We start from the raw sequence: 115,343 nt of genomic DNA on the forward strand, positions 1-115,343 counted from the left end.
GAGCATCGTCCCGGCTTGATCGCCGGTCTCCAGAATTTTGAAACCTGCATCTTCGATCTTACGCTCTAGCTCCTTCGCGGACACGAACTTTACGAACGGAGCTTTACCAATGGCCTGCATGACCGGAATCGCCAGATGTCGGATCAACCCATACTTCAATCCTGTTTTGTTAGGTGCGCAAACAGTTTTGGAAATGAATAATCCTTCTGTTTTGGTAATTTTAGATATTACGGTCAGTGCTTCGTCCAGATCTGGCAGGAGGTGAAGCAAATTATGCGCCATAACAACGTCATAGCATCCATTATCCCGTGCATGGTCTTGTACTTCCGCCACTTTAAACTTCACATTTTCGGGACCACCCTGATCCAACTTTTCTTGCGCGATCTCAATCATTCCCGGTGCTATATCGGTCGCCGTTATATTGGCCACGTGTGGAGCAAGAAGCAACGCTGTCGATCCTGTGCCACAACCCATTTCCAATGCGTTATCGCTAGGCTTTAAGTGGGATTTGGTACGTTCAAGTGTATTTCGGTACCCGTCCATATTTCCAATCGGGCTCGCTGCGTATTTCCTCGATATTTTGCTCCAGAAAGCAGCATCTTTGGATATTGTAGCCATCTTTGGTGAACCTTTCGGATTTTGATGGCAGCACGCTTAACCTAAACGCATCTATTGAGAAATTGCGTCTTACTGCAGAGATGATATGCATTTATGCATGAATTGGCAGGCTATCAACTTTGACTGGAACCACGTGCGAACATTTCTGGTGACTGCAGAGAAAGGATCATTTTCTGCGGCCGCACGCGAACTTGGGCAAACGCAACCTACCATAGGACGCCAAATCGCCGCCATAGAACAGGAACTGGGCGTCAAGCTGTTTGAGCGGTCCGGTAAATCTTTAACGTTGACAAGCACGGGCAATGAGCTGCTGTCCCACGCAAGGGAAATGGCGGATGTCGCAAACCAAATTTCATTGACCGCAACAAGCCAATCCCAAACCATTGAAGGGCAAGTACGGATTACGGCCTCAGATGTTATGTCGGCCTACCAGTTGCCATTCGCGTTGAAACAAATACGCCGTGCGGCACCTCTGTTGGAAATTGATGTGGTCGCAGCCAATGACATCCGAAACATTCGACAAAGGGAAGCTGACATAGCTATTCGGCACGTACGCCCAACACAGCCTGATCTTATTGCCAAGCTGGTGGCCCAGGGCACTGCAAGCTTCTACGCTGCGCCATCTTATCTGGATCAGGTCGGGCGGCCAAAGTCCGAGGCGGAGCTCGCCAAACTGGACTTTGTTGGATTTTCAGATGTCAATACAATGATTGGCTTTCTGCAACCTGCAGGCGTTCCAGTAACAACCCAAAACTTTCGTATGACCTCAGCAAGCGGCATCGTCTCGTGGGAGATGGTGCGACAAGGTCTTGGCGTTTGTGTCATGTCGGATGATGTGGCGAACCTGGCACCAGAAATAGAACGGGTGCTGCCCGAACGTGAGCCGTTCACTTTTCCGATTTGGTTGGCCACTCATTCAGAGCTGCATACCGCACAGCGAATTCGGATTGTCTTTGATATTTTGGCAGACTACTTTGGTAATTACGCTAGGAGATAAAGTTTATACCCCGCTTAGGGCCAAGTAAAAGATCTCCGGTTTGTTGGTACTTGCATCCAAAGCCAATGCATCCAAGTCTGCCAGATTGACTCAAAGTCTCTCCTCCTATCATATTCAAAGAAAAATATTTTTGACTGAAACGGTCTAGCGGAGAGAGCAATGAAAAGTATATCATATAGCCTGTTGGCTGTTTGGGCTTTGGGCGGATCTGCACTTGCTCAAGACGAAGCGCTTGAACAGACTTTGTTCACCAACGTGCATGTCTTTGATGGCGTCAACGAACAAAGGATCGAGAATGCCAGCGTGTTGGTCGAAGGCAATCTAATCAAAACTGTTTCAACAGATACAATTGATGCCCCAAACGCCAATGTCATTGACGGCGGCGGTCGCACCCTTACCCCCGGATTTATTGAATTGCACGCACACCTAATGCTGATGGGGCCGACACTGCCGGCAATGGAAGCCAACACCACCTGGGAAGACTTTGCTATCCATGGCGCCCGGATGGCCGAAATGTACCTTATGCAAGGTTTCACCACGGTGCGGGACGCCGGAGGGGCGAATGGTGGGCTTCGCAGAGCAATAGACTCGGGACAGATCGAAGGTCCCCGCTACTATCCTTCCGGCGCGTTCATCGGGACACGCGGTGGTCACGCCGATTTCGCAAACTTCACCGCGCCACCGGGCTCAAGCACAAACATGGGTCGACTGAACATGGCGCAAGAGGTTAGCGGTGTTGATGATGTCTACAAATTCGCCCGCAACAACTTCCGCATGGGTGCGACGCAGTTGAAGTTCATGCAATCCGGCGGTGTCGTCTCGGCATTCGATCCCTGGCAATTGCTGGCCGGCTCCCCTGAAGAAATAAAAGCCGCTGTGCAAGTCGCGAATGAGTATGGCAGCTATGTGATGGCACACTCTTACAGAAAAGAAGCAATTCTGAATGCACTCGACGCCGGGGTAATGTCAATTGAACACGGGTTTTCGTTTGATTGCGAAATTGCCGAAGTCATGAACGAAAAAGGTGCTTATATCACCACGAACCTAACGGCTTTTGACCCGGGTCTTCTGGAAATCCCTGCGGTTGCAAACGTGCCTTCAAGCCTTGCAAAGGCCAAGTCAGCCTCGGCCACTTTTGCCGGTTACATCGACAACATGAAGGAATGCCCAGTGAAACGAGGGTTTCAGACCGATTGCGTCGGGTCGGTTGAGGCTTGCAACATACAAATCGCCTACGAAAAACATCTCAATAACGAGTTCTTTGGACCCTTTACCTCGATGGTTACACTGACTTCTACAGGCTGCGAGGTCGTCGCGTTATCTGGTGATTTCATGAATCCCTACACAGCTGGGAAATTGGGAGTGATCGAAGAGGGGGCCTATGCAGATATCTTATTGATCGACGGAAATCCGCTCGAGGATTTTTCGGTCGTCGGCACCGGAGATCAATGGTTCGGAGCCGACCTGAGGCCGGACAGCCCGGAAACCATCCGTTTAATCATGAAGGACGGCGTAGTTTACAAAAACACGCTAGATTAATGTCGTATCTGGTTCCACCTGGATTGCCAAAGATCGGGAGAAACTTAGGCATGTTTTTTCGTATAAAGGTCGCAGTGCTGACTTGTTTCTTCTGTGTCGGTGCCGGATCTGTTGTTTCTGCGGGCATCTCTGTAGACTGGGTCGATCTTCCTGATCCCACCGTTCAAATCTTTGAAGACCCCTATAGAGATCTGACGCCAGAGCAATTCGACGACGTGCTGCTTGTTGTGCGTTTGCGCGGTCGTCTCCAGCAAAATGCAGGCAGTGAGGAAGAACGGTTAAGGTGGCAAGAATTACTGACCAAAACCGAAGATGTTTTGGCAGACGATGGCGTCGACGTCGATTGGTTACTGTCCCAACGCGAGGTTGTTAAAGAACGGCGAGAAAAGGCTGCGACAGCTGGCAATCCATTATACGACGGGCGGACCGTCACGCTTGCCGGCTTTGCTATTCCGGCACCGCCGGACGCGAGCGGAAAAGCCATCGCATATCTGGTCCCTGAAAGGGGGATGTGCAGCCACATGCCGCCGCCGCCACCGAACCAAATGATCCGAGTTCAATTGAACGGTGATTGGACGCCTGCTTATTTTCACGAACCCGTTCGGCTGACGGGAAAATTGGAGATTGCTCCTTCCAATCACCAGATGGTAGTAGTCGACGGCCTGATGCCCATGCAAGCCACGTTTCAGCTTGAGGCAGCCAAAGTTGAAACGCTTGAGAGCCGCGAAGATCAACTGGAGTGGAGCGAAAGTGCCGCCAAAAAATTACGGGCCGCAGGCGCACGTAAAACCGGTGGTAGACAGGCGTCAGAATGATGAAATGGTGCCTCGCTCTGTTAATATCTTTTGCTGGTGCTTCAATCGCTGTAGCTCAAGGATTGTCGGGCCCTTCGTCCGTGGTCGCCGAACTAGAGCCAGGTGATGGTTTAACCGATCCCCAATATCGTTCAGATTTTCCACGAAACGTAGCTCCTGGTTGGTTTGCGTGGAAGGACAAGCTTGGCGAAAACGGTTTTCGGTTCTCGATCGATTATCTTGCCTTAGGACAAACGACTGACGCCGATTTAGGAGAGGGAGAGGCCGCAAGCGGTATCGCTCGTTTCTTTGGCAGTTGGCAAGCAACTGATCTGGGGTCGCTGACGTTCAAGATTGAAGATCGGCACAGCTACACTGATGTGGCTCCACAGTTTCTTGGTCTGGACGGCGGTGCATTATCGATTACCGGTACCGCCTTCAATGACAATGGCTTGCTTTTGACGAACCTGTTTTGGACCCAACGCGCCGGAGATGGTTCTTGGACGTTACAAATCGGGCAGATCGATGTGACAGATTTTGTTGACGTTTACGGGCTTGTCAGCCCCTACAGCGGATTTCAAAACCTGTCTTTTAATACAAACCCAACCATTAACACGCCGAACCAAGGGATCGGCATCGCCGGAGGTCTCAAGCTCAGTAGTAATTTTTACGCCGTAGCTAGTTTGGCCGATGCCGACGCTGATCCTTCAAACCCTGACTTTGATGTTTTTAGCGATGGAAACCTCTTCAAATCTTTAGAGATTGGCTACACTTCGGGCTTTGACCGCATCTATCTCGACAACGTCCACCTTACGCTTTGGCACGCGGATGGCTCTGAAGACCAAGGCCGCGAAGAAGACTATGGCACCGCCTTTTCAGCAGCGTGGTTTGTAGGAAATCAGTGGATGCCGTTTTTTCGCGCAGGGGCTGCCAAGGGGACGGCCGCTCTGTACGACCGTTCCGTCTCAACTGGCATAGGATATTATGGTCGGAACACAGATCTGGCCGGACTGGGCCTGAATTGGGCCGAAGCGCGAGGGGTCGACGGAGATCAATTTACGTTTGAAGCCTTCTATCGATTTTCTATATCGCCCGGGCTTCAAATAACACCGTCGGTCCAATTTATCTCGGACCCGTTGCTAAATCCTGATCAGGACAACATCACACTTTTTGGATTACGAACAAGGATCGTTTTCTGACCACGCAACGCTGCCGGAATTTCAAAAGACGGACCACCCCAATCTACGTGTCAACTCTTCTATCGCCTTCAATGCCAGAACAGAGTTTCCCTTCTCGTCCAGCCCCGGACTCCAAGCAGCCAACGAGGCGACGCCGGGTACAATGGCCACAATGCCGCCTCCAACGCCGCTCTTGCACGGTAGTCCGACCCGAAATGCAACTTCCCCCGAAGCATCATAACATCCACATGTCATCATTAACGAATTGATGCGCCGCGCCCTTTCCGGAGTAACACCAAAACGTGATGCCCCCTTATCATTGCCCCCAGCGGCCAAGAAACGTGTCGCAAGTGCAAGCTGCTGACAACTCATCTCAATGCTGCATTGACGAAAGTAACTTTCTGTTACCTGGCGCACGTCACACTCAATGTTGCCTTCAGCCAGCATGAAATAGGCCAACGCCCGATTTCTGTCGCCCGTTGCAACCTCCGACTGAAAGACGTTTTCGTTAACGTATATCGTGTGGTCGTCGGCCAGATCTTGGCACAGCTGCAAAACCGGATGATTTTCAGCAGCTTCCCGCGACTTCAGGGTAATAATGTCGGAAACGACAATTGCGCCCGGATTAATGAATGGGTTTCGTGGTTTTCCACGTTCAAATTCAAGTTGAACGATAGAGTTGAATGGATCACCCGAAGGTTCACGCCCAACGCGTTGCCAAAGTGCCGCTCCAACGTGACCAAGTGCCAAGACCAAACTGAATATTTTGGAGATACTCTGGATCGAGAATGGTACCGCACTGTCACCTGACGACAGCACAGGTCCACCAAGCGGCGCCACAGCAATTCCGCACCGGTTCAGGGAAACATCAGCAAGTTCAGGAATATAGCTGGCGGCCGCTCCCCGTTCTGTTTCAAAGCGCATCCGATCAACGATGTCGTCAAGAATTTCTTGAAAACGCACTGGATCAGGTGGCTGAAACATCGTCGGTCTCATTCCATATATTCTTCGAGATGCCCTTTGGCTTTCCGTCAAAGTTCTCTAGAATAAATGTTGGTTCTTTCCCGGACTTACGCTGATCGAAATAGTCTTTGGTCAAGCGATAGACAGTTCCAGACAATAACAAAATCGCGGTTATATTGATTACAGCCATCAGGCCCATCGCAGCATCTGCAAAGTTGAAAACGGTTGCTACTGTTTGAACTGAACCCCATACGACCATCGCCAGACATCCTGACCGCAAAATCGTCATTGCCACCCTTCCCTCTAACCCAAGGAAAACCATCGCGTTTTCTGCGTAGGAATAGTTGCCGAGTATCGATGTGAACGCAAAAAAGATAATTGCAACAGCAATAAAATAGGTCCCGGTTGGTCCAAGATGGACGTCTAAAGCGTTTTGCGTCAACTGCATTCCGGTAGCTTCTCCACCGGCTAAAGCACCTGACAAAAGGATCATCAGTGCGGTGGCGGTACACACAAGGATCGTGTCGACGAAGCAGCCAAAAGCCTGAACCATTCCCTGGCTGGAGGGATGGTGCGGTGACGGCGTGGCGACAGCGGCAATGTTAGGTGCTGAACCCATTCCGGCCTCGTTAGAAAACAAACCGCGCTTGATTCCGTTCAACATTGCGGCCATCACTCCACCAGCGACACCGCCTGCTGCTTCTTGCAGTCCAAGAGCGCTAGACACTATGAGCCAGAGCAATCCCGGCACTTCTGAGAAGTTCAAGACCATAACGACAACGGCGATCAAAAGATATCCGCCTGCCATGAATGGCACCACGATTTCAGCGACCCTAGCTATCGCCTTGATACCCCCAAAAATCACGATCGCAGCAATTACGGCTACGCCAGCTCCAACCCATAACTTTTCAAGGCCAAAGGCACCGGACAAGGCTTCTGCGATTGAGTTCGACTGGACCGCGACAAAAATCAGCCCAAAACTCAGGATAAGGCAGATCGAAAACAACACTCCTGCCCAAGGCGCATTCAACCCCTTTGATATATAGAAAGCGGGCCCTCCACGAAAATCGCCTGATTTGGTCGTTATTTTGTAGAGCTGTGCCAAGGTACTCTCGGAATAAGCCGTAGCCATCCCGACCAATGCCACCATCCACATCCAAAATATTGCACCAGGTCCGCCCAGCGACAAAGCCACTGCAACACCGGCGAGGTTTCCTGTCCCAACGCGGGAAGCAAGGCTGACGGTCAGTGCCTGAAAAGGCGTTATTCCGCGCCTGTCCGTTCTGGGGGCCGAGGTTATGACACGCAGCATTTCTCCGAAATGCAGAAACTGAAGGGCGCCAAGCCGGATCGTAAAAAATATCCCGGCGCCCAACAGCCCGTAGATAAGGACATAATTCCAAAGTATTCCGTTTAATCCGTCGACAATAAATTCCATTCCGGGCTCTCAAAAACAAACTGACATTTTTGATTCAGGTTATTCGCAATTCACGAATATTCAAAATCAGCCTTCGAAATGTCCCGGCTCTATCGGCGTCTGGCAAAAGTCGTCTTTGGACAGGTCAGGCCGCTCCAATGATTTTGAAATCAGGTCGATAGAGGAAGGAACTCTTCTGATTGTGTGAAATTTTTTAGTAGCTGGCTACACAGTACCTGACTTCACCCAAGATAATCGCGTAAGCTCGTCGGTGGATTATTCAGCAAATGTTCCGTCGGCTCTGGCGGATGGGCTATTCCGTCCGCGACCAAGATAGACTTGTTCGTGATGCGCCGCGCATCCTGCGGGTCGTGGCTAATCATCAACAATGTTTTGTTAGTTCCCGAAATAAGTTGAGCCACAAGATCCAGCATTTCGGCCTTCAACGCAGGACCCAATGCGGCGAAAGGCTCATCTAGCAACAACAGGTCTCGTTGCTGAACCAACACTCGCGCCAAGGCCACACGGCTTTGTTGTCCCCCTGATAACTCAAATGGTTTGCGAGTGCCCATCCCCAATAAGCCGACGCGACCAAGCGCGGAGGCGACCAAAGCGCGTTCATCTTTAGAAACACGCCCGTTCGGACGAATACCCAACGACACATTCTGCTCAGCGCTTAAATGCGGAAAAAGATTGTTGTCTTGAAACAACGAGGCCACCGGACGTTTCCCCGGAGGCCGTTTTGTCAGGTCCTCTCCATCCCAGAATATTCTGCCACCCTTCACATTACGAAACCCGGCGATAGCTTCAAGTAGGGTGGATTTGCCCGCTCCGGAAGGACCGATGATCGCTACGCACGAGGCATCTGCGACTTCAAGGTTTGCCCTTAGAACGAAATCACCGTTTGCGATGACGCATTCATCAAGTCTCAACATGCCATCGACCTCCACGATCTAGAACCCAAAACGATCCCATGGACAGCATCAGCAATAATAGCGCGCCTCCGGCCGCGGCCTGAATCTGATAGGCACCCATCAGACGATAGATTTGCAAAGGCAGAGTTGCCACCTGTGCATCTGCGAACAAAGCGATGACACCCAAATCTCCCATTGAAAGTGCCATTGCCAAACCAGCCGCAAATCCGATCTGTGCCCGCATGCGAGGCAGCAAGACACTCGCAAAAAATACATGGCCTTTCATGTCGAGCGAGAGAGCGAGCCGACTGTACCGAGTAACAGTTTCCTGCGCTGCCGGAACAAGAATTCGCAACGCGAAAGGCAAGGCCATAACTGCGTTAACCAACGCGGTGACCGGTAACGCCACCGCAGTTGGATTCACAAAAGGTCTGATCAGAATAAACAAACCCGTGCCGATTACCAATGGCGACGCCGCCAAACCGAGAATCCCGATCAGCTCAACAAAGCTGTGCCGCCCGACTGCCACAGCTGCGGCCATTGGCAATGCCAGGAACAAAAGGATGGAAGTACTGGCAACAGCCACTGCAACCGAAATAACTGCCGCCTTGAAGACCTGAGTCGGCAATTCTAATAACCCCACAACGCCGGAAATCACCACTGACGACAGGGGCAACAGCAGAAAAGCCGCAGTGGCGGAGATCCAAAACGTATCGATTGCTGGGGAGCCCCCGTCCCATCGACGAATTGCCCTGTCAAGCCCTGTTCGAAATCCTTCTTTCCGCGTAAATCGCAACGCGACCAATGCCGCGGCAGCCGTCAATGCCAATTGGACAGTGGACAAAAGCGCAGCGCGACCCAAATTAAAATCGTAAGTAAACGCCTGATAGATTGCGAGTTCAATCGTTGTTGCGCGCGGCCCACCGCCTAACGTCAACGCGACAGCGAAGCTGGTCAGGCAGATCGCGAAAACTACTGCCAGAACGCTGGGTAGAACGCGCTTCAGCATCGGCCACTCAAGCAATCGAAACATTGCCATACCCTTGCAGTTCAGCTGCGCAGCTAGCCGAAACTGTTCAGCCGGAATTTCCTGCCATCCCTGAAGAAGAAGACGAGTCGCCAAGGGCAAGTTGAAGAATACGTGTGCCAACACCACACCGTGTAATCCGTATACACGGATGGCCGGAAGACCAAAGAAGCCCAAAGCTTCAGAAATCCAACCTGCCCTTCCAAATACTTGTAGAATGCCAAGTATTGCAACAATGACCGGCAAAACAAACGGAGCCCCTAACAAGGCTATCAATACCTGCCTGCCAAAAAACCTCCTGCGCGCCAGTGCACGTGCAGTCGGGATGGCAAGGCCAGCGCTGATCACCGAAGACAAAACTGCCTGTGTCAGCGTAAAACGCAAGGCAGCCCAGTCGGAAAACGCAAACATCCCACCAGAGTCAGCACGCAGGGCAACTGCTGCCAAAGTACCCAGTACCAGTGCAGCAACAAGCGTGGCTGCACCGACACCGGGTAGAGGGCTTATTGGCTGAGCGCGCTCAGCCATTCCGAAATTGCCTGTTCACGTTCTGTTGCGGCCTGATCCGGCTCAAACAAAAGCGCCTTTTGGGGGACAATCAAAGTCTCGAACCCCTTAGGCAGCCCATTGGCCGGAGTTACCGCCGGAAACATCCAGTTGGTCGTTGGAATAATCTGTTGGAATTTGTCTGACACCATAAACTGCAAAAATTGATCAGCAAGTTCGGACTGATCGGTATTCGCCAGTTTTGCGGCAACTTCGACCTGCATGTAGTGACCTTCGTCAAAGGACGCGGCCGCCTTACTGTCGTCTTCTTCAGCGATCAAATGATAAGCGGGAGATGTGGTGTAGCTGAGGACCATGTCAGCTTCACCTTCAAGGAAAAGTCCATAAGCTTCTGACCACCCCTTGGTAACCGTCACGATATTGTCGGCCAAGCCCGCCCAAATTTCCGATGCCTCCTCGCCATATGCTGCCTTGACCCACAAGAGCAGGCCCAGACCCGGCGTCGAAGAGCGAGGATCTTGGATGATGATCTTAGTATCACTATCTGCCAATTCACGGAAGTTAGCAGGGGCTACCGCATCGGCATTAAGAACAAACGCGAAATAACCCCAGTCGAATGGCACAAATACTTCGTCCGACCACTCGATCGGGAGGTTGTACTCTGCAATCACCGAATGAGGGGCAAAAAGACCGGTTTCCTTTGCAGATGTGATCAGGTTGTTATCAAGCCCAAGCACGACATCGGCGTCTGTGTTTTCGCCCTCAAGACGAATGCGAGACAAAAGCGCCGCACCGTCTTCGATGCCAACAAGGTTCAACTTGCAGTCGCAAACCTCTTCAAACGCAGTTTCCACTTGCGGACCTGGTCCCCAATCCGAAACAAAACTGTCATACGTGTAAACGGTCAGCTGAGGTTTGTCGGCGGCAAAAGCCGCTGTTGCACTCAGAAGTCCCGCAGCAATTAGCAGATGCTTCATGTCATCCTCCATTGCGGCGAGAGGGCAAGGATGGATGAAACCGTCACCTTTCCCTCCGCCGGTTCTAGCCGGTTCAGGTTCAACGGGTTCGTCAAACGACGTCTCAGCGCGGCTTGCCGCGCACCCCGAGGTAAAACTGTGATTAGGAGGAACTGGAAGAAAATACAACCAAAACCAACTTCATCTAATCCTATCTGACAAAACCTACTGACGAGTCCCCGCATATCTTGACCGAGGAATGTTGTTGAAAATGCGACCTTGTATTTTCCGAAGTCAGTTTGGGTAAAACAGGGGCTTGAATTTACTACATTACATACGAATCCGAATACGTAGGAGCGGAAGAACCTGCCACATTTTTGAAGTCAGGGATAGGTATGGTAAAGGTTCCAAACTCGTGAAACTTTTGTTGACAAGACGTCTTTACGTAATAATTTTACCCACTGAAATAATAATCGAAAGAGGGGCGCAAAGTGTATCTTGGGTTGGACTTGGGAACGTCGGGGCTCAGGGGAATTCTTATGGACGAAGCGGGTGTCGTAATTAGCGAAGCCGAAGCTGCCATTACAACTTCGAACCCCAAACCCGGCTGGTCCGAACAATCTCCGCTGGACTGGGTGGCCGCTTGCGAGAAAGTAATCGGAAATCTTCGCTCGTCCAATAACAAGGAATTTTGCGCGCTAAAAGGAATAGGCCTTAGCGGACATATGCACGGGGCGACATTGCTTGATGGTGAAGGCAATGCCTTGCGACCCTGCATCCTTTGGAATGACACAAGGTCCGCAGACGAGGCGAAGAAGCTCGACCAATATCCGGAAATGCGAAAGATTTCAGGAAATATCGTCTTTCCTGGCTTCACCGCTCCAAAACTGGAATGGGTTAGGTCACACGAGCCTGATATCTTTTCCAAAACCGCCAAAGTTCTATTACCGAAAGATTACTTAAGACTTTGGCTAACCGGGGAATATGTCAGTGAAATGTCCGATAGCGCGGGAACATCGTGGCTGGATGTTAACGCGCGGACTTGGTCGAATACAGCACTCGAACTAAGCAATATGCGTCTCGATCAAATGCCTCGCTTACTTGAAGGGAGCGAGTCTTCTGGCGAGCTTCGGCCCGAACTGCGACAAGAATGGGGTTTGTCCGAACCTGTCATTGTTGCTGGTGGCGCGGGCGACAATGCTGCGGCGGCGTGCGGGATCGGATGCATAAACGAAGGCGATGGATTTTTGTCCTTGGGTACGTCGGGTGTTTTGCTTGTAGCCCGGGAATCCTGCAGCCCTGCACCAGAGACCGCAGTTCACAGTTTTTGCCATGCAGTGCCTAACCGCTGGATCCAGATGGGAGTTATCCTTTCTGCCACTAACAGCTTGAACTGGCTTTCACGCAATGTGGGCCAACCAGTTCGCAGGCTGGCTTCCGATTTGCCCCAAAACATAACTGGCCCGTCTTCGATAACATTTCTGCCGTATTTGTCAGGCGAACGGACTCCTCATAACGACAGCGCAATTCGTGGCGCGTTTATGGGAATAGATGTTGCTACCGAGCAGGCAGACCTCACCCAGTCCGTGATGGAAGGTGTTGCTTATGCAATGAGGGACTGCCTTGAGGCTTTAAAGAACACTGGCACACAGCCGTCCAACTTACTCGCTGTCGGCGGAGGGGCCCGGTCCCGGTATTGGCTGGAAACCCTTGCCACGGTGCTGAACACACCGTTGACATTGCCTAAAGGAAGCGAAATCGGGGCAGCAAAAGGCGCGGCGCGATTAGCTGTTTGTGCCGCTAACCGCTCCTCTCCTGCCGACGTCATGACACCTCCGGAGCAACAAGAAACTATCAAACCAATACGCGGCTTAGCCGATGTTTATGAGACCGGGTACCATCGCTACACTCAGTATTATTCAGCGCTTTCACCGTTGGCCGCACGATGAGACTGCAAAGCGAAGATCGCGACCCCGATGAATGTACTCTGCTAACTGACGGTCCGATGACCGTTTCCTTGTTGAGCTATGGAGCAATTACGCAAGGCTGGTGGTACGACGAAATTCCTTTGATCCTTGGATACGATGATCCAAAGGCGTATTTGACCGACAAGAATTACATGGGCGCAATTGTTGGACGCGTCGCCAACCGGATCGGAGGAGCCAAGTTTTCTTTGGGGACATCCCATTTTGAACTAAACGCAAACGAGGGCCGAAATACCCTGCACGGTGGACCGGCTGGTTTATCTCATCGGTATTGGGACATCTCACGAATTTCGCCGTCCGAAGCTCGGCTTCGTTTGACCTCACCGGATGGGGACAACGGTTTTCCTGGTAAAGTAAAATTTGAGGTTCAGGTAACTCTTGAGTTTCCAAAACTAGTGTACTCGTTTCACGCGCAACCTGATCGTCCAACACCTATTAGCATTACTCAACACAACTACTACTCTTTAGGCAGTACAACGGGAATTTCCGAACATAAACTTATGCTCGACTCAAATCAGTTGCTTGAATTCGACGAGGAACACGTCCCATCTGGTAAAATCTGGAATGCGGCAGGCACGGGTTTGGATTTTTCATCAGCAACGGTAATTGGAACGTCCTCACCTGACTTAGACCATTACTACCTGTTTGATAACAATGGAAAACCGGATAACTTGGTTGCAGAATTGGCCGCCCCTTCAGGAGTGACCTTAAGTGTTTTTTCAGATCAACCCGGAGCCCAAGTCTATTCTGGAGCCAAGCTGAAAACTCCGTTTTATCCCAGAGATGGGCTGTGCATTGAACCGTCGGGATATCCCAATGCAATTAATATCCCATCCTTTCCCTCTGTAATATCTACACCAGAAAATCCTTACTGTCAGACACTTACGCTGGAAATTTCCGGGTGCCAGACATGATCTACAAATTGCTTATTTCGATTTTAGGTGTTTTGCTGGTGATGTCATCTGGCGCTCGGGCGCAGTCGTTAGGACCGACCCCGGAATTCGTCACTCCGGACCTATCAAGTGTTAAGCTGGGGCAACTACTCTTTTTCGACCCTATACTTTCAGGCAACAAAAATATTAGCTGCGCAACCTGTCATCACCCAAAACTAGGTACATCAGACGGCTTATCCCTTGGCATCGGAGAGGGTGGTATTGGTTTGGGAACCGAGCGACTGATCGACCTAACGAATATTCCAGAACAGCGAATTCCTCGCAATTCGCCTGGTCTTTGGAATCTGGGCGCAACGGAATTTACGACATTCTTTCATGACGGACGACTTGAGACAGATCCAGCGCAGCCGAATGGTATAAGAACGCCTTTGGGCATGCACATGAGACCGGGTTTTAAATCTGCTTTGGCGGCACAAGCCATGTTCCCGGTATTGTCGCCGGATGAAATGGCAGGGCATTATTCAGAAAATGACGTTAGCAAAGCTGTCCGAATGGGGTTCCTAACACAAGTAGGCGGTGCATGGGATCTGATCGCAGCACGTGTTGATGCAATTCCGGAATACGAGCGGCGGTTTGAAGAAATTTCGCCGGGTGAAGACATCACCTTCACCGCGATAGCGAATGCGATCGCTGATTTTATCGTCTTTGAATGGCGCGCTGACAACAGCGCCTTCGACAGATCAATGCGAGGTGAGGAAGCATTGTCCGAGGAAGCGAGCCTTGGCTTAAAGCTGTTCTACGGAAAGGCAGGGTGCAGCGAATGCCACTCTGGGTGGTTCCAGACAGATCACAAATTTCATTCTATAGCGATGCCGCAGATTGGGCCGGGAAAAGCGGCGCGATTTGAGAACCATGCCAGAGATGATGGACGACTGCGTGTAACCGGCAATCCGGAAGATGCATTTGCGTTTCGCACACCATCTTTGCGGAATGTCACGTTAACGGCGCCGTACGGGCATAATGGTGCTTTTTCACAACTCGAAGACATCATACGTCATCATCTAGACCCTTCTACATCCTTACGCACGTACTCCGTCGAATTGGCTCTGTTACCTGAGATCCCGAAATCTGACGACACGCGGTCGCTATTGGACTCGGCTCAGCTAAATGCGATCTTGGACAGCAATGACCTGCCGGAGATTAGCCTGACAAATAAAGAAATCAGCGCGATCTTGGCCTTTCTCGGCGCTCTGGAAGACCCTGCAAATCGGTTGGGTGTTCCGAAAGAGGTTCCAAGCGGTCTGCCAGTTGAAAATTAGTTACCTAGTTACTCTGACTATCTGGTTTGGGGTATAGGCCTGCCAGTCACCTTCGACGCCATCGGGCCAAATGACCCTAACTGTAACAAGCTCGTCATAACCAAGCCCAAAATGATGAAGACCTGCAATCCCGCTTGCGTGGCCTCCTCCAATAGTTATTTCTCTGACTTGCCGTCCAATCGAAGTTTCGATCTCGATAAATCCACCCACCGCCATTCGATTGGGTCGCTTCTGCACGACATCCAACATCAACCAGTTCCCAGTTTGGAGCTGGTTTTGATAGACTTCGAGTTCACTTCCCCGATTGACTACCACCAAGTCCAGTTTGCCGTCGTTGTTCAAATCCATGATTGCCGCGCCACGGGACTTGGACATGGATGCGATGCCCGCTTCAACCGAAGCTTCAAAGAATTGACCGTCCCTTTGTTGCAATAACATGTTGTTAGGATCGTAAAGGGCAGCATCGGGCATCTGCTCAACATTTCCTTTGGCTACGAAAATATCGTCTAAACCATCATTGTTAAAATCGCCGAACTGGGCGTGCCATCCAGTCGAAGGGCGACCGTCGCCCCCTACGTGTGGCCTGTGGGCCGTTGTACCTTTTTCATAAGTTGCGTCGCGCCATGTTGGCCCATCGACATCGGAGTCGAAAACCTGAAGTTTCTGATCGCCCATTGATGTAAGGTAAACTTCGGGAAACCCATCGCCGTTTAGATCACGTGACGCGATACCCATCCCCCAGATTGAGTATGGCATCCATCCCTCTTCAAGCGAATAAAGCCGTGGCGCAGGTTCCATGGCCCATAACTGTTCTTGCCCATCGTTGACATAATAATGCCGGTCATTACTGACCCGAAGGTCTGCACGGCCGTTTCGTGCCCAGTCTGAAAACAGGATGGACAGTGAGCAGTGACCTGGCTCCAAATGTTCCGGCTTGCGGTATTTCCCTTCCTCTGGGCGATAAAGAACAGTTGGTCCGCAGGTTCCGAAAGGACCATTTGGATCGAACCGATCAACATAGGTTCCAAACGCCAAAGTAGGCAGTGTTTGTCTGCCTTCCCATGTCGCCGAGAAACCTGTTGTCCAATGATCCTCGGCCTGAAAATCAAATTCACTGAATGGGCTAAATTCACAATCAAGATTGCCTTTAAACAAAAGGTCATCGCCCACGCGCAAGACAACAAGATCAAGGATGCCATCGCTATCGACATCAATCGGATAACCCCCGGTCACCCCAGTCAGTGACAATTCATCAGGTGTATCGATTGTAAACGAAATTTTGTCGGAGGATGTGTTTTTGAAAAGTTGAGATCGATTGGAACCGCCCGCCACAAATAGCTCGGGCAATTCGTCACCATTGCAATCGAAAACGGCTACACCTCCACCGACGAAATGTTCCCAACCACCGTCGTATACATGTGCAGGAATTTCTACTGTCGCAAAACTTGGGATTTTTGTCTCGGCATCGGCAGCCGTCGCGACTACGATCGAAACGATAAGCTCAGGCCGCATTCGTCGGCAACTCTTTGACTTTAAGAATCGACACCTGTTCGATGCCGTATGCAGCCGCGCCCTTGGCCCACATCAGATCACCCCAGTGATGTACTTTTATGTCGGGCAAAGGAGCATCTACGTTGGCTACTCCGCTCTGAATCCGATCCATGACTTCGTCCGAACACAAATGTTCAAAACTCATCTGGGCGCCAGACAAAATGATGCACTCTGGGTCAAACAAGTTGATCAAATTGGAGATCCCAAGACCAAACATCTGACCGGCTCGATTCAGTACTGATATCGCCATTTGCTCACCCGAGTTGGCCCGTTCGTGTATATCGGATACCGTTTCTGGCTTTCTATCTTGCGTCGCAACGGTCATCTCTCTGATCAGAGCATAATCACCGACGTAAGCTTCAAGGCACCCTCGCTGACCGCATTGGCACAAAGCACCATCCAGTTGAACTTTTGCGTGGCCAAATTCAGCTCCACACCCGCGCTCTCCTCGGTATAGTTTTCCATCCAGCACAATTCCAAGGCCGACACCGTGTTCGATTGTAACGACAAGAAAGTTCCTGAGCCCGATTCCCAATCCAAAAAGCTGTTCCGCCTTTGCAACCAGATTTGCATCATTTTCGATAAACGCAGGGCAGGGAATATATTCCTTGAACAATCGACTAAAATCCACGTTTCGCTCGGTCAAGGATGACGACCAATGAACAAAATTCCTTTTTGCATCCACCAGTCCTGCTATCCCAATTGATACACCAGACAAGTCACCAATCGTCATTTCTGTCCGTGAACAAGCCTCTTCCAGTGCAGTGTATATTGTTTTCACCAAATCGCGTGGCGACATACTGGTTTTGTTCAAGGAATGCGTGTGCAAGGTGACTTCTTTGCCTTCAAAGTCGACCAACAAAACTGAAATTACTTGTCGTGCGATTTTCAAACCTGCAACGAAATAAGAGCTTCCGTCCAGTTGCAGTAAAACTCTTGGCCTGCCTCGTTTCGCAGATTTCGACTTTGATTCCCCTACAACCTCTTTGATCAACCCGGCTGAAATTAGATCGGCGGTAGCAGCGGTAACCGTTGCAGGGCTGGTATTCAAAGCAGTGGCAATATCAATACGCGATGTCGCCCCTCTTGTTCTAATGTGTTCGAGAACCCGCAAGCGGGTGGCATTCCTTTGGTCCAAGGAAACCGGCGAGTCCTTGTTGCTTAGCATTCTTTCCTCGCGAATCTCGTCATTTGGTCAATCTATTAGGAAATTCACGCGCCCGATAGGTTAAATATTTTACCCGCTGAAATAAATATGGTACTCAAAATTCGAGAGTCACGAATCACGACAGGATGACTCGGCATTTGGGAGGAAATCATGAAAAGAATTCTCAGCTTTTCGGCTGCGGTTGCATTGATGGGCTCGGCTGTTTTTGCAGACCCCGTTGTTGGCGTAAGCTGGTCAAACTTTCAGGAAGAACGCTGGAAGACAGACGAAGCGGCGATCAAATCAGCATTAGAAGCAGGCGGCGCTGAATACATCTCAGCGGATGCTCAATCGTCTTCTGCAAAACAGCTGTCGGACATTGAAAGCCTTATCGCTCAGGGTGTGGACGCACTGATCATTCTTGCACAAGACGCACAAGCAATCGGCCCGGCAGTACAGGCCGCTGCTGATGAGGGTATTCCTGTCATAGCGTATGATCGATTGATCGAAGACGATCGTGCGTTCTATCTGACTTTTGACAATGTCGAAGTTGGCCGGATGCAGGCGCGTGCAGTCTTTGACGCGATGCCAAAGGGTAATTACGTCATGATCAAAGGGTCGCCGACCGACCCGAATGCCGATTTCCTACGGGGCGGACAGCAAGAAATCATTCAGGCTGCAGTTGACAGCGGAGACATTGTAATTGTCGGTGAGGCATATACTGACGGCTGGCTTCCGGCAAACGCGCAGCGTAATATGGAACAAATTCTGACAGCGAACGAAAACAATGTCGATGCCGTTGTTGCCTCTAATGACGGAACTGCCGGCGGTGTTGTAGCTGCTCTGACCGCACAGGGCATGGAAGGTATTCCCGTCTCGGGACAGGATGGCGACCATGCGGCGTTGAACCGGGTCGCTTTGGGAACCCAAACAGTATCGGTTTGGAAAGACGCGCGCGAACTTGGGAAAGCGGCAGGCGAAATCGCAGTGGCTCTTAGTGGCGGTACCAGCCCAGGTGACATCGAAGGCGCGGTCAGCTGGACATCGCCTGGTGGCACCGAGATGAATTCGGTATTCCTTGCCCCGGTACCAATCACAAAAGACAACCTTTCGGTCGTTGTAGATGCCGGTTGGATTCCACTAGCAGACCTTTGCCAGGGTGTTGAAAACGGACCTGCACCCTGTAACTAAAACACGCTGTCCCCGGCCCTCAGGTCGGGGACACTAGCTGAATATGAAAGATCGGAAATGACCGAAACTTCGTCTCAGCCGGTTCCTCAAAAAGCAAAGGCCAGCCTATTCCAACAATTGGAATTGGACATGCGGCTTTTGGGAATGATCGGCGCGTTCGTCATCCTTTGCATTGGCTTCAACATCGTCACAGACGGGCGGTTCCTTACACCGCGAAACCTGTTCAACTTATCGATTCAGACCGTGTCAGTGGCAATTATGGCGTGCGGAATGGTTTTCATAATCGTCACACGCCACATCGACCTGTCAGTGGGTGCACTGTTGGCAACGACCTCTGCAGTAATGGCAATGACTCAGACCGAGTTATTGCCCCACATGTTGGGCATGGGTTTGAACAATCCGGCAACCTGGGCAATCACAATTGTAATCGGACTTTTGGTCGGAACCCTGATCGGAGCATTTCATGGGTGGATGGTCGGCTATCTTACGATCCCGGCATTCATTGTGACTCTTGGCGGATTTCTGGTTTGGCGAAACGTTGCTTGGTATCTGACCAGCGGACAGACTATCGGCCCCTTGGACAGCAACTTTCTAAAGTTCGGCGGAACCAACGGAACATTGGGCACCACGGCAAGTTGGATGTTTGGTTTTCTGGCCGCGGCAGTCGCAATATGGGCATTGTGGAGCAGCAGGCGAGCAAAAGCTGCACACGGTTTTCCCGTCAAACCAGTTTGGGCGGAGTCAACCCTTGCAGCTATCATGACAGTCTCCATCCTGGGTTACGTTTACATTGTAAACAGCTACCAAATACCTACCCGCAGATTGGAACGCATGTTTGAGGCACGCGGCGAAACAATGCCCGAAGGGTTAGTCGTTGGCTACGGCATTCCAATTTCGGTTCTAATTCTGATCATTGTGGCAGTCATTTTGACAGTTGTGGCGCGTAAAACGAGATTTGGTCGCTATATATTTGCGACTGGTGGCAATCCCGACGCCGCTGAGCTTTCCGGTATCAACACCCGGTGGTTAACCGTAAAGGTTTTCGCTCTTATGGGATTCCTTTGTGCCGTTTCAGCAGTGGTCGCCTCTGCGCGATTGGCCAATCATTCCAATGACATCGGCACGCTTGACGAACTAAGGGTGATTGCCGCTGCAGTCATCGGAGGTACAGCCCTGTCAGGTGGAATCGGGACGATATACGGCGCGATATTGGGCGCACTAATCATGCAGGCCCTTCAATCTGGCATGGCCATGGTAGGTGTCGACGCACCGTTTCAGAACATTGTCGTCGGCACTGTTTTGGTCTTGGCCGTCTATATCGACATTGTCTACCGCAAGCGTTTGGGGGCAAAGTGATGCAAGATCAGGACACAAAAAATACGACCGCAAATATGGGCCGGGGGTCAGGTGCGCCTCCGTTAGTGGAAATGCGCGACATTTCCATATCATTCGGCGGTATCAAAGCGGTTGATCACGTCTCGGTCGATCTTTACCCCGGTGAAGTTGTTGGACTTTTAGGCCACAACGGAGCAGGCAAATCGACGCTGATTAAGGTTTTGTCTGGTGCCTATCAAATGGACCAAGGCGAAATTCTGATTGACGGCAAGCCAGTCGACATTGACAACCCGCGTGACGCCAGGGCCAACAACATCGAAACTATCTATCAAACTCTGGCTTTGGCTGACAACTTGGATGCAACATCCAATCTCTTTCTCGGACGAGAAATGGTCACTCCGATGGGGTTGGTAAATGACGCCGCGATGGAGGCTGAATGCCGAAAAATTATGGCTCAGTTGAACCCAAACTTTCAAAAGTTCAACGATCCGGTCTCAGCCCTATCCGGTGGACAAAGACAGTCGGTTGCGATTGCCAGGGCGGTTTATTTTAACGCCCGAATTTTGATTATGGACGAACCAACCGCTGCGTTGGGGCCACACGAAACACAGATGGTTGCCGACTTGATCCACCAGTTAAAGGCACAGGGAATAGGAATTTTTCTGATCGATCACGATGTGCACGCCGTTATGGAGTTGTGTGACCGGGCATCCGTTATGAAGAACGGAAAACTGGTAGGAACAGTGAACATCGCCGATGTGACAGACGATGACCTTTTATCCATGATCATCCTCGGCAAGCAGCCCGGGCAAACGGCAGATTAGGGGGCAACTATGATTAGTGATTTCTTTGAGGGGATTGAAAAAGCCCAATTTGAAGGCGCGGAAAGTACAAACCCGCTGGCCTTCCGCCATTACAACCCGGACGAGATAGTCTTGGGCAAGCGCATGGAAGATCACTTGCGATTTGCCGTAGCGTGGTGGCATTCGTTTGCTTGGGAGGGAGGAGACCCTTTCGGCGGCGCCACATTTGAACGCCCATGGCATCCCCAGGATGACATGGGACGGGCCAAGATGAAGGCCGATGTGGCGTTCGAGATGTTTGAAATTCTTGGACAACCCTATTTTTGCTGGCACGATGCCGATATCCGACCCGAGCAGGGGGATTTTGCTGCCAACCTGAAGACTCTTGAAGAAATCACCGACTATATCGGTGAAAAGATGCAATCGGTTGGCACAAAGCTTTTGTGGGGAACGGCGAATATGTTCAGTCATCGCCGCTGGATGGCTGGCGCAAGCACCAACCCTGATCCTGATGTGTTTGCTTTTGCTGCTGCCACCGTGAAGTCATGCATTGACGCCACCCATAAGCTCGGCGGAGAAAATTATGTGCTGTGGGGCGGGCGTGAAGGATACGAGACCCTTTTGAACACAGACATGCAAGCAGAGCTCGATCACATGGGCCGTTTTCTGAGCATGGTTGTCGACTACAAGCACAAGATCGGATTCAAGGGAACCATTCTGGTAGAACCCAAGCCGCAAGAACCATCAAAGCACCAGTATGACTTCGACGCGGCAACCTGCATCGGGTTTCTAAGAAAATACGGACTGGAAAACGACGTAAAGCTAAACTTGGAACAGGGCCATGCTATCTTAGCCGGCCACAGTTTTGAGCATGAAATAGCGGTGGCCACCGCAGAAGGAATGCTCGGTTCCATCGACATGAACCGGAACGATTATCAGTCTGGCTGGGACACAGACCAATTTCCCAACAATACGCCCGAAGTTGCCTTAGCCTACTATCACATATTGAAGTCAGGAGGTTTTTCGACAGGGGGAACAAACTTTGACGCAAAACTGCGCCGTCAGTCGATTGACCCACAAGACCTAATTGCAGCACATATTGGAGCCATGGATATCTGCGCGCGAGGGCTTAAGGCGGCAGCGGCAATGGTCGAGGACGGCGGCCTGGAAATGGAGTTGGCGAAGAGATATTCAGGTTGGCAAACAGACGAGGCTCAGTCCATGTTGGAGTCTGGCCTGGAAGAAATTACTGCTCGTGTTTTGGATCAAGGGATAAATCCCAAGCCGTGTTCGGGACAGCAAGAGTATTTGGAAAACTACGTAAACCGATTTGTCTGATCGAAGCAGACAGCAGGACGTTTGAGGACAAAAAAGACATCCCGGAAACGTTCACGAAAAACAGCAAATTCTGATAATGGCTTCTTCACCAAGACGCAAACAAGCTCAGACCAAAGCAAGGACTCGGTCAACGCTCTGGCCGAGTCAACTTTTACAGGCAATCCGAAGAGGAGACGGAACCAATTGCATGGTTGCGGCATCCCAATGCATCAGATCTCAGCTCGATAGATAAGGCTCAATAGAAAGGCATAAATTCCAAATTGAAGCGCGAGATACCCTGTCTCCAACAAAACAAACCCACCAGCATTTGGCACATTTTGTTTCGCAACAAAGGCCAGCACATGTGATGTCCAAAAGAAGATCCCCATCAACGAGGAAAACTGAAACGCGCGAACCATTCCAACGCTACCGGTGTGAAACAACGGAAAAATCGACGCGAGAGCGATCCCCTGAATCACAATTGTCAGCAAGCCGATGAACACGTTAGGTTCGCCAGCAAAATAACCAAAACTCTCGTATTGTTCTTTAAACAAACCAACATGCCACCCAAGGGCGAGCGGGAATACCACCAGAATATAGGCGATCGAGGAAAGAAAAGTTTTCATCGTCCAGTCCCTATGCACCGGACGCGCGTTTCCACAGCGCGATCGTTGCGCCACCGGGGTCAAGGATGAATGTGGCTACACCTGCTGGGCCTTGAAGATCCTCTGCGATAATGGACGCACCGCGATTTTTGGCGTCAAAAACTGCCACAGGCAAACCATCGACTTCCAAAAATGGCACCCAGCCCGATACCGATTCCATTTCATCCGTGATGGCTGCAAACGGTTTGTCTTGTCCATTAAGCGTCAAGAACGTCATTTTCCCAATGTCGTCCGGTACCCAGCCAAAAGTCTGCTGCATAAACTCATTTGTCTTGGCGCGTTTAGTACTGACATTATCGAACCATACGAAAGGAGAAGGTATTAGCTAATTCCTCTTGTTTTTTGCAAATCGCCTGTCCAAACTTGAAACTGAAGGAATATTCGACCGAGAGGTTGATCCCCGCAAAGCCAGCAGGATTTGCTACTTTCCGACGGGAAAAGCTCGGGACCTTCTCCCTGCCCTACTCAACTTGATGTTATGGTCGACGAAGTATGATGAAAATACCGAAGCGCCAAACTCATTCGCTGAGGAATTGCAGAAAGATTTTTCCGGAGCGGTTGCCTGGTACGAAACAGAGATTGAGCGAGTAAACTCCGAGATTTTCTCAACCCCTAAATCGTGACTTGATCGAATGAGTCCATAATGGAAATTCGTCACTGTACCGTTTTGATTGCCCAACCAAACGCCTCAGGATTAAAAACTTGATATGTCCTAAGCGGCCATCAAAGAAAAATGTTTTTTGCACCCGAAGCCGACCCAGAAATATTTTCTGTAACGGTGCACTATGTCGGTGGCAGTCAACTCGATTTCCTTAACTCCCAATTCATAACGTTAACAAAGGCAGAAGCCATGGTTGCACAAATAGTGATCCGAGGGTTCGAAAAAGGTGACATAGACGATGTCAGGTCCATCTTCATAGAAGCAAACCGTGATATCGCGCCGAACGACATGGCCGATGCTTTCGAGGATTATATTGTCATAAGCCTGCAGAAGGAATTCGATGATATTGAAGGTTACTATTCCGATCGAAACGGTGGATTCTTTGTCGCTGAATTGAGTGATAGAGTGATTGGAATGTACGGACTTGAAACGGTTCGAGACGGGGTTGCCGAATTGCGGCGAATGTACTTGCGGCTTGATTCAAGAGGAATGGGCCTAGGCAAAAAGTTGTTCGATCATTCAATTCGCACCGCTCGCTCAATGGGTTTTACAAAGTTACTTTTGAGTACCTCAGAGCTACAGCTGCCAGCCTTAAATTTGTATCGATCTTATGGCTTACGAGAAACAAAAACTGAAACAGCAGAGAAACAGTCGAACAAAACAATCGGCGGAGGAATTATTCGCTATCATTTCGAAGCAGACCTCTGACATGTTGCGTAGTTATGAACCGGTAGTGAAATCAACAACTCAACTGAACAACGTCGCTCACAAAAGTCGATTATTGTAACTTCGCGACAAATTATAGTCACGAATAGGCAATTGAATGCGCTAACGGGAATCGAAACAGTCTTTTAAAAGGTTGTTCTACTTTCGAGCCAAAATGTAAGCTTGTATGCTTTGGGAATAGACCACATCGTTATCCTCGGGCGAAACTATCTCACTATCGTCATACGGATCAAACGACATATAAAAGTTATCGTTTTCCAAAACGATAAACTTGAAGCGTTCCACAATACCAAACGCGCAGTCAGACGAATGGTGGAAATTGTAACTTTCGCATCCACAAAACCTAAGAAGCACCTTTTTCCAGTCAGACTGGGGACGCATTAGCAGCTGAATTTCCACTATGGCTAGGCTACCGTGACCAAAAATCCTAATTTCTTCAATTTCTGTGTCCAGAAATGAGTTCTCACCAACAAACTTATCAAGAATATTAGTATCTTCAGAAATCAAGTCCATTCAAATGACCACGTTTCGACTAAATACAGACGCGACGTTTCAAACAAGCTGCGTTTCCTCGTCAACTTGGTATTTTTCGTCCTCACCCTTGAGTTTCCTACCGACGGCGACAATCGCCTCAATCGCTGGCAAAAGCTCTGCGCCTAAATCAGTCAATTCATATTCAACTGTCGGCGGATGCGTTTCCACTACAGTACGCCGTACAAGGCCGTTGTCCTCCATCTGTTTCAAACGTGAGCTCAGCATCTTTGCGGAAACTCCGGGAATATCCGCACGAAGTTCCGAAAACCGGCGGGCGCCTCCGGCAAGGTACCAAATGATATTGGGTGTCCACGTGCCTCCGATCAACTGCATGCATTCGCTGAGTGGGCACATTGGATCATGTTTTTTTGAAACATTTTTTCTTCTCTTCAACGGCAATTCCAACTCCTTGTTTGGCATCATGGCGAATTGGTCACTTGGTTACCAACTCGTTACCTTAAAGTGCAGTAACATGTTTTTAGCTGGTTACCAAATGTTATCGCCTTGATTAGCTATTGCAAGCAGGCATTTCGCCTGATCCTTAACATCGGAGAACCTAATGGAACTTTTTTATACACCAGGTGTCTGCTCGCTTTCCCCGCATATCGTCTTGCGTGAAGTTGGCGCTGAATTCGATCTCACTCAGGTGAACCTGGCAGAAAAAACAACAGATAAAGGTGGCGACTACAAAGAGGTCAACCCAAGAGGTTACGTCCCTGCCCTGCGCGTATCGACCGGAGACGTGATCACAGAAGGATCTGCGATCATTCAGTATCTGGCCGATCAGTTCCCTGAATCCGGACTGGCCCCCGCGGCAGGTACAATCGAGCGCGCGAAATTGCATTCTGCACTGAACTTTGTTGCGGCAGAAGTACACAAAAGCTTTGCACCTCTGTTCGACGCTTCTTCAACGGACGAATTGAAAGAAGCCGCGCAGAAAAAAGTCGTGTCGCGCTTTGATATGGCAGAGGACATGTTCAAAGACGGCCGTGAATACCTGATGGGCAGCAAGTTCTCCATCGTGGACGCTTATCTGTTCACCGTCTCGACCTGGCTGCAAATGGTTGGCATCGATATCAACCAGTGGCCAAATGTGTCTAAGTTCGCTGATCGCATCCGTAACCGCCCCAGCGTTCAGGCTGCCATGAAGGCTGAAGGACTCATCTGATATGGCAAAGTCCGACATCGCAGAAATCGAGCACTTGATCGATGAGTACTTTGAGTCCTTGTATCACGCGGACTCAAAGCGCCTGAGCAAAGTGCTGCACAAGCATGCCTTGTATGCGACAGCAAGCGACGAGGAATTGCTATTAATGGATATGCCAACCTATTTCGGAGTGGTTGATCAGCGCGAGCCTGCTTCGGAGCGCGGCGAACCTCGCATTGATCAAATTGTTTCGATTGACTTTGCAGGCCCAAAAACCGCGTTTGTTAAGTACCTCTGCACCTTGGCAGGAAAGTCATACATCGACTTTCTGACCTTGGTGCGAGATGAGGGTCGTTGGCAGATCATGTCGAAAATTTTCCACTACGAACACGTCTAAGAGGAAAATTGAATGCCTTATGTAAACGTTAAAATCACGCCCGAAAACGCAACCCCAGAAAACAAAGCTAAACTTATCTCTGGGGTAACGAACCTACTGGTTGACGTGCTAGGCAAAAACCCGGCTTCGACAGTGGTCGTTATTGATGTGGTTGAAACAGAAGACTGGGGCTTGGGTGGCTTACCTGTCGAAGAGTTTCGCAAGAAACGGTCGTCGGCGTAGACCAAAGACGGGTAAGTTCAAGATCGCGGGGGTTGGCCATAAACCGATCCCCGCGGTCACTAAAATGTTGATTTTATTTCGACAAGGAAAATTCCAAACACCTGCTTCGATTCAAATTAGATTTGAATGAAGCGTAAGAAATTATGCCTAGGTCTCAAACGAAGCTCCTAACGGCTGCCTCTTACCTTTGCGCAAGAAACGGGTCGCTGGCATCGACAGTAACTCTGTAGAAATTGAACGCATGGCGGATTTTGGAAAGAACCAATCGCTTTCCCCATAACTTTGCTGGAGAAAAATATGGCTGGCTTTAGATGCGTCCCTTTGTCTGACGAAGCATTTAGGAATTATCAGACCGCAGAGTCGGATGACGTTGGAAACTCTATAAAGAAGATCTTCGAGGACGATACCTATCCTTGCCGATATACGCTCCGCGAAATGTCAGCAAAGGATGGCATGTTGCTGCTTGCCCACAAGCCACCCAAACCCCAAAGCGTTTACGGGAATCCCATGGCGATCTTTGTTTCTGCATATGACTGTGATCGTTTTGACGAAGAAAATACCGTTCCAGAGATCGTCAAAAACCGATTGGTTTCCTACAGGGCATTCGACGAAAATGGCATGGCGGTATACGACGCAGGTGAAATCGTCGAGCCACATGGAAAGCATGCTGAAGCAATCGCGAAAATTTTTGAACGCCCAGATGTAGCCTATATCAACGCTCACACTGCCAAGGCTGGCTGCATGCTCACACATATCGAACGGCTTCCATGAAACCGCTAGCGGAGTGCGTCGATTACTTTGTCGAAATTCGTAAAGCCTTTCATTCTTTTCCTGAACTGTCGCAAAAAGAAGAACGCACATCGGCGACAATTGCTGAACTTCTTAATGGATGGGGATTTGAGGTTTGCGACAAAATAGGCGGCTACGGAGTCGTTGGCGTGTTGCGACGGGGAACCGCGTCCAAATCGGTTGGTTTGCGTGCCGATTTCGATGCTTTACCCATTTTGGAAGAAACCGGCCTTGAACACGCAAGCCAAAACCCCGGTGTGATGCATGCATGTGGTCATGATGGCCACTCAGCGATCCTGCTGGCCGCCTGTTATGAACTTGCCCGAAGCCCGTTTTGCGATGGAACTTTTGTAGCGATCTTTCAACCCGCCGAGGAAGTCGGTGAAGGTGCAAAGGCAATGTTTCAAGATGAGTTGGAGAGCAGATTTCCAACCGACGCCTATTTTGGACTGCATAATATACCCGGTCTCCCAGCAGGACATTTTGGACTTGCTGAAGGTCCATTCTGGGCCGCCGTCGACGACGTTACGATCACTCTTAAAGGTTTTGGTGGGCACGCCGGTTTTCCGCATCTTGCCCGAGATCCAGTGGTCGCCGCATGCAATCTTGGCGTTGCTTTGCAAACTGTCGTTTCAAGGACACTTAATCCTGTTGACCCCGCAGTATTGACCATAGGTGCAATACATGCAGGAGAGGCGCACAACGTCATACCAGATCAATCAGAGTAAAAGTTAAATATTCGCTCTTTTTCCGAAACTTCCCGCGACCAGATCATTAAAAGAATCCGCGAAATCGTGAAGGGCATCGAATTATCATTTGGTGTCTCTGCGGAATTGACGTTTGGGCATCACACTCCGGCCGTAAACAACCATCCTGAAATGACGGACTTTGCGCGTTCCGTGATACAGGCGTCACCCGGTCTTTCACTCGTGGAAGGTATTGTTCGGCAAATGACCGTCAGCGATGACTTTTCAGAATTTCTGCAACGCAAGCCTGGATCTTACGTCTTAATTGGAAACGGAGAAAACGGGCACCCTCTGCATCACCCAAAGTATGACTTTAACGATGAGATCCTGCTTCCGGGAGCACAACTTTGGGTCAATCTAGTCAAATCTTACCTCGATACTCCGAAGATCAAGGCAGCGAAAGATATAGATCGAAACGAACAAGTGTGAACCGCATCGCTGTAGTTTGGGATTGGTTCCTTAGGTCAATATTCTATCGATTTTCATTTCCGGAATGGTTCACGTTAACCAAGCGGGCTAAATCAGGGAATTTGTGATGTGGCGGAAAAGTCGGACATATGATCATTTTTTCAGATAATAAGTTCCGTTAACAATCACTGTAATGGGTGGCAATGCTTTGTTAAAATCAAACCCAGCAGTGTATATCGGAACCATTCTGCGAAATACTGCCCTCGTCGTCATCTGATGGAAAGTCAACCACAACTCTTTAAAACCCAACCTATTCTCGATGGCGCATAAAACGTGCGGTAACCAACGAGATCACCGTTAAGTTAGGTTTTCGGTAGGGATACAGCCGACTTCCTTCGACGACGGCGACGGCGAACAAACCATGTGCCTTAAACATCGAATCCCACTCTAACTGGCAGTTGTTAATGTCAAATCCACTCACTCAAAAAACATCCGATCCGGCTACGGTCGAAATCGATTTTATTTCAGATATCGTATGCCCTTGGTGTGCCATTGCATTCCACCAACTAAAGGCGGCGTCCGAGAATACAGGCGTCGACGTCAAAATCAGTTGGCAACCGTTTCAGTTGAACCCCAAATTGCCTAAAGAAGGGCAAAACCTTCGGGCGCATATGGCCGAAAAGTATGGGACAACTTTGGAGGGAAGCATTCTATCGCGCGAAAGGATATCTGCAATCGGAGCCGAACTTGGATTTAAATTCGACTATTTTGATGAAATGCGAATGTACAACACATTCAAAGCTCATCAGTTAGTTAACTATGCCGGAGACTACGACAAATCCCAGGACGTTTCGATCAAGCTGTTTGAAGCCTTCTTCGGTCAAAGACAAGATATCAGTGACATTGAAATACTGGTCAAAATTGCAGACTCTGTAGGGCTGCCCGACGACAACGTGCGTAAAGTCCTTGAAGAAGAAAGCAGAGCCATGGCCGTTCGCACATGCCAACGCTACTGGACAGATTTAAGGGTCAGCAGTGTACCAACTGTGGTCATTCGACCGTCTTTTGCCGTTTCCGGGGCTCAAGGTGTGGACACCTATTCCAAAATACTCTTGGGTGCCCAAAGAAATTGAGCCGCTGCCCCGGAATCAAACACTGCGATCTAACAGTGAAGTAAAAACTCTTTAACGCCTCAGGTGACCTCAAAGGTTCACCGAAAGCGTTCAACAAGAAGACTAAGGAGATATATGTGAGCTACCAAAAGTACTTGAGAGAAGCATGCTATGTAGGCGGGGACTGGATTGCCGCTGACTCGGATGCTCTGATCGACGTCCAGAATCCTGCGACCGGCGAAGTGATCGGAACTGTTCCGAACTGCGGCACAGAAGAGACCCTGCGCGCAATTGAAGCTGCTAAACTAGCGTTCCCTGAGTTTTCATCGATGCCACTGCTCGAACGGGTCAATCTTCTTTGGGACCTGCAAGACGCCCTGCTGGACAACAAACAGAGCCTTGCGGAACTTCTCACAATTGAACAAGGCAAACCACTCGCTGAATCTCTGGGCGAGATTACCATTGGGGCTGCTTATGTCCGTTGGTTCGCCGAAGAAATCCGCAGAACCAAAGGTGAGATTGTTCCCTCGCCAACGAACGGCAGAAAGTTCCTTGTTACAACTCACCCCGTGGGCGTCGTTGGCATGATCACCCCGTGGAACTTCCCGTCATCGATGTTGGCCCGCAAACTCGGCCCGGCTCTAGCAGCTGGCTGCACCGTGGTCGCAAAACCAGCCACTGCCACGCCGTACTCAGGATTGGCCTGGGGTGCACTTTGCGAAGAGGTCGGATTTCCCAAAGGAAGCGTGAATATTCTGACAGGTTCTGCCCGTCAAATTGGTGGCGCGATAATGAGCTCTCCGGATGTACGCAAAGTTACTTTCACAGGTTCGACCGAAGTCGGAAAAGAACTAATCCGGCAGTCTGCGGACACGGTCAAGAAAGTCAGCATGGAATTGGGCGGCAATGCGCCGTTTCTGGTCTTTGAAGATGCCGACCTGGATGCCGCTGCTGAAGGTGCTATCATTTCGAAATTTAGAAATTCAGGACAAACTTGTGTTTGCGCCAACCGTTTCTACGTACACTCGGACGTATATGATGCATTCGTTGAAAAGCTTGTTGAAAAAACCAACGCCTTAAAAATTGGTAATGGCCTTGACGAAGGTGTTCAACAAGGGCCACTGATCGATGATGACAGCCTGGCAAAGGTAGAAGAACTGTTGGCTGATGCAGTTGACCGCGGTGCAAAAGTCGCGACAGGCGGAACCCGGCATGAGCTTGGCCGTACCTTCTTCCATCCCACCGTGGTTACTGAAGCCAATCAAAGCATGCGCGTTGCGAAAGAAGAAATATTCGGACCACTCGCTCCTATTTTCCGCTTTGACAGCGAAAACCAAGCAATCGCTATGGCGAATGATACTGAGTTTGGCCTCTGTGCATACGCATATACCAAAGATTTTGGCAGAATCATGCGTCTCAACGAAGGGTTGGAGTACGGAATGATTGGCGTAAACTCTGGCCTGATCACAACGGTTGAAGCGCCGTTTGGTGGTGTCAAGGAAAGTGGTCTGGGCAAGGAAGGCGGCAGCCAAGGTCTGGAAGACTATCTGGACAAAAAATACACTGCCGTCGATTTTGACGTGGCAACCTAACCAAGTTAGGAAGCTGGTTTAGATTTCTTCCCGGGGTCTTATCCTCGGGAAGAGCTTGGGACCAATTTTTACATTAAAGAATTTACAAATTTGTCCAATCCAAAGCGCCGGCATTTCGACTAAAAAGTTGAGCTTCCAAAATGAAGATAGGCTTGGCTGTTGCTTTACTTTTCGTAGTACTAGGCGGTGCCTTTTTGCTAGCGGCACTTTTGACGACACCAATGCACTCGGACATGGATCAGGCTGAAGAATCTTCTTCGCAGATTAATACGAGTAGAAAACCGTCAACCAAGGCGAATTTCCTATGTAATGTCGGTTTAACTTTCGTCATTTTCGGGATCATCGGAATTACGATCCTAAAGTTCTTGGAAACCTATTTCGGCTGAGGCCGAAATTGAATTGCACCTAATAAGTGAAACAGCATGTAGAAAATGATCAGCGTGGCTTGCGTGCACCTCATTTTTTCGGTGCACAACAACATCGCCCTGATGTTTTCGATTTGGTTGCCCGCCAGTACCCACCTGAAACGACGCATCGCCGGATAGCACAACATAAAATTCCTCTGCGGGATGAGCATGTGGCGGGTAATATGTATTTGGCCCCATCAAGAACAGTCCCAAAATGACTTCGTGATTTGTCAGTACCCCATCCGGCCCAACGCCTTCTCCGTTAGCGAACTCCGAGAGGAATGGTCTGCTCCAGTTGTTTTCGGCATAGAACTCAGCCCAATTGACATACCCAAAGGCTGAAAATGCAGCCTGACGCAGCCCATCCAAAGATGGCGGCACGCTTGCCCCAAAAACTTTTGGAGCATGGCGCAACGCTCGGACATTCGTTTGAGAGGGTGTCTTAGTATCAACAGAAGTCGTTTCGATACCGTCGATTGCGGACGACATTATGGCAATCAGTTCTTTTCGATCTTCTGAAGTTTGGCTGTCGATATTTAGGAGAAGGTGCTCGGAAGTTCGTCGGGCCAGTTTTAGTAAAGCTCCAATCGCGTTTCGGTTCGCTTTCATTAACGTCAGGGCTCCGGCACTATTTTCTAGGCGCCTAAGTCGCCAAGAAGGTTTTATAAAGTGTTAACGACAAACCCAAAAACGACCTTTGTGGTCGATACGGCCTACAAACTTAGATTGTGAATTGTCTTCGAAACAGCAGTTGTCGATCGAATGAAAAAATAAGTTGGGCGGTCTAACGATCAGATTTAGAGTGTCGGTTTGTTGAAGCGCACCTAAGCTATTCTTTTTATGATATTTCGTTGAATGCTTTTGCGGTTTCTTTTGCGCAGTTATTCAAAAAGGTGTCCCCCCTCCCCTACGAAAAGGGGAAGAGGGGACAGGGGGGGAGAGGAGGAGGGGGTACAAAATCAATTTTGGCAGAGTTTAATTCACGCTACCAACGCACCTGCGCTGCTTTTTAGCAACTCGGCAGCTTGAGAGACCGTTTTCTCAACAATTTGTTCGGCACTTTCGATTGTGTCGATCAAATCTAACGCCTCGCCAGCTATTAGAACCCGCGTTGCGTAATCATTGGGATCCGAGGCTTCATAGACCGCTCGCTGATTTTCGGCGTCTTGCTTCAGCGCTTCTATTTCTGAATGCCACTTTTTGGCAAAGTCATTCGAAACTACGCGACCGGTGAAGTGCCAGGGCCAATCCAGCCCTCTGGTGACATCGAAAACCTTCGACCGAACAGTGTCATCTCCTTTGGTTTCAACCAACAGCTGCTTGGCTTTCTCTGATCCAATTGCTTCTTTACTGGCCCAGAAACGCGTTCCCATCATAACTCCATCTGCACCCAACATCAGCGCAGCGGCCAGACCGCGGCCATCAGCGATTCCGCCTGCAGCAACGATGACTTGTTCCGGACCCGCTAAATCTCTTACAGCCGGCAGCAAGGCCGTCAACCCGCGGTCCATCCCGTGACCGCCTCCTTCTTGGCCTTGAACGACAATGATATCTACACCAGCGGCGATTGCTGCTTTGGCTTGCTCAAGCCGCTGAACCTGCCAAAGCGTCGGCACCCCAGCTTCTTTCGCCTTTTCGACGGCTTCGGTTCCGTCGCCAAAAGATAACATAAGTACTTTGGGGTTAAGCTTTAGCGTTTGTTCCAAAAGGCCCGGTTGTTGCAAAAGGCTCCAAGTGATGAACCCTACTCCAACCGCTTGATTGCCGGCTTCTTCGAATTCCGTGTTCATCCAATCGAGGTTTCCGTAGCCACCCCCGATCAGACCCAAGCCACCTGCTGACGTTACTGCGGCGGCAAGCTTGCCCCCGGAAACAAGATCCATTGGCGCCAGTAAAATTGGATGTTCGATGCCAAGCATCTCAGTCAGGCGGGTTTGAAGTTTTTGTTCCACGTCTTCATTCCTTAGAATCTCGTTAACCCCGATATAGCAAACCATTGATGCTATAAAAAATGATTGATTGTGGAATTTAATATCTGTAAATTCGATCTATGGATTTTTCATTGCTTCGAACATTTCTCGCTGTAGCCGAACAAGGTGGCTTTGCTGCCGCTGCTCAAAAACTCGGAACAGTGCAGTCTAACGTGACGCACCGTATTGCTCGTATGGAAGAGCAATACGGGCAAAAACTATTCACCCGCGGTCGCGGTGGCGCACAACTGACACCGTTTGGAGAAATAGCGCACCTGCATCTGGACAGGTTGTCTGAAGAAATCAGGTCTGTTGAAAGCAACCTGAATGACATAGCAAATGGGTCGGGCAACCTTAGGCTGGGAGCGATGGAAACTACTGCGTCAGCCAGATTGCCGACATTGCTGAAAGATTTGCGAGAGGCTTGTCCCGATGCTCGGCTTTCCCTGACGACCGGCCCAACTGCCCAGCTGATGCAGGCGGTTTGGAAACGTGAACTTGACGCCGCGTTCGTAGCAGGCCCTGTTGATGAAAACAGATTTCGGGCAACACCGGCGTTCGAGGAAGAACTGGTAATTGCATCTTCCAAGAACCTGCCGTCAGATCCTCCCTATTTGGTTTTTCCTGTTGGGTGTCACTACCGCGCAACCACTGAGACTTGGCTCAGGTCTATCGGAAAACCTGATACGGAGCTTCTGGAAATGGGAACTTTCGACGGGATATTGGGGTGCGTTGCAGCGGAAATAGGTTGTGCGGTAGCACCTCGAAACGCATTCAAAAACTCGTTAGCAAGTCAGAGCTTGGAACTCTCGCCTCTCCCGCAGCCGTATTGCAACGTCTCGACATCCCTCATCATGAGAAATGACTACATACCTGTTCGGGCAGCAACTGAGCTTCTGCACCTTTTGACTTCTGAGCAATGACTGAAATAAAGTTGTTGACCCGTTAGGTGTTTCGCCGCACGAGGTCTATCTCGGTTTAAAAAGAACTCCCGTTTCTTCAGCCTGAAGTCGTTTATAAATTCCTGCAAAATTGAGTGCTGTGTGAGAAACGTGGGCACAAACTATAGTAATAACTACTATAGCAGCAGAAGTGTTTGAGACTTCATACGTCGCCGAAATCTCCGACTTAGAGCTATTTCCTGATAGACCGGAGTTCGCCGCTAACCATCCGCCTCAGCGCCAAGGCGATGTTAACGAGATCAATCGAACTCTCCTGAAGTTGGTGTCCAACATGGGAACGCGTCTGTTTCGCGTTCCCAGACAGCTGAATATTAGGCTAGCATCACTTCCTTTTGGATTTCCCATCCTGATATGTTGCTAGCTCCTTTAACGCTCGTTTTTTTACATTTTTGGGAGTTACTGAGGTCAAACTGAGATTTCTCAATTACTCCTGATAAGTTTCTGTTATCGTGCCTAATTGAATTCTTGACGATTTCGGTTCATATTGCACTCAATGTCAGTTCCAGCGCCCTATATCCCCAATCTTACCCCTGCCCTTTCAGAAGCAGATCACGAAGCTCTGACCGACCTGTACATAGAGGGAACCCCGGCAAACACTTTGCGCGCTTATGAACGCGACCTCGTTTACCTGACCGCTTGGAAATTGGCACGATTTCAAGAAGACCTTCTTTGGCCTGAGACTGAGCCAACCGCCCTGGCCTTTATACTCGACCACGCTCGAGGCCTAAATGAGGCGCCCGAAGCGGAAGCGGCACGAGTTGCGGCGCAAGAGCTTATTGCGCAAGGGTTACGCCGAACTCTGAACTGCCCTGCCCCATCTACGTTGGATCGGCGTATAGCTTCGTGGCAGGCATTTCATCGCATGAAAAACCTGCGCTCTCCCTTTGATGCTCCACGTGTCAAACAAGCCCGGGCAAAAGCTCGCCGCGCTGCGGGTCGCCCCCCTATTCCAAAATCAGCGAACCCTATTACTCGCGATATTCTGGAGCAAATGTTAGCAACATGCTCTGGTACACGACGCGATTGTCGTGATCGCGCCCTTCTAATGTTGGGATGGGCCTCAGGCGGAAGACGGCGGTCCGAAATAGTAGAACTCCAGCGCAGTGATGTTTCTTTGAAAGATTTCCACCAGAACGGTTTAATCTGGATTTCGCTGATAGAGACAAAAACGACCGCTAAAGGAAAGACACCGCGGTTGGTTCTAAAAGGTCGCTCAGCCCAAGCATTGATACATTGGATCGAGCTGGGCGCAATCGACAATGGGCCACTGTTTCGCCCGATCTCAAAAGCTGACCGTGTTCTTAAGCGTCCACTTAGCCCCGATGCTGTTTATCAAATCGTTAAACATCGCTTGTCTTTAGCTGGTCTGCCAGATGGGTTTGCTTCACCGCACGGGCTTCGTTCAGGGTTTTTGACGCAAGCTGCGTTGGATGGTGCCCCGATACAAGCGGCCATGCGGTTGTCCCTGCACCGATCAATGGCACAAGCTCAAAAATATTACGATGACGTCGAAATCGCTGAAAACCCAGCGACGGACTTGCTTAAATAAGTAAGGCGCCGAGGTTCACCCAGCACCTTTTAAAGACATTCCGACAAATCTTACCCGTGGGTAATATCTTCCTCTTCACGTAATTCATCGATCATAGTTGCTATTGCTCGCTCCAGTTTGGCGCGGTCCACCCTTGTAAAATCCAGATTGTACCTCAACTCGATCCGTCCGCTTGAGGCCGAGCACTTTGCAATTCCGTCCCTGCCCGAAACCTGAAAGGTAGTTTTGGCGCGGCGCGGTTTTTCTTGGCCTTGAGCGTTTTGTTTCCTTTCCGGGGCGGCGGCCGAATTCAGAAATTCTCGCAAAATAGATATCTCGCGTGCACCGTCCCTATCAGGTTCGCCGTTTAATGCGGCACGAAGCCGATGGACCAATCCAGGATCAGAATCGAGCCTACGCTTGAGTTCAACCCCAACATTCCGCGGTATTTCATTGGGATGGTTCAAATCTTCACCCAGCATCATAATCAGACTGGCGAACGCTCGTATGTAGCTGCGTTTGGTGTAACTGGCTGATTTAAATAGGATTGTCACCGCTTTGTCGACATCTGCACAGTCATTGTCCGGCTCGGCAGCATAGGCTAGGGCGAGGGTACCCATTTCCGCAAACGAGATATCCTTTCGGATCAAATTTTCATCGACCATACGACGGTAACTGTCGCCCAGATCTGCTCCGTCTGAAATTCCGGCTGGAATGGCCGCATATTCCTGCTCACCTGTTTCCTCAAACAAATCTCGGTAAGCGGATAGTCGACGCATTCCCTGAATCAAGTCGAATCGACCATCAGCTCGGCGTTCGACGCGGATCGGATTGGATAACCCAATGTCTTGAATCGAAGCCTTCAGTTCCTCCAACTCTGGATCCGGTCCGGGTTTCCGATCCCTTGTCAGTTTTTCAGTAACGACGTCATGAAGGGCAATTCGCTCGGTAACTAATCCTTCTGACCGAAGCCGTACCAGCTCGTGGGCGAGGCGATCATTCTCTTCTCTTATGGCATCTTGAGTTGACTGCTGGTCCCGCAAAGCCTCTGCATTTTCCGTAATAGCTGCCGCCATTGGGCCGCGTCTTTTTTCCGACGCTTTTTCCGGAACCTTGCTGGCAGGAATATCTTCCATCGCCGGCACATCGATATCAAACATTCTGCGCTTGCGGCTCATGCGTCATCCTCCAATTTGTCCCAGGCCGACAACATCACGCCCCGAAACTCTTCATACGCATTATCAAAAGTCGAACGGGCACGACGCCACGTCTCACGTGTCATTTCTCGGTAGTCCATCTCATAGACTGAACTTAGGAACCGCCCGGATTGCTCAACTGCTCGGGTCATTTCGACCGGATGCTCAGCCAAATGATCACCAAAAACCTTACGGAAGGCGTCATACATCGCCAAGTGCAATGCATTTCCCGGCTCATATCGCGTCAAAAGGAAACGCACTTCAGCGAAGGCTTTGGGTAGACTAATCTTACCCGTGGGTAACGTTTTATCGAACCCATAGGCTAAATCTTCCAACGCTTCAGCCAGCTGTCCGATGAATGAAGTAGTCGAATCATATTCCCAATATCCAGGACCAGACGGTATATAGAGCATATCCGCCGCGAAGACAGCATTCATCGACTGATAGCCAATGGCCGGCGGGCAATCGAATAAGATCAGATCGTAGGCATCATCTGGTATCTGATCCAAGTAACGTGATACAGCAGCAAAGAACGACCACTCTGGATTCAGATGCCTATACTGAGCCGATGCAAACTCCACAAAGGCAGCATTCGCACAAGAAGGTATGGCGTCGATGGTGGACCATGACGTTTGTTTGATAAAATCTGAGATCCTGAGATCCCCCAAACCCATGTCAGTTATTGATGGGGGAAGCTGACGGTGGGGCAGGGCAGTACCGGATTCAGCAGCCACTGACCGGCTGTTCATCCGCTCAGTCTCACGGATCAAATCTCGGGCCATGATACCCCAAACGGTAAAGTCCTCCGATACGTCAGTCAGGCCCATGGAGTGGCTGAGCGTGGCCTGAGGATCAAAATCTACGACAAGCACTCTGTAACCATCAAGCGCAGCCGCATGGGCCAGGTGCAGCGCCACGGTTGATTTTCCTGCACCTCCCTTGAAATTCGCGACCGCAGCCCGAACCGCTCGTTTGCCGACCGGACGCTGAGGCATTAGTACCTTGCGGTTCAACTTGAGCCGACGGCGTAACTCATTGACCTCCTCCAGACTGAACCATCGCTGCCTCCCCTCTGGCTCTACCTCGCCCCCTGGCAGCGATGGGTCTGCCGCCAACTTTCCCCGAAATGTCGACTGGTTAATACGAAATATCAATTCAGCCACTTCCCAACTGGAGAACCTGCGCAACGTCTTTTCCATCTCGGGACTGAATGTCTGTCGTCGTATCCAGCCCTGCAGTTTAAGGGACTGCGTGCGCAATGCGTTTAGGTCTTCGTGCGTGTACATGCCTCAGGTCTCTTTTTTGGACGTAAATTGTTCTACCTTTATTATTTACGCTCAGTTTGCGAATTTAGCAAAATAAATTATTCTTACTTTGAGACCTTACCCATGGGTAACAAACTAAGGCAGATTGCAACCACAAACGAAGTGCCGGGGACTGCAACCACTGATTCTCCCTGCAGAGGAAAGAAAACAAGATTTAGGGGGACATTAGAGGCACTGTATCAGAATATAGGGGGACAATAAAGTGCTTTAAGGGGACACTCAGGCTGTCCCCCATCACCAAAGTTCACCATTTTTATTTGAGTTTATTGAATGAATTTAGTGTGTACTCTACTCCGCACTTGACAGAATCGGCGCAATGGACGCTAATCAGAGAACAAATCGGAAAAGCGTTGACAAACAGCGCTAATATGGCGGCAAATGTCGCTAGAGGCAGATTGGGCGGTGAGGAGGACAATGCAGGTTGCAATACCGGTGGGACGTAGCGCGCCTGCCATTAAATACGACATTTTATCCGCACTGACAGTTTTCGCGCTGTCTGGTGACAAACATCTTCAGAGACGCATACTCCGGCTCGTTTGTCTGATTACGACAAGATACAACTGGCGCAAAAATGAACTTTCGATAGGTCGAGAAGAAATAGCCCGTTTATGGTCAGTGGAAGAAAGAACTGTAAAGCGCGAAATGGCCAAATTCCGAACGAACGGATGGGTAACGGTAAAAAGACCTGCCGCCCGAGGGCGCGTGGCAGTGTATGCGTTGGACCTGCGACAAATTCTACTGGATTGTTCCAGCGCGTGGCCTTTAATCGGACCAGACTTTCTGGACAGAATGTCGACCGCCCCAGAACCAACGACCAATGTGATTCCCTTTCAGGCGAAAACCGCTTCAGCCAACGCAAACGGGGATGATCTCTGGACACAAGTGCAAGCTTTTCTGCATGAAAGAGACCCAGAACTCTGGTCGAGCTGGTTCCAGCATCTGACCGAATCAGAAAGGGCAGGGGGCTGTGTCACATTGGTCGCGCCATCAAGGTTTATGGCAGATTACATTTCGCAAAAGTGGACAACACGGTTGCTGGCAGCTTATGGCCGAATAGACCCAACCATTAGATCCGTTAGGATCGAGATGACTGAATGATGTATTGGCAAATGATATCTTGAGGTGAAATGCAACCAGCGAACGGATTGACGTTGCGACAAATACTCTTGAATTTCAGCTCGCGAGTTATTTAATCAGTGCGTCTGGGCTAAAATTTGGTGGAACCGATACCGGGCTTGCCCCAAATTGTCTTGCCGACTATCTAGCTAAAAATGGATCAATCGCCGGTGGCGCGCCGCCTTCGCCTGTTCCAATTCAAATGAATGTGGAAAATCGCATTGAACAAGTTGAAACAGAAACTCGCCAACGAATTGGATGAATCCGTTCTGTGGCGGCTGTTGTCGGAAAACATGCGGGCGCAGGTTGTTCCGTACACCGTTGCCGTGATCGCGATGGCTTTTGTCGCGGCGACCACTGCTGCGGTAGCTTTCATGATGCGGGACGTCGTTGATTCTCTTTTCGACAGCGGCAATTCCGCCAGGATCGCTGGAGTGTCATTAGCGGTTTTTGTAATTTTCGTGATCAAGGGAATTGCAACTTACGTTCAGGTCGTTGCAATGACGCGGGCCGGAAACAGGATCGTTTCAATCCAGCAGATCAAACTTTACGACAAGCTTCTGAGGCAAGGTGTCTCGTTTTTTAATCTGACTGAAAGCTCCAATCTGCTGATGAAAGTTACGCAGACAGCTCGGGCGGCCCGAAAAGTCATAGAATTGATGGTCACGAGCGCTGTACGTGACACGCTCACACTTATTGGTCTGGTTGCGGTAATGTTTTATCAACAGCCGGTACTTTCTTTGTTTACTCTGATTATTGGCCCACTTGCGATTTGGGGCGTAAAATCGCTTTTAGAAAAAGTTAGGGAGATCGCTGACATGGAACTGCAATCCATGGCAGCGATTATGAAAGTTATTCAGGAAACGTCGCGTGGCATCCGCGTCGTTAAAACTTTTGGCCTGGAAGAGCGCATGGCCAATCAGATGTATTCCGCGGTAAAAAGCGTTGAAAAGCGTCGCAACAAGCTAGCCCGTCTACAGGCAGCTACCAGTCCGTTGATGGATATTTTGGCAGGATTTGCGATCGCGTCTGTAATTGGCCTAAGTGCCGGAAATTTGTTTGGTTCTAACGGGTCGACTCCGGGGGAGTTGATGTCATTTGTCACAGCTGTGATGATGGCTTATGAGCCTGCCAAAAGACTTTCCAGGGTGCGCGTAGGATTGGAAGTCGGACTGCGTCAAGTTCGTATGCTTTTTAAATTGTTAGATGAACCAGAGACGCTACCTGAAAACGAAAATCCCGAAACGCTCCCGGAAGGCCCTCGTCAGTTAGTGTTCGACAGTGTCACTTTTGGATACAAAAGTTCCGATCCCATTCTCAAGGATCTGTCGTTGACTTTTGAAGCGGGTCAAACAACTGCTTTGGTAGGATTATCTGGTGGCGGGAAGTCTACCATTCTTAATCTAGCGCTTCGGCTATACGACCCTCAATCCGGCAGTGTCCTGATCGATGGTCAGGACATCAAGAAAACGTCTTTCCAATCATTGCGCAGCAACTTGTCCTTTGTCGGGCAAGAGACCTTTTTGTTCTCGGCCTCTATTTTGGACAACATTCGGTTTGGACGCGAAGGCGCGTCGAAAGACGAGGTAATTCAGGCGGCCAAAGCGGCAAATGCTTATGATTTTATCATGAAGCTGAACGAAGGCTTTGATACAATGGTGGGCGAAAACGGAGCGTTCCTATCCGGCGGTCAGAAACAGCGTCTCGCGATCGCCCGAGCCTTATTGCGTGACAGCCCGATTTTATTGCTTGATGAACCTACCAGCGCTTTGGATTCGGAATCCGAGCATTTGGTACAAGAAGCACTTCGTCGTTTGACGAGTGGTCGAACGACCATCATTGTCGCGCACAGATTGTCAACGATCCTGCATGCTGACAAAATAATGGTGATAGAAAACGGTCAGGTCGCCGAAGAAGGCAACGCAAAAAAGCTGCTGGAGCACTCGGGCCCATTCCGCACACTTTATGACCACCAATTCGCAGATGCTATGAAAGCAGGATAAGCCAAGTGGCATTGTGGTTCATGACCGAGGGTGAAGTTGTATGGATGCCTCGGTAATCATTCCGTCTTATCGAAGTTGGGACCAACTTCAAGCCTGTTTGGATTGTTTGGCAAAGCAAACTTTAAGTTCGGATAGGTTCGAGATTCTAGTGGTTAACAATGACCCGTCGGATCCTGTTCCTCAGGAATTCAGATTGCCGGCGAATGCTCGGCTTCTGAAGGAAGCGAAGCCGGGGTCTTACGCAGCGCGAAACTGCGGTATTCGCGACGCTACTGCAGACCTCCTGTTCTTTTCGGATTCTGATTGCCTTCCAGTACCGGGCTATTTGGAAGCAGGTTTGCGCATAGCTGATGAGAATCCAGAGGTCGGGCGGTTTGGCGGCGAGGTTGTGCTGGTACCGAATGGTGAGGATTGGACATCTGCCGAACTCTATGACCGGTTTTTGGGGTTGGAACAACAAAAATGGGTCGAGAGGGGCCGTGCGGTCACAGCAAACCTAATCGTTCGTCGACGTTTGTTGGAAAAGATAGGCCCGTTTAACGATACCGTGTTGTCTGGCGGTGACATGGAGTGGAATGATCGGGCCAAAGCTGCGGGTGCACCGATCATGTTTGCCGCTGAAGCTATCGTCCGCCATCCAGCGCGAGGAAATCTGCGGGACCATGTTACCAAGGCTCGGAGGATCGAGGGCGCGCGGCTGCGTCGCAACGCGAGCCGCGGATGGGTGAATTACATTCCACCAATCCACAAGCTTATCCCGTCCTTCAAGACATTGATAAAGTTATTGAGAAACCCTGAACTAGAAACACGTCAGGCATTTGCTGTCTGGGGTGTGCAATACGTTATTCGTGTGGTCAAAATCACCGAAACAATACGGCTTTTGTGGCTGCGCCGACCGGATCAAAGAACATAGTTCCCGTTTCGATGTAGCGAGCCCAATGCGCCATTGAAGACGAGTGCCCTCTGTAAGGTTCAACTGCCTACGCCGATATACGTCTCGAAACCGGCACCCAAAGCCAAGTCAGAAGAATACACATTTCGCAAATCGACCATGCGCGCCGTTTTCATTGTGCTGGCCAAGTCGGTCAGATTTAGAGCGCGGAACTCGTTCCACTCCGTCATAATGACCACTGCATCGGCACCTTTGGCTGCTATATAAGGATCGTCCAACCATTCCACACCGGGCAACAACGCTTCGCCTTCGGCGCGGCCTTGTGGGTCCACAACGCGCACTTTAGCGCCGCCGCCAATCAGCGCCGGAACAATTGTCAGAGACGGAGCATCTCGCATATCGTCAGTGTCTGGTTTGAAAGTCACACCCAGTACAGCGATGGTCTTTCCATTAAACCTGTCGTCGCAGACCTCGCGGATTTTTTCGATCATTCGTGCCTTGACGGCATCATTGACGCGAATGACCGTTTCTGTGATCTGCATTGGATATGCGTGTTCTTGCCCGATCCTGGCCAGGGCCGCCGTGTCCTTGGGAAAACAGGAGCCTCCATAACCGGGACCGGCACGCAGGAATTTGTTTCCGATGCGTCCATCCAATCCGATCCCGCGTGCAACTTCCTTGACATCCCCGCCAACCCTTTCGCACAACCCGGCAATTTCGTTAATGAAAGTGATCTTGGTCGCAAGAAACGCATTGGCCGCGTATTTTATCAATTCGGCACTTTCCAAATCTGTATTCAGTATTGGAAAGTCGCGTAAATATAGAGGGCGGTAGATTTTGGCCATAACTTCGGCCGCACGTTCGCTTTCCACGCCAACAACAACGCGGTCCGGGCGCATAAAGTCGTCAATCGCGGCTCCTTCACGCAAAAACTCAGGGTTCGAAGCCACGTCAAACTCCGCCTCTGGGTTAGCCGCTGCTATTACTTCGTGCACTTTGCGATTTGTACCAACGGGCACCGTGGATTTGGTCACGACTACCGTATAGTCGGTGATAGCTTGCGCAATTTCCCGCGCTGCGGACATCACGTAAGTCAGGTCCGCGTGACCGTCGCCACGCCGGGTTGGCGTTCCAACCGCGATAAAGACCGCATCTGCCCCGTCGACAGCGTCGGCAAGGTCTGTGGTGAAGGTCAATCGGCCCGCTGACACATTCTTGGCCATTAGAACATCCAGGCCTGGTTCGTAGATAGGAACCTGGCCCGATTGCAGCATCTCAATTTTGTCGGTAGCTTTGTCGACGCAGATAACGTCATGGCCGAAATCCGAGAAACACACGCCTGACACCAGGCCAACATATCCAGTGCCGATCATTGCAATGCGCATATTCAAATTCCTTTTATAGGCTATTGCGCCGGAATACGCTTAGAAACAAACGGTATTCAAGCGCTTTTTCTGCGTGAATGTCAGCGTTTCGGTTCAAAGCTGATGGCGTTCTATCAATTTTCACATTCTTCGTTGTGCGCTGGAAATCGCCGCTTCCCGAATCTCGCAATTTAGGTGTTGTGCATACATAGCAAGTCCGTTTGGATTCGGTAGATGTTTGCTTCATATTGTGTGAGATAGAATTAATTGATTTTTTGGGCGGGCCACGCAGTCGAGCCGGGTCGGTGACGGGTAAAAATGATGACCAGAAAACTAAGACTCGCGCCGAGGGCATTTATGTCCTCGCGAGATAAAAAAGTGTGGCGCAACCGTATTCTATTAATACTTTCGCCGGTGCTTTTGCTGCTGTCGCCTATTTTGCTGCCTATCTACTATATCTACCGAAAACGTAAGGGAAAACCCCTGTTTTCTGGCAAAAGCCTGACTGGACCATTGGTAAAGAAAGAGGTTGGCCGAATGGGCTACCTTGCGGGATCGCTCAGTTCGGTGCCGCCATCGCCGTTAAATATGGCGGAAGAAGCGCGAATAGACGCTTTGCCCGACACATTCGCCTTATGTCGAGTAATTGGAAATGACCTGACACCGCGACACAAAGCCGGACAATCGCTTGAGAATGTCAGATTCATTCTTGAAAACGAACCTGACCTGGAAGACTGCATCAAGATTTGGGTTTTGAACCGAATTTTTGATCCGGAGAACGAAGCCGACCTAATCGCGTTGTTGGATCAACACGACCAAATTTATGAACGCATTCCATTTGAACCTGAAGCGCTGCAGAATATTGGTTATGATTTTTCAACGATTTCAGACCCGATTGTCTTCGCTGACGGATCCACAGATCAATTGGAGGAAAATTTCCGTTCATTGGTCACTTCGCAGGTGTATCGTGGACGAAACAATTACGTCATGAACAACAATGGCGCACGAAATTTTGCGTTGGAGTTTTCATTGAAGCAAGCAAAATGGGCGTTGCCGTTTGATGGAAATTGTTTTTTTACGCGAAAAGCTTGGGAAGCTTGTCGCAGCGATATTCTTGCTCACAGAGACAAGAGATATTTTACGGTGCCGATGGCCCGAATGCTGGATAACAGCGATTTGTTACTTGATGACTTGGCACCGAACGCAACCGAGGAACCCCAGATTGCGTTTCGATGCGATGCACCTTTGCGGTTTGCTGTGTCGCATCCATATGGGCGTCGACCCAAGGTCGAACTGTTCTTGCATTTGGGCATTCCTGGTCCTTGGGAAAACTGGTCAAATTTCACGTTTGACATTCCGCCGCGCAAAGTGTCCCCCGAAGGACATCGTGTGGGGCAAGCCGGATGGGTTGCCCGATTATTTTCTGGACAGACGAGCTTGGAAAAGGACGCTGACAACACCATTCGAGATCGAGGCGTTGCAAGAAACCTGGCCATACGCGCGACGTTGGATATGCTCGAAGCCAGTCCTATACAGGAGCGTTTGGAATCCGGAAAGCCGGTTTTCTATGATCTGAACCGTATAGAAGCGCTGGCTGCTTGCCCTTCATCTTTGGAACGGCCAGATATCCTTGCCGCAGCAGACGAGGCGATGCACCGTGGACCCTATTCGGTAGTGGACAAACCAGATCCGGGTCCAAGTGGTGACTTACATGATTACTTTCACCCAGCCCCTTATTGGTGGCCGGATCCCAAAAAAACCATCGGTTCACCCTATGTGAGGCGAGATGGTCTTCGTGTCCCGGGCACGCAGCTCTATGAACCGGAAAGTGATAAATTTGACCGCACGCGATTGCAGAGGCTCTTTGACGACTCTATTGCTCTCGCATTGGCGGCACGATTAACTGAAAACTATGCGTATCGAGAGCACGCCAATACTCTGATCCAAACCTGGTTCATTGACTCCGCGACGCGAATGAACCCGAATCTAGATTACGCGCAGGTCAGACGGGGTCACAACGGCGACCGTGGATCTGAAAACGGTCTAATTGAAACTAAGGATTTTTATTTTTTCCTTGATGCTGTGCGTTTGCTGGAAGACGATGAGCTTTCCGAAGGCGTGAGGAAATGGTGTTTAGCGTTTCTTGAGTGGTTTAAGACCAGCAAACAGGGAATGTTGGAATCCAAGCACAAAAACAACCACGGGACTTGCTTCGATCTACAAGCTGCGGCCCTAGCTGCATTTGTCGGGGACACCGCTACATTGCAAGAAGTGAATTTGCGTGCACAGGCACGCATTCTTGGGACAATTACTTCGAACGGTGAACAACCGCATGAATTGACCCGAACGTTGACGCAGCACTATTGTGCGTTCAACCTTCAAAGCTGGATTAATTTATTCGATTTGCTAGAAGGAGTCGGATTGCGCCCGTGGAGCAGCGACGCGGCGGACAGGTTGATCCAAGCCATGCGGCTGCTTTTGAACCAGTCGAAGAACGGCTGGCGGTACCCGCAGAAAGAGCCGTTTGATATGGCGCGACTTGCCCCCATTGATGACGCACTATGCCGAAGAACCGGGCAAAGTCTCTTGGAAACTGACGACGCACCCGCGTGTTTCAATCCTCATGATGGCATAGCTCCTTTTTGGAGGCTGACTCGCAGTGGATCACCGCACTAGTTTATGTCGGCTATCGTTGTAACGGTTTGGTTTTCCTTGAGTCGAGCGCAGACGTTCTTACTCAATCTGTTGTTGCAAGTTTCAAAATGATCTGGATGATCGTCGCCACCAGGGCCGGAAGTTCCGGTCAACCGTGCAAAAGCACGGACTAACAAAAGTGGGAGATAATATGTCTTTTAAATCTTTGATGGTCGCCGTAAGCGCGACTGCGATGATTGCTGCCGGTGCCTCGGCCGAAACGCTGCGTTGGGCACGGGCAGGGGATTCGCTGACCTTGGACCCGCATGCGCAGAACGAAGGGCCTACTTCGGCAATGGCGCATCAGATCATGGAAACGCTGGTAATGCGCGACCACTCTGGTGCACTTGTCCCGTCGCTTGCAACTGAGTGGGCTCCGTCCGAAGAAAACCCGAACGTCTGGGTTTTCAAACTGCGCGAGGGAGTAACTTTTCACGATGGTGCGGAATTTGACAGCGAAGACGTCGTATTTTCGCTGAACCGGGCGATGACGCCGGATTCTGATTACAAGGAATTGTTAGCCTCTGTCAAAGAGGTCCGGGCGCCGGACAAATATACGGTCGAGATCGAAACCAATGGTCCGAACCCTATCATGCCTAACAACCTGACGAACATGTTCATGATGGATAAGGCTTGGGCCGAGGCCAATAACGCGGTCAAGGTTCAGGATTACGAAGGTGGCGAAGACACATTTGCGGCCAAGAATGCAAACGGAACGGGCCCTTACAAGCTGGTTAGCCGCGAGCCGGATGTGAAAACGGTTTTGACGGCCAACGAAAATTATTGGGGAAAAGACGAGTTCCCATTGGAAGTGAGCGAGATCATCTACACCCCAATTCAGAACGCGGCAACGCGCGTTGCCGCGCTGCTGTCAGGTGAAGTGGACTTTATTCAGGATGTTCCCGTTCAGGACCTTGAGCGTGTCGCCGGAACGGATGGTCTGGATGTGCGCACTGCGCCTCAGAACCGTGTAATTTTCTTTGGAATGAACATGGGGGATGCAGATCTGGGTTCGGACAATATTGATGGAAAGAACCCGCTGTCAGATGTCCGAGTTCGCCAGGCGATGTCCAAAGCGATCAATCGCGATGCGATTAAGCAAGTCGTTATGCGCGGCCAATCTGCACCCGCGGGAATGATCTCGCCACCGTTTGTGAACGGTTGGGACGCTGATATGGACGCCTCTTCCTCGACCGATCTTGAGGGAGCCAAAGCGCTGATGGCGGAAGCCGGCTATCCGGACGGCTTCACCTTGACTTTGAACTGCCCAAACGACCGTTACATCAATGATGAGGCGATTTGTCAGGCTGCAGTTGGCATGCTGGCACAGATCGGCATCACCGTGAATCTGGATGCCAAGCCAAAGGCGCAACACTTCCCGTTGATCAACAATCTGGAAACAGATTTCTACATGCTGGGTTGGGGCGTTCCGACTTATGACTCTGAATACATTTTCAACTTCCTGGTTCATACCAAGGGTGAAAAATACGGTTCGTGGAATGGCACGCGCTATAGCAACCCAGAGTTGGACGCCAAGATCGTGTCGCTTGCCTCGGAGACTGATCTGCCTGCACGGGATCAACAGATTGCGGACATCTGGAAGGTTGTCCAGGACGAGCAATTGTACATCCCGATACACCATCAGGTTCTCAATTGGGGCATGAAATCCAACGTAGGGACCGTTGTCGAGCCTGAAGATTCTCCGAAAATCAAATACTTCACGATGAAATAATATCGCTTGAAAAGCAGACGGGCAGGGCGCGGGTTCGCGCCCTGTTTTATTTTGTTGGTTTTTTGATGGTTCACAGCCGCGTGAGGCGATAAAGAGATTTGCTTTACGAGTTCAAAAAAATCAAGAAACTTTAAAAAAACAGGGAGTATTCGTCATGATCCTCAGAAACAGTGCCATTTGTCTGGCTATGCTTGTCGCAGGGGCCGTACAAGCCGCGGAATTTAAGTGGGCGTCGACTACCGATCCACAGACGATGGACCCGCATGCGGTTAACTCAGCCCCAGTTTTAGGTTTTCTGAATAATGTTTATGAAGGTCTGGTCCGCCGTGGCAAAGACATGCGCGTGGAACCGGCACTGGCGGTCAGCTGGGAACCTATTGGGGATGGCGAAGGCTGGCGTTTCAATTTGCGCGAAGGTGTCACTTTTCATGACGGCAGTGAGTTCAACGCGCAAGACGTCTTGTTCAGTTATCAGCGTGCGTCTGGCGAAGCTGCCGATACGCGCAGTTGGTTCGCACCGGTCAGCGAAGTGAACGTTGTTGATGATTATACGATCGATTTTATGATGACCGCGCCCAATCCGCTGTTTCCTTCTTCGATTGCGAATTGGATGATCATAGACCAGGGTTGGGCCGAAGCAAATGATGCATCAGTGCCTGACAAGGAAACGGGGAATTACGCAACCCTGAACGCAAACGGCACCGGAGCTTTCAAATTGACTGCTCGGGAACCGGGCTTGCGCACCGTTTTGGAGCCTTTCGAAGGTTGGTGGGATAATGCGGAGCATAATATTACCGTCGCCGAGTTTAATCCTATACAAAACCCGGCTACCGCAGTGGCGGCGTTGCTGTCCGGCGATGTGGACATGATCAACCCGGTCCCTATTCAGGACGTGGCCCGATTACAGGGCAACGGTGATGTCGAAGTTATCCAAGGGATCGAAGCAAGGGTTATCATGTTGGGCTTTGATCATGAAGCTGAGGCACTGAAGTACACGGATGATGCAGGACAGCCGAACCCTTTCCGTGACGTTCGTGTTCGTCAAGCAGTGGCTAAAGCGGTCAATGTCGACGCAATTCTGGCTACAATCATGCGTGGGAGTGCCGAGGCGGCATCGCAATTGGTGAGCCCTGCGATGAGTGGGTATTCTCGGACAAACACTGACCGCCCCACATTTGACATTGAAGCTGCAAAGGCGCTGCTGGCAGAGGCGGGTTATGCGGATGGTTTCTCATTCGGCCTGAAATGCCCAAATGACCGCTACCTCAATGACGAAGCAGTTTGTCAGGCCGTCGTGAGTATGCTGGCTCAAATCGGGGTGACTGCCGAACTGGATGCGATGCCTGTACGCAACTATTGGCCCGAGTTGCGCGAGGATAACTACGATATGTACCTTCTGGGCTGGAGTCCCGGAACGTTTGACGCCGAACACCCTGTTCGTTTTCTTGTCGCAACCCCGAACGAGGAAAAAAAACTGGGTAGCTGGAATTTCGGTGGGTTCTCGAATGCGCGCGTAGATGAGTTGCTGCCCTTGATCCAGTCAGAGTTGGATCAGAACAAACGCCAGGAGATGCTGGATGAGGTAGCCAAGATCATTCAGGACGAGCATGTATATGTGCCAATGTATGTCCAACCATTGGTTTGGGGTACTCGCAGCAATGTTGATCTAACGCAGCGCCCGGACAATTTCTTCCTCTTGCGTTGGGTTACGGTGAACTGACCTGATGGGTATGATGATTGACGGGGTCTATCATGTTGACGACCCCGCACCGGATTCGCGGCTTGATGGAGAGTTCCGCCGTCATGCCTCAACCATTCGTAACCTTCTTCCAGAGGGTGATTTGGAGCCGGGGCGTTTTCATCTTTACGCGGCTTGGAACTGTCCGTGGGCGCACCGCGTTTTGCTGGTGCGGGCCATCAAAGGATTAGAGAGTCTGGTATCTGTATCCTACGCCAAACCGCGACGAACACCCGAAGGCTGGGTATTCGATCCGGACGGGCCTTATTCAGATGGGCTGTTTAGGGTCACGGCATTGCACGAGGTCTATTCTCGGGTAAATCCCCGCTATACCGGGAGGATAACCGTCCCGTTGCTCTGGGACCAGGTCAAGAACCGCCCGGTTTCAAACGAATCTGCCGATCTGGTCCGAATGCTAGGGACTTTACCTGACCATGGACCAAACCTTGCTCCGCAAGAAAAACTGCCCGAGATCGATGCCTGGAACTCAAAAATATATCCTCGTCTGAACAATGGCGTTTACCGCGCAGGCTTTGCACGTACGCAAGAGGCTTATGAAACGGCATGCCGTGACGTATTCGAAATGCTTGACGAGATCGAGGATCACTTATCCAGCAACCGGTATCTTTGCGGAGGTGCTATTACCGAGGCGGACCTGCGACTTTTCCCAACTCTGGCACGCTTTGACGTGGCCTATCATTATGCATTTCGGTGCAATATTCGGCGTTTGATTGATTACCCAAACCTTTGGGGTTACGCCCGCGACCTCTATGCCCTGCCCGAAATTAAAGGCACAGTGGCTTTCGAAGTATACAAAACCGGTTATTTTTCACCGTCTGAGTTGCGCAATCCGCTTGGTCTTGTTCCCTTGGGTCCTGACGTGGATTGGGAAACACCGCACAATCGCGAAAATAGTCCTGCCGTGACATCTTGACCGTCCAGACAGGGAAGGCATAGACAGGCGGACCAACAGGGAAAAAAGAATGTTCGCATATATCGTCCGTAGGATGTTTCAGTCCGTGATCGTGCTTTTGGTCGTGGGGCTTGTCGCATTCTCGATGTTCCGATTTGTCGGAGATCCGATCGACAACATGCTGGGGCAGGAGCGCACGCAAGCTGATATTGACAGGTTGCGGACCGAATTGGGTTTGGATCAACCCTTTCCGGTGCAGTATTTCAAGTTTCTGCAAGGCGCAGTTCAGGGTAATTTCGGGGTGTCTTACCGGCAAGGACGCCCAGTTTCTACAATTATAGCCGAGCGTGCTCCTGCAACCTTGGAACTGGCTTTTGTTTCGGGTTTTCTAGCCATCACTTTAGGAATTGCGCTGGGTGTTTTCACTGCTATCCGGCGACAAGGAATAGCTGCGAATGTGATCATGACCGTCAGTTTGATAGGAGTGTCGTTGCCGACTTTCCTGATCGGGATATTGTTAATTTATATCTTCTCGGTCGAGTTGGACCTGCTGCCCAGTTTTGGGAGGGGCGAGACGGTTATGATTGGTAACTGGTCAACAGGGTTCTTAACGGCTTCGGGACTTAAGGCACTGATTTTGCCTGCGATTACACTCGGCCTTTATCAAATGACCCTGATAATGCGGCTGGTTCGATCCGAGATGCTTGAGGTTTTGCGCGCTGACTATGTGCGCTTCGCGCGGGCGCGTGGACTGTCGGACCGAGTGATCAATTTCCGCCATGCGTTGAAGAATACATTGGTGCCTGTAATCACAATTACGGGGCTTCAGTTAGGCTCGATTATCGCGTTCGCCATCATCACTGAAACTGTGTTTCAATGGCCCGGAGTTGGCCTGTTATTCATCAACGCGATCCAGTTTGTCGACATACCTGTTATGGCGGCATACCTGATGTTGATCTCGGTGATGTTCGTTACGATCAACCTGATCGTGGATCTTCTGTACTATGCAATTGACCCGCGCCTGCGTGTCGACGCGAGGGCAACATGACCGAAACCGTTGAAACACCACAAACTGCTCCGAATTCGCGTTTCGCCAAGTTCTGGGACGGTGATTTTGCATGGTCCTTCCGCCACTCTCCCGTCGCTTTGGTAGCGTCTCTGGTGGTAGTGGTTTTAGTTCTGGCGGCAATTTTCGCACCTTTGATAGCACCTTATAATCCGTTTGATCCGGCCACTTTGAACCTGATGAATGGCTTTACGCCGCCGGGTACGCCCAATGCGTTCACGCAGGAGACTTTTCTGCTGGGTACTGACGATCAGGGCCGAGACGTGTTTTCGACCATTCTGTATGGTTTGCGAATATCGCTGTTTGTTGGAACGGCGGCTGTGGTGCTGGCAATGATTATCGGAGTTATCCTTGGGCTTGTCGCAGCATACTATGGTGGTTGGATCGAGACCTTTATCATGCGGGTGGCCGATGTGCAGTTAACGTTCCCCGCCATTTTGGTTGCCATGCTCATCTTTGGTATCGCAAAGGGTGTTACGCCGCCTGAATATCGCAATGAAATGGCGATTTATGTTCTAATTATTGCAATAGCGCTGTCTGACTGGGTGCAGTTTGCGCGCGTCGTGAGGGGCGCGGCGCTTGTCGAAAAGAACAAAGAATATGTACAGGCCGCGCGTCTGATCGGCCGCGGGTCGCTGCCGATCATGTTCCGCCACATCCTTCCCAACGTTTTAAGTCCAGTTCTGGTGATCGCCACAATATCCTTGGCTCTGGCAATTATCGCAGAAGCTACTTTGAGCTTTCTGGGGGTTGGAGCGCCGCCGACCCAACCCTCGTTGGGAACGTTGATCCGAATAGGGCAGGGTTTTCTGTTCTCAGGTGAATGGTGGATCCTGTTTTTCCCGGCCTGTACACTGCTGGCCCTTGCTCTGTCGGTTAATCTTCTGGGTGACTGGCTTCGAGATGCACTGAACCCGAAATTGCGGTGATTTTAAATGAGCTTACTCAAAATCGAAGACCTCACCGTGGAATTTCCCACTCGGAGACAGCTGTTCACTGCAGTAAACCATGCAAACCTGTCGGTTAAGCCGGGCGAGATTCACGGGCTGGTCGGTGAATCCGGTGCGGGTAAATCGACAATCGGGGCGGCAGTCATGGGTTTGCTTGAGCGTCCCGGGCGGATTGCCAGTGGAGAGATCAAACTGGGCGGCGAGCAGATCAGCGGTCTGGACGCTGAAGATATGCGAGGGTTAAGAGGCAAAAAGATTTCGATGATCTTTCAGGATCCGCTAACCTCCCTGAATCCACTTTTTACAGTCCGCGAACAACTTACTGAGACTATTTTGACCCATATCGGCGGGTCCGACGCTGACGCTAATAATCGGGCACGCGATCTTATCGATCGTGTCGGTATACCTGACCCCGACACCAGACTGGATCAATATCCCCATCAGTTTTCTGGAGGAATGCGTCAGAGAGTTGTGATCGCTTTGGCTCTTTGCACCGAGCCAGATGTGATTATTGCAGATGAGCCGACCACAGCGTTGGATGTATCGGTTCAGGCACAGATTTTGGATTTGATCAAGGAATTGGCACGCGAAAGGCAGGTTGGGGTCATTTTGATTACCCATGACATGGGCGTTATTGCCGACACGACGGACCGGGTAACGGTAATGTATGACGGCAAAGTCGTGGAAAGCGGATTGACTGCACAGGTCATGGGGCAACCAAAGCATGAATATACTAAGTCCTTGATTGCGGCAGTACCACGGCCGACACTGAAATTGCATCGTTTTCCTCAGATTAGCTACGGTGGGCGTGAAACGCGATTTGCCATCGACGACATGGCGCGTCATTGGCCCACTGTTGACAATGACTCATCCAAACCGGTGTTCGAAATTCGCAACCTGTCAAAACAGTTTCTTTTGAAACGTGGCTTGTTGCCTTGGGACCGGACTTACTTCACCGCTGTTGATGACGTAAGTTTCGATATTCAGGCAGGTGAGGTTTTTGGACTTGTAGGCGAATCCGGTTCGGGCAAATCCACCGTTGCTCGAATGATTGCCGGTCTTTACCCGGTTGACGGCGGCACGATCAAGTTCAATGGCCAATTGGTCAGTGATCTAAGCAACAAAGCGGTACAAGAAGAGTACCGCAGGCAAATCCAGATGATTTTCCAAGACCCTTACTCGTCGTTGAATCCGCGCATGCGCGTTGACGAGATTGTTGCAGAACCGATCCGCCACCATCGCCTGATGGAAGGAAAGGAAATCAACCGCCGTGTTGATGAACTGTTGGATCAGGTGGGGTTGGGCGCGGAAGCAGGGTTAAAATACCCACATGAGTTTTCCGGGGGGCAGCGCCAGAGAATTTCGATTGCGCGTGCCCTTGCGACGCAGCCAAGGTTTTTGATCTGCGATGAGCCGACAAGCGCGCTGGACGTATCAATTCAAGCGCAAATTCTGAACATCTTGAAGGACCTGCAGGAATATCTCGGGCTTACTATTCTGTTTATCAGCCACGATTTACCTGTTGTAAGACAAATGTGCGACCGCGTTGCCGTAATGAAACAAGGCCGAATGGTCGAGATTCAGGATACGGATGATCTTTTTGCAAACCCGCACACTGAATATGCGCGGGAGTTGCTGCGCCTTATGCCCAAACTTGATGATTTGTCCACCGATGGCCTTGGACTGGAAAGCTGATCTGGGTCCAAGCTGACCTCACAACCCGGACCCATCGCTTTACCGACCCATTGCAACGCCTTCCCGCCGGGGATCAGCAGCGCCGATCATTTGACCGTCTTTGATTAGAATAGCATGCAATCCGCTGTTTAGGTCACGCGCGCTGACCTCGTGACCCTTAGCCGTTAATGCGTCGGTGAACGACTCGGCGCTGGTTCCCTGTTCTACATCCAAAGTAGATCCATTCCGGTGGAGGAAATGCCCAGTTTCAATCGCGTCCTGAGGGTCCATATCCCAGTCGAGCACAGCGATTATCGTCTTTGCCACATAATTTATTATTCGGCTGCCGCCTGGAGACCCAACAAGAAAGTATGGTTTTCCATCTTTCATGACGATTGTGGGCGACATCGAGCTGCGCGGACGCTTGCCGCCCTCAACCCGGTTTGCGACCAATCGATCACCATCTTTTGGTGCCCGATCAAAGTCGGTTAACTCGTTATTCAACAAAAAACCTCGTACGAAAACTCGGCTGCCAAAGAATGTTTCAATGGTTGTGGTCATTGACAGGGCGTTTCCATAGCGGTCCAGAATCACAATGTGACTGGTGCCGGGCCGACCGGGGTTTTGTGAAGGTGCCAAGTTCAATGCGGATTCCTGATATGGTGGCTCTCCGGCTTTGCGCTTCTCACTGGCTTTTTCCTGGTCGATAAGCTTGGCACGGTCAGCAAGATAGCTTTTGTCCAACAGCCCTTTTATCGGCACTTCGACATAATCGCTGTCGGCCATGTAAAGGCTGCGGTCGGCATAAGCCAGTTTGGCGGCCTCTGAGTAAGTATGAGCAAACTCGGGTGACCAACCCATGCTCTTGACGTCAAAGTTGTCCAGCATTCCCAGTATCTGACCGACTGTTAGCCCACCCGAGGTTGGTGGCCCCATTCCACAAACGTCATAACCTCGATAATCAGCGCAAACCGCGGGGCGAATTTTGACGCGGTAGTCGGCCATGTCTTGCAGGGTGATGTTGTTCTCAACGTTCGAAGTGGCGGCTACGGCCGCCACGATATCTTCGGCGATCGGTCCTGTGTAAAAAGCGTCGGCACCTCGGTCGGCCAACACACGCAGCGTGTTGGCGAACTCAGGGTTTTTAAGCAAAAAGCCAGCTTTAAGTGGGCTACCATCTTGGTTGAAGAAATACTCTTTTGCCTCCGGAAAAACATCCAACGGGAAATTGCGACTTATCGTACTTTGCAACGAATTCGCCATGCGAGGGGACACTTCGAAGCCATTTTCAGCAGTGTCGATAGCCGAAGAAAACAGATCAGACCAAGGTAGTTTGCCATAGAGGTTGTGCGAAATCTCCATCAGGCGAAGAATGCCGGGAACGCCGACCGACTGTCCCCCAGTCGCGGACGGAACGAACGGGATTTTTTCACCATTTTCGTCCAGAAAACGTTCCGGCGTTGCAGAGGCAGGCGCGGTCTCACGAGCATCGAAGGTTACCAGATCACCAGTTGACGCATCCCAATACAGCATGAATGCACCACCCCCCATACCCGAGGATTGCGGTTCAACCAGATTGAGCACCAGCTGTACGGCAATCATCGCATCCGCAGCAGTACCTCCTTTTGCCAGAATGTCATAACCGGCCTGCACAGCAATTGGGTTTGCCGCTGAAATCATAAACTCGGATCCAATGACAGAATTCTTTTCTGCCCATCCATATCCTTCTTCGGGGGCTGGGTCCTGTGCGAAAGCGAAAGAACCCAAGGTCAGAGTGGACACCAGACCTGAGATGAATAAGGGCCTGATCATGATCTTCTCCTTTTTTTTAGAAGCTTGTTTTTAGAAAATTGGGGATTTGCAATCCCATCTTGTTGCTACGGTATCTGACCTCGGGACGGAACCTGAATTTACGTTGACCGACGGACTTTGCATTTTTGTCGTGAAACCTCAGTATGAGACAGCGAATGCTACTTAGGCACGGCCCAATACCTCGGTTTCACGTCACGCTAAGAAGGTGCACAAGATGTCACACACTGAAGTCCGGGAAGAGGGAATGCGGATTGGCGGAAAGGTCGTTTTCGCCAAAGACAAGGTTCCTGTACATTACCCTTATACCAATGAAGTGATTGGATATGTGCCTGCTGGATCGGTTGAGCACGTGCGTGCGGCATTTGAAGTTGCCGCCCGGTACAAGCCAACATTGACGCGATATGAGCGGAGTCAAATTTTGCAGCGCGCAGGAGAGCTGATTGGTGAGCGGTACGTATACCTTGCCAAATGGCTGACTCTTGAACTGGGCATCTGTCATCAGCACGCGATTTACGAAACTAAGCGTGCACAGGATGTTTTCCAGTTTGCCGCAGCAGAGGCATTGAAAGATGATGGTGAGGTGTTTTCGTGTGATCTAACTCGGAACGGCCAGGCGCGCAAAATCTATACGCAGCGTGAGCCGGTTCGGGCAATTTCCGCAATCACGCCATTTAATCACCCACTGAACATGGTAAGCCACAAAGTCGCGCCTTCTATCGCCACTAACAACTGTATGGTCTGCAAGCCAACGGAGCTGACGCCGTTAACCTGCCTGTCGCTGGCGGATATTCTTTACGAAGCGGGGTTGCCGCCTGAAATGTTTCAGGTGGTTACTGGTTGGCCGCAGGATATTGGTGATGAGATGGTCACTAATAGCAATGTTGACATCGTTACCTTTACTGGTGGCGTGACAGTTGGCAAGCAGATTGCGGCCAAGGGGGTCTACAAACGTCTGGCCCTCGAACTTGGCGGAAACGACCCATTGATTGTGCTCAATGACCTTGGTGAAACTGATTTGGACCGCGCGGCGACCATCGCCGTCGCTGGGGCCATTGGAAATTCGGGTCAACGCTGCACAGCTGTTAAGCGTATTTTGGTTCAGCAAAGCGTAGCCGATCGGTTTGTTCCGCTAGTTCTTAAAAAGGCCAAAGCGATCAGATTTGGCGACCCGCAGGACCCAGAAACCCAACTGGGTTGTGTAATCCATGACAAAGCAGCCGAATTGTTTGAGAATCGTGTCTTTCAAGCTGAAAAAGAGGGCGCCGAAATCCTTTATCATCCCGGGCGCCAAGGTGCGCTTTTGCCTCCAATCGTAGTCGACAAGGTGCCTCTGAACTGCGAACTGATCGTGGAGGAAACCTTTGGTCCGATTGTGCCTATCCTCCGGGTGTCGGACGACGATGACGAGGTGATGCGTATTTCGAACGCAACAGCTTATGGGCTATCCTCTGGTGTTTGCACCAACGACCTAAACCGGGCAATCGCTTTCATTAACGGTTTGAATGTAGGTTCATGCAACATTTGGGAACAGCCCGGGTACCGGATAGAAATGTCCCCGTTTGGCGGTATCAAGAACAGCGGTAACGGGGTCAAAGAAGGCGTTATCGAAGCTATGAAGTTTTTCACTAATCTTAAAACGTACTCGCTGCCCTGGGTGACTTAGCGAAGGGTCCAAATGTGGCCCAGTCGTCCGGGTAATCGGTAGGCACAATCAAAGAATAGTATTGAATAGTTTTCTCAAGGCGAAGACAAAGAGTGGCGTACATTATTCCAAACAATATGAAAGGTCGGAGCCATGGCAAACATCACGGCAGAAATCCTGTCCTTGGATCAAATTAGAGAGCTTGCCATAACCGTGCTTACTGCCGCTGGAATGGATGCGAACGGCGGATCCTTGATTGCCAACATTGTCACCCAGTCGGAACGCGATGGTTTGCGCAGCCACGGTTTGCGTATGTTGCCGTTCTATGTTCAGAGTTTTCAATCCGGCTATGCCAACCCGGTCGCCAGACCATTAATCGAACGGATCGCTCCGGGTGTTCTTCGAGGCGATGGCGACAACGGGTACTACCAAATTGCTGCTGCATTAGCGCAAGACGATCTGGCCGGAATTGCTCAAGAAAATGGGATAGCTGCGTTTACTTGCGCGAACTGTCACCATCTGGCTGCGCTTCGTTTCGATACCGAGTCATTTGCTGAAGCGGGTTTGATCGCCTTGATGATGGTGAATTCGCTTTCCATGGTAGTGCCTCAGGGGGGTGTGCGTCCGGTTTTTGGAACCAACCCGATGTCCTTTGCATGTCCGAGGAAAGGCATGGCTCCAGTGGTTTGGGATCAGGCCTCATCAATGATGGCATTGATGGATATCAAATTGGCTGCGGCTGAAGGGCGTGACCTGCCAAGGGCGGCTGGGTTGGATAGCACTGGACAACCTAGCACCGATCCGAAGGCAATTTTAGAAACTTGCAGCCTTTTGCCGTTTGGAGAACACAAGGGGGCTGCAATCGCCTTTCTGGTTGAGGTTCTGGGTGCAGCCTTGGCGGGAGGAGCCTTGTCAGTGGACAATGCAGACCGGGATGCGCATGGAGCCTTGAACATCAAGGGTGGCTCGACACTGATTGTCATTGATCCGGCACGGTTTGGGAATGCTTCTTTTGACGACTACCTTACGCGCATTTGCGCCGAGATTGAGGGAAATGGCGATGCACGCGTCCCAGGTGACGGTCGGTTGAAGCATCGTGCAGCTGCAGACTCTGACGGGGTTGCAGTTAGTGCCGAGTTGATTTCCCAGTTACGCAACATTCACTAGTCACAGGCGAAACTGGGAATTTCTGAAGTCTTTGTTTTGTGCGGTCCCGACAAATTTCAAAGGTCAAATGATTTTGAAAATTTCAGTGCCGAAAAAAACCGAGCGTTGAAATCGCTGAAAATAAGGTGAGATCGGACGAGGAGCTTTGTTGCGAGTTTTAATCACTGTCTTGCGGTTATTGCGCGAAACCGGTGTTTACAACCGACCCTGCAAAATTTGGATCTTGTCTGTTCTGGCGCAAAATACTGATGCGCATTTGGTTTACGTCCGATCTGGAAGGTCGCTGTAAGTCGTTAGCTTTGCCCCGCCTTGTTTGCACGAGTCTTAATCTAATCAGCGCTAAAATGATTAAAAAATGTGCAAGCATTGGGCTGATTGGTGAAAAGAGCGCGTGGGCAATAGAGTTTCAACGGGTAAGCCGTGAAAAAGTTTCACAGGAATATCTCTGGAAGACTCTGTCATTAATCAGTTTTCGCACATACCGTCCGAAGATTTATCCGTGCAACCGCGCGCTGAAGGTGTTGTCGAGCTCAGCATAAAACCTTTGGGAGGGCGTAGTGTGATCGACAAATTTCGGCAAGTAGGTTCTTTCAAATGTTTGTTTCCGAGAGGGGACAGACAGGATTTAGATGCTGTCCTTCTGAATACAGCGGGTGGAGTCACCGGGGGCGACAGGTTTAGGCTTAACGTTGAAGCAAAGTCAGGAACGAGTCTGACATTGACGACGCAAGCCTGTGAACGCGCCTACAAGGCGAAACCTAGCCAGACCGGGAAAGTCAGAAGTCAGATAAAAGTTCGAACTGGAGCGAGGGTAAACTGGTTGCCGCAAGAAACGCTTCTGTTCAACGGGAGCGCTTTGGATCGGCGGTTGGTCATTGACCTTGAAGCAAAGAGCCACGTTTTGATGGTGGAGCCTCTTGTTTTTGGCCGACCTGCAATGGGGGAAATACTGAATGCCATTCGGCTGCGAGACCGGATAGAAATCTGGCAGGAAAAAAAGGTCACGTTTCTGGACGCGATATCTTTTTCAGGCAATTTGCACGAACATCTTGACCGGCCCAATATCGCGCAGGGGGCCGGCGCAATGGCGCTGGTAGTTTTCGCCTCGGACATGGCCGAAGGGCAACTAAGCCCGATCTGCGATATGTTGCCTGATACAGGTGGTGCCAGTTTGCTTCAAAAAAACCTGCTGACTGTGCGCCTATTGGCGAAGAACGGTTATTATCTTCGACAGTCTTTACTGCCAGTTTTACGGCAATTGAACAACAATACTCTCCCAAGATGTTGGATGCTTTGACATGAACCTAACTCCCCGTGAGAAGGAAAAATTATTAGTTGCCATGGCGGCTGAGGTTGCACGCAAGCGGCTGGCTCGGGGTGTAAAGCTGAACCACCCCGAAGCAATTGCTCTTATTACAGACGCAGTGGTGGAAGGTGCCCGCGATGGGCGTTCTGTGGCTGACATGATGGAGGCTGGGGCAGATGTTATTTCCAGAGAACAATGTATGGCAGGTGTTCCTGAAATGATCCACGAAGTTCAGGTCGAAGCGACCTTTCCGGATGGCACCAAGTTGGTGACCGTCCACAATCCAATCCGATAACCAACTAAGGATGCTCCCATGACGCGCTTGCTGTTTCCAGCTCTTTTTTTGTCCGGTCCGGCAATGGCCCATTCTGGCCCAAGTTTCCACGCCCATAGCACTGATTATGTAGTGTTGGGCACCGGGTTGGTCTTTGCGGCATTGGTCGCAATTACTCTTCTGTCGAAGCTGCCGAAATGATCCCCGGGGAGTTGTTTTCGGTCAAAGGTGAAATCACGCTGAATGCCGATGCGAAAGCGGTCAATTTGTTGGTCGCAAATACTGGCGATCGACCAGTGCAAGTGGGCTCGCATTACCATTTTGCGGAAACCAACCCGGCGCTGGAATTCGACCGCGACGCCGCGTACGGCATGCGATTGGATATCGCCCCTGGAACGGCCGTTCGGTTCGAGCCGGGGCAAAGTCGCGAAGTCTTCTTGATCCCAATCGGTGGCGCGCGCAAGGTTTACGGATTTAACCAAAAGGTTATGGGGTCACTCTGATGCCGGCAAAAATCAAACGCTCAGATTTTGCAGCCATGTTTGGCCCAACGGTTGGAGACAAACTTCGTCTGGCTGACACTGATTTGATAATCGAGGTCGAGCGAGATCTGGCCGCTGAAAGTTCCGGGTCCGCAAGCTCGGGCGGCACTGGTGAAAACGCGTTGCTTTATGGCGAGGAAGTCAAATTCGGCGGTGGCAAGGTTATTCGGGATGGTATGGGACAATCTCAGGTGACACGTGCGGGCGGCGCCGTGGACACTGTGATTACCAATGCACTAATTGTTGATTACTCCGGCATATACAAGGCGGATGTAGGTTTAAAAGACGGTCGAATCTCCAAAATCGGAAAAGCCGGCAATCCGGACATGCAACCCGGGGTCGATATAATCATCGGACCCGGCACCGAAGCTATCGCTGGCGAAGGGCGCATCCTAACCGCAGGTGGGTTCGACAGTCATATCCATTTTATTTGCCCGCAACAGATCGAGGACGCGTTGCACTCCGGTCTGACAACAATGTTGGGGGGCGGTACCGGCCCGGCACACGGTACATTGGCGACCACTTGCACTCCTGGTCCGTGGCACATTGGACGGATGCTGCAGGCGGCTGACGCTTTTCCAATGAATCTGGCCTTTGCTGGCAAGGGGAACGCCTCGTTGCCCACAGCATTGGAAGAACAAGTCAACGCCGGAGCTTGTGCACTAAAGCTGCACGAAGACTGGGGCACGACACCGGCTGCGATCGACTGTTGCCTCACCGTGGCTGACGCGATGGACGTTCAGGTTATGATCCATACTGACACGTTGAACGAGTCCGGTTTCGTGGAAAACACGGTGGGCGCAATGAAGGGCCGTACAATCCATGCATTCCACACGGAAGGTGCCGGAGGCGGCCACGCGCCTGACATCATAAAGATTTGCGGAGAGCAGCACGTTCTGCCCTCTTCGACAAACCCAACGCGGCCATTTACGGTGAATACGGTCGAAGAACACTTGGACATGCTTATGGTTTGTCACCACCTCGACAAATCCATCCCTGAAGATGTGGCATTTGCCGAAAGCAGAATACGGCGTGAAACCATTGCGGCCGAAGACATCCTTCACGACATGGGTGCTTTCAGTATTATAGCCTCAGACAGTCAAGCCATGGGCCGTGTAGGCGAGGTATTGATCCGCACCTGGCAAACCGCTGACAAGATGAAAAAACAGCGAGGGCGTCTTCCTGAAGAGACCGGTGAAAATGATAATATGCGTGTCCGTCGCTATATAGCCAAATACACCATCAACCCGGCGATTGCGCACGGTCTGAGCCATGAAATCGGCAGCATTGAAGAGGGAAAACGCGCTGACTTGGTCCTGTGGAACCCCGCTTTCTTTGGGGTGAAACCCGAGATGGTTCTTCTAGGGGGAACCATTGTATGTGCTCAGATGGGCGATCCCAACGCCTCGATCCCAACGCCGCAGCCAGTTTACAGCCGCCCGATGTTCGGAGCCTTTGGGCGTTCGGTTGAGAACTCGGCGATCACATTTGTGTCGGAAGCCGCGCAAGCTAAAGGGATTGGTGATACATTGGGTCTGGCAAAACAGACTGTCGCCGTGCGCGATACAAGGGACATTGGCAAAAGCGACCTGCTGCTAAACGATGCGACCCCAAGGATTGAAGTGGATCCTGAAACCTACGACGTTCGCGCCGATGGCGAGCTGCTGACCTGCCAGCCTGCCGAGATTCTACCGATGGCACAGCGCTATTTTATGTTTTGAGATTATAAGGAGGCCCCAGATGTCGATCGCTATCAAAACGGCCCGAATTTACCATGACCGCCCGCAAGCTCCTGTGTATTCTCAAGTTTCGCTTGATTATGATGGGCGTTTTTTGCGCCGCAAAATGCTGGCTACCGATGACGGCGAGGCATTTCTAGTCGATCTAGCCCAAACCAAGTCATTGGATCACGGAGGTGTTTTGGTTCTGGAAGATGGGCGTGAGATCGAAATTGTCGCAGCGCCAGAAGAGTTGCTGGAAGTAACTGGTGAAAACTTACTGCGTCTGGCTTGGCATATCGGAAATCGTCATACCCCTTGCCAGATCGAATTGCGCAGACTGCTAATTCAGCGTGATCATGTGATCCGCGATATGCTTGTGAAATTAGGGGCCAGCACGCGTGAAGTTATCGAGCCGTTCACGCCTGAAGGCGGAGCATATGGGCATGGCAGGACACATGGTCACGCCCACTGACTCAGATATCCTAACGCTGACGCAGTGGTTTTCACCTGCCTATCCGGTGGGAGGATTTGCCTATTCACACGGTTTGGAATGGGCCATCGAAAGTTCCGATGTAACGGATGCGCAGCAAACGCGCGCGTGGATTGCAGACGTATTGCAATATGGCTCCGGCCGAAATGACGGCATTTTCTTGATGGCGGCATACAAAGCTAAGGACAAAAAAGAACTGTTGGAAGTTGACGCAAAGGCACGCGCCTTTTGCGCATCATCTGAAAGGCTGTCCGAGACTCTTTTGCTGGGCACTGCTTTTTGCTCAGTGACTGCTAATGTTTGGGAAATAAACATGCCTAAACTCACCTATCCGGTTGCTGTGGGATACGCAGCCCATTGTCAAAACCTGCCTTCGGGGCTGACTTGTCAAATGTTTCTGCAAAGTTTTATGGCTAATCTTGTGGCTTGCGCGACGCGGCTGATACCGCTTGGGCAGACAGAAGGACAGCATCTGATCCGAGAACTGACGCCTCTTTGTGCCGAGGTTGCTCAACAGGCGCAGGAAAGCGATCTTGATGCTTTGGGGTCGACCGCATTTTTTTGCGATGTGGCGTCGATGAAACATGAGCGCCAGTATTCGAGGATATTCCGAACATGAGTAAAATGAACGGACCATTGCGGGTTGGAATAGGAGGCCCAGTAGGGGCGGGAAAGACAACTCTTACGGCCGCACTGTCCACAGCATTGCGAGACAGAGTTTCCATTGGTGTGATTACCAATGATATCTATACCCGTGAAGATGCCGAGGCCCTGATGCGCATGCAGATTTTGCCACAGGATCGGATCATAGGCGTGGAGACGGGTGGGTGCCCTCACACCGCGATCAGAGAGGACGCTTCGATTAATCTAGCTGCTGTCGCAGAAATGCAGGACCGTCACCCGGACATTGATGTGGTTCTGATCGAGAGCGGTGGAGACAATCTGTCTGCGACGTTCAGTCCGGAACTTGCCGATGTTACTTTGTATGTAATCGACGTCGCGGCGGGTGAGGAAATACCGCGCAAAGGTGGCCCGGCGATAACCAAATCAGACATTTTGATTATTAATAAAACCGACCTCGCCCCCCATGTCGGGGCATCCTTAGACGTTATGGACAGCGATGCAGGTAAAATGCGTCAGGGAAGGCCTTTTGTATTCTCGTCCTTGCGACATGGTGAGGGTGTTGACCACATTGTGGATCTGCTGGCCCAGATTGGCGGGCTCGAGTTATCGGACACAGTCGCGCAAAATCAGGATTAAGGCGCTCAGCGGGGTTTACTAACTTGCAATGTGATATGGCGGTCGATTCAAGATCGAAAATTCAGACGTAGAGATTTTCGAGTTCGGCATTGGTGCCAGATCGGGTGTATTCGGTTGCGCGCTTTCTGCTGATGCTAAAAGCTCTGTACTGGTAGAATTGAGGATCACAGGATACCGTAATAGCCAAATCTGATAGGCAGGGAATTCAGAACCGTCCTTGGGGAAGCAACTTCGTCAGTAGAGAACAAAATGCCCGCACCAACATTGCATTTCTCGATGCAGGAGTTTCAGAACAGGATCGCAAAGACCCGGTCAGAGATGACCCGTAAAGGCATCGATATTTTGATTGTGACCGACCCGTCGAACATGAACTGGCTTACCGGTTACGATGGCTGGTCTTTTTATGTGCATCAATGCGTTGTTCTGAGGTTGAACGATGACCCGATCTGGTTTGGACGCAGTCAGGACGCCAACGGCGCGTTGCGCACATGCTTTATGGACCCGGTTAATATCATTGGTTATCCCGATCACTACGTGCAATCCCCAGAGCGGCATCCAATGGACTATTTATCGGCACGGCTAAAAGATCTTGGTGCCGGTAGCGGTTCAATTGGCGTGGAAATGGACAACTATTGGTTCACGGCGGCGGCATTTGCGTCGCTGCAAAAGAATTTGCCGGACGCCAAATTCAACGACGCCAACACGTTGGTCAATTGGCAGCGCGCAGTGAAATCTGAAGCCGAGCTGACCTATATGCGGCAGGCGGGAAAGATTGTTGAGCGTATGCACCGCCGGATATTCGAAAAGGTCGAGCCAGGAATTCGCAAATGCGATCTTGTTGCAGAAATCTATGATGCTGGATTGCGATACGACGAAGGTTTGGGTTTCGGTGGTGACTATCCCGCGATTGTACCGCTTCTTCCGTCTGGTTCCGATGCGGCAGCGCCACATCTGACTTGGGATGATAAGGAAATGAAATCAGGTGAGGGCACATTCTTTGAAATTGCTGGGGCTGTTAATCGCTATCATTGTCCACTGTCGCGCACTGTTTTTCTAGGAAGACCAACACAAACATTTCTGGACGCTGAAGAAGCGGTGTTGGAAGGCATGGAGGCGGGGCTCGAGAAAGCAATTGTTGGAAATACATGCGAAGACATAGCTTACGCGTTTTTTAAAGTTCTTAAGAAACATGGCATCGAGAAAGACAATCGTACCGGCTATCCGATCGGAATAAGTTACCCACCAGATTGGGGTGAACGGACGATGTCGTTGCGCCCCGGCGATACAACAGTTTTGCAAGAGAATATGACTTTCCACTTTATGACAGGACTCTGGATGGAGGATTGGGGGTTTGAAATTACCGAGACCATTCGTATTGGTCAGACAAATCCCGAGTGCCTCTCAAACGTGCCGCGTAAAATGTTGGTTAAGGACTAGCCGATGAAAGCGAACCCAATCTCGCCGACGATTCCTTTGGATCAAGATGGTGTTCACCATGGATTTCTGAGATTGCCGTATAGTCGGGATGACAGCGCTTGGGGTTCGATCATGATCCCGCTGACGGTAATCCAGCATGGAAAGGGTCCTACCGCATTGTTAACCGGTGCCAATCATGGCGATGAATATGAGGGGCCAATAGCACTGCACGAGTTGGCTGCAACGACACGGGCCGAAGATGTATCAGGGCGGCTTATTGTTGTCCCCGCCTTCAATTATCCCGCCTTTCTGTCGGGCAGCCGCACTTCACCAATTGACAAAGGAAACTTGAACCGCTCGTTTCCTGGGCGGCCTGACGGAACGGTTACGGAAAAAATAGCAGATTATTTTCAACGCACATTGTTGCCAATGGCGGATATTGCGGTTGATTTTCATTCCGGCGGCAAGACACTTGACTTTGTACCATTTGCCGCAGCGCATATCTTGGATGACAAGAAAACGCAGAAGGAATGTTTCGCTGCAATGAAGGCGTTCAACGCACCGTATTCCGTACAATTGTTGGAGATCGACAACTTGGGAATGTACGATACAGCCGTCGAAAATCTGGGAAAAGTTCTGGTCACAACTGAATTGGGCGGCGGCGGCACGTCCACTGCGCAGACCAACGCAATAGCTAAAAAAGGTCTGCGCAACGTGCTTATCCACGCCGGGATTCTGCAAGGTGAGATGCAGTTGGACCCGACAATAAATGTGACGATGCCCGATGAAGACTGTTTCTTGTTCAGCGATGGCGAAGGACTGCACGAGGCGGTGATTGATCTGGGCGACCGGGTGGAAAAAGGCGAGTTGATTGCTCGGGTTTGGCCGATGGATCGTACAGGGGTGCCGCCTCGAGAATATTACGCGCGCCGCGAAGGGCTGTTGATCAGCCGCCACTTTCCTGGCCTCATAAAATCTGGCGATTGTGTTGCTGTAGTAGGCGTGAGTTGAATGTTTGCATAGGAATGAGCAGTCCGCCCCATAAAACCCGCTAAATTCTGATGCGCGAAAGAAAGCCAACGTATTTCACAGCGGTGATTTCTTGCTTCCGAACGATGATGTCGTCAGGTCGTAGGTGTTTTGTACAGCGTCGTTGAAGTTCCCGCGGGTTTGTTATCTGAAAACTCCGCTGCATTTCGATACAGAGAAATTCCTGCCCCACTACTTTCGGTGACTCCGCTTGGAACTTCAAAAATGATATTCTCGTCACTCCAATTAATGATGCTGAATTTTTTGGGGTTTGACCGTCCAGCGACCTTTCTGCATGCCACACAGAACGGGAAGTCCCATGTGATGCCGGAGGCTGCCCGCTCTTTGGCCCAGCATTGCGTAACTTTTTATGAAACGCCGACAACTGAGGACCGCACGGCGGGAGCGTTTGATTTCGAAGGCCGTATTACACCAGAGTGGCTGGTGGCAAACACCGCAATTGATCGCGCAGAATATTACATCTGCGGTCCGCGGGCGTTTATGACAATGGCGGTTAATGGGCTGAAAGCAGCAGGCGTCGCAGACAGTCGAATACGGTACGAGTTCTTTGGTCCAGCCCTCGCGCTTGGCGCGGCCTGATCCAGTTTCAATCAAAAAATGGCGGGTACGAAAGTGGCACGGCTCTTCCCTAGGTTGCCGTGTTCATTTGGTCGGAGTGAGAGGATTCGAACCTCCGACCCCTGCCTCCCGAAGACAGTGCTCTACCAGGCTGAGCTACACTCCGACCGTGGCGCGTGATCTATACTTCGGGATGTGGGTGCGCAAGAGGGATTTCCCAAACAAAACACAAAAACCCGTTTCGCCGGGATTGGAATATCTGTTGGGTTTCCGGAAAAAAATGAACACTCATCTCAAAGGATCGGTGCGATACAACCTGATCTTTGTGCCGCCGTGATCTACCACCGGACCAGGCGGCAAGAAGGGTAAGCGGGTGGCGCGAGCGAGTGATGAATTGCTGGTGACCAATCCAACTCGCCATCCCGAAAAACGGGCGATCAGAACTTTGCCAAGACTGCCATACAAAGACCGCAGCCGCTTGTCGTCGCCTATTCTTCCACCGTAAGGGGGGTTTACAATGATCAAGCCGCAGGGGCCTGGTGGGGCTTTAATATCGCTTAAAGACTTTTGGAGAAACTGGGTAACTTCGTTGACACCTGCCCGTTCCGCGTTGGCCTTGGCGCTTTCAACAGCTCCGGCGTTTCTGTCCGAGCCGAAGAAAGTCAAGCCGGACTTGTATTCTTGAGTGGTGCTGCGCATCGTCTGCCAAAGAGCGCGATCAAAAGTTGCAAGTTCCTCGAAAGCAAAGTGTCGTGTACGCCCGGGGAGTAAACCGAGTGCAATCTCAGCCGCTTCGATTACGAAAGTTCCTGAGCCGCACATCGGGTCCAAAACAGGTTCTGATCTATCAAAGCTACACTCTCGGAGGAACATGGCGGCCATCGTCTCGCGCATTGGCGCCTTGGCGACAGCCACTTTATGGCCACGCTTGTGGAGCGGCTCTCCTGAACTGTCGACAGAGAAGGTGCAGATATCCTTTTCTATCCGAAGAAGGACGCGCAATTTGGCGTTTGTCGAAATGGGAGCGCCCAACGATTCTGTTATCGCGCGTTCCACCCGCTGCCGCGCGGCACCGGCATGATATATACGGGACTTTCGACTGATTGCTTCAACTTTTACAGGGACATTCGGGCGTAACACGTTGAACCACGGAAATTTTCGAGCTCGCTTGTCTAATTGCGCAAGATGAACAGCTGGAAAACCACCCAATCGCACCAGAACCTTGTTGGCGCCCCGCAAGACCAGATTTGCGCGCCATACTTCGGACCAATCGCCGCGGCATAAAACGCCACCCGCAACAGCCTGTGCTTCGGTAAATCCTAACTGGATCGCTTCTGCGCAAAGCGGTGCCTCAAGGCCGGGCGTGGCGACCAGAAAAATTTCAAGATCATCGGTGTCTTCCATCGTGGTTCCTTACACCGGTTGTGAGGTGGGGGCGACAGCCAAATTTGATACGCGTATTTGCACTCAATTTCCGCATTCCACCCATAATGTGGTATTGATGTCGCGATTTGGTCTGTATCGGGTTTGCGTTTGCATTCGTCCCCGCGTAAAGGAGCCGTAATCGGGTTAAGGTCAGCTGTTTCCAACTAGCTGTTGATGAAATTGCGGCACCTCCGATACGATGATTTGTAGCGGATGGGGTTATCTTCGGATCATCGAGAACTGTTGGTGCAAGTAAAAGGCTTGGAAGAACGTAGCGACATGCAAACTTTCAAACTGAAAAAAGGATTGGACCTGCCGGTTCAGGGCGCACCGGCGCAGGAAATCCAACCAGGACCTGAATTTTCGACTGTAGGGGTTTTGGGTGGTGACTACGTCGGACTAAAGCCTAAAATGTTGGTCCAGGAGGGTGACGAGATTCAACGCGGCGCGCCGTTGTTTTGTCATAAGGATGCTCCAGAAGCATTGATGGTTGCCCCTCTCAGCGGAAGGGTAGTAGCTATCAACCGGGGTGCGCGCCGTGTGTTACAAAGCGTTGTCATCCAAGTTTCCGATGTCCATGACAAAGGCGTCGATTTTGCCGAGATTGGCGACGCAACAAGCGCTGAAGGTGTAACGGCCAAGTTATGCGCCGCAGGTTTATGGACATCCTTCCGCACGCGACCATATTCGAAGATGCCTTTACCGGGAAGCATACCCGCGGCGATTTTTGTGACTGCGATCGATACAGATCCGTTGGCAGGGGATGCCGCGGTGATCATAAACGATGCGCCAGAGGCCTTTGCTGATGGTCTGGCTGCGGTATCACAACTGACGGATGGAAAGACCTATCTTTGCCAGCGCGATGGAGATTCAATTCCCGGAGGCGACCTACCAGGGGTCGAGGTGGCGGCATTTTCTGGTCCTCACCCTGCTGGGCTGGCAGGAACACATATCCATTATCTGGAACCGTTGGTTGCCGACAAACGGGTTTGGACAATCGGATATCAGGACGTAATAGCGATCGGGCGTCTGTTTCAGACAGGGCACCTTGATCCCAATGTGGTGGTCTCGTTGGCGGGGCCAGCGGCGCGTATGCCGCGCCTGATCCGCACCGTTATGGGTGCGTCAACCAACGATTTGACCCGGGATGAGATCAATGTGGATGGCACAGCCCGGGTCATATCGGGCTCGATCCTGTCAGGGCACCATGCGGACGGTCCAACAGCTTACCTTGGTCGGTTCGCGCGGCAGATCGCGATTATCCGCGAAGACCGCGATCAGATTACCTTGGGCTGGATTCTGCCAATGCCGTCCAAATACGCAGTGCAACCTGTGCTTGGTTCGGCGTTTGCCAAAAAACTATTTGCGTTCACCTCCAATCTCAATGGTGGGCGGCGCGCAATGGTTCCGACTGGTACATTCGAAGAACTAATGCCGCAGGATTATTTGCCCACACAGCTTTTGCGCGCCCTATTGGTTATGGACACTGATACAGCTCAGGCTTTGGGTGCATTGGAATTAGATGAAGAGGATCTGGGTCTCGTGGGTTTTGCGTGCCCGGCAAAGTATGAATACGGGCTGGCGTTGCGCGACTGCCTGACAAAAATTGAAAAGGAGGGCTGAGCCGAATGGGTTTGCGCAGCTTCTTTGACCGGATTGAGCCGAATTTCACCAAAGGCGGCAAATACGAAAAGTACTTTCCCATCTACGAGATGGTCGAAAGCTTCATCTACACGCCAAAAACAGTGACGACTGTCGCACCACATGCGCGGTCCTATGTCGATATGAAACGCATCATGACTTACGTCGTGATAGCCACGATCCCTTGTATATTGTGGGGGATGTACAACACCGGGTATCAGGCGAATTCGGCCATTGAAATGCTGGGTCCAGATTCCGCAACCGGGTGGCGGATCTCCATTCTGCAAGCCATTGGAATTTCTCTGAACCCCGAAAGCATCTTTGCCAATGTAATGCATGGATTGATGTATTTTCTACCGATATACATCGTCACGTTGGTCGCTGGCGGCATCTTCGAGGTTATCTTCGCTACCGTGCGCGGACACGAAGTGAACGAAGGTTTCCTCGTAACATCAATGCTTTATACGCTGATAATGCCAGCCACCGCCCCCCTTTGGCAGGTGGCTTTGGGCATCATCTTTGGCGTTGTGATCGGTAAAGAAGTTTTTGGCGGAACAGGCAAAAATTTCCTCAACCCTGCATTGGTTGGTCGGGCATTCTTGTACTTTGCCTACCCGGCAAATATGTCGGGCGACACGGTCTGGACACCGGTCGACGGCTTTTCTGGGGCGACTGCATTGTCGGTTTCAGCTTCTCAGGGCTATCAAGTGCTCGCTGCGGATGGCATAACTTGGTGGAGCGCCTTCTTTGGTCAGATACAAGGCAGCTTTGGCGAGACTTCAACATTGGCTTGTATGATCGGCCTTGCCTTCTTGATAGTGACACGAATCGCAAACTATCGGCTGATCGTTGGATGTTTGAGCGGAACAATTGTCTTTACGATGTTGCTTAACCTGATTGGGTCCGACACCAATCCGATGTTTTCCATGCCGTGGTACTGGCATCTAGTAATCGGGGGCTATGCGTTTGGTTTAGCGTTCATGGTCACCGAACCTGTTTCTGCAAGCCATACTAACGTGGGTCGCTACATATACGGTGCACTGATTGGGGTGATGGTCGTAATGATCCGCGTGGTTAATCCGGCATTTCCCGAAGGAATGATGCTTGCCATTTTGTTCGGCAATGTCTTTGCGCCGCTGATTGATTATTTTGTCGTTCAGGCAAACATTAAACGGAGGGCGCGTCGCCATGTCTGATACGCAACCCCCTGAGCAAAAAGGTGCAATCGCCCGATTCCTGGCGGCTTCGCCGGATTCGGTTGGCAAGACCATTTTTGTGGCCGTCGCCGTTTGCCTAGTTGCTTCGATGGTGGTGTCGGCCGCTGCAGTTAGCCTTCGACCAGTTCAGGACGCCAACCGCCTGAAGGACAGGCAGGTTAACGTTTTGCAGGTGGCAGGCGTCTATGAACCCGGCATCGACGTCACCGAGGCCTTTGCCGCGTTCGAGCCGCATGTGCTGGAGCTGGAGACTGGTGAATTCGTCGATGATCAATTCGACCCAACGACGTTCGACGATATCGCTGCTGCCAGTGACCCGGACCTGAGTGTCGCGCTGGATAATGATCCGGCAGGGATTGGCCGCAGATCCAATTACCGCGTTATATATCTATTGCGCGATCAATCCGGTGAATTGGATAAAGTTGTTCTTCCTCTGCACGGCTACGGTCTCTGGTCGACGCTTTACGGTTTCATCGCGTTGGAAAATAACGGCAACGATATTTTTGGCTTGCAGTTTTATCAGCATGGCGAAACCCCCGGACTGGGCGCCGAGGTCGACAATCCGCGTTGGAAAGCATTGTGGAACGGAAAAAAGTTGCGTGATGATGCAGGCGATCTTCAGATCACGGTGTCAAAGACACAACCTGCCGCCGGACCCGACTTTTATGTTGATGCGTTGGCTGGTGCCACTCTGACATCGGTTGGGGTCGATAACCTTGTGAAATTCTGGATGGGTGACGCGGGTTACGCTCCGTTTCTGGCCAAACTGCAAGCAGGAGAGTTCTGATGTCGCAGACAAGAAAAGAGCTTTTGGTCGACCCGCTTGTCGACAATAACCCGATCACATTACAGGTACTCGGCATCTGTTCGGCCTTGGCGGTGACCTCGTCGCTGCAAGTGTCAATGGTTATGGCGCTGGCCGTTATCTTTGTAACGTCGTTCTCATCCTTTTTCATTTCTTGCCTACGCAATCAGATACCCGGTTCAATCCGGATCATCGTGCAGATGGTGATCATTGCCTCGCTCGTGATTTTGGTGGATCAAATCCTCAAAGCATATGCTTTCGAGATTTCTAAGACCCTGTCGGTCTTCGTTGGCCTTATTATCACCAACTGCATTGTGATGGGCCGTGCCGAAGCTTTTGCAATGAAAAACCCACCTGTCGCGTCTTTCATCGACGGGATGGGAAACGGCATGGGCTATGGCCTGATCCTGCTGCTGGTGGGTTTCATCCGCGAATTGTTTGGGGCGGGGTCGCTATTTGGCATTACAATTTTGCAGACCGTGAATAACGGGGGCTGGTACGTGCCGAACGGCATGTTGCTTTTGCCGCCCTCCGCGTTTTTCATTATCGGGCTGATTATATGGGCTTTCCGAACCTGGAAACCCAGCCAAGTCGAAGAGCGTGAATACAAAATTCAACAGGTAGAGGCGCACTGATGGAAGGGCTTATCTCATTGGCCGTAAAGGCCATCTTTGTTGAAAACCTTGCGCTCAGCTTCTTTCTGGGTATGTGCACCTTTATCGCCGTTTCGAAGAAGATCTCGACTGCGCTCGGCTTGGGTATATCAGTGATGCTGGTTCAGGCCATTACAGTACCGACAAATAATCTGTTGCTGAATTATCTGCTGAAACCAGGCGCACTGGCATGGGCGGGGTTCCCGGATGTTGACCTAACTTTTCTTGGTTTGATTTCTTATATTGGCGTCATCGCGGCTATGGTGCAGATCCTAGAGATGATCCTCGATAAGTATTTTCCACCTCTGTACAACGCATTGGGTATTTTCCTGCCTTTGATTACCGTAAATTGCGCCATACTGGGCGGGTCTTTGTTCATGGTCGAGAGGGATTACAACTTCGCTGAAGCGGCAACTTACGGTCTCTCCTCGGGCTTTGGATGGGCTTTGGCCATCACGGCAATGGCCGGTGTCAGGGAAAAGCTGAAATATTCCGATATTCCTGACGGATTGCAGGGTCTGGGTATCACCTTTATCACGGCGGGCTTGATGGCGATGGCTTTCATGTCCTTCTCAGGCGTGAAGCTTTAAGGAGGGGCCGATGGAAACGTTCAGCTTAGGCGTCATCCTATTTACCTTGATCGTTCTCGCGCTGGTCGCGGTCATCATGGCCGCGCGGTCGCGGTTGGTTTCGACCGGTAACGTGAACATCACCATCAACGGTGAAAAAACGATTTCGGTCCCTGCTGGTGGCAAGCTTTTGCAAACGCTGGCGGCAGAGAAGCTGTTTGTCCCGTCCGCTTGCGGGGGCGGTGGAACCTGCGCACAGTGCCGCGTGCGCATTCATTCGGGCGGCGGATCAATACTGCCGACTGAAGAGAGCCATATCACTAAGCGAGAGGCATCTTGTGGGGATCGGCTTTCCTGTCAGGTGGCAGTCAAGCAGGACATGGATATCGAAGTTCCGGAGGAGGTCTTTGGTGTCAAGAAGTGGGAATGTACCGTTCGTTCGAACGAAAACGTTGCGACCTTTATCAAGGCCCTGACGCTGGACTTACCTGAAGGCGAGGATGTGAATTTCCGTGCTGGAGGCTACATTCAGATCGAGGCGCCAGCGCACCAGCTGGCGTATACCGATTTCGACGTTGAAGAGGAGTATCGCGAAGACTGGGACAAATTCAATTTGTGGCAATACAAGTCAGTGGTTGCCGAGCCGATTGAACGTGCTTACTCCATGGCCAACTATCCAGAAGAGAAGGGTATGATCATGCTCAACGTTCGGGTGGCTTCGCCGCCGCCGGGATCAGAGGGCATACCTGCGGGTCAGATGTCGTCCTACATTTTCAACTTGAAACCAGGTGACAAAGTTACGATCTCCGGCCCTTTTGGTGAATTCTTCGCGCGCGATACAGAAAAGGAGATGGTCTTCATAGGCGGAGGTGCGGGTATGGCACCGATGCGCAGCCACATCTTTGATCAGCTCAAAAGATTGAAAACGAAACGAAAAATTAGTTTTTGGTATGGGGCCAGGTCCAAGCGAGAGATGTTCTTTGTCGAGGATTTCGACTCGCTCGCGGCGGAAAACGAAAACTTTGAATGGCATGTTGCCTTGTCTGATCCTCAGCCTGGAGATGATTGGGACGGCTACACAGGTTTTATCCATAACGTGTTGTTCGAAGAATACCTCAAGAACCATCCGGCGCCGGAAGATTGCGAATTCTACATGTGTGGACCACCGATCATGAACCAGTCTGTTATAAACATGCTGCTGGATCTTGGCGTGGACCGTGAAGACATCATGCTTGATGATTTTGGTGGCTGATATGTCAAAAAACCGAAGTTTAATGCTTCGGTTTGTTTTGGTGTGGCCAAGAAACTCAAATCGGCGAACTGTGAAAGCCTAAGCGTTGGGCGTCGCAATTCTACAATCACGTTCCGAGTTTGAATCCTGCTTATTTGTATAGAATTCGTCGGCAGCTCAGATTTCCTTCGGGCACATTAAACAGGGAAGAAACGGAATTCAGCTTTCCGTCATCTGCGACTTGTGACCCCGCAGAGAGCTGACAGCAATAACTTGGAGCATGTTGCAACAAGTTCTGCTGGATTTCCGGATTGCTGCTCTTGGTCCAGCAGGGTAGGGAACAGAGCAGATGCTGAATGGTTGGATAAAAAATCTTTTCTCTGCGTCGCGCTCAGGAAAATCGGGCTCGGCGTTGTCAACGCTTGCCCCTGCAGAACGATTTTATGCCGTAGGGGATATCCATGGTCGTCTGGACTTGTTGCAACGGCTAATCGCTTCGCTCGATGCAGATTGCCCGCTCGTATTTGTCGGGGACTATATCGATAGAGGTGAGTGTAGCGCACAGGTATTACGCCACCTTTACCATCTATCCGGAGTCAAGGACCGCGAAGTGATTTGTCTTTTAGGAAATCATGAAGACATGTTGCTTCAGTTTCTAAAAAACCCAGAGGCAATGGCGCGAATGTGGTGGCACAATGGTGGCAGACAGACGCTAGCTTCCTTTGGCGTTGCCGATGAAACCGAGACCACGGACAGGTTGAATGAAATTGGCGAAGCGTTGCGGCGCGAGATGGGCCAACCGCTTTTGGAATGGATTCAGGACAGACCGCTTACCTGGACCAGTGGAAACGTGACCGTTGTGCATGCCGCACTTGATCCACATCGATCCGTTGATAAGCAATCAAGAAAGGTTTGCCTGTGGGGGCACCCGCAATTCCCTGGCCCGCGCCGCAAAGACGGACAGTGGATTGTGCACGGCCATACAATCGTGACTGATCCAACGGTCGAAAACCAAGTGATTTCAATTGACACCGGAGCCTTTGCGACCAACCACCTTACAGCGGCTGAAATATCCAGTGGACAGGTCCGTTTTTTGTCCACTGACAGAAATGGGGTTACTCAGTTGTGAGAGCTTAATAATCCAAATACGGGTTTAGCCTACGATCATTTGTTTCATTCTAAGGGCCTCGTATTCCAGTTCTTTCAAACGGAAATGCACTACGTCGCCAATAGTGATAACCCCGCGCAAGATGCCGTCGCTCAGCACCGGCATGTGGCGAAAGCGCCCTTCAGTCATGGTTTTGAGTACGTCGTTCAACGGGTCGTCAGGTTTGCACGTCTGCACGTCTCGGGTCATTAGATCGCTGACCGATTGCGGCAGAGTCTGTCCCGGTGTTTCAGCCATGCGACGAACGATATCGCGTTCAGAAAGAATTCCTTGCAGCGTTCCGTTCTGATCTGTCACTACAACGGCGCCAATTCGTTTTTCCCGCAAAATTTCGACAACCGAATGGATCGTGTCAGTCGGTCTAACAGCGAATACGGCGTCTCCTTTACCTTCCAGCAGCTTGGCCACTGTCGTGTTGGTTTGCGACAGGTTCGATTCGACCGATTGGCTGCGTGTGGCCGTAGTGACCTTGTCGCCGCGGGTCGGGGGCTGGTAAGAGCTTGGGGCCATGGGCGGTCTCCTCCTGCATGTGTGTGGACTGTCTTATCTACCTTATCGCAGGCATAAGCCCTGTATAGGGTGCAATTTCGAAATCTGGTTAAACTCTGCCTTACAGGAAGCTCCTGCCGCATGAGCCAACTTTACTTAACACCGCCTGTAGCCGCATTGATCTTTCTGGGCGTAGTCATTTGCGGGCACAACTTTAGACGGGTTTGGAAGCAACAGGCACCCGGATGGCGGAAAAGAGCCTGGATTTTCGGGGTTCCCGCCGCGATTGGTCTGATCGTTCTTGGGTTTTTACCGATGAAACTTTAGGTCAGATTTGACTCTGTTAGGGGTCGCTGGCATACGCCGAGCACGGTTATCCCATGAGGTCATACGATGCGCAGCCTGATTGCACTGGCTTTCACGTTTCTTGTAGCGGGATGTTGGTTCGACACTGAACCAGATGTGGTTCGACTGTCTGGTGAGACGATGGGGACCACCTTTGACATCACGGCGATCGGTGATGAACTGGATGAAACTACTTTGGCAGCGGCCGTGCAGGATACTTTGGCAGAGGTCAACGCCAAGATGTCCAATTGGGATCCAAACTCCGAGGTGTCTGTTTTCTCGGCTTCATCCAATACGGAACCCGTTGCTATCTCTGAAGAATTTGCACTTGTAATTGAAGCGGCAAACGAAGTTCACGAAAAGTCGGGCGGGATGTTTGACGTGACTCTGGGTCCGTTGATCGAGCTTTGGGGTTTCGGGCCACGCAAACCAGAAGACCCTGTTCCATCAAATTCTGATATTCAAAGGGCGCTGGCGGCTGTCGGGCAAGATCGTCTGCTGATTTTGGACCGAAACGCAGGCACGTTGGCAAAGGCCGATGCCAATGTTGGGATAAATTTGTCCGCAATAGCCAAAGGCTACGGCATTGATGCTATTGCAGGTGCTCTCGCAGAGGCAGGAGTCGAAAACTATTTGGTTGAAATCGGCGGAGATTTGGTCGCTAAAGGCGAAAACGAAAGCGGCGAACGCTGGCGGATAGGTATAGAAAAACCTGAAACCGGCTCGCAGACCATCCAGCTAGTGGTGCCTGTAGCAGACTTGGGGTTGGCCACATCAGGTGACTATAAGAACTTCTTCGAGCAGGATGGTGTTCGGTATTCACATATCATAAACCCAGTGACTGGACGTCCGATCACGCATCGAACTACTTCGGTCACTGTTCTGGCTGAAAATGCGATGATGGCGGACGCCTGGGCTACGGCGATGCTGGCGTTAGGTCAGGAAAATGGGTTGAAGCTGGCGGAAGAGCAAGATCTTGCTGTGTTTTTCATCTCAAGGGATGTGACAGGTGACGAGGAAACCTATATCACAGTAACCAGCAGCGCGTTCACGAATGTGCTCGACTCCGACTGACAGTTAGGAACAGCGATGACCACTTTTCTTCTGGCTTTTGTACTTTTGCTCATTGTCATGGTCGGTATGTCGTTGGGTGTAATGCTGATGGGCAAAACAATTAAAGGAAGCTGCGGCGGCCTGAATGCGATTTCTGGCGCAGATAAATGTCTTGTCTGCCACAAAGATATCGATCCAGACAGCCCACTGCGGGATCAATTGCAGTGTAAGCGTGCGAAAAAGATGCTGCAGCGGATGGAAGGCTAGGATACCACTCTTGGCATGACCAAAGCCAAGAATATCCTTTTCATCATGTTCGATCAGCTGCGTTGGGATTACCTTAGCTGCTATGGACATCCGCATTTGCATACCCCGAACATTGATCGTCTTGCTTCGAAAGGTGTTCGATTCACGCGTGCGTATATTCAATCGCCGATTTGCGGTAGCTCGCGTATGTCCACCTATACGGGGCGCTATGTGCATTCACACGGCGCGTCTTGGAATAACATTCCACTGAAAGTAGGCGAGATCACGATGGGCGACCATCTTCGGAAAGCAGGCATGGATTGTTGGCTGGTCGGCAAGACACATATGGCCGCGGACGCTGAAGGCATGGCACGGTTAGGGTTGGAACCTGACAGCGTTATCGGTGCTCGGGTGGCCGAATGTGGGTTTGACGTTTTCGAGCGAGATGATGGTTTGCGAGCAGAAGGGCCCGATGGGTTTTACGATCCGAACGGCGCAAAGAAATACAATCAGTATCTTTCAAATAAAGGATACGAGGGCGATAATCCCTGGCACGACTTCGCCAATTCCGGGTTGGATGCCGAGGGTAACGTTCTTTCTGGCTGGTTCTTAAAATATTCCTCCGAACCAGCGAACATAGCAGAAGAAGACAGTGAAACCCCGTACCTGACCACGCGGGGAATAGAGTTTATGCAAAGCCACGACGGGCCTTGGTGTTGCCACCTTAGCTATATCAAACCTCATTGGCCTTACATCGTGCCTGAACCGTATGCGTCGATGTATGGTCCGGAACATGTTGTTCCACCGGTCCGATCAGAGGCTGAGCGGGAAGACGCACATCCTGTACTTAGGGCGTTTATGGAGACCAAGGTCGGTCAGGCCTTTTCAAGGCAGGATGTTCGAGACGCTGTGATTCCGGCCTACATGGGCCTGATAAAACAAGCAGATGACCAGATGGGTCGCTTGTTTGAATGGATGGAACAGACGGGGCGAATGCAGGATACAATGATTGTTCTGACCTCGGACCACGGTGATTTTCTTGGTGATCACTGGCTGGGGGAAAAGACTTTCTTTCACGATGCCTCTACGAAGATGCCCCTGATAATTTATGATCCTTCGTCCGAGGCGGATGCCACCCGTGGTACCACCTGCGATGCGCTGGTCGAGTCGATTGACCTGGCCCCGACTTTTGTTGAAGTGGCAGGCGGAGAAATGGCGGGCCATATACTTGAAGGGCATTCCCTGTTGCCGATACTTCATGGCGATGCGACTGAAACACCCCGCGAGTTCGCGATTTGCGAGTACGATTATTCCGCTTCGTCTATAGTTGAGAAACTTAATACTTCGGTCCGCGACGCGGTTATGTTCATGGTTGTGACCCCAAAGTGGAAGTTGATCCACTGCGAAGGCGGTCACCGTCCTATCCTTTTCGATTTGGACGCCGATCCAGAAGAGTTGATCGATCTCGGCAACAGCGCGGAACACGAGGACATCATTGCAAAGCTTTACGATAATCTCTTCGCGTGGGCGCGTCGACCATCGCAGCGCACAACGCGCTCAGAACAACAGCTGAATGATATGCGGACAAAAAGCGGTGGTACCGGAGTTATGATTGGAATTTACGACGAAAATGATGCACCGCTGAAACTGACCGTAAAGTACCGGGGCAGAAAGGCCAGACCGTTTGCGGAGTACATGCCCAAAGAAGATTAAAACTTCTGAACCTTGCCCAAAATGCGGTTCACCCCCGGGCAGGCTGAGGTTAGAAGAAGGGCCAAGTTCAGCTATCGGAGAGCTCAAATGACTGTCCCTAAACCCGTAGTATTGTGCATTCTCGACGGCTGGGGAATATCAGACAGCACTGAAGCCAATGCGCCGTTAATGGCGAACACGCCGACTATTGACTCAATTATGTCCAAAGGACCGCACGCCAAGCTGATAACCCATGGTCCTGATGTAGGACTGCCCAGCGGGCAGATGGGAAATTCAGAAGTTGGACACACAAATATCGGTGCAGGCCGCGTGGTTGCAATGGATTTGGGGCAGATCGATTTAGCTATCGAGGACGGTTCTTTTTTTGAAAACGCCGCTTTGCAGACTTTCATCGCAAAGGTGAAGGCTGTCGGTGGAACCGCTCACCTTATGGGTCTTGTTTCAGACGGCGGGGTGCATGGGCATTTGAATCATATGATTGCAGCAGCCAAGGCGATCACAGGTTCGGGGGTTCCGGTTGCGCTGCACGCAATTACGGATGGAAGAGATGTTCCACCAAAATCGGCGTTGACATTTGTTGCCGAGCTTGAGCGGCATTTGCCCGAAGGCGCGCGCATTGCGACGCTTTGTGGGCGTTACTATGCGATGGACCGTGACAACCGTTGGGAACGTGTTTCCCAAGCATATGAAGCAATGATCAAGGGGCAAGGCAGAACTGCCCAAACGGCCACAGAGGCTGTTGAGCTGGCCTATGATCTGTCTGAAACGGACGAATTCATTATCCCTACTGTTTTGGGTTCATTCAGCGGTGCTATGAATGGCGATGGGTTCTTTTGCCTGAATTTTCGTGCTGATCGCGCCCGTGAAATCCTGCGCGCAATTGCCGAGCCGAAGTTTTCCGATTTTGATACCGGTTTGCGCCCGTCTTTTTCGGCAATTTTGGGAATGGTTGAATACTCAGATGGGCATAACGCTTATATGACGACGGTGTTCCCAAAGCGTGACATCGTAAATACGTTGGGCGAATGGGTGGCAAAACAGGGTTTGCGTCAGTTCCGCTTGGCTGAGACTGAAAAGTACCCTCATGTAACTTTCTTCCTCAACGGCGGCAAAGAACAAGCTGAGTTGGGAGAAGACCGCTATATGCCGAAATCCCCCAAAGTCGCAACTTATGATCTACAACCTGAAATGTCGTCGGTCGAAGTCACTGATAAATTCGTAGAAGCTATCGACGCAGGCTATGATCTGATCGTAACAAACTATGCAAACCCTGACATGGTGGGTCACACCGGTGATCTTGAGGCTGCTATCAAAGCCTGTGAGGCAGTGGATCGAGGTTTGGCAAAGGTGATTGTGGCGCTTGAGAAAGCAGGGGGCGCCATGATCGTTACTGCCGATCACGGAAACTGTGAGGTTATGGTGGATCCGGAAACAGGTGGTCCCCATACAGCTCACACCCTGAACCCGGTTCCTGTCGCATTGGTTGGTGGTCCTTTGGGCGTATCATTGCGAGAAGGGCGCCTTTCGGATTTAGCCCCGACTATTCTTGACCTAATGGGTCTGCCCAAACCGCCAGAAATGACAGGAGAAAGTCTGATATCATGAAGCTGTGCACGCTCTTGCTTGCCGTGGTGTGTTATCCATTTTGGGCATTTGCGCAAAGTGATCCTTCGCATGCGGCGTTAGAGGCGGCGGAAATGCTGGAACAGGCCTCGGTTAAGTTGAATGAGGCTGAAGACACGCGTGACAGGGTAAAGGCATTGACCGAAACTATTCAGGCATTTGAGGCTGGGTTATCGGCCATGCGTGAAGGGTTGCGCAGGGCATCGCTGCGCGAAGCACAGCTGACTGCTGAATTGAATGCTCGGGAAGATGAAATCGCCCAGTTTCTAGGTGTCTTGCAGACAATAGAGACCACGGCGCCGCCACTTTTGATGCTGCATCCTTCGGGCCCGTTAGGTACCGCACGTGCAGGCATGATGTTGTCTGAAGTAACTCCGGGACTGCATGCTCGCGCTCAGTCGCTGGCGAAAGACTTGAATGAGGTCCGGGTTTTGCGTGATCTGCAGCAAAACGCTGCAGAGACTCTGACCAAAGGCCTTACTGGTGCTCAGGACGCGCGCACACGGTTGAGCGAAGCCATCGCTGATCGAACGGATCTGCCCCGCCGGTTTGTCGAAGATCCTGTGCGAACCGCGATCCTTATCGCGTCAACTGAGACACTGGATGGGTTCGCCAGCGGGCTGTCGCAGATATCAGATAGCGGAATTATCGAATCAAACTCGAATATCAAAGACAGAAAAGGTCAGATCGAACTGCCGACCCAAGGTGTGATGCTGCACAGGGCAGGAGAAACGGACGCGGCGGGTGTGTCGCGACCTGGAATTGTTTTGGGAACAAGACCTCGCGCACTTGTTGTATCTCCGACTGCAGCCACGATCCGTTATCGCGGACCGCTTTTGGACCTTGGGAACCTGATTATTCTAGAGCCGCAACCCGGTTTGTTATTCGTCTTTTCAGGCCTGCAGGACGTGTTTGGTCAAACCGGTCAGGTTATTCCAGAGGGTTCTCCGGTTGGCCTAATGCCCGGAGAAATGCCCGGAATCGGCGCTATTATGTCAACAAGCGGTGATGGCACTGGAACTGACTGGTCAGAAACGCTCTATATAGAGGTAAGACAAGACAACAACTCCGTGGATCCGGAATCATGGTTTCGGACGGATAAGGATGGATAAAGGAATATGAAAAAATTCTTGATTGCTGGCTTGGCCGGTACTGTGGCAGGGATTGTTGCAACCACTCAGATCGCAGGCCCGTTACTGGCGCAAGAGGCGGAAAGTAAGGCCGACGTATATCAACAGCTTGATCTTTTCGGAGATATCTTTGAACGCATTCGTGCGCAGTATGTCGAAGAGGTTGAAACCGACGAGTTGATCGAAGCTGCGATCGACGGCATGTTGACTTCTTTGGACCCGCATTCCAGTTACCTTTCGCCCGATGATGCCGAGCAGATGCGCGTTCAGACACGCGGCGAATTCGGCGGGTTAGGCATCGAGGTCACGCAAGAAGAAGGCTTTGTCAAAGTCGTATCGCCTATTGATGATACTCCTGCAGATGAGGCAGGGATCGAGGCGGGTGATTTCATAACTCACGTAGACGGCGAAAGCATCCTAGGCCTTACCCTGGATTCCGCCGTTGATTTGATGCGCGGTCCTGTCGGCTCTGAGATTGTTATTACTGTGGTCCGAGAGGGTGAGCCGGAACCATTTGACGTTACAATTATTCGCGACACCATCAAGTTGACCGCCGTTCGCGCGCGGACTGAAGGAACAAGTGTTGTACTCCGTGTTACAACATTCAACGATCAGACCTATCCGAACCTGAAGGAGGGTCTGGAAGAACAGATCGAAGAAGTTGGTGGCATTGAAAATGTCAACGGCATCGTGCTTGACCTGCGCAATAATCCCGGTGGATTGTTGACCCAGGCCATAAAGGTTTCAGACGCTTTTCTGGAAGAGGGAGAAATCGTGTCGACCCGCGGTCGCGATCCTGCGGACGGTGAGCGGTTTAATGCGACGCCAGGTGATTTGTCAGCAGGCAAGCCCATTGTTGTTCTGATTAATGGTGGCTCGGCCTCGGCTTCGGAAATCGTGGCGGGCGCGCTGCAGGATCATAACCGCGCTATCGTCGTTGGAACAAAAAGTTTCGGAAAAGGTTCTGTTCAAACGGTGATGCCTCTGCGGGGCGACGGGGCGATGCGCTTGACAACCTCTCGTTATTACACGCCATCGGGTCGTTCGATCCAAGCGCTTGGAGTCAGCCCGGACATCATCGTTGAACAGCCGCGCCCTGCACCCGAAACTGAAGAAGAGGAAGAAAGCGACGCACGCACCCGGTCTGAAGCCGATCTGCGGGGCAGCTTGAATAATGACAGTTTAAGCGAGGACGAAATCCGCCAAATCGAGGAAGATCGAGCCAAAGCAGAAGCAACCGCTGAACTTCGCGAGCAGGACTACCAGCTAGCCTATGCCATCGACATTCTCAAAGGTTTGTCAGCCTTTCGGCCCAGTGGCCCGTCCCAGTGACGGGTAGATGAAAAGAAGTAGGGCCGCGTTTCTCGCGGCCTTCTTTTTCTGGATCAACCTTCGACTTTGTGGAGCTTTTTCTCGTCTAGTAACCGCGCAAGCACTATACCTGCCGAAACGGAAATAGTGGCGAAGACAAAGGCCATGTTCATACCAGCGTCAAACGCCGTTGCGATGGCCGTATTGACCTTCTCGGCTTCGCCCGGATCGAGTTTTTGCATTACCGCCTGAGCGGATTTAGTGGTCAGTGTCCCACCATTGATTATCTTTTGGTCCGCGTCGGACATGTTTACACCAGCGTCTGAAAGGCTTGTACGAAGGCTGGCGAGGCTGGTGGCATACATTATTGCGGTGGCGCAGGCGACAGCGATGGCGCCATAGACCAGATGAGTCATGAAACTCAACCCGCCAACCAGACCGGCACGTTCAGGCTTGACCGCACAAACCGCTGCGGTTCCGGATGGACCAACTGTCAGTGTAGCACCCAAGCCGATCATCGCCATACCCGGTAGGATTTGGAAATACCCGAATGCGACTGGCAGGACCACGATGCTGGCAGCGCCAATTGTGGCGCAAACGTATCCCCAAGTCAGCAAACGTTTTGGACCAAAGTCGTTGTACAAAGTGCCCGAGACGATCGACCCAACGGCCAGTAACACAGTCAGTGGCGCCAAACCCAGCGCTGATTGAAATGTTGACCAGCCAAGGACCTTTTGCATGTATTGCGGAAAATACAACAGCCCAACAAATACCGCCGCTACATTGAACATATTCAAGCCCAATGTGTACAAAAACTGCCGATTTTGAACGAGTTGCGGCAACAGAAGCGGCTCCTCCACCCGTTTTTCGACTTTTGGGAACAATACAAATAACGTCGCGCTGACAAGGAACAAAAGCATCACAGGAACGGAAGTCCATCCCCAGTCTGCCCCTACATCAAGCGCGTATAGCAGCAAGAGAACAGCAAATGACAAAATCCCCATTCCAGCAAAATCAATGTGTTCACCTTGCTTGTGCTTGGTCTCACGTTCCATAAGCAGAACAGCTGTAAGCATGGATATGCAGGAAAAGATAACGTTGGCCAGAAAGAATAGCCGCCAGTCACCAAAGTTGACGACCGCCCCGCTGATCATTGGACCAAAAACATTGCCGGTTGTAACACCGGCCAGAATGAGGCCCATAACCAGCGCACGATGTTCTTCGCGGGAAACCTTGGTGGCGCCGTAGGCCAAAGTGCATGGCCACACGCAACCCGCTCCAATTCCCTGCAAGGCCCTAGCACCGATCAGATAATCCAGCCCGGGTGAAACATAGCAAAGAATTGAGGCGAAGAGGAAGATCGAGAGGCCGACAATCATCATCCTGCGATGGCCGAACATATCACCCATGCGCCCGCCAGCTACCATCGTCATTGCAAAGAACAGGGCATAGATGTTGAGCACCCATTGTGTACTGGTAATGTCGGCATCAAAGCTGTTTTCGATCGCGGGCACGAGCATCAGGGCCCCGGTGAAATCGATCCCGATACCAAAGGCCGTCACCATTAGTGCGATGATTTTTATGATGCTCTTGCGGTCCAAAGGGTCATCCGTGCCGTGTCTTTCGGTCCAATGATGCACGGCAACGGCGGAAAAGAAACAAAATTTAGTTTATTGGGAACCCGTCCAAACCGTCTAAGATTATGGTTTTGGGGCCATAGATCGGCGAAATGCCCGTTTAAGCATGTCCAATTCAGAGCGCAGCAGAGCAACCTCGGCTCGCAAATCATCGGCGGCGGGTGTGCCCGCAATGATGGTGAAATCGCTCAGTTTCCGATCTGAGTCGGCGTCATAAATGGCTATGCAGTGTACTCCGTCTGACAGTGCCGCGATGGGCACCGGAATTCGTAGATTCCAGCCACCGTTGGCAGGTATCAGTTCGATGCCCTCAAGCAGCTCATCCAGATAAATAGCTTCAATACTGGGTTCGGCATCAGATAATATGTGGCCCTCCCAAATTGCGTTTTCGAACCTGGTTGGTGTGAGAGTGATCTCTTTCATATAGGTTCCTTTACAGATCGGCGCGGTGATGGCGGCAGAGTGTCAAATCTCGCAACACGATCCGATTCATCGACGGTCTTTCCATGATCAGATCCAGCCAAAGTTTTTCAATTCGCCGTTCATGTATCTCTAAATGAGCCAGATCGAAATCGATAGAAGATGCTGCGTCAGTTGTATCAAGTTCCCTTAGAACGTGTTCTGTGTTCGGGCCGTGCTGAATGTTCAGTCGTGCCACCAATTGCACAGGTCGCTCCTGCTCTACGAGTGTGTCCAACCGGATCAAATGCTGTTTGGTAAGGTCAGCCGCGGCTTCCGAGGGTATTTCCACAGAAACGGAAAAGAAAGATCCGGCGAAATCGAACGTTTCGAGTACAAGACTGAATGGCGCCAGATCTTTGTCGCGTCGATTTCTCACTTGTCGAAATGCGATTTCGGCCAAAGGGCAATCATGAAACAGCGTGACATGCCCATCTACACGCGCTTTGCGCGGAATTGAGGCAAGCCCGTGGCGATCAAGGGGTTCGCGCCAGAGGTCGGGTCTCCAAGACCAATCAGTGCCAAGAGGTGTTGAAAAGCGAGAAGAGCCAACAAGTGGGCGTACAAGCCGCCCATCCGCCTTTTGGATCAACTGATCCAAACGAGCCCGGAGTTGCCGAGCTTGGTCACGTTGATGCCTTAAGATCGGCAGGGGTGTACGGTCAGCTTGCTGACCTGCTCGTGTCCAACGCGCCAGATATCTGCGATACAAGTAAAGATCCAGAATTCTGTTCATGTCCTCATTTTCCGAAACTGAACCATCATTAGTCAAAGAAAGCCGGGGATTTAAAGCCATCTTTGCAAATCTGAGGTTCAATCTTTCCAAAATGTGAACCGCCTCAACTGCATTGAGTTAGAATGCGCGCCTTGTAATTGACCATTCTTGCATTAGGTCAGGCTGCCGCGTACCTTCAGCGCCTGCAGGCAGCGTGCTGTTGGGAAACAATGCAATACACCCAAAGTAAAGAAGGCAGGGGCATGGAACCCACCCTATTTTCATTCATCTGGAAATACTCAAAAAAGCAGCAGCTTGTTTTGCTTGCACTAACAGTTTTATCTTTTCCATTCCTTTACGCTTCGCTTGAGCTTCCAAAGCAAATAATCAACGATGCAATTGGCGCGCCCGCAAAAACAGTTGAAGCACTAGGGTTCACGGTAACGCAGGTGCAGTACCTGATGATCCTGTGCTTTGCTTTTTTAGCTACAGTTATCGCCAGCGGGTTGATGAAGATGCGCATCAACACGATGAAAGGTGTTTTGGCTGAACGCATGCTTCGTCGCCTGCGGTATACGTTGATCAGTCGGTCAATGCGGTTTCCCAAGTCCTATTTTGCCGCCACAAGCCAGGGTGAATTGGTTTCTATGATTACGTCCGAAGCTGAACCAATGGGCGGTTTGATGGGCGACGCCATTGCGCAACCCGTTTTCCAGTTTGGTCAGATGATGACGATCGTGACGTTCTTGTTCATGCAAAGCGTCTGGTTTGGGCTTGCCAGTATCGCGCTGATCCCACTGCAGGCTTGGTTGATTCCAAAATTACAGCGCCAAATCAACTTGTTGAACAAGGATAGAATCCAAGAGGTCCGTCATCTTAGTTCGGAAATAGGCGAAAGCGCCGCTGGCATTAGCGATCTTCGCACCAATGGCGGCTGGCGCTACAGGCTGGCGCAATTCAGCCATCGATTGGGGACCTTGTTCGAGATCCGTTTCAAGATTTATAACAAAAAGTTCTTTATGAAATTTCTGAACAATCTGATCACACAGATGACGCCATTCCTTTTTTATTCGGTTGGTGGCTACCTTGCGATCATAGGAGAGGTTACTGTTGGCGCCTTGGTCGCGGCATTGGGTGCGTATAAGGACCTAAGCGGCCCATGGAAGGACTTGCTGACTTATTACAATCAAGTTCAGGACATGTCGTTGCGGTGGGAAATCGTTACCGAACGTTTTGCTCCGTCAAACATGATCCCCGAAGAACTGTTTGAAGGCGAACCAGAGACAATTCCCCGCCTGACCGGAGATATTGAACTGCGCAATGTAACGGTGCGCGACGATGACGGCAAAACCATCTTGGAGGATATTGATCTTACAATCCCTCAGGGTGCACGTGTGGCTATTCAGTCTGTCCATTCGGCCGAGCGCAGCGCGTTAGCGCAACTGCTGACACGTGAGGTACTCCCAGTTCAGGGAGAAGTGATCATAGCCGGACACAATCTGAATGAATTGCATCAAAAAGTTATCGCTGCACGGATCGGTTACGCCTATTCACGGCCCTATCTCTTTGACGGAACGCTGGGAGATAACTTGTTGATGCCTTTGCGGACTCATCCGCAGCACGAGAGCGAGGCCATAAAAGTGCCAACTCGTCGGCAAATCGAGGCTGTGCGCGCGGGCAACCCGCCGGATTCTCTGAGCGATGAATGGATCGACCCCGGTCTGGCAGGATTGGACGACATCGAAGAGATTCGCGACTGGTGGTTCAAGCTCGTTGAGGCAATGGGAATAGACGAGTTTATGTTCCGCCGCACACTCCGCTCCCAGTTCGATCCAAACGCGCACCCAGTGCTTGCTGAGGCGATCGTAAAGCTGCGTGAAAAAGTTGCGGCGCGCCTAAAAGAAGAAGGTTTGGATGAATACGTTTATCGCTTTGACCCCAACCAGTTTAATCCAGCGGTTCCGTTAGGTGGTAACCTGCTGTTTTCTGCGCCAAGCCGGGATATCTCGCCTGACATACTTGCTGGTGACGACCGTTTTCTGTCGATGCTGGCGGCGCACGGTTTAGACGACGATGCACTGGCCATAGCCGAAGCCGTGTTGGAAACGCTGAACCAAACCTTTGGACGGGATGGGGCAGATCACCCACTGTTTTTGCGTCTGGGTTTGTCCAAGGATATGTATCATCGACTGTTGGACATAGAAGAACGGCGGCAAACCAAAGGTGATGCAGAAATCAGCGATACTGAACGTGCGCTTTTGTTGACAGTACCCTTTATGCTGACGGCCGAGCAGATAGGACCGAGTTTTCCCGAAGAATACAAGGAGAAGATACTTTCCATCCGTCGCAATCAGGCCGAGCGTTTGCGCGACGCGATGGATGGGATGTTTGTTCCGGTCATGCCAGATGTGTACCTGCCGAGATTGACCGCAATGGAAAACGCAATTTATGGGCGCGTATCATTAATGGCCGGAGCAAAAGCCGAAGAGATCGAAAATGTAGTGTCTGAAGTCCTGAACGAGGCAGGTTTGCGCCGCCGCGCTGCTGCCATAATTTATGACTTACCCGCGGGTTTGGGTGGGAACAACTTGCCGACAGTCTTTCAGGAACGTGTTGCGTTTTCCCGTGCAGGGATCAAACGCCCTGATGTATTGATCCTCGACAAGGCATTAGCGAGCCATGATACAGAGAGCCGGCTGCGAACGCGGTTGAAATTGCGCGAGTTGCTGCCCGACTCCGTAATGTTGTTCATGGAGGATCACTTTGCCCACCCCGAAGCTTATGACCTATTTGTCGAAATTAAAGACGGGCGCATTGACGGAGTTTCACGCACGTCGTTCGAATCCGAGGACAGTGCCTCGGACGATTTAAGCCGAAAGCTCAAAATCATATCTACTACAGAGTTATTTTCCCGACTGGACGGACGCAACCAGCGGCTCCTGGCTTTTTCCGCCCAATGGTATGAGGTGGCCGAGGGACAAACGATATTTGCGCGCGGTCAGGCACCAGATGCAGCGTATCTATGCATTTCCGGAGAGGCAAACCTTTATCGGCAAGGTGAGAATGGTGAGACGAGGTTGATTTCGACGATTGTTCCAGGACGTTTGATCGGTGATCTGGCAATCATCACTGGTGAGGCCCGGCAGTTGGATCTGATCGCGAATACAGATTGCACCTTTCTTCGTATTGGTGCTGAAGAGTTGCGCGCAGTCGTGGAAAGCGACGCAACCGTTGCGATGAAGTTGTTGGAAACCGTTGCCGGTTATCTAAGTTCAATTACCGCCAGAATACGTGTGACCGATCTTGAGAGCGAGCTAGAGGTCGAACCAGACGGGGTTGAGACGGGTCATGCCGGGTAGAAGTTTATATTCGGCATACTCCAGCCATGAACAGCTGGTCAAAGCCGTGCGGAGTTACCCTGAACTTTGGCGCCTGCTGGTCGGACTTTTGATCATAGTCATTGTGGTCACGCTTCTGAACGCGGTTTTGTTCTCGACTATCGCCAGTATTGCACCACTAGGTTGGGGCGACGCTCTTCAGCACGGGTCAACGCCGCTTGCAGTGCTTATTGTATTGACGAGTTTCATTTTCACGATTTTCAGCGTTGCGTTGGTTGCGCGTCGTCTTCAACATCGTCCACCAATGACAGTCGTTGGGCAGCCGTCGTTGGCGTTCAGGCAGTTTTGGCGCGTGTTAATAGCTTTGATTGCTTTAAGTCTCGCGCTGTTTGTGCTGCCGCCCTACGATATGGGTGCACCGTTGCAGCAAAACCTGTCATTTGGCACTTGGTTTTTGTTGCTACCTTTGTCTGTCGGCGCTGTTCTGATTCAGAGCAGCGCCGAAGAAATTCTGTTCAGAGGTTTTCTGCAACAAAGCCTAGCTGCTAGATTTCGAACACCCGTGATTTGGATGGGTGTGCCCGCAATTTTGTTTGCGGCAGGGCATTATGCGCCGGCCACTGCGGGCGACAACGCATTGCTGGTCACGGTCTGGGCCGGGATTTTTTCGATTTTAACGGCAGATTTGACCGCGCGTGCAGGAACCTTGGGACCAGCTATAGCCCTGCATTTCTTTAATAACGCAACTGCGCTACTGCTGTTGTCCCTACCAGACAACCTTGGGGGGCTGGCGCTGTTCCATATTCCGTACGATGCATCAGACACTGGTCTGCTGAGGCAATGGCTGTATGTGGATTTTGCTGTAATGATTGTTGGTTGGTTGACGGCACGTTTGGCGATTAGGCGTTGATTGCAATTCTCGCGCCATCATCTTATTTGACGTCAACGCCGCATTATTAAGGTTCCGACATGAACTGGATCACAAACTACGTCCGCCCCCGGATAAACTCGATCTTCTCGCGCCGGGAAGTGCCTGAAAATCTTTGGCACAAGTGTGATGAGTGCGGCACTATGCTTTTCCATCGCGAATTGGCGGAAAACCAGAACGTTTGCACTCAATGTGACCACCACATGCCGATCACTCCGCGCGATCGGTTCAAGCATCTATTCGACGGGGGCATTTTTAACGAAATAGATGTGCCTGCTCCCAAGGATGATCCCTTACAGTTTCGCGATCAAAAGAAATATCCTGATCGCATGAAGGCTGCGCAGAAAAAAACGGGCGAGAAAGAGGCGATGTTGGTGGCAACTGGTGAAATCGGGCGTACCCCGATTGTTGCGGCTGCACAGGATTTTTCGTTTATGGGCGGATCGATGGGTATGTATGTCGGAAACGCCATTATCGCGGCTGCGCAAGAGGCTGTGAAACTAAAACGGCCACTTATTTTGTTTTCTGCAGCGGGCGGGGCGCGGATGCAGGAAGGTATTCTGAGCTTAATGCAAATGCCACGCACAACTGTAGCCGTCGAAATGCTGAAGGAAGCCAATCTTCCTTATATCGTCGTGCTGACCCACCCCACGACAGGGGGGGTCACGGCTTCGTATGCTATGCTCGGTGACGTACACATATCAGAGCCCAATGCACTGATCTGTTTCGCTGGTCCGCGTGTGATTGAACAGACAATCCGGGAAAAGTTGCCAGAGGGGTTCCAGCGCGCGGAATATCTATTGGACCATGGTATGCTGGACCGCGTCACCAAGCGAACTGAAATGCGTGATGAACTGATTACAATCACACGTTTGCTGATGAATCAGCCGCCTGCGGTAAAGGGCGATTTACCCGCCCCTGAACCAAGCAAAGAACCGAAAGCCAAAGAGTCTGCTGAAGCAGCAGGCAAAAAATGACGAACACGTCGTCGGACGCCATCCTAGAACGTATGATGGCGCTGCATCCCAAAGTAATTGACCTGACCTTGGATCGGGTTTGGTGTCTATTGGGCAGGCTAGACAACCCGCAAACCAATTTGCCACCGGTCATCCATATTGCGGGGACAAATGGTAAAGGGTCGACTCAGGCGATGATCCGCGCGGGGCTAGAGGGGGCAGGGTTGCGCGTGCATGCCTATACTTCGCCGCATCTGGCCCGGTTTCACGAGCGCATCAGGTTGGCAGGTGAATTGATTTCGGAACCAAACCTGACCGCTGTTCTAGATGAATGCTACGCGGCGAACGGTGGGGAAAACATAACCTATTTCGAGATTACCACTTGCGCAGCGCTATTGGCTTTTTCCCGCACGGCGGCCGATTACACCTTGCTCGAGGTCGGTTTAGGTGGGCGCCTTGACGCCACAAACGTGATTGAAAGACCCACGATTACAGTCGTCACGCCAATTTCGATGGACCATGAACAGTTTCTTGGTGACACACTTGGCAAGATCGCGGCAGAGAAAGCGGGCATTATCAAGCCCGGTGTGCCTTGCGTTGTCGGCCCACAAGAAGACGAAGCACTGGAAGTTATAGAATATACGGCCGCGCGTCTTGGCGCTCCGTTACTAGTTCACGGTCAGCATTGGCACGTGAACGAAGAAAACGGGCGACTTGTCTACCAAGACGAAACAGGGCTACGTGATCTGCCGCTGCCGAACCTGATGGGTGCACATCAGCATCAAAATGCGGGTGCGGCTATCGCCGTTTTACGCCACCTGAACATTGGCGACGACTCTTATGAAGCCTCTGTTACAGATGCCCAGTGGCCTGCCCGGATGCAGCGTCTGAAAACCGGGCCGTTGGTGGAGGCTGCAACGCAGGCAGAGCTTTGGCTGGACGGGGGCCACAATGCCGCTGCAGGAAATGCTCTGGCCAATGTTCTGGCGAAACTGCCGGAACGCCAGACGCATATGATCTGCGGTATGCTGAACACCAAGGATGTTACAGGCTATCTAGCTCCGCTGTCTAAACAGGTCGCCAGCCTGACAGCAGTTTCAATTCCTGGGGAAGCTAACACCTTGAGCGCTGCTGACACCGCCGCAGCCGCGGCCAGTGTAAGCCTGCCTTCTGCAACCGCGGATAGCGTTGCAGATGCGCTAAACAAGATCATGGTACACACACCTGATGCGCGCGTACTTATTTGCGGGTCGCTCTATCTGGCTGGTAATGTCCTCAGGAAAAACGGCTAATTAGCTCTTTTGAGAGACCACAACGGCGCGAGAACATCGCTACTTACCCCAATCTTTGTCCTGCATTTCGCGAAGACGCGAGGCCGTGCGTTCAAATTCAAAAGTTCCCTCTCCTTCGACATACAACATTTCAGGCTCTGCCGCTGCAGAGCAAATCAGCCGGACTTTGGCTTCGTACAATGCATCGATCAGGGTAACGAACCTTTTGGCTTCGTTAAAGTTGTTTCGGGACAGGCGTGGGATGTCCTCGAGCACTAAAACTTTCAGTGCATCGGCAACAGCCAAATAATCCCCGGGTCCGAGCATCCTACCACAAAGATCGTAAAAGGACGCGCGGCCAACACCGTTTCGAAAAGCTGGTAAGGTGATCTCCCGCCCCTTGACCAGTAAGGACAGCGGCTCCGCTGGCCCGCCGGACAGATCATCCCAAACCGACTGGATTTTCTCACGGGCTTCAGGACCAATAGGCGTAAAATAGACCTGTGACCCCTCTAGCCGGTTTTGTCGGTAGTCGGTAGGCGAGACTAATTCCCATACCTGTAATTGATCTTTTATATGTTGGATAAACGGTAGAAAAAGTTGTCGATTCAACCCGTCTTTGTACAAGTCGTCGGGATGCCGGTTGGATGTTGTAACCACTACGACGCCGCCTGCATGCAACTGGTCGAAAAGGCGACCGACTATCATTGCATCGGTAATGTCGGTGATCTGCATCTCATCAAAGGCAAGCAACCGAGCAGATTTAATTACGTTTTGGGCAACCGGCGCCAAGGCATCTTCAACCCCTTCCGCGCGCGCTTTGTGTAGTCCGGTGTGTATTTCCTGCATGAAGGCGTGAAAGTGCACGCGGCGCACTGGGATGTCCCCAAGTGTTTCAACGAACATGTCCATCAGCATCGACTTACCGCGCCCCACACCGCCCCACAGGTACAGGCCTTGAGGCGGTGGTGGCGCTTTTCGAAAAAGCCCTCGTTTTATCGGCGCCGCAAGTGCGTTGCGGATTCGATCAAAATTGGGCAGCACCGCCTCTTGCGCGTCATCGCGGGTCAACGAGCCGTTCGCAACGCGCGCCTCGTAAAGCGAAACCAGATCCGTCATACCCGAGCCATAGCGCCTTGATTGCGCGTTGAAAAGCAAGGTTTTACGCATCCATCAATTTTACTAATCTAGATTGTCAAAACTACTGAATTGACCCTTAGGAGAAACGCGGTAACGTCTGGTCCGAATCTTCGAGGACCCTATGCAGCAATCCCCCCGCCTTATGAACCCGATCCTGATCGTGGCGTGTATCATAATTACCGTCAGTTTCGCGGTTCGAGCCTCTTTCGGCGTATTTCAGATTCCCATCGCAGAAGAATTTGGCTGGTTGCGCACTGATTTTTCTATGGCCATTGCTATCCAGAACTTGGCCTGGGGGATCGGCCAACCAATTTTCGGTGCTATCGCAGAAAAGGTTGGGGATCGGCGAGCGATCGTTCTAGGGGCACTGACTTATGCGGCGGGTATGGTGTTGTCGGCATGGTCGGTTACACCGTTTGAGCATCAGATGTACGCATGGTTGGTTGGGTTCGGAATCGCGGGTACGGGCTTTGGCGTGGTTTTGGCAGTCGTTGGTCGGGCATCATCAGACGAAAACCGTTCAATGTCGCTGGCCATCGTTACAGCAGCGGGTAGTTTCGGTCAGGTGATTGGAGCGCCAACGGCTGAACGGCTGTTAAGTTTTCTACCCTGGCAGCAGGTCTTCATTGTATTCGCCATTGCTATTTTGGCGCTGCTAATGACGTTGCCATTCATGAGAGCGCCTGAGCCGATCAGCAAGGCTGAACTGCAAGAGAGCATGGGCCAAATCTTGGGAAAGGCGTTTCGCGACCCGTCTTATGCATTAATCTTTCTGGGCTTTTTTAGCTGTGGTTATCAGTTGGGTTTCATCACCGCCCACTTTCCCGCCTTTGTGACAGAGATGTGCGGACCGATCCAGCCCGGCGGAGTTCTGCATTCCATTGGGATTACAACGACATCTGCGCTTGGAGCGGTGTCAATTTCTCTTATCGGGTTGGCTAACATCGCTGGAACTTTGTTGGCCGGTTGGGCAGGAAACCATTTCCCCAAGAAATATCTTCTTGCTGGCGTCTATACAGGCCGTACGCTGGCGGCTGCGCTGTTTATTATGTTTCCCATCACACCTATTTCGGTCGTTGTTTTCTCGCTTGTTATGGGTTCGCTATGGCTTGCCACGGTGCCGCTGACTTCGGGTTTGGTCGCGCACTTGTACGGGCTACGGTACATGGGTACGCTTTACGGTATCATTTTCCTCAGCCACCAAATCGGCAGCTTCCTGGGTGTCTGGTTGGGTGGCCGCATGTACGACCAATTTGGCGATTACAACATGGTATGGTGGATTGGGGTAGCGATCGGCGCCTTTAGCGCCATTGTCCACCTACCGATCCGAGAAGACCGCTCATCCGCTCCCTTAGCTGCCTAAGTCAGGTTGCCTCTTCAGGTGTTAGTAAACCTTTGCTAATCAAGCAATTCGCCCAACCTTGTGGGCCCTTGAAGTGATGAGTTTGCCATCCCCGAGCGTTTGCAGCTTCGATATTTTCAATTCGATCATCGGCAAACAACAGTGTGGCCGGGTCCAGCCCACAATCGGCTTCGACCATTTCATAGATCGGAGCGTGAGGTTTGACCGCTTTCATCCGCCCCGACACATATTGCCGGTCGAATTCATTTAGAAATGGATAAACCGTGCACGCGAAATCGAAGCTCTGTACACCAAAGTTGGTCAAGGCGAAGACCGGAATACCCTTAGATCGCAATGCACGTTGAAGGCGGATTGAGTGAGGTATTTCCGGAGTGGCCAGTTCGATCCAATTGTCGTGCCACATGCGGATTTCTTCCCGCCAACTTGGATGTTTCTCGGCCCACGCATAGATCGTTTTGGTGAAATGGTGGCCTTGATCGACCAAATCGTTCATGCCGTGGAGATCGACTTCTGAGAACATTTTCTTGCGTCGGTCCTCTCCGATTGCTCGGTCATAGTACCGTTCAGGCTGCCATTCGATAAGAACGTTTCCGATATCCAAAACCACGGCTTCAATCGACATGAGTGGATCCTAAAATTCAACAAATATGCGTTCTGAATAGACAACCTGCGTACTTTGACGCCATCCGCAATGGTTCATTTTTGCGCCACAGCGGACAATCAATGGCTTGAGCGTCTTTGACGCGAACGAAAGTTCGGAGTTTATCCTTTGAGAACCGCGCGAATTTCGCGTTCCAGCCCGTCCAAAAACCGTGATTTATCGCTTTTCCCGAATGGCTTTCCAGCGCCGCCAGAACCTAATGGGTTAGCGGCACGCAGGTCGGCCATCAAATCTCGCATTGCCAGTTGCTGGCCTATATTGGCAGCAGTGAAACTCTCGCCATTAGGACGCATAGCCCGGGCGCCAGCTTCTAGGCATTTTGCGGCTAAGGGAATGTCGGACGTGATGACAACGTCCTTAGGACCGCACCGCTCAGCGATCCATTTGTCGGCTTCATCTGCTCCCTCAGAAACTATGATGGTTTGGACCAATGGATTGGAAGAAGGGCGTAGTCCGCCATTCGACACCAGAACCATCGGTATCTTGTGGCGGGTCGCGACCCTTTCAGCCTCGGCCTTTACTGGGCAGGCGTCGCCATCAACGAATAGCGTCGTCACGCCTTCTTAGCCTCCTTCTTAGGCGTCTCGGCTGGCTTTTTGCGAACCTTGAACTCATCAGGGATGGGCATTCGATTGAAAGCATCAAGACCGGCGATCTTGTAGGCTTCAGCCAGCGTCGGATAGTTGAACGTGTTCTGCACAAAATAGTCTACTGTGCCCTTCAGATTAAGCACCGCTTGCGCAATATGAATCAGTTCTGTTGCTCCTTCTCCTACGATCTGCACGCCTAAAACACGCCGTGTTTTCAGTGAGAACAGCATCTTCAGCATGCCGTGCTCGAGCCCCATAATATGTCCGCGTGAAGTTTCGCGAAAACGCGCCACGCCGACTTCGTAGGGAATGCCTCTTTCTTGAAGTTCTTCTTCGGACATGCCGCAGGTTGAAATCTCAGGAACTGAATAGATACCGTACGGGTACCATGGACTTTCAGGTAATGTCGGCGTTTCCAACGCGTGGCAAGCCGCCACTCGCCCTTGCTGTAATGAGGTTGAAGCCAGAGAAGGATGTCCGATCACATCTCCTGTGGCGTAAATATGCGGAACTGACGTCTGGTACGACTTTCGGTCGACTTCGATGCGGTTGCGGTGATCAGTTTCCAGCCCCACGGCGTCTAAGTTTAGGGCCGAAGTCGCGCCCATACGCCCCGCTGCAAAAAGCAACATCTCCGCTCTTACGTGACGACCATTTTCCATAGTTATCTCAACGTGATTTCCGGCGTCCTCAATTTTTTCGACGGTAGAACCCAATCGTAGATCAACACCGTTTTCACGAATCTGATGGGTGAATTCATGGATCAATCTACTGTCAATGAAATCAAGAAACGTCTCGCGAGGTTCGATCAACGTAACCCTTACGTCCAACGCCGAAAACATTGTGGCATATTCAACCCCTATGACACCCGCACCAATCACGCAGAGCGAGCGCGGAATCTCGGCCATTTCAAGGAAGTCATCGCCGTCAACGATGGTCTTGCCGTTAAAGGGAACATAATCCGGCCGATAAGTTTTTGTCCCCGTTGCGATGATAAACTTTGCGGCAGTTACTCGAGTGGTTTCGCCGGCGTCCGTAGCGACCTCGACCTCATGGGGGCCGATGAATTTTGCCAAACCGTTTAACGTTTCCACATGGTTGCGGTTAAACTGATGTTCCAGAACATCAACTTCGTGATCCAGTGTCATGTGCAGTCGTGCCTTCAGATCTTCGGCACGAATTTGATCTTTGACCCGGTAAGAGCGTCCGTAAAAACTGCGTTCGCGCCATCCGGAAAGGTTCAGAACGGTTTCCCGCAAAGTTTTTGAGGGTATTGTGCCAGTGTGAACCGAGACGCCACCCAGTCTGTCTTTACGGTCTATTACAAGGACGCGTCTTTTTAACTTTCCCGCTTGAATTGCCGCGGCCCGCCCCGACGGTCCGGAACCGATGATGATCAGGTCGTAATCATGATCGCTCATAGCTCAGTCCTTGTACAGCGCCTCTGCGTGGAAGGCGATGTGGTCTTCCATGAAAGTGGACACAAAGAAATAGGAATGATCGTAACCGGGCTGCAGTCGATACGTGGCTTGTTGGCGGCTTTCCGCAATGGCTTGGGCCAATGTTTCGGGCCTTAGCAAGTCTATGAATTGATCGCTTACTCCGGTGTCAATCAACATCGGGCCGTCAAACCCATTGTTCTTCAACAAGTGTGAAGCGTCATGTTTTGCCCATGCATCTTCGTCATCGCCCAAATAGGCCGCCAATTGCTTGCGACCCCAATCCGACCCGGTTGGGTTCGAGATTGGCGCAAAAGCCGAAACTGACCTGAAGCGACCCGGTAGGTTCATCGCCAGTGTCAACGCGCCGTGGCCGCCCATCGAATGACCTGTAATCGCTTGCCGATCTCTATCGATAGAAAATTTTTCTGACAGTAAGTTGGGCAGTTCCTCAGCCACGTAGTCCCACATATTGAAATGGGGCGCCCAAGGTGTTTGCGTTGCGTTTACATAGAAACCGGCCCCCTGGCCTAAATCATAATCTTCGTGATCCGCCACCTCTTCACCACGTGGAGATGTGTCGGGAAACACAATAGCAATGCCCTGCTCTGACGCCCACGCCTGTGCCCCGGCTTTGACCATTGCGTTTTCATGTGTGCAGGTCAGGCCCGACAGGTACCAAAGAACCGGCACTGGCCCATCTTTGGCTTCGTAGGGCATAAACAGACCAAATGTCATATCGCACTGACACGCAGAAGACGCGTGACGGTACACGCCTTGTACGCCATCAAAACAAACGTTTTCCGAAAGGGTTTCCATCAGGCAAAATCCTCGTTTTGGCTTCGCACTATCGCTAACGATCCATTCCACAGGCGTAAAGTCTGGTGACCAATTACAGGTGCTTTTTTCCCAGAACTGGATATCAAGGTGCACCCAGCCACGCGATGACCAAGGGAACGGTTAAAATACTGAATAGCGTCGAAAGCAAGATCGCCGCCGAGGCACGCTGCGGTGCGACCTTGTAGTGGGCTGCAAGCATATAAACGTTACCTGCGACAGGCAAAGCCGCAGCTGCAATTACCACAGCCGCGGGGAATGCCGCGACAGGGATCAACCAGATCAACATGATCGCAACGAACAGAGGGTGAAGCACAAGTTTACAAAAACTTAACCAGGCGGCGATTTGTACCCGCTCCGCAGATTTGTTGGCCAGGGATGCACCAATCGCAAATAGCGCTCCTGGCGTTGCAGCGCCGCCAAGAATCACGAGGAAGTCACTTAAGGGACTTGGAACGGGAATCTCAAGCGCGGACCATATTAGTCCCGCCGAGATCGATAGGATCATTGGGTTCTTAAAAAGCCCAATAACAATCATCCGAAATGTTCTGATAGTTAGTCGCCCGTCGCGTCCACCATTTATCAAGATGACAATTAGTGAAGAAAAAACCACTAGATCGACAGCTAAGGCCAACATTACTGGTCCAATTGCCGCCTCGGAATACAGCAAGGCCAACATAGGTAAACCAAGAAACCCGACATTGCCTATAGCAGCGCATTGAGCTTCGACTGCCGCAGTTGGGATATCCAGCCCTCGTAGCCAGGCGACCAGTGTTGCGACCAAGTACACAGCCATGGTGCCCAGAAGATATCCAAGAACTAACCGACCGTTGAATATCTCGGCAAACGGCAGAGTAGCAGCAAATCTAAAGAGCATTGCTGATAGGGCAAAATAAAAGACGAACTTTGTAAGATATGCAGTTGCCTCTTCGGTAAAAAAGCGACTGCGCCCGGCCCAGTACCCAAGGCCGATGATCGCGAAAAAAGGTAATGTACGCATAAAGATATCGACCATGCGCCGAGTGGTAGCACAGATCGTGGGGACTTCAAGACATGGGATTTTGTCTGAACGAATCTGTTAGGAATGTTCCAAGAAGTTTGCTTCCGCTCATTAGAATCGTTGAATCTAAACCAATCGGTTTATAAATTCGACAGGAAGATACGCTCAGGAGAAAGCATGACCCACGCAGACACCATTCTAAGGACGGGCCGAAAATTCGATCAGGTCCTACAAGGTGCGCGCGAGGTTTTCATGGCGGATGGCTTTGAAGGGGCAAGTGTCGACGACATCGCCCGAGCGGCAGGCGTTTCAAAGGCGACACTTTACAGTTATTTCCCTGACAAACGTTTGTTGTTTGTCGAAGTCGCCAGAACTGAATGCAGCAGAATGGCCGAGCGTGTCATCTCGATGATCGACGAGACAAAGCCTGTGCGTGAAGTTCTTATGATAGCAGCAACACAATTAACTGGTTTTCTGGTATCAGAGTTTTCACAACAGGTATTTCGCATTTGCGTCGCTGAACGCGACCGGTTCCCTGAACTTGGCAAAATTTTCTACGAAGCCGGGCCAAAGAACGGCCAACGGCATATGGCGGATTATCTTGAAAAAGCGGTCGCTAAAGGAGATTTGGCAATCGATAATATTCCGATCGCTGCAGCACAGTTTTCCGAGTTATGTAAGACACGCATTTGGAACAGAGCAGTGTTTGGCATTCAGTATTCGTTTACGCAACAAGAGATAAACGAAATTGCGACGAACGCTGTTGACATGTTCATGGCCCGTTACGGCACTTAGCACCTCGTTATGGCCTAGTCCTCTACGGGGATCACTGTCAGACAAATTATATGTCCAGGAAACCGAATGACGTGACCGTTCATGGGTTTGCTACCAGCGGTTTTTGCTAAAAACTGAGTGCCGTCAAGGTTGAAACTGACGTGCATCGCTGAAAACCCGATCACTTTGCGCGTTATCGGATATAAGGCTTTATAAGCGCTTTCCTTGACGCAGAAAAAACACTTGGCCATCGCTCCGCGATAATCTGATGGCTGTTGGTCCAACCAAGCAACTTCGTCGGGCCTGCACACTACGTTTTCCAGGTCGGGTGACAAATCGGTGTTGTGTTCGATATCGATCCCTATGCCAATCGCGGCGTGTGTTCGCGCCACCACCGATAAGCATATCCCTTCGCAATGGGTGATTGATCCAACAAGGCCTTCGGGCCAGATAGGGCTCCGGTCATTCGCCTTTGGAACCGCTTTGGGGGGTAGACCAATCCGTGACATTGCCATTCTGGCTGCTGCTCGACCTGCTGCAAATTCCAAGCGTCGTTTTGGAACGGCTCTAACAATCGCCGCGTCCTCTTCCGGAAACAACGCAGGGCTTGGTAAACTCGGATCAGTAGCGGCAACGCCGAACTCTGTACCCAGTATTTGCTGCACTGAGCCAGAAATTGCAGCTAAATCCGTCATACAGAAGATTGGCGGCGCGCTCGCATCTGCCGTCGTCTTGTCATCGCATCCTGACGTTCAGCAGCACGTTCGGCTTTGGTTTCGGCTGTTTCCTCTGGTTGCTTTGTTTCTACAGTTCCGCCGGTTTTCTGTTTCACGACCTCGACCAATGCCGACAATGTTGGGCAACGAAAAATATCGGTAATACTTAGTGTTGGAACGTCCAGTTCCGCACGAATTTCACGATGCGCTTGAACTGCAAGAAGAGAATGCCCTCCAAGGTCAAAGAAACTGTCCCTGGCCGTAACGCCGGAAACGCCTAAGATACGTTCCCAGATTGCCGCAATCATTTGCTGGGTACTTCCGCTCAGAGCCGGTTTCGCGTCGGTCGGTGCGCTTACCCGACGCGGTGTAGGCGCAGGTAAAGCCTTGCGGTCAATTTTTTTGTTTGGCGTCAAAGGAAAGCGTTCAAGTTTCACGAAATGTGAAGGAACCATGAATTCGGGAAGTTGTTCAGAAAGCGAAGTGCGCAACGTCGAATCCGATACCGGCCCATCTGTAACCATATATGCCACAAGCTGAACTACGGATGGCGTGTCTTCTCGAGCCAAAACAACTGACTGACGCACGCCGGGACAGGCATCCAGCAGGCTTTCTATTTCGCCTAACTCGATGCGGTAACCGCGCAACTTTACCTGATGGTCCGCACGACCCAGAAAATCAAGCTTGCCGTCTGGCCGCCAGCGTACAAGGTCACCTGTACGGTATAAACGTGCGCCCGGAACATTCGAAAAAGGATCAGGAACAAACCGCTCTGCCGTCAGGTCTTCTCGTTGCCAATAGCCACGGGCGACTCCTGCACCTCCGATAAACAACTCTCCGACCGAGCCGATGGGAACCGGTGACATCGCATCGTCCACTACATAAACCTGCGTGTTTGCGATCGGCTTTCCGACATTTACAACCCCTGCAACGGGTGTCGCCATTTCAGTTGTCGACCAGATAGTGGTTTCGGTTGGGCCATACATGTTTTGAATGTCGGCTTGCGAGATCTTATTTAGCTCCGAAATCAACGCGCCTGGCAGGGCCTCGCCACCAATCAGCATGTGTTTCAGATGACCAAGAGCATAACGCGCCTCGTCATTCATAACCAACATTTGCGCCATGGAAGGCGTGCACTGCATATGAGTGACCTTATGGCGGATAATCTGCGCAGCGATGGAATGGTCGCTGTCGTCCAAGGCGGTTTCTTTGTTGGAAAGGCGCAACACCTCTGCCAGCGGTCGCAAGCCATCCAAGACCTGCGAAACTGGAATGCCGTAGTCGATCAGGCAAGTGATTTCGTCGACACCGATGCGTTTCAGTTCTTCGACTCGGTTCAAACAGTCTTCCACTGTTCCAAACAGTCCCGAGTCTTCAAAATATCTTTGAAAGGCAAAATCCAGAATCCCTTCCAATTCGTCTTCGGACAGGCTGCCAAGATCCAATTGGAATGGATTGGTGACGCCCTTTGGCTTTTTGAACGCTGGGAAAGCCCATGCATATTGCTTGATGAGCCCTGCCGCCGCCCTCAAATAGTCTTTCATCGGCTCGCGAGCAGCTTCGCGCACAGATTCACGGTCATCGCCCACGAAGGTGTGCAGCATTAGAGTGATTGTGAAGTCCTTGGGATCATGACCAGCCTCTCGCAAAGCCTGGTGATAGATGCCAATTTTGCCGGCGACTTCTTGGATGCTTTGACCCAAAAGATGCGTCAACACATTGGCTCCGATAGCGCCCGCCTCGCGCCATGTATCGGGGTTTCCGGCTGTCGTTACCCAAATTGGCAGAGTTTTGGAAACAGGGCGTGGCTGTGTAACTACCCCGTGCATTTCACCAGACTTTGTTGGGAATTCTACCGTTTCACCAGCCCAGAGCTGCCGCAGGGTTGCGATCGAGTCCAACATCGCAGGTTTGTTTTCTGGCGGCGTATTCTCGGGCCGGAGAATAAAGTCATCCGGTTGCCAGCCGGACGCGATGGCTAGACCGGCCCGCCCGTTGGTCAAGTTATCAATGACAGCCCATTCCTCGGCAATTCTTGCAGTGTGGTGCAAGGGCGCAACGCAGCTGCCCGCGCGCACACTTATGTTGTTTGTGACGGCGGCTACTGCGGCGCCTGTGACAGAGGGGTTCGGATAGGGTCCGCCAAAAGCATGAAAGTGTCTTTCAGGGGTCCAAACAGCGCAAAATCCGTTCTGGTCTGCGAATTGTGCGCCTTCCAGAAGCAGCTTATATTTGTCCCGTCCAACTCCATCGTCGTTACCCCAATAGAATAGGCTAAAATCCATCCCGCGCCCGGTGATAGCCTTGGAGTAATCCGCATCACCAGCGACCAGTGTCCGGTTCTCGTCGTCGCTGAGAACGACTTTGAAGCCGCGCGCGAGGGTCCAGAAAAGTTCAAGAACAGATATATCAAACGAGAGGCTGGTTACCGCCAACCAAACACCAGGAGGGTCGTGACGAATACGCCCGTCCATGCCAGTAAAGAAGTTTGAAACATTGCGGTGTTCGATCATTACCCCCTTAGGTCGGCCGGTCGACCCGGAGGTGTAGATCAGGTAGGCCAAATCGTCTGAATTCACGCCGCTGTCGACATTTTCAGTAGGCGCACCGGCAATCCGCGGGTCAAAATCCAATGCAAGAACCTGTGCCTCATGCGGTGGCAACTCTGTCGCCAACTCAGCATCGGTCACGACAACCTGAGCTCCACTGTCTTCAAGATACAAAGCTATGCGGTCAGACGGGTAGGTAGGGTCGATTGGGACATAGGCCCCACCAGCCTTGAGAATACCCAGCGCCCCAATAAGCAGTTCCGGTGATCGTTTTGTGTGAACACCGACCAAACTGCCCGGGCCAACTCCCATGTCGCGAAGCACATGCGCCACGCGGTTCGCCTCTGAATTCAGTTCCGTGTAGGTATATGTCTTATTTTCAAAGACTAAGGCCTCGGCCGTCGGGGTGCTTTTTACTTGGGCTTCAAACAATTGATGAACACAAGAGGTTTGGTCGTACTGTTGCTCTGTTTCGTTCCAATCCAACATAATCTGATGACGCTCGGGGTCAGGCAGGATGGGCAGTTCATCGACGGCTTTTTGCGCCATGCCGGGTTGAGTCAATACCTCCAACAGGCTTTCCAGTCGGGCCGATAACAGGCGCTGTGCGGATTCGTTAACATGCCCACCATCCACCATCAGGACAACCTGATCCCCGTTCTGAGCCAGCGTCAGACTGGTGTCAGGCACCAAACCCGCAGCAACAGAAGATGTAAGGCCAATGCGCGGCGTCTGGACTTCAGCCGGGATCCTTGCCGGCAGGTCGCAGGCGAACGCCCCACGTGCCAAAACCTGCGCTCGCTCGGCGTCAAACTCAGCACTTGCTGCGGTAAAACTTGAACCAGAATTAAACCGAACCGGCACCCAAGAGTTGAGGTAGATACTTTCCTCGGAAACTCTTTGGGCCACGTCCAGAACTTGTGCATCTGCAAGCCGACATAGCAATGCGGCTAACGCTCCATTGATTTGTCCCTCGGAAAGACCTTTCGGTACGTGCAAAGTTTGCATGCGCGGCGCACCAGACTCCGCCGAAGTATCGATCAACGGAATGTCTGGATGACACATATTTTCCAGCCTTGTCCGCCAATATGGTTCGGACTTCAACGCCGCAATCAAATCAGCGTTGATCAATTGGGCATCTGCCGAAGTGGGCGAAGACAGAACCGTTGCGCCGTTTGCTACCGCATCGGCGGAAACCGAGGCGCCGAAGCAATCGCGAAACCCGCTTAGACTTATGGCGCCGTCACTTGTGGCAACTGTCAGACTGTCTTCCTCACGAGTTAAAATTGTGCCAGGGGCGTCTGACGTGTCATTCGCTATGGCGACGGCCTTTCCGACCAACCAAAGCCTGCCGTTGTTTTCGATTTTGGCGCTGAAAAGTGGGTTCCAATATTCGCCGTGATCCAGTGCCCGAACCAGTGTGGTCAATTCTTTGGTCGGTTTTTCGAAGTCCAACCGGGCTCCGCCTGCAGGACGGGCGTCTCGCTTGAAATAACTACGCTGAGTAAGATCTTGCGGTGTCAGTGACGGTTTGTCGCTAGCCAGCACCGACACGACCTCCGGAAAGCTTTCTATTGCGGCAGCATAACATTTTGCGTTCAGTGTCAGGGCTGTTTCTGCCTCATCGATGTCGAACAAACGTTGCGCAACGACATCGCCTTCATCCACACCGCCCGAGATAATGTGCCAAGTGATGCCGTGGCGACTTTCTCCGTTTAAAATAGCCCAGACCGGAGCATTCAAACCGGCATAACGAGGCAAAGGGCCATCGTGAAAGTTGACAGCGCCTCTGCTCGCTCGGTCAAGCAAGGTTTGCGGCAGCAGGTCGAGATTTGCGATACTGAGCAGCCAGTCAAAAGCAACGTCTTTGAGGCGTTCCTCAAGATCCGGGCCCGGCGTGTAAACGGGTAGGGATTCAGCTTCGGCCCAAGCTCTGACGTCTTCGTTACGAGTAACCACTCCCTGAATGCCATGACCTGCTTCGCGCAGCATTGTACCACATTGAATTACAAGAGATTCGTGGCCAATCAAGACAGTGGTAAAAGACATAGTTACTCTCCAACAACAGGATTTGCAGTATCGGCCCTTTTGTTCAGGTTTAGCACTGCGCGAAAGAATGCACGCAAATCATGCCAAAGTAAGGTCGATAGAAAATAGGGTGAAACGCCGCGATCCTTTCGAGTTATCAGGCATCGCAGCCAATGTAAAAAACCTCCGAGCAAATGCACAAATGTCGCTGCTGACGCGTATAGGGCACCGTGGTTTTTTACAAAGTAATGCAAGCGCGAATCGTACCAATATTCCGGTACGCGTTTCCAGGTTTTCATTCCGGTAGACGCTGAACCGATGTGCATGACTTCGCTCGAGCGCACGTAATCGGTTCTATAACCCGCCTGTGCAGCACGCCTGCAAAGATCTGTTTCTTCGAAATATAAAAAAAACTTTTCGTCAAAGACGCCGATCTCGGAAAGCACGCTTTCGCGCATCATCAAACTTGCGCCTGCCAGCCAGTCTACTGGTTGTGTTTCGGTTGGAATGGCGACGGGAACAGCCTTATCAGCCAGCAATCGGCTGACCGGTCCGAAATTGATTGCACCTTCAAATTCGCTGGCAATTGACGGAAAGCGAAAACTAGTCAGATGCGGATCGCCATCTTCGCCATAAATATAGCTACCCGCAAAACCTGCCTTCGGCGTCGCTTCCAGATGGTCCAGCAGCAAGCGTATGGCATTAGGCGCTGGAAAGGCGTCCGAATTTACTATGTATAAATAATCCGGTCGCGTCCCGTCGCTCAGGCCTGAGCGGATTCCGACATTGTTACCTGCGCCAAATCCGCCGTTGTGACCTGACTGAATGACCCGGACCAGGCCGTCCTTGTCCCAGCCCAGTTTGGTGACCTGGCCTAAGATTTCTTCGAACGAACCGTCCTTTGAGTCGTTGTCGACGATAATCATTTCACCGTCTATACCCTCCATTGCCGCGCGAACGGCTTCAGCCGCGCGCAGGGTCATTTCTGGCGTTTTGTAGTTCAGGAGTATTGTTAGGAGGCGGGGGTCAGACATCGTTTCTCGGCCTCATCCAGGCATCGTTTCATTCTAGAGGCAAGAACCCGCACATTTGGTTCCAAGACCATCGAGTCGTGATCACCGGGGACTTCAAACACCTCAATTTTGGGCGCCCATGGTGTCCAGTCGTTGTCGTGGGTGATATAGTCCCGTTCGTGATTGATTAGACGATCCTGAGCGACCTGCCATTTACCGACCAGTGGCGGGCGAAAAAGGGTAAGTGGACCCGACCAAGGTTTAAGCGGATATGCAGCCACACTTTCAAGGAACGCCTCCTCGATAGCGGCATCATGGAACTGCTGGCCGTCGGCTTCGGCAGTTGAACCCGGTTGACGCTTCTGCATTTCCCACGCAATTCGGTTTTTGACCCATTCGACGGGGTAAGCAGGTCCACGTTCGCGCAACTCGAGCAATTGGATCATCATGCGATCACGACGGGTTACTGAGGGCCGCACAGGCAAAGGCGTGTCCAACATGACCAGAGAGCTGACTTCTTCGCCTGCAGCCGTAAGCTGTTGCGCAATTTCGTATGCTGTAATTCCGCCACCGGAAAAACCACCCAGCATATAAGGCCCACGTGGCTGGACCTGACGTATTTCAGCGATGTAGTCGCGAGCCGCTTCCTGCAGATCGCGGTGAGGTTCTTCATCGCCATATAGGCCTCTAGCCTGGAGCCCATAGAACGGACGATCAGTGCCGATAAGATGTGCAAGATGTCGAAGGTTCAGCACGTTACCGAACATGCCTGCCACCAAGAAGAATGGCGTTTTCGGACCACCTTCTCCGCTATGCATTGGCACCAGATGGGTGAACCGGCGTTCAGGGGCAGAAGGTGCATCGTCTGCAGCCTTTTCGTCGCCTTCTTTTGGAACTCCACGTGCGGCAATAAGCTCGGCGCATTTACGAATTGTAGGAGCCTCAAACAGAACCGAGATTGGAAAGTCCACATTGTACGTTTTGCGAATTTGGGCAAACAGACGCACGGCGATCAAGGAATGACCGCCCAGATCAAAGAAGCTGTCTTCGACCCCGATCTGATCGACACCAAGCAATTCCTGCCAAAACCCTGCCAAACGAACCTCGATATCGTTTTCCGGAGCAACAAAATCCGAATCCAATTCGGGACGCTGGAACTTTTGGTCGGACCCGGTGTTATCAGCGGTGGTTTCACCCGCCTGATCGACCAAGCCGACAAGATCGAGAGAAGACAGGATTACTTGTGACTGATCTGAAGCCAAAGCACGGAAGAACAAATCGGGACCTTCACTGGCCAAAATGCCTTGAGACAAGTTGTGGCGAAGGCGTTCTTCGGCTGGCGACAGTGGGGCAGGCGTATCCAGTTCACCGGATTGAGCGGGTGTGGCTTCAGAAGATGCAAATCCGGCAGTGTCCTCCATCCGGCGGATGGAAAACCCTTCGACCTCTACGCAAATCGATCCGTCGGGTGTGGCTATCGTCACGTCGAAACTGGCAACTTCGCCGTCCGCTCTGTTGTCTCCGGCGTTACGAACCCAGCTTACGATTTCGGCGGGCAAGGGTTGATACACGCGGATCGATCGGTAAGAGACCGGAACCCATAAATGAGTGGGTTCGTATCCTTCAATTAGCGCCATGGCCCAGCCGGTTGCCAGATCCATCAATCCTGGATGCAATTGGTACCCGTCCGTCACATCGCTGCGTAGATCATCGGTTAACGCAAGTCTGGCAAGCCCTTCTGCTTGACCCATTGCCGTGGATGTCAGGACTTTCCACCGCGGACCAAAAGCCAGATGCGCTTCCTGATAGGATCGTAAACGTCCCCCTTCTGGAGCATGACGGGCCTCTGCGCACCGCGCGGCGATTGCAGAAATGTCAATTGGTTCGACCTCGGCCAAGGGCATCAAGGACAGACTGGCCTGGGCGTTCATTTCAAATGCTGAATCTTCTGCCGCGCTTTCGACAACAAAATCATACCCGACGTCACTGCGAGGTAAACGCAGCCGGACTTTTTGATGTTCAGTGTTGGAAACGGCCAGAGGTCGCAGGAAGTAAAGGTCGCGAATTTCAAACGGTGCGAGTTCGCCCTGTACGCTAAGCGCTTCGGTGGCCATTTCCAGATATCCGGTTCCTGGGACTAGTGCATCGCCTGCCTTGGTTCTGTGTTCGTTCAAGAACCATCGATTGTTGGCGTTGTAAGTCGCGGTGAAAATCCGGTTCCCTGCGCGGTCGAATGTCGCTTCATCCAGCATCGGGACGTCGGTCGGTTCGCTTGGAGCAGGCGTACCACCTGTTCTAGCCTCCATTGCGTCTGCCGCCATGCCCACATCGGACCAGATACCCCAGTTAATTGCTGTGACTTTTGTTTTGTCACCAGATCTCGAGCGGGCATAGGCATTAAGATATTCATTCGCCGAGACATAATCGACCTGCCCGATTGGGGCCGTTGCCGTAGAAGTAGAAGAGAACAGTACAAGCCAATCGAGGGATCCGTCCGGAAACAACTGATCGATCACCTGCGTGCCATGAACCTTTGGCGTGAAAACGTCTTCTATTTCCATCATCGACTTTGTCATGATGGGCGCGTCATCGATTAAGCCAGCAGCGTGGATGACGCCATTGATCGCGCCAAATTCCTTTCCAACCTGTTCTATGGCAGCCCGCATTTCCTCAACGTTCGACACGTCTGCAGTGACGGTCATGATCTGTCCGCCTGCGGCTTCAAGCTGTTCTATAGCTCGGATGCGGCGGACATAGGTGTCTTGAGGAGAGCTGTTTCCAAGAATGCGGGGCCATTGGTCACGCGGCGGCAGCCCGGAACGAGACAAAAGCACAATTTTTGCGGCGCATCGTTTGATAAGTGCCTCAGCCAGTGTAAGGCCAATGCCACCATATCCGCCAGTAATGAAATAAGTGCCGCCGTCACGCAGCGGAAGATCTTCGGGCACAGGATCGGGTAGAAGTTGCGCGCGGTATCCTTGCTCCAAGCGTTTCCCGTCACGAAGGGCTGCTGTCCAGTTACCGGGTTCAGCAAGTAAGTCTTCCAAGACCTGATTTGAAAGGTCTTCGGAAATCTCGGGTGGTTTGCGCCTGTCGCCCTGCTGAGGGAGGTCGACGTCCAGCACACCGCAGGTGATACCAGGGTATTCGCGCGGGATGACACGGGCCGGCCCGGTCAAAGTAGCCTTTTCTGGGTGGGGCAGGCCCTCGTCCTTGACTTTCAAAGCTCCGGAGCAAAGGACGTTCATGTGAATCGGTCCGCGCAAGTCCTCTTCTCCGATCGCCTGAGCGAGAAAGAATAAGCTAAAGAAACCTTGCTCAAGGTTGCGATGGAAAAAGCTGCTGCCAGGGCGGAAGCTTTCGCTTTGTGTTAACAACCAGCCGTGAACAATCCGGGTAGGGCTGCGATCACGGGAAGCTAAATCGGCCAGAAGCGCCTGATATCCTTCGCGACCTCGTTCAGGGGCAATACGGTATTCATTGTCGCCGGTCCGGACAAAGGCGTCGCCTGTTGTAACAGTTGTTACCGAATGCCCTGCCTTGCGCAGGCGAGACGCGACTTGGTCGCACAATCCTGACTTGTCCGCAAAAATCAGCCAGTTTTCAGCCTTAGTGTCGGTCAGATCGCCTGTGACATCGATATCGCAATTTGCGTATCGCGGTGTCCACGCAACGCGGTACCCCCAATCCTCGGGATTTTCTGAGCGCATCAACCACTGAGATTTGGACTCTGCCGCTGCTGCCTTGCCGGGTTCGATAAAATAAGATGAACGCTGGAAGGCATAGGTCGGAAGCGGAACGCGGTTGCGGTGTGCCTCTCCCCAAATCTGGCTCCAGTCAATGCGACCGCCCAATGCCCAGATCCGTCCAAGCATGGCCATGAAATACGCATCGTCGGCAACGGTGTCGTCGGGGTGACGTAAACTTCCAATCACCTGATTTGCATCGACCTTGTCATGTTGGCCAGTAAGCGAAGCAAGAGCTTTACCTGGGCCGACTTCAATAAAGATGCGTTCAGGGTTTTCCGCCAATGTGCCAATGCAGTCTGCGAAATGAACTGTTCCACGAAGGTGCCGTACCCAATATTCAGGGTCTGTAGCCTCAGCTTCGGTAATCCACGTCCCGCTGCGGTTCGAAGTAAAGGGAATCTTTGGTGGATTCAAAGTGATTGAACGCAGGTAGTCGCCAAAATCCTTTAGAATCGGCTCCAGCATCCGCGAATGGGCCGCTATATCAATCGGGATCCGTTGATAGTCGACATCAAGTTTAGCCAATCGTTCCTGCAACTCATCCAGCGCGGCCTGTGGTCCCGTAGCAACGGCCAGACCAGGTGCATTTACAGCGCCTAGATCAAGATGATCACCCAACAATGGGCGCAACTCATCCGCTGGCAATGGAACGCTGAGCATTCCACCGGCAGGCACGTTGTCGAACAACTTACCCCGTAAATGAACCAAGCCGATGCAGTCTTCGAATGACATGACACCAGCAACACAAGCCGCAGTATTTTCTCCCATTGAGTGCCCTACGAGTGCAGCAGGCTTAACCCCCCAAGCCATCCACAACTGTGCCAGTGCGTATTCAGTGATCATTATTAGCGGCAGCTGCACCGATGGTTTCTTAAGTCGTTCTTCGGCCTTGGTTTTTTGCTCTGGCTCGGGCAGCCAGATAGACCGAATGTCATAGTCCAACATGGGCTGCAGTATATCCAGTCCCTTGTCCATCCAGTCTGCAAATACCGGCTCTGTCTCATACAGGTCCCGTGCCATGCCGGCATATTGAGCTCCACCTCCGGGGAACATGAACACATGCTCCGGATTGTCTGAGATCACAGAATGCGTGAAAACTCGGCGGGGGTCGTTTTCCTGCAATAACTCGATCGCCTGGTCGTGGTTCTCTGCAACGAGGACCCGACGTTTTTCAAACCCGCGCCGCCCCTCTTTCAATGTCCATGCAATGTCGGCAAGGTCCTGATCTGGATGAGAGCGTAAGTGATCGGTCAACAACTCCGACCCCCGATCCAAAGCCTTTTTTCCTCTGGCCGACAAAGTCAAAAGCTGGAATGGCCAATCGGATTGGTCCGATTCAGATCGTGCGGGAGCTTCTTGCAGGATCGCATGCGCGTTGGTACCGCCTACACCTAGTGAATTGACGCCGGCTCTGCGTGGTCCGTTTCGGGGTACCCAATCCGTCAGTTGGTCGTTGACCAAAAATGGGCTGTGATCAAAATCAATCGCCGGGTTTGGCTTTTCATAACCTAGGCTGGGCGGCAATTGCCGATTGTGCAACGACAACGAAGCCTTGATCAGACTCGCGACGCCAGCTGCGGTATCAAGGTGACCGATATTGGTTTTGACCGAGCCTAACCTGCAAAAAGCTTTCTTTTGCGATGTTTCGGAAAAGGCTTTGGTCAGGGCGGCGACTTCGATTGGATCTCCCAGATAGGTGCCAGTGCCATGGCATTCGACGTAGTCGATGGTGTCGGCTTTTACATCTGCCATAAGATGTGCTTCGGCGATTGCCGCGGCTTGGCCATCCACGGACGGTGCCAGATAGCCGGCTTTGTCCGAGCCATCATTGTTGATCGCGGTCCCGCGGATCACGCTCCAGATATGGTCTCCGTCCTCAAGGGCATCTGACAATCTGCGCAATACTACCATTCCCGCACCCGATCCAAAGACAGTCCCCTGTGCGCGATGGTCAAAAGCGTGGCATTGTCCGTCTGGCGACAGCACCTCGCCCTCTTTGTATATGTACCCGCGATTCTGCGGCAGTTCGATTGTGACGCCACCTGCCAGAGCCATGTCGCATTCGCCCGTCATCAAAGCTTGGACGGCGTAATGGGCTGCTACCAATGATGTCGAGCAGGCTGTCTGAACGTTTACGCTGGGGCCCTTAAGATCAAGAATGTGGCTGACGCGAGTGGACAAAAAATCCTTGTCGTTCCCAGTGTGTCGCAGCAGGAACATACCAACGTCTTCGACCAGATCCGGGTTGGAACAGACGTTGAAGTAAAAGTAGCTACCCATCCCGCAACCTGCGAAAACGCCAATCGGGCCGGGGAAATTCTCGGGTGGGTGGCCAGCGTTTTCGAGGGCTTCCCATGCAACTTCCAGCAGTTGCCGATGTTGTGGGTCCATAATTGCGGCCTCTTTTGGTGAGAGGCCAAAGAACTCGGCATCAAATTGATCAAACCCGTCAAGTGGAGCGGCAAATGGGACATAGTCAGGGCGCTCAAGCAGGTGCGGAGCCTCTCCTGAATCCAATAGTGTTTGTTTGTCAATTTCACGGATCGACTCGATGCCGTTCCGCAAATTTGACCAGAAAGTTTCGATCGAACCCGCGCCAGGTAAATGCGCTGCCATTCCAACAATCGCGATGTCGCCATCCCGAACGTCAATACTCACTTTTGAACCATCCATAACAATAACCAAGTGTGTCCAGAACGCCCATCACACTGCGTCACGCTTACCCTAAAAAACTACAAAGGTCCAAATCGCGTCTTTAGGTTGGCGTGAGCAAATACTGTTCAACATAAGTCTTTCGAATTGAAACTGATCCCAATGACAGCAGTTTAACAAGGAACAAGCCGGAAATATGGCCATTCCATCAAATTTTTTTCGTAGCCCAGACTGGTGTCATTTTGCTGCATTATAAGCGACAGTCTTTGCTTTTTCTACTGATTGTCGCGTTGTTTGATCGGCCGGTCGAGATCGTTGAGGCAGTCGACGGAAATGACAAGTTGCCAACTTTGTTTGGCGCTATTTGAAGACTTTTTGGGATCAACTGACCCACTATGAAAGAATCGGTGGGATTGACAAAGATGAATCGAGAAACAATTGCTCTTTGAGGGCGGAATTGGGTTGAATTCTTGCATTGTGTAACCGAGGCCGCATTTCGTTGATTGCCAAAATTGGCAAGATCACCGGTCAAATTTGGCAGGGTTTTCGTTTGCGAAACTTTATGTGATTTTCTCAATTAACTCGAAAATTTCTAACTGATTACCCAGTGGTAGGGATTGCCTAAAAACCGAACATAGACCGTGACAAATGGTCTTTTCTGATCCGCCACCTCTGACAGAAGACTTTTCAC

Annotated in this window: 100 protein-coding genes, 1 tRNA gene and 1 riboswitch (1 of these 102 cut by a window edge); of the genes, 67 read left to right on the forward strand and 34 right to left on the reverse strand. The window is 51.3% G+C overall.

The features are described from left to right. On the reverse strand, window positions 1-618 hold the 5' portion of the coding sequence (locus tag GOV45_RS16905) for a class I SAM-dependent methyltransferase (protein ID WP_170479951.1). The gene continues 30 nt to the left of window position 1, outside the view; only the first 618 of its 648 coding nucleotides appear in the window; it begins with the start codon at window positions 616-618; its stop codon lies off the left edge, out of view. A 97-nt stretch (window positions 619-715) separates the two neighbouring features. Between GOV45_RS16905 and GOV45_RS16910 the strand changes: the two genes are divergently transcribed. The 4 genes from GOV45_RS16910 (at window position 716) to GOV45_RS16925 (ending at window position 5,147) form a co-directional block, all read left to right on the forward strand. Then, a complete protein-coding gene (locus GOV45_RS16910) occupies window positions 716-1,615 on the forward strand; it encodes a LysR family transcriptional regulator (RefSeq protein WP_170479952.1) in 900 nt (299 codons plus the stop codon). Window positions 1,616-1,774: 159 nt separating this feature from the next. Next, the gene (locus tag GOV45_RS16915; RefSeq protein ID WP_170479953.1) at window positions 1,775-3,154 is read left to right on the forward strand and encodes a metal-dependent hydrolase family protein; all 1,380 of its coding nucleotides are present in this window, start codon (window positions 1,775-1,777) and stop codon (window positions 3,152-3,154) included. Between the two features lie 50 nt (window positions 3,155-3,204). Next, a complete protein-coding gene (locus GOV45_RS16920) occupies window positions 3,205-3,969 on the forward strand; it encodes a DUF3299 domain-containing protein (protein WP_170479954.1) in 765 nt (254 codons plus the stop codon). Continuing rightward, entirely contained in the window at window positions 3,966-5,147 is a 1,182-nt protein-coding gene (locus tag GOV45_RS16925) for a carbohydrate porin (RefSeq protein ID WP_170479955.1), read from the forward strand. The genes GOV45_RS16920 and GOV45_RS16925 overlap by 4 nt, the downstream gene beginning before the upstream one ends. Before the next feature lie 21 nt (window positions 5,148-5,168). On the opposite strand, the gene GOV45_RS16930 is transcribed toward GOV45_RS16925, so the two are convergent. The 5 genes from GOV45_RS16930 to thiB form a co-directional block, all read right to left on the reverse strand. Further along, window positions 5,169-6,110, reverse strand: coding sequence for a glutaminase (locus tag GOV45_RS16930; RefSeq protein WP_170479956.1), 942 nt, complete (start codon window positions 6,108-6,110; stop codon window positions 5,169-5,171). Then, window positions 6,094-7,527 (reverse strand): alanine/glycine:cation symporter family protein, encoded by a 1,434-nt coding sequence (locus GOV45_RS16935; RefSeq protein ID WP_170479957.1) that lies wholly within the window; start codon window positions 7,525-7,527, stop codon window positions 6,094-6,096. Before GOV45_RS16935 ends, GOV45_RS16930 begins: the two co-directional genes overlap by 17 nt. Window positions 7,528-7,748: 221 nt before the next feature. Next, a complete protein-coding gene (locus GOV45_RS16940) occupies window positions 7,749-8,441 on the reverse strand; it encodes a thiamine ABC transporter ATP-binding protein (RefSeq protein ID WP_170479959.1) in 693 nt (230 codons plus the stop codon). Further along, a complete protein-coding gene (locus tag GOV45_RS16945) occupies window positions 8,428-9,975 on the reverse strand; it encodes a thiamine/thiamine pyrophosphate ABC transporter permease ThiP (protein WP_170479961.1) in 1,548 nt (515 codons plus the stop codon). Before GOV45_RS16945 ends, GOV45_RS16940 begins: the two co-directional genes overlap by 14 nt. After that, complete coding sequence (thiB, locus tag GOV45_RS16950) at window positions 9,951-10,931, reverse strand: thiamine ABC transporter substrate binding subunit (RefSeq protein WP_170479963.1); 981 nt, start codon at window positions 10,929-10,931, stop codon at window positions 9,951-9,953. Before thiB ends, GOV45_RS16945 begins: the two co-directional genes overlap by 25 nt. A gap of 32 nt (window positions 10,932-10,963) precedes the next feature. Then, window positions 10,964-11,069, reverse strand: a riboswitch (TPP riboswitch). 332 nt (window positions 11,070-11,401) lie between these two features. Here thiB and xylB point away from each other — a divergent pair. Genes xylB through GOV45_RS16965 form a run of 3 tightly spaced genes read left to right on the forward strand, consistent with a single transcriptional unit; the run spans window position 11,402 to window position 15,107 of the window. Beyond that, complete coding sequence (xylB, locus tag GOV45_RS16955) at window positions 11,402-12,859, forward strand: xylulokinase (protein WP_170479965.1); 1,458 nt, start codon at window positions 11,402-11,404, stop codon at window positions 12,857-12,859. Continuing rightward, the gene (locus GOV45_RS16960; RefSeq protein ID WP_170479967.1) at window positions 12,856-13,809 is read left to right on the forward strand and encodes an aldose epimerase family protein; all 954 of its coding nucleotides are present in this window, start codon (window positions 12,856-12,858) and stop codon (window positions 13,807-13,809) included. The genes xylB and GOV45_RS16960 overlap by 4 nt, the downstream gene beginning before the upstream one ends. Further along, the gene (locus tag GOV45_RS16965) at window positions 13,806-15,107 is read left to right on the forward strand and encodes a cytochrome-c peroxidase (RefSeq protein ID WP_170479969.1); all 1,302 of its coding nucleotides are present in this window, start codon (window positions 13,806-13,808) and stop codon (window positions 15,105-15,107) included. Before GOV45_RS16960 ends, GOV45_RS16965 begins: the two co-directional genes overlap by 4 nt. Here the strand turns inward: GOV45_RS16965 and GOV45_RS16970 are convergent, their stop codons facing one another. Together GOV45_RS16970 and GOV45_RS16975 are read right to left on the reverse strand one after the other, a co-directional pair. After that, entirely contained in the window at window positions 15,108-16,619 is a 1,512-nt protein-coding gene (locus tag GOV45_RS16970) for a CRTAC1 family protein (RefSeq protein ID WP_170479970.1), read from the reverse strand. Next, on the reverse strand, window positions 16,609-17,826 hold the full coding sequence (locus GOV45_RS16975; protein WP_170479972.1) for an ROK family transcriptional regulator: 1,218 nt from the start codon (window positions 17,824-17,826) through the stop codon (window positions 16,609-16,611). Before GOV45_RS16975 ends, GOV45_RS16970 begins: the two co-directional genes overlap by 11 nt. Window positions 17,827-17,976: 150 nt before the next feature. Here GOV45_RS16975 and xylF point away from each other — a divergent pair, with 150 nt between their 5' ends. Genes xylF through xylA form a run of 4 tightly spaced genes read left to right on the forward strand, consistent with a single transcriptional unit; the run spans window position 17,977 to window position 22,472 of the window. Continuing rightward, window positions 17,977-18,996, forward strand: coding sequence for a D-xylose ABC transporter substrate-binding protein (gene xylF, locus GOV45_RS16980; protein WP_170479974.1), 1,020 nt, complete (start codon window positions 17,977-17,979; stop codon window positions 18,994-18,996). Between the two features lie 57 nt (window positions 18,997-19,053). Continuing rightward, window positions 19,054-20,352 (forward strand): sugar ABC transporter permease, encoded by a 1,299-nt coding sequence (locus GOV45_RS16985; protein WP_170479976.1) that lies wholly within the window; start codon window positions 19,054-19,056, stop codon window positions 20,350-20,352. Further along, window positions 20,352-21,155: an ATP-binding cassette domain-containing protein gene (locus GOV45_RS16990; protein ID WP_254448029.1), complete on the forward strand. Its 804-nt coding sequence runs from the start codon at window positions 20,352-20,354 to the stop codon at window positions 21,153-21,155. The genes GOV45_RS16985 and GOV45_RS16990 overlap by 1 nt, the downstream gene beginning before the upstream one ends. Window positions 21,156-21,167: 12 nt before the next feature. Beyond that, window positions 21,168-22,472 carry a xylose isomerase gene (gene xylA / locus GOV45_RS16995; RefSeq protein ID WP_170480147.1) on the forward strand — a complete coding sequence of 435 codons (1,305 nt, stop codon included), beginning with the start codon at window positions 21,168-21,170 and terminating at the stop codon, window positions 22,470-22,472. Window positions 22,473-22,681: 209 nt separating this feature from the next. Here the strand turns inward: xylA and GOV45_RS17000 are convergent, their stop codons facing one another. Beyond that, window positions 22,682-23,077 (reverse strand): hypothetical protein, encoded by a 396-nt coding sequence (locus GOV45_RS17000; RefSeq protein WP_170479978.1) that lies wholly within the window; start codon window positions 23,075-23,077, stop codon window positions 22,682-22,684. 10 nt (window positions 23,078-23,087) lie between these two features. After that, window positions 23,088-23,375: a VOC family protein gene (locus GOV45_RS17005; protein WP_170479979.1), complete on the reverse strand. Its 288-nt coding sequence runs from the start codon at window positions 23,373-23,375 to the stop codon at window positions 23,088-23,090. A 76-nt stretch (window positions 23,376-23,451) separates the two neighbouring features. Here GOV45_RS17005 and GOV45_RS23655 point away from each other — a divergent pair, with 76 nt between their 5' ends. Beyond that, complete coding sequence (locus GOV45_RS23655; RefSeq protein WP_170479980.1) at window positions 23,452-23,739, forward strand: winged helix-turn-helix transcriptional regulator; 288 nt, start codon at window positions 23,452-23,454, stop codon at window positions 23,737-23,739. A gap of 110 nt (window positions 23,740-23,849) precedes the next feature. Further along, on the forward strand, window positions 23,850-24,485 hold the full coding sequence (locus GOV45_RS17015) for a GNAT family N-acetyltransferase (RefSeq protein WP_170479982.1): 636 nt from the start codon (window positions 23,850-23,852) through the stop codon (window positions 24,483-24,485). A gap of 156 nt (window positions 24,486-24,641) precedes the next feature. Here GOV45_RS17015 and GOV45_RS17020 read toward each other — a convergent pair whose 3' ends face one another. Both GOV45_RS17020 and GOV45_RS17025 read right to left on the reverse strand, forming a co-directional pair. After that, window positions 24,642-25,016: a hypothetical protein gene (locus GOV45_RS17020; protein ID WP_170479984.1), complete on the reverse strand. Its 375-nt coding sequence runs from the start codon at window positions 25,014-25,016 to the stop codon at window positions 24,642-24,644. A 39-nt stretch (window positions 25,017-25,055) separates the two neighbouring features. Continuing rightward, a complete protein-coding gene (locus GOV45_RS17025; protein WP_217362460.1) occupies window positions 25,056-25,391 on the reverse strand; it encodes a winged helix-turn-helix transcriptional regulator in 336 nt (111 codons plus the stop codon). Between the two features lie 205 nt (window positions 25,392-25,596). On the opposite strand from GOV45_RS17025, the gene gstA reads away from it, so the two are divergent. The 9 genes from gstA (at window position 25,597) to GOV45_RS17070 (ending at window position 31,836) form a co-directional block, all read left to right on the forward strand. Further along, entirely contained in the window at window positions 25,597-26,205 is a 609-nt protein-coding gene (gene gstA, locus GOV45_RS17030) for a glutathione transferase GstA (protein WP_170479986.1), read from the forward strand. Between the two features lies 1 nt (window position 26,206). Further along, complete coding sequence (locus tag GOV45_RS17035; RefSeq protein WP_170479988.1) at window positions 26,207-26,581, forward strand: nuclear transport factor 2 family protein; 375 nt, start codon at window positions 26,207-26,209, stop codon at window positions 26,579-26,581. Window positions 26,582-26,593: 12 nt separating this feature from the next. Further along, entirely contained in the window at window positions 26,594-26,803 is a 210-nt protein-coding gene (locus GOV45_RS17040; RefSeq protein WP_170479990.1) for a 2-hydroxymuconate tautomerase family protein, read from the forward strand. Between the two features lie 297 nt (window positions 26,804-27,100). Then, a complete protein-coding gene (locus GOV45_RS17045) occupies window positions 27,101-27,574 on the forward strand; it encodes a DUF1203 domain-containing protein (RefSeq protein ID WP_170479992.1) in 474 nt (157 codons plus the stop codon). Then, the gene (locus tag GOV45_RS17050) at window positions 27,571-28,320 is read left to right on the forward strand and encodes an amidohydrolase (protein WP_170479995.1); all 750 of its coding nucleotides are present in this window, start codon (window positions 27,571-27,573) and stop codon (window positions 28,318-28,320) included. Before GOV45_RS17045 ends, GOV45_RS17050 begins: the two co-directional genes overlap by 4 nt. Window positions 28,321-28,386: 66 nt before the next feature. After that, window positions 28,387-28,767 carry a M20/M25/M40 family metallo-hydrolase gene (locus tag GOV45_RS17055; protein ID WP_170479996.1) on the forward strand — a complete coding sequence of 127 codons (381 nt, stop codon included), beginning with the start codon at window positions 28,387-28,389 and terminating at the stop codon, window positions 28,765-28,767. Between the two features lie 443 nt (window positions 28,768-29,210). Next, on the forward strand, window positions 29,211-29,879 hold the full coding sequence (locus tag GOV45_RS17060; protein WP_170479998.1) for a DsbA family oxidoreductase: 669 nt from the start codon (window positions 29,211-29,213) through the stop codon (window positions 29,877-29,879). Window positions 29,880-29,995: 116 nt separating this feature from the next. Then, window positions 29,996-31,450, forward strand: a complete 1,455-nt coding sequence (locus tag GOV45_RS17065; RefSeq protein WP_170480000.1) for an NAD-dependent succinate-semialdehyde dehydrogenase — start codon at window positions 29,996-29,998, stop codon at window positions 31,448-31,450. A gap of 140 nt (window positions 31,451-31,590) precedes the next feature. Then, window positions 31,591-31,836, forward strand: a complete 246-nt coding sequence (locus GOV45_RS17070; protein ID WP_170480002.1) for a hypothetical protein — start codon at window positions 31,591-31,593, stop codon at window positions 31,834-31,836. Here the strand turns inward: GOV45_RS17070 and GOV45_RS17075 are convergent. After that, complete coding sequence (locus tag GOV45_RS17075; protein ID WP_170480004.1) at window positions 31,807-32,466, reverse strand: dimethylsulfonioproprionate lyase family protein; 660 nt, start codon at window positions 32,464-32,466, stop codon at window positions 31,807-31,809. The two genes, GOV45_RS17070 and GOV45_RS17075, sit on opposite strands and share 30 nt — an antisense overlap. Window positions 32,467-32,837: 371 nt before the next feature. Next, on the reverse strand, window positions 32,838-33,809 hold the full coding sequence (locus tag GOV45_RS17080; protein ID WP_217362376.1) for an NAD(P)H-dependent flavin oxidoreductase: 972 nt from the start codon (window positions 33,807-33,809) through the stop codon (window positions 32,838-32,840). Between the two features lie 98 nt (window positions 33,810-33,907). Here GOV45_RS17080 and GOV45_RS17085 point away from each other — a divergent pair, with 98 nt between their 5' ends. Continuing rightward, window positions 33,908-34,750, forward strand: a complete 843-nt coding sequence (locus GOV45_RS17085; RefSeq protein WP_170480008.1) for a LysR family transcriptional regulator — start codon at window positions 33,908-33,910, stop codon at window positions 34,748-34,750. A 532-nt stretch (window positions 34,751-35,282) separates the two neighbouring features. After that, window positions 35,283-36,338, forward strand: a complete 1,056-nt coding sequence (locus tag GOV45_RS17090; RefSeq protein WP_170480010.1) for a tyrosine-type recombinase/integrase — start codon at window positions 35,283-35,285, stop codon at window positions 36,336-36,338. Between the two features lie 50 nt (window positions 36,339-36,388). Here the strand turns inward: GOV45_RS17090 and GOV45_RS17095 are convergent, their stop codons facing one another. Both GOV45_RS17095 and GOV45_RS17100 read right to left on the reverse strand, forming a co-directional pair. After that, window positions 36,389-37,495, reverse strand: a complete 1,107-nt coding sequence (locus GOV45_RS17095; protein ID WP_170480012.1) for a ParB/RepB/Spo0J family partition protein — start codon at window positions 37,493-37,495, stop codon at window positions 36,389-36,391. Then, entirely contained in the window at window positions 37,492-38,799 is a 1,308-nt protein-coding gene (locus GOV45_RS17100) for an AAA family ATPase (RefSeq protein WP_170480014.1), read from the reverse strand. Before GOV45_RS17100 ends, GOV45_RS17095 begins: the two co-directional genes overlap by 4 nt. A gap of 453 nt (window positions 38,800-39,252) precedes the next feature. On the opposite strand from GOV45_RS17100, the gene GOV45_RS17105 reads away from it, so the two are divergent. From GOV45_RS17105 to GOV45_RS17115, 3 genes are all read left to right on the forward strand, one after another. Then, on the forward strand, window positions 39,253-39,936 hold the full coding sequence (locus GOV45_RS17105) for a DnaA N-terminal domain-containing protein (RefSeq protein WP_170480016.1): 684 nt from the start codon (window positions 39,253-39,255) through the stop codon (window positions 39,934-39,936). Between the two features lie 239 nt (window positions 39,937-40,175). Next, window positions 40,176-41,957, forward strand: a complete 1,782-nt coding sequence (locus GOV45_RS17110) for an ABC transporter ATP-binding protein (RefSeq protein ID WP_217362377.1) — start codon at window positions 40,176-40,178, stop codon at window positions 41,955-41,957. 40 nt (window positions 41,958-41,997) lie between these two features. Next, window positions 41,998-42,870: a glycosyltransferase family 2 protein gene (locus GOV45_RS17115; protein WP_170480020.1), complete on the forward strand. Its 873-nt coding sequence runs from the start codon at window positions 41,998-42,000 to the stop codon at window positions 42,868-42,870. Window positions 42,871-42,929: 59 nt separating this feature from the next. Here the strand turns inward: GOV45_RS17115 and GOV45_RS17120 are convergent, their stop codons facing one another. Continuing rightward, complete coding sequence (locus GOV45_RS17120; RefSeq protein WP_170480021.1) at window positions 42,930-44,234, reverse strand: UDP-glucose dehydrogenase family protein; 1,305 nt, start codon at window positions 44,232-44,234, stop codon at window positions 42,930-42,932. Window positions 44,235-44,570: 336 nt separating this feature from the next. On the opposite strand from GOV45_RS17120, the gene GOV45_RS17125 reads away from it, so the two are divergent. From GOV45_RS17125 to GOV45_RS17155, 7 genes are all read left to right on the forward strand, one after another. After that, window positions 44,571-46,889: an alginate lyase family protein gene (locus GOV45_RS17125; protein ID WP_170480023.1), complete on the forward strand. Its 2,319-nt coding sequence runs from the start codon at window positions 44,571-44,573 to the stop codon at window positions 46,887-46,889. A gap of 169 nt (window positions 46,890-47,058) precedes the next feature. Continuing rightward, entirely contained in the window at window positions 47,059-48,639 is a 1,581-nt protein-coding gene (locus tag GOV45_RS17130; RefSeq protein ID WP_170480025.1) for an ABC transporter substrate-binding protein, read from the forward strand. Between the two features lie 154 nt (window positions 48,640-48,793). Beyond that, complete coding sequence (locus tag GOV45_RS17135; RefSeq protein WP_170480027.1) at window positions 48,794-50,359, forward strand: ABC transporter substrate-binding protein; 1,566 nt, start codon at window positions 48,794-48,796, stop codon at window positions 50,357-50,359. Window positions 50,360-50,363: 4 nt separating this feature from the next. Next, window positions 50,364-51,311: a glutathione S-transferase family protein gene (locus GOV45_RS17140; RefSeq protein WP_170480029.1), complete on the forward strand. Its 948-nt coding sequence runs from the start codon at window positions 50,364-50,366 to the stop codon at window positions 51,309-51,311. Window positions 51,312-51,360: 49 nt separating this feature from the next. Further along, window positions 51,361-52,338 (forward strand): ABC transporter permease, encoded by a 978-nt coding sequence (locus GOV45_RS17145; RefSeq protein ID WP_170480031.1) that lies wholly within the window; start codon window positions 51,361-51,363, stop codon window positions 52,336-52,338. Beyond that, on the forward strand, window positions 52,335-53,285 hold the full coding sequence (locus GOV45_RS17150; protein WP_170480033.1) for an ABC transporter permease: 951 nt from the start codon (window positions 52,335-52,337) through the stop codon (window positions 53,283-53,285). The genes GOV45_RS17145 and GOV45_RS17150 overlap by 4 nt, the downstream gene beginning before the upstream one ends. A 6-nt stretch (window positions 53,286-53,291) precedes the next feature. Then, window positions 53,292-55,001, forward strand: a complete 1,710-nt coding sequence (locus tag GOV45_RS17155) for an ABC transporter ATP-binding protein (protein ID WP_170480035.1) — start codon at window positions 53,292-53,294, stop codon at window positions 54,999-55,001. Window positions 55,002-55,040: 39 nt separating this feature from the next. On the opposite strand, the gene ggt is transcribed toward GOV45_RS17155, so the two are convergent. Continuing rightward, entirely contained in the window at window positions 55,041-56,792 is a 1,752-nt protein-coding gene (ggt, locus tag GOV45_RS17160) for a gamma-glutamyltransferase (protein ID WP_170480037.1), read from the reverse strand. 214 nt (window positions 56,793-57,006) lie between these two features. Between ggt and phnY the strand changes: the two genes are divergently transcribed. From phnY to GOV45_RS17225, 13 genes are all read left to right on the forward strand, one after another. After that, entirely contained in the window at window positions 57,007-58,455 is a 1,449-nt protein-coding gene (gene phnY / locus GOV45_RS17165; protein WP_170480038.1) for a phosphonoacetaldehyde dehydrogenase, read from the forward strand. 132 nt (window positions 58,456-58,587) lie between these two features. After that, window positions 58,588-59,601 carry an Ldh family oxidoreductase gene (locus GOV45_RS17170; protein ID WP_170480040.1) on the forward strand — a complete coding sequence of 338 codons (1,014 nt, stop codon included), beginning with the start codon at window positions 58,588-58,590 and terminating at the stop codon, window positions 59,599-59,601. A 559-nt stretch (window positions 59,602-60,160) separates the two neighbouring features. After that, window positions 60,161-60,898, forward strand: a complete 738-nt coding sequence (locus GOV45_RS17175) for an urease accessory protein UreD (protein WP_367648690.1) — start codon at window positions 60,161-60,163, stop codon at window positions 60,896-60,898. Between the two features lies 1 nt (window position 60,899). Continuing rightward, window positions 60,900-61,202, forward strand: a complete 303-nt coding sequence (locus GOV45_RS17180; protein ID WP_170480044.1) for an urease subunit gamma — start codon at window positions 60,900-60,902, stop codon at window positions 61,200-61,202. A gap of 18 nt (window positions 61,203-61,220) precedes the next feature. After that, complete coding sequence (locus tag GOV45_RS17185) at window positions 61,221-61,382, forward strand: hypothetical protein (protein ID WP_170480046.1); 162 nt, start codon at window positions 61,221-61,223, stop codon at window positions 61,380-61,382. Then, on the forward strand, window positions 61,379-61,684 hold the full coding sequence (locus GOV45_RS17190) for an urease subunit beta (protein ID WP_170480048.1): 306 nt from the start codon (window positions 61,379-61,381) through the stop codon (window positions 61,682-61,684). Before GOV45_RS17185 ends, GOV45_RS17190 begins: the two co-directional genes overlap by 4 nt. After that, complete coding sequence (gene ureC, locus GOV45_RS17195; RefSeq protein WP_170480050.1) at window positions 61,684-63,444, forward strand: urease subunit alpha; 1,761 nt, start codon at window positions 61,684-61,686, stop codon at window positions 63,442-63,444. The genes GOV45_RS17190 and ureC overlap by 1 nt, the downstream gene beginning before the upstream one ends. Window positions 63,445-63,463: 19 nt before the next feature. Continuing rightward, window positions 63,464-63,916: an urease accessory protein UreE gene (locus GOV45_RS17200; protein ID WP_170480052.1), complete on the forward strand. Its 453-nt coding sequence runs from the start codon at window positions 63,464-63,466 to the stop codon at window positions 63,914-63,916. Then, a complete protein-coding gene (locus GOV45_RS17205) occupies window positions 63,888-64,553 on the forward strand; it encodes an urease accessory protein UreF (protein WP_254448031.1) in 666 nt (221 codons plus the stop codon). The genes GOV45_RS17200 and GOV45_RS17205 overlap by 29 nt, the downstream gene beginning before the upstream one ends. Next, entirely contained in the window at window positions 64,550-65,194 is a 645-nt protein-coding gene (ureG, locus tag GOV45_RS17210) for an urease accessory protein UreG (RefSeq protein ID WP_170480054.1), read from the forward strand. Before GOV45_RS17205 ends, ureG begins: the two co-directional genes overlap by 4 nt. 249 nt (window positions 65,195-65,443) lie before the next feature. Next, window positions 65,444-66,631, forward strand: a complete 1,188-nt coding sequence (gene doeA / locus GOV45_RS17215; RefSeq protein WP_170480056.1) for an ectoine hydrolase DoeA — start codon at window positions 65,444-65,446, stop codon at window positions 66,629-66,631. A 3-nt stretch (window positions 66,632-66,634) separates the two neighbouring features. Next, entirely contained in the window at window positions 66,635-67,621 is a 987-nt protein-coding gene (gene doeB, locus GOV45_RS17220) for a N(2)-acetyl-L-2,4-diaminobutanoate deacetylase DoeB (RefSeq protein ID WP_170480058.1), read from the forward strand. Between the two features lie 267 nt (window positions 67,622-67,888). Next, window positions 67,889-68,239, forward strand: a complete 351-nt coding sequence (locus GOV45_RS17225; protein ID WP_170480060.1) for a hypothetical protein — start codon at window positions 67,889-67,891, stop codon at window positions 68,237-68,239. Between the two features lie 68 nt (window positions 68,240-68,307). On the opposite strand, the gene GOV45_RS17230 is transcribed toward GOV45_RS17225, so the two are convergent. After that, window positions 68,308-68,384 (reverse strand) — tRNA-Pro (locus GOV45_RS17230). Between the two features lie 122 nt (window positions 68,385-68,506). Further along, window positions 68,507-69,622 (reverse strand): THUMP domain-containing class I SAM-dependent RNA methyltransferase, encoded by a 1,116-nt coding sequence (locus GOV45_RS17235; RefSeq protein WP_170480061.1) that lies wholly within the window; start codon window positions 69,620-69,622, stop codon window positions 68,507-68,509. Between the two features lie 300 nt (window positions 69,623-69,922). Here GOV45_RS17235 and GOV45_RS17240 point away from each other — a divergent pair, with 300 nt between their 5' ends. From GOV45_RS17240 to GOV45_RS17270, 7 genes are all read left to right on the forward strand, one after another. Further along, the gene (locus GOV45_RS17240; RefSeq protein ID WP_170480153.1) at window positions 69,923-71,266 is read left to right on the forward strand and encodes a Na(+)-translocating NADH-quinone reductase subunit A; all 1,344 of its coding nucleotides are present in this window, start codon (window positions 69,923-69,925) and stop codon (window positions 71,264-71,266) included. A gap of 5 nt (window positions 71,267-71,271) precedes the next feature. After that, complete coding sequence (locus tag GOV45_RS17245) at window positions 71,272-72,480, forward strand: NADH:ubiquinone reductase (Na(+)-transporting) subunit B (protein ID WP_170480063.1); 1,209 nt, start codon at window positions 71,272-71,274, stop codon at window positions 72,478-72,480. Beyond that, window positions 72,473-73,288 (forward strand): Na(+)-translocating NADH-quinone reductase subunit C, encoded by an 816-nt coding sequence (locus GOV45_RS17250; RefSeq protein ID WP_170480065.1) that lies wholly within the window; start codon window positions 72,473-72,475, stop codon window positions 73,286-73,288. The genes GOV45_RS17245 and GOV45_RS17250 overlap by 8 nt, the downstream gene beginning before the upstream one ends. Further along, window positions 73,288-73,941 (forward strand): NADH:ubiquinone reductase (Na(+)-transporting) subunit D, encoded by a 654-nt coding sequence (locus GOV45_RS17255; RefSeq protein WP_170480067.1) that lies wholly within the window; start codon window positions 73,288-73,290, stop codon window positions 73,939-73,941. The genes GOV45_RS17250 and GOV45_RS17255 overlap by 1 nt, the downstream gene beginning before the upstream one ends. Further along, window positions 73,941-74,549: an NADH:ubiquinone reductase (Na(+)-transporting) subunit E gene (nqrE, locus tag GOV45_RS17260; RefSeq protein ID WP_170480069.1), complete on the forward strand. Its 609-nt coding sequence runs from the start codon at window positions 73,941-73,943 to the stop codon at window positions 74,547-74,549. The genes GOV45_RS17255 and nqrE overlap by 1 nt, the downstream gene beginning before the upstream one ends. 10 nt (window positions 74,550-74,559) lie before the next feature. Further along, window positions 74,560-75,780 (forward strand): NADH:ubiquinone reductase (Na(+)-transporting) subunit F, encoded by a 1,221-nt coding sequence (nqrF, locus tag GOV45_RS17265; RefSeq protein WP_170480071.1) that lies wholly within the window; start codon window positions 74,560-74,562, stop codon window positions 75,778-75,780. 328 nt (window positions 75,781-76,108) lie between these two features. Next, window positions 76,109-76,888, forward strand: coding sequence for a metallophosphoesterase family protein (locus GOV45_RS17270; protein WP_170480073.1), 780 nt, complete (start codon window positions 76,109-76,111; stop codon window positions 76,886-76,888). Between the two features lie 24 nt (window positions 76,889-76,912). On the opposite strand, the gene GOV45_RS17275 is transcribed toward GOV45_RS17270, so the two are convergent. After that, window positions 76,913-77,437, reverse strand: a complete 525-nt coding sequence (locus tag GOV45_RS17275) for a CBS domain-containing protein (protein ID WP_170480075.1) — start codon at window positions 77,435-77,437, stop codon at window positions 76,913-76,915. A gap of 120 nt (window positions 77,438-77,557) precedes the next feature. Here GOV45_RS17275 and GOV45_RS17280 point away from each other — a divergent pair, with 120 nt between their 5' ends. From GOV45_RS17280 to GOV45_RS17310, 7 genes are all read left to right on the forward strand, one after another. Further along, window positions 77,558-77,743 carry a hypothetical protein gene (locus tag GOV45_RS17280; RefSeq protein WP_170480077.1) on the forward strand — a complete coding sequence of 62 codons (186 nt, stop codon included), beginning with the start codon at window positions 77,558-77,560 and terminating at the stop codon, window positions 77,741-77,743. Between the two features lie 66 nt (window positions 77,744-77,809). Further along, a complete protein-coding gene (locus GOV45_RS17285) occupies window positions 77,810-78,835 on the forward strand; it encodes an FAD:protein FMN transferase (protein ID WP_170480080.1) in 1,026 nt (341 codons plus the stop codon). Window positions 78,836-78,850: 15 nt separating this feature from the next. Then, on the forward strand, window positions 78,851-79,081 hold the full coding sequence (gene nqrM / locus GOV45_RS17290) for a (Na+)-NQR maturation NqrM (protein ID WP_170480082.1): 231 nt from the start codon (window positions 78,851-78,853) through the stop codon (window positions 79,079-79,081). Between the two features lie 15 nt (window positions 79,082-79,096). Continuing rightward, window positions 79,097-80,773: a sulfatase-like hydrolase/transferase gene (locus tag GOV45_RS17295; protein WP_170480084.1), complete on the forward strand. Its 1,677-nt coding sequence runs from the start codon at window positions 79,097-79,099 to the stop codon at window positions 80,771-80,773. 87 nt (window positions 80,774-80,860) lie between these two features. Next, window positions 80,861-82,378 carry a 2,3-bisphosphoglycerate-independent phosphoglycerate mutase gene (gpmI, locus tag GOV45_RS17300; protein ID WP_170480086.1) on the forward strand — a complete coding sequence of 506 codons (1,518 nt, stop codon included), beginning with the start codon at window positions 80,861-80,863 and terminating at the stop codon, window positions 82,376-82,378. Next, window positions 82,375-83,508, forward strand: coding sequence for a murein hydrolase activator EnvC family protein (locus tag GOV45_RS17305; protein ID WP_170480088.1), 1,134 nt, complete (start codon window positions 82,375-82,377; stop codon window positions 83,506-83,508). Before gpmI ends, GOV45_RS17305 begins: the two co-directional genes overlap by 4 nt. Before the next feature lie 6 nt (window positions 83,509-83,514). Further along, window positions 83,515-84,858, forward strand: a complete 1,344-nt coding sequence (locus GOV45_RS17310; protein ID WP_170480090.1) for a S41 family peptidase — start codon at window positions 83,515-83,517, stop codon at window positions 84,856-84,858. A 53-nt stretch (window positions 84,859-84,911) separates the two neighbouring features. Here the strand turns inward: GOV45_RS17310 and GOV45_RS17315 are convergent, their stop codons facing one another. The 3 genes from GOV45_RS17315 to GOV45_RS17325 form a co-directional block, all read right to left on the reverse strand. Then, window positions 84,912-86,438 (reverse strand): MFS transporter, encoded by a 1,527-nt coding sequence (locus tag GOV45_RS17315; protein ID WP_170480091.1) that lies wholly within the window; start codon window positions 86,436-86,438, stop codon window positions 84,912-84,914. Between the two features lie 99 nt (window positions 86,439-86,537). Further along, window positions 86,538-86,897, reverse strand: coding sequence for a hypothetical protein (locus GOV45_RS17320; protein ID WP_170480093.1), 360 nt, complete (start codon window positions 86,895-86,897; stop codon window positions 86,538-86,540). A gap of 10 nt (window positions 86,898-86,907) precedes the next feature. Continuing rightward, a complete protein-coding gene (locus GOV45_RS17325; RefSeq protein WP_170480095.1) occupies window positions 86,908-87,669 on the reverse strand; it encodes a DUF6478 family protein in 762 nt (253 codons plus the stop codon). Between the two features lie 242 nt (window positions 87,670-87,911). Here GOV45_RS17325 and GOV45_RS17330 point away from each other — a divergent pair, with 242 nt between their 5' ends. Genes GOV45_RS17330 through GOV45_RS17345 form a run of 4 tightly spaced genes read left to right on the forward strand, consistent with a single transcriptional unit; the run spans window position 87,912 to window position 94,162 of the window. Further along, a complete protein-coding gene (locus GOV45_RS17330) occupies window positions 87,912-91,007 on the forward strand; it encodes an ABC transporter transmembrane domain-containing protein (protein WP_170480097.1) in 3,096 nt (1,031 codons plus the stop codon). Then, window positions 90,997-91,896 (forward strand): CPBP family intramembrane glutamic endopeptidase, encoded by a 900-nt coding sequence (locus GOV45_RS17335; protein WP_170480099.1) that lies wholly within the window; start codon window positions 90,997-90,999, stop codon window positions 91,894-91,896. The genes GOV45_RS17330 and GOV45_RS17335 overlap by 11 nt, the downstream gene beginning before the upstream one ends. A 59-nt stretch (window positions 91,897-91,955) precedes the next feature. Beyond that, window positions 91,956-92,891: an acetyl-CoA carboxylase, carboxyltransferase subunit beta gene (gene accD, locus GOV45_RS17340; protein WP_170480101.1), complete on the forward strand. Its 936-nt coding sequence runs from the start codon at window positions 91,956-91,958 to the stop codon at window positions 92,889-92,891. Next, entirely contained in the window at window positions 92,888-94,162 is a 1,275-nt protein-coding gene (locus GOV45_RS17345; RefSeq protein ID WP_170480103.1) for a bifunctional folylpolyglutamate synthase/dihydrofolate synthase, read from the forward strand. Before accD ends, GOV45_RS17345 begins: the two co-directional genes overlap by 4 nt. A 39-nt stretch (window positions 94,163-94,201) precedes the next feature. Here GOV45_RS17345 and zapE read toward each other — a convergent pair whose 3' ends face one another. Beyond that, on the reverse strand, window positions 94,202-95,260 hold the full coding sequence (zapE, locus tag GOV45_RS17350; protein WP_170480154.1) for a cell division protein ZapE: 1,059 nt from the start codon (window positions 95,258-95,260) through the stop codon (window positions 94,202-94,204). Window positions 95,261-95,402: 142 nt separating this feature from the next. On the opposite strand from zapE, the gene GOV45_RS17355 reads away from it, so the two are divergent. Beyond that, a complete protein-coding gene (locus GOV45_RS17355) occupies window positions 95,403-96,644 on the forward strand; it encodes an MFS transporter (RefSeq protein ID WP_170480104.1) in 1,242 nt (413 codons plus the stop codon). 1 nt (window position 96,645) lies between these two features. Here the strand turns inward: GOV45_RS17355 and GOV45_RS17360 are convergent, their stop codons facing one another. The 5 genes from GOV45_RS17360 to GOV45_RS17380 form a co-directional block, all read right to left on the reverse strand. Beyond that, the gene (locus tag GOV45_RS17360) at window positions 96,646-97,266 is read right to left on the reverse strand and encodes an HAD family hydrolase (RefSeq protein WP_170480105.1); all 621 of its coding nucleotides are present in this window, start codon (window positions 97,264-97,266) and stop codon (window positions 96,646-96,648) included. 140 nt (window positions 97,267-97,406) lie between these two features. Next, window positions 97,407-97,862 carry a YaiI/YqxD family protein gene (locus GOV45_RS17365; protein ID WP_170480106.1) on the reverse strand — a complete coding sequence of 152 codons (456 nt, stop codon included), beginning with the start codon at window positions 97,860-97,862 and terminating at the stop codon, window positions 97,407-97,409. Beyond that, complete coding sequence (sthA, locus tag GOV45_RS17370; RefSeq protein ID WP_170480107.1) at window positions 97,859-99,316, reverse strand: Si-specific NAD(P)(+) transhydrogenase; 1,458 nt, start codon at window positions 99,314-99,316, stop codon at window positions 97,859-97,861. The genes GOV45_RS17365 and sthA overlap by 4 nt, the downstream gene beginning before the upstream one ends. Window positions 99,317-99,319: 3 nt before the next feature. Then, window positions 99,320-100,153, reverse strand: a complete 834-nt coding sequence (gene fghA, locus GOV45_RS17375; RefSeq protein ID WP_170480108.1) for an S-formylglutathione hydrolase — start codon at window positions 100,151-100,153, stop codon at window positions 99,320-99,322. 103 nt (window positions 100,154-100,256) lie between these two features. After that, on the reverse strand, window positions 100,257-101,186 hold the full coding sequence (locus GOV45_RS17380) for an AEC family transporter (RefSeq protein WP_170480109.1): 930 nt from the start codon (window positions 101,184-101,186) through the stop codon (window positions 100,257-100,259). A 162-nt stretch (window positions 101,187-101,348) separates the two neighbouring features. Here GOV45_RS17380 and GOV45_RS17385 point away from each other — a divergent pair, with 162 nt between their 5' ends. Next, a complete protein-coding gene (locus GOV45_RS17385) occupies window positions 101,349-101,966 on the forward strand; it encodes a TetR/AcrR family transcriptional regulator (protein ID WP_170480110.1) in 618 nt (205 codons plus the stop codon). Window positions 101,967-101,980: 14 nt separating this feature from the next. Here the strand turns inward: GOV45_RS17385 and GOV45_RS17390 are convergent, their stop codons facing one another. From GOV45_RS17390 to GOV45_RS17405, 4 genes are read right to left on the reverse strand one after another with little or no spacing between them, the layout of a single operon-like run. Then, a complete protein-coding gene (locus GOV45_RS17390; RefSeq protein ID WP_170480112.1) occupies window positions 101,981-102,640 on the reverse strand; it encodes a 4'-phosphopantetheinyl transferase family protein in 660 nt (219 codons plus the stop codon). Next, the gene (locus tag GOV45_RS17395; RefSeq protein WP_170480113.1) at window positions 102,637-107,259 is read right to left on the reverse strand and encodes a MupA/Atu3671 family FMN-dependent luciferase-like monooxygenase; all 4,623 of its coding nucleotides are present in this window, start codon (window positions 107,257-107,259) and stop codon (window positions 102,637-102,639) included. Before GOV45_RS17395 ends, GOV45_RS17390 begins: the two co-directional genes overlap by 4 nt. Window positions 107,260-107,261: 2 nt before the next feature. Further along, complete coding sequence (locus GOV45_RS17400; protein ID WP_170480115.1) at window positions 107,262-108,272, reverse strand: glycosyltransferase family 2 protein; 1,011 nt, start codon at window positions 108,270-108,272, stop codon at window positions 107,262-107,264. Further along, window positions 108,251-114,673 (reverse strand): type I polyketide synthase, encoded by a 6,423-nt coding sequence (locus tag GOV45_RS17405; protein WP_170480116.1) that lies wholly within the window; start codon window positions 114,671-114,673, stop codon window positions 108,251-108,253. Before GOV45_RS17405 ends, GOV45_RS17400 begins: the two co-directional genes overlap by 22 nt. Window positions 114,674-115,343 lie beyond the last annotated feature (670 nt).

The organism is Ruegeria arenilitoris (genome assembly GCF_013035425.1).
Taxonomy (GTDB): domain Bacteria; phylum Pseudomonadota; class Alphaproteobacteria; order Rhodobacterales; family Rhodobacteraceae; genus Ruegeria; species Ruegeria arenilitoris_A.

Coding starts and splice junctions, on each gene's coding strand:
- GOV45_RS16935 (WP_170479957.1), bottom strand. CDS start 7,527: ATGGAATTTATTGTCGACGGATTAAACGGAATACTTTGGAATTATGTC.
- GOV45_RS17020 (WP_170479984.1), bottom strand. CDS start 25,016: ATGGACTTGATTTCTGAAGATACTAATATTCTTGATAAGTTTGTTGGT.
- GOV45_RS17310 (WP_170480090.1), top strand. CDS start 83,515: ATGAAAAAATTCTTGATTGCTGGCTTGGCCGGTACTGTGGCAGGGATT.
- GOV45_RS17275 (WP_170480075.1), bottom strand. CDS start 77,437: ATGGCCCCAAGCTCTTACCAGCCCCCGACCCGCGGCGACAAGGTCACT.
- GOV45_RS16970 (WP_170479970.1), bottom strand. CDS start 16,619: ATGCGGCCTGAGCTTATCGTTTCGATCGTAGTCGCGACGGCTGCCGAT.
- GOV45_RS16960 (WP_170479967.1), top strand. CDS start 12,856: ATGAGACTGCAAAGCGAAGATCGCGACCCCGATGAATGTACTCTGCTA.
- GOV45_RS17095 (WP_170480012.1), bottom strand. CDS start 37,495: ATGAGCCGCAAGCGCAGAATGTTTGATATCGATGTGCCGGCGATGGAA.
- GOV45_RS17285 (WP_170480080.1), top strand. CDS start 77,810: ATGCGCAGCCTGATTGCACTGGCTTTCACGTTTCTTGTAGCGGGATGT.
- GOV45_RS17390 (WP_170480112.1), bottom strand. CDS start 102,640: ATGACGGATTTAGCTGCAATTTCTGGCTCAGTGCAGCAAATACTGGGT.
- accD (WP_170480101.1), top strand. CDS start 91,956: ATGAACTGGATCACAAACTACGTCCGCCCCCGGATAAACTCGATCTTC.
- GOV45_RS17240 (WP_170480153.1), top strand. CDS start 69,923: ATGCAAACTTTCAAACTGAAAAAAGGATTGGACCTGCCGGTTCAGGGC.
- ureC (WP_170480050.1), top strand. CDS start 61,684: ATGCCGGCAAAAATCAAACGCTCAGATTTTGCAGCCATGTTTGGCCCA.
- GOV45_RS17225 (WP_170480060.1), top strand. CDS start 67,889: ATGATGCTGAATTTTTTGGGGTTTGACCGTCCAGCGACCTTTCTGCAT.
- GOV45_RS17090 (WP_170480010.1), top strand. CDS start 35,283: ATGTCAGTTCCAGCGCCCTATATCCCCAATCTTACCCCTGCCCTTTCA.
- GOV45_RS17180 (WP_170480044.1), top strand. CDS start 60,900: ATGAACCTAACTCCCCGTGAGAAGGAAAAATTATTAGTTGCCATGGCG.
- GOV45_RS17060 (WP_170479998.1), top strand. CDS start 29,211: ATGTCAAATCCACTCACTCAAAAAACATCCGATCCGGCTACGGTCGAA.
- GOV45_RS16940 (WP_170479959.1), bottom strand. CDS start 8,441: ATGTTGAGACTTGATGAATGCGTCATCGCAAACGGTGATTTCGTTCTA.
- GOV45_RS17025 (WP_217362460.1), bottom strand. CDS start 25,391: ATGTGCCCACTCAGCGAATGCATGCAGTTGATCGGAGGCACGTGGACA.
- GOV45_RS17200 (WP_170480052.1), top strand. CDS start 63,464: ATGTCGATCGCTATCAAAACGGCCCGAATTTACCATGACCGCCCGCAA.
- GOV45_RS17330 (WP_170480097.1), top strand. CDS start 87,912: ATGGAACCCACCCTATTTTCATTCATCTGGAAATACTCAAAAAAGCAG.
- GOV45_RS17170 (WP_170480040.1), top strand. CDS start 58,588: ATGGCAAACATCACGGCAGAAATCCTGTCCTTGGATCAAATTAGAGAG.
- fghA (WP_170480108.1), bottom strand. CDS start 100,153: ATGGAAACCCTTTCGGAAAACGTTTGTTTTGATGGCGTACAAGGCGTG.
- sthA (WP_170480107.1), bottom strand. CDS start 99,316: ATGAGCGATCATGATTACGACCTGATCATCATCGGTTCCGGACCGTCG.
- GOV45_RS17125 (WP_170480023.1), top strand. CDS start 44,571: ATGTCCTCGCGAGATAAAAAAGTGTGGCGCAACCGTATTCTATTAATA.
- GOV45_RS17335 (WP_170480099.1), top strand. CDS start 90,997: ATGCCGGGTAGAAGTTTATATTCGGCATACTCCAGCCATGAACAGCTG.
- nqrF (WP_170480071.1), top strand. CDS start 74,560: ATGGAAACGTTCAGCTTAGGCGTCATCCTATTTACCTTGATCGTTCTC.
- zapE (WP_170480154.1), bottom strand. CDS start 95,260: ATGACGGATCTGGTTTCGCTTTACGAGGCGCGCGTTGCGAACGGCTCG.
- GOV45_RS17405 (WP_170480116.1), bottom strand. CDS start 114,673: ATGGATGGTTCAAAAGTGAGTATTGACGTTCGGGATGGCGACATCGCG.
- GOV45_RS17280 (WP_170480077.1), top strand. CDS start 77,558: ATGAGCCAACTTTACTTAACACCGCCTGTAGCCGCATTGATCTTTCTG.
- GOV45_RS17205 (WP_254448031.1), top strand. CDS start 63,888: ATGGCAGGACACATGGTCACGCCCACTGACTCAGATATCCTAACGCTG.
- GOV45_RS16975 (WP_170479972.1), bottom strand. CDS start 17,826: ATGCTAAGCAACAAGGACTCGCCGGTTTCCTTGGACCAAAGGAATGCC.
- gpmI (WP_170480086.1), top strand. CDS start 80,861: ATGACTGTCCCTAAACCCGTAGTATTGTGCATTCTCGACGGCTGGGGA.
- nqrE (WP_170480069.1), top strand. CDS start 73,941: ATGGAAGGGCTTATCTCATTGGCCGTAAAGGCCATCTTTGTTGAAAAC.
- GOV45_RS16945 (WP_170479961.1), bottom strand. CDS start 9,975: ATGGCTGAGCGCGCTCAGCCAATAAGCCCTCTACCCGGTGTCGGTGCA.
- GOV45_RS17015 (WP_170479982.1), top strand. CDS start 23,850: ATGTTTTTTGCACCCGAAGCCGACCCAGAAATATTTTCTGTAACGGTG.
- GOV45_RS16990 (WP_254448029.1), top strand. CDS start 20,352: ATGCAAGATCAGGACACAAAAAATACGACCGCAAATATGGGCCGGGGG.
- GOV45_RS17395 (WP_170480113.1), bottom strand. CDS start 107,259: ATGTCTTTTACCACTGTCTTGATTGGCCACGAATCTCTTGTAATTCAA.
- GOV45_RS17075 (WP_170480004.1), bottom strand. CDS start 32,466: ATGAAAGCGAACCGAAACGCGATTGGAGCTTTACTAAAACTGGCCCGA.
- GOV45_RS17295 (WP_170480084.1), top strand. CDS start 79,097: ATGACCAAAGCCAAGAATATCCTTTTCATCATGTTCGATCAGCTGCGT.
- ureG (WP_170480054.1), top strand. CDS start 64,550: ATGAGTAAAATGAACGGACCATTGCGGGTTGGAATAGGAGGCCCAGTA.
- GOV45_RS17140 (WP_170480029.1), top strand. CDS start 50,364: ATGGGTATGATGATTGACGGGGTCTATCATGTTGACGACCCCGCACCG.
- GOV45_RS16965 (WP_170479969.1), top strand. CDS start 13,806: ATGATCTACAAATTGCTTATTTCGATTTTAGGTGTTTTGCTGGTGATG.
- GOV45_RS17070 (WP_170480002.1), top strand. CDS start 31,591: ATGAAGATAGGCTTGGCTGTTGCTTTACTTTTCGTAGTACTAGGCGGT.
- GOV45_RS17270 (WP_170480073.1), top strand. CDS start 76,109: ATGCTGAATGGTTGGATAAAAAATCTTTTCTCTGCGTCGCGCTCAGGA.
- GOV45_RS17325 (WP_170480095.1), bottom strand. CDS start 87,669: ATGAACAGAATTCTGGATCTTTACTTGTATCGCAGATATCTGGCGCGT.
- GOV45_RS17145 (WP_170480031.1), top strand. CDS start 51,361: ATGTTCGCATATATCGTCCGTAGGATGTTTCAGTCCGTGATCGTGCTT.
- GOV45_RS17255 (WP_170480067.1), top strand. CDS start 73,288: ATGTCGCAGACAAGAAAAGAGCTTTTGGTCGACCCGCTTGTCGACAAT.
- GOV45_RS17235 (WP_170480061.1), bottom strand. CDS start 69,622: ATGGAAGACACCGATGATCTTGAAATTTTTCTGGTCGCCACGCCCGGC.
- GOV45_RS16985 (WP_170479976.1), top strand. CDS start 19,054: ATGACCGAAACTTCGTCTCAGCCGGTTCCTCAAAAAGCAAAGGCCAGC.
- GOV45_RS16930 (WP_170479956.1), bottom strand. CDS start 6,110: ATGTTTCAGCCACCTGATCCAGTGCGTTTTCAAGAAATTCTTGACGAC.
- GOV45_RS17360 (WP_170480105.1), bottom strand. CDS start 97,266: ATGTCGATTGAAGCCGTGGTTTTGGATATCGGAAACGTTCTTATCGAA.
- GOV45_RS17250 (WP_170480065.1), top strand. CDS start 72,473: ATGTCTGATACGCAACCCCCTGAGCAAAAAGGTGCAATCGCCCGATTC.
- GOV45_RS17150 (WP_170480033.1), top strand. CDS start 52,335: ATGACCGAAACCGTTGAAACACCACAAACTGCTCCGAATTCGCGTTTC.
- nqrM (WP_170480082.1), top strand. CDS start 78,851: ATGACCACTTTTCTTCTGGCTTTTGTACTTTTGCTCATTGTCATGGTC.
- GOV45_RS17085 (WP_170480008.1), top strand. CDS start 33,908: ATGGATTTTTCATTGCTTCGAACATTTCTCGCTGTAGCCGAACAAGGT.
- GOV45_RS17185 (WP_170480046.1), top strand. CDS start 61,221: ATGACGCGCTTGCTGTTTCCAGCTCTTTTTTTGTCCGGTCCGGCAATG.
- GOV45_RS17050 (WP_170479995.1), top strand. CDS start 27,571: ATGAAACCGCTAGCGGAGTGCGTCGATTACTTTGTCGAAATTCGTAAA.
- GOV45_RS17380 (WP_170480109.1), bottom strand. CDS start 101,186: ATGGTCGATATCTTTATGCGTACATTACCTTTTTTCGCGATCATCGGC.
- GOV45_RS17115 (WP_170480020.1), top strand. CDS start 41,998: ATGGATGCCTCGGTAATCATTCCGTCTTATCGAAGTTGGGACCAACTT.
- GOV45_RS17120 (WP_170480021.1), bottom strand. CDS start 44,234: ATGCGCATTGCAATGATCGGCACTGGATATGTTGGCCTGGTGTCAGGC.
- GOV45_RS16920 (WP_170479954.1), top strand. CDS start 3,205: ATGTTTTTTCGTATAAAGGTCGCAGTGCTGACTTGTTTCTTCTGTGTC.
- GOV45_RS17385 (WP_170480110.1), top strand. CDS start 101,349: ATGACCCACGCAGACACCATTCTAAGGACGGGCCGAAAATTCGATCAG.
- doeA (WP_170480056.1), top strand. CDS start 65,444: ATGCCCGCACCAACATTGCATTTCTCGATGCAGGAGTTTCAGAACAGG.
- GOV45_RS17320 (WP_170480093.1), bottom strand. CDS start 86,897: ATGAAAGAGATCACTCTCACACCAACCAGGTTCGAAAACGCAATTTGG.
- GOV45_RS16925 (WP_170479955.1), top strand. CDS start 3,966: ATGATGAAATGGTGCCTCGCTCTGTTAATATCTTTTGCTGGTGCTTCA.
- gstA (WP_170479986.1), top strand. CDS start 25,597: ATGGAACTTTTTTATACACCAGGTGTCTGCTCGCTTTCCCCGCATATC.
- GOV45_RS17100 (WP_170480014.1), bottom strand. CDS start 38,799: ATGTACACGCACGAAGACCTAAACGCATTGCGCACGCAGTCCCTTAAA.
- GOV45_RS17105 (WP_170480016.1), top strand. CDS start 39,253: ATGCAGGTTGCAATACCGGTGGGACGTAGCGCGCCTGCCATTAAATAC.
- doeB (WP_170480058.1), top strand. CDS start 66,635: ATGAAAGCGAACCCAATCTCGCCGACGATTCCTTTGGATCAAGATGGT.
- GOV45_RS17040 (WP_170479990.1), top strand. CDS start 26,594: ATGCCTTATGTAAACGTTAAAATCACGCCCGAAAACGCAACCCCAGAA.
- GOV45_RS17130 (WP_170480025.1), top strand. CDS start 47,059: ATGTCTTTTAAATCTTTGATGGTCGCCGTAAGCGCGACTGCGATGATT.
- GOV45_RS17000 (WP_170479978.1), bottom strand. CDS start 23,077: ATGAAAACTTTTCTTTCCTCGATCGCCTATATTCTGGTGGTATTCCCG.
- GOV45_RS17355 (WP_170480104.1), top strand. CDS start 95,403: ATGCAGCAATCCCCCCGCCTTATGAACCCGATCCTGATCGTGGCGTGT.
- GOV45_RS17190 (WP_170480048.1), top strand. CDS start 61,379: ATGATCCCCGGGGAGTTGTTTTCGGTCAAAGGTGAAATCACGCTGAAT.
- xylF (WP_170479974.1), top strand. CDS start 17,977: ATGAAAAGAATTCTCAGCTTTTCGGCTGCGGTTGCATTGATGGGCTCG.
- GOV45_RS17135 (WP_170480027.1), top strand. CDS start 48,794: ATGATCCTCAGAAACAGTGCCATTTGTCTGGCTATGCTTGTCGCAGGG.
- GOV45_RS17400 (WP_170480115.1), bottom strand. CDS start 108,272: ATGTCTGACCCCCGCCTCCTAACAATACTCCTGAACTACAAAACGCCA.
- ggt (WP_170480037.1), bottom strand. CDS start 56,792: ATGATCAGGCCCTTATTCATCTCAGGTCTGGTGTCCACTCTGACCTTG.
- GOV45_RS17305 (WP_170480088.1), top strand. CDS start 82,375: ATGAAGCTGTGCACGCTCTTGCTTGCCGTGGTGTGTTATCCATTTTGG.
- GOV45_RS17005 (WP_170479979.1), bottom strand. CDS start 23,375: ATGCAGCAGACTTTTGGCTGGGTACCGGACGACATTGGGAAAATGACG.
- GOV45_RS17045 (WP_170479992.1), top strand. CDS start 27,101: ATGGCTGGCTTTAGATGCGTCCCTTTGTCTGACGAAGCATTTAGGAAT.
- phnY (WP_170480038.1), top strand. CDS start 57,007: ATGTCACACACTGAAGTCCGGGAAGAGGGAATGCGGATTGGCGGAAAG.
- GOV45_RS17345 (WP_170480103.1), top strand. CDS start 92,888: ATGACGAACACGTCGTCGGACGCCATCCTAGAACGTATGATGGCGCTG.
- GOV45_RS17155 (WP_170480035.1), top strand. CDS start 53,292: ATGAGCTTACTCAAAATCGAAGACCTCACCGTGGAATTTCCCACTCGG.
- GOV45_RS17245 (WP_170480063.1), top strand. CDS start 71,272: ATGGGTTTGCGCAGCTTCTTTGACCGGATTGAGCCGAATTTCACCAAA.
- GOV45_RS16910 (WP_170479952.1), top strand. CDS start 716: ATGAATTGGCAGGCTATCAACTTTGACTGGAACCACGTGCGAACATTT.
- GOV45_RS17035 (WP_170479988.1), top strand. CDS start 26,207: ATGGCAAAGTCCGACATCGCAGAAATCGAGCACTTGATCGATGAGTAC.
- thiB (WP_170479963.1), bottom strand. CDS start 10,931: ATGAAGCATCTGCTAATTGCTGCGGGACTTCTGAGTGCAACAGCGGCT.
- GOV45_RS16915 (WP_170479953.1), top strand. CDS start 1,775: ATGAAAAGTATATCATATAGCCTGTTGGCTGTTTGGGCTTTGGGCGGA.